The following is a 112775-nucleotide window of genomic DNA, read 5'->3' on the forward strand; positions in this document are numbered from 1 at the left end:
GAATCCTAGACCTGTCCGAAGACAAGCCCGGGTATTGCCATAATTGGCACTGGCTTATCAAGCACCCTGTTGAGTTCTCAAAGAACAACCGCACATCGAAGTCCAGCCCGTTGAGGCTTCATCGAGGCAACCGCTCAATAGTACCCGGTCGTTTTCGCCGCCCAGAGTTGACCCTCTGTCAGCAACGCCCGAATGTTCCCCGCTGTGCGGGAAGTGGGCCCTAGCAGAACCGGCCTACGATCGCTTTTCCGATCTAACCGCCCGGCTCCCTGCTGGCTTGACCACCCTACCCGGTCGGCTTCGCAACCGCAAATCCAATTTCTTGGATCTTTTTGTCGCACCGCCCGGCGTCGATCTCAAGCATAGCTCGCTGCCGACCGCCCTCGTGCCACCTTGCGGAATGTCACTTTCGTGCCGCTCCGTGCCGGTTTCCCTCGGGCAGAGAGAAAGTTACGCGACCCATGCGCCGGACCGCAAATCGACGTCCATGCCCGTCGGCGCGGGCCGAGCGTCCACATGACGGTGGCGCGCCATGACAGAGTGGTGTCATGGCCACTCCCCCGGCACTGGCGGCCGACGCGGTCCTAGGCCTGCTCGTTCCACTCTGGCAGTGGGCGATCGGGCTACTTGTGCTGGTCACAGTGGTGGTGTCGGCGCGCAAACTGCTGATGCGCGGCCCTTCGAGGATGGGCGGCGCCCTCCTTCTGGCCGGCGGCGCGGTGCTCGTTCTGACCGCGATCAGCTACATCATGGAGAGTTTGTGACGCCGGATACATTCCGTTCACCGGGCTGAGCCACCAGGGTCCACAGCGGTTGATGACAGCCCGTTCCAAAGGTCATCCGGGCAGTTCAGAGCTGGCTGGCTCGGACACCTCGGGCCCATCTCTCGGCTCCAGCGAATCGCTCAGGGTCTGGCCCACGCCGCTATTGAGTGGTGGCGGTGACCGGATTCGACCACAGCCGTGTCCGCTCCGCGGCGATCTCGACCGCACCGGACCCCGCGAACGACGGCGTGAGGTTCAGAGGCGGCGATTGGCGAGACTGGGTACCTCGGTGCGGATCTTGTCGAGGCGGTCCAGGTCGAGGTCGGCGAAGGTGACGCCGACGGTGTCGGGTGCCTGGGAGACGACCGTCCCCCACGGGTCGACGATCATGCTTCGGCCGAAACACGTCCGGCCCGGTTCGTGGTCACCGATCTGGCCCGCGGCGAGGACGTAGCACTGGTTCTCGATCGCCCTGGCACGCAGCAAGACCTCCCAGTGGTCCCTACCGGTGTGGAGCATGAAGGCCGCGGGGACTACGAGGATCTTGGCGCCGGCGATCGCCAGCTGCCGGTACAGCTCTGGGAACCGCAGGTCGTAGCAGATGCTCAGACCGGTGGGTACGCCGTCGACGTCGGCCACCACGGTCTGCCCGCCGGGTGCCACGGTGCGGGACTCCTGGTACGAGACACGGCCGGCGATCTCCACGTCGTACAGATGGATCTTGCGATAGATCGCGGCCCGGCTGCCGTCCGGCGTGAAGATCAGCGAGGTGTTGTACGTGCGGGCGGGGTCCGGGCCGGTCTCGTGGAAGGAACCGGCGTGCACCCAGAGGCCGAGTTCCCTGGCCGCCGACGCGAAGAACTCCGCGAACTCACCGTCGGCCGACTCCGGTTTCGGGGCGTCGGCAGAACGGCCGAGGAAGTCCACGTACTCCGGCAGGACCGCGAACTTCGCGCCGCCGGCGGCAGCACGCTCGAGCAGATCACGGGCGACGGTCAGATTGTGGGCACGGTCTTCACGTGAGTTCAGCTGGCAGACGGCGACACGCATGAGTCGAGCGTACGGCCATCGGCGTGGTTCGGAGCGGTCGTGGCCTCCAGACCGTCAGACGCTCGGAAACAGCACTGCCGCCACCCTCGGGAGGGGCGACGGCAGCGTGACGAACAGGAAGCCGGTCAGGCCGACTTCTCCTCGCGGTCCGGACGGCGACGACGGCCGACGAACTCGCGCGGCACGATCGTCGGGATCACGTTCTCCACGACGACCTCGCGGGTGATCACGACACGGGCGGCGTCGGGGTTGCTGGGCACCTCGAACATCACGTTCTGGAGGACTTCCTCCATGATCGCCCGGAGTCCTCGAGCACCCGTACCGCGAAGCATGGCCTGATCGGCGATGGCTTCCAGTGCGCCCTCGTCGAACTCCAGCTCCACGCCGTCGAGTTCGAAGAGACGCTGGTACTGCTTCACATACGCGTTCCGCGGCTCGGTGAGGATCTTGATGAGAGCATCACGGTCGAGGTTGCGGACGGTCGTGATGACCGGGAGCCGGCCGATGAACTCGGGGATCAGGCCGAATTTGAGCATGTCCTCCGGCATCACCTTGCTGAAGATGTCGTCGGTGTTCCGCTCGGAGATCGACCGGAGCCGGGCGCCGAAGCCCACGCCGCTCTGGCCCACCCGCTGTTCGATGATCCGATCCAGGCCCGCGAAGGCGCCGCCCACGATGAACAGCACATTCGTGGTGTCGATCTGGATGAACTCCTGGTGCGGGTGCTTGCGGCCGCCCTGCGGCGGAACGTTCGCGACCGTACCCTCAAGGATCTTGAGCAGAGCCTGCTGGACGCCCTCGCCGGAGACGTCGCGGGTGATCGACGGGTTTTCGCTCTTACGAGCGATCTTGTCGACCTCGTCGATGTAGATGATGCCCTGCTCGGCGCGCTTGACGTCATAGTCGGCGGCCTGGATCAGCTTGAGCAGGATGTTCTCGACGTCCTCACCGACGTAACCGGCCTCGGTGAGTGCGGTGGCGTCCGCGATCGCGAACGGCACGTTGAGCATGCGGGCCAGGGTCTGGGCCAGGTGCGTCTTGCCGCAGCCCGTGGGGCCGATGAGCATGATGTTGGACTTGGCCACCTCGACGTCGCTACCCCCGCCGGGTGCGCCGTTCGACTCGGCCTGAATCCGCTTGTAGTGGTTGTAGACCGCGACGGAGAGTGCTCTCTTCGCCTGCTCCTGACCAACGACGTAGTTGTCCAGGAACTGGCAGATCTCCATCGGTTTGGGAAGTTCTTCCCACTTCACCTCGCCGGTCTCGGCCAGCTCTTCTTCGATGATCTCGTTGCAGAGGTCGATGCACTCGTCGCAGATGTAGACCCCAGGGCCCGCGATGAGCTTCTTGACCTGCTTCTGCGACTTCCCACAGAAGGAGCATTTGAGTAGGTCGCCACCGTCACCGATCCGTGCCACCTACGGTCTCCCTGCATTCAATGGCCGGCTGCCGACCGAACCTTGCGCGAGGACGGATTGCCTCGTTGCCATCTATCGTCCGCCGACCCGCGTAACTGAGGCTGCAGACTCGACGTTACCCGCAAAGGGGCTGTTCTCCGACCCCCCAAAACGGGCGTGTCAGGGGTCGGCCAGTCTAGCGCCCACCGGCCGGCCCCCTGACACCCAGGCTCAGCTTCAGACTCCGGCGGTCTGCAGGCTCTTCTTGCGGGTCGCCAGGACGACGTCGACCAGGCCGTACTCCTTGGCCTCGTCCGCCGTCATGATCTTGTCGCGGTCGATGTCCTTACGGACCTGCTCGACCGGCTTGGAGGAGTGGTGCGAAATCAGCTCCTCCAGCTGGGTCCGCATCCGCATGATCTCGCGGGCCTGGATCTCGATGTCCGAACCCTGGCCATACCCACCCTCGGTGGCCGGCTGGTGGATGATGATCCGCGAGTGCGGCAGCGCCATCCGCTTGCCGGGGGTGCCGCCGGCGAGCAGCACCGCTGCCGCGCTGGCCGCCTGACCGAGGCAGACCGTGCTGATGTCGGGACGGACGTACTGCATGGTGTCGTAGATCGCCGTCATCGCGGTGAAGGAGCCGCCGGGCGAGTTGATGTACATCAGGATGTCGCGGTCCGGGTCGGTGCTCTCCAGCGTCAGCAGCTGAGCCATCACGTCGTTGGCCGACGCGTCGTCCACCTGGACGCCGAGGAAGATGATCCGGTCCTCGAACATCTTGTTGTACGGGTTGGACTCCTTGATGCCCCACGAGGTGCGCTCGGAGAACGAGGGCAGCACGTAGCGGTTGTGCACCGGAGCGAACCCGGGAGGCATGGAAAGGTCGGTCATGGTTCAGCTCCTCAGTTCAGCGTTCCGGCACCGTCCGGGACCTGCGTGGCCCCGGTGATCACCTTGTCGATGAAGCCATAGTCCTTGGCCTCCTCGGCCGTGAACCAGCGGTCACGGTCGAAGTCGGCGGCGATCTGCTCCTGGGTCTGGCCCGTGTGGAACGCGATCCGCTCCTGGAACATGCGCTTGGTGTAGAGCATCTGCTCCGCCTGGATGGCGATGTCGGCGGCGGTGCCACCCATGCCACCCGACGGCTGATGCATCATGATGCGGGCGTGCGGCAGGGCGAAACGCTTGCCCGGCGTCCCGGCGCAGAGCAGGAACTGCCCCATCGAGGCAGCCATGCCCATCGCGACGGTCTGCACGTCGTTGTCGATGAACTGCATCGTGTCGTAGATGGCCATACCCGAGTAGACAGAGCCACCCGGCGAGTTGATCCACAGGTGGATGTCGGCTTCCGGGTCCTCGGCGGAGAGCAGCAGCAGCTGCGCGCAGATGCGGTTGGCGCTCGCGTCGGTCACCTCGCTGCCGAGGAAGATGATTCGCTCGCGCAGCAGGCGGTTGAAGACCGAGTCGTCGAGGTTGCCACTCAGGGTGTCACCGCCGCCGCGCCGCGACACGGGCCCGGTGGGGATGTGGAGATCGGTCATGGCAGCCCTTCACAGCTTGCTGTGTCGGCCGGGATCCGGCCGGCAGGTTGTCCGTCGTACGACCAACCTAACTGGTCGGATGCGCATCAGCTTCCCGCTCGGGCAGCTGTTCGCTGACAGCGCATCGCGTGGCCGTACCCCCGTAAAACACACCGGCCACCGCGCACCGTGAGCGGTGCGCGGTGGCCGGGTCAGGCAGACCTGAAGATCAGTGGTTGTGGCCCGCGTGGTCGTCCTCGGAACGCAGGTCGTCGAGCGAGAGGACGTTGCCCTCGGTGTCCTTCATCGTGACCCGCTCCATGACGGAGGCCAGCGCCTTGCCCCGGCGCACGTCGCCGAAGACGGCGGCCGCGGCACCCGAGCGGACCAGCTGGTCGTAGTACTGCTGGGGCTGCATCTGGGCACGCTGGGCACGGTGCACGATCTCGTGACCGAACTCGTCGTCGGTGACCTGGACGTCCTCGGCGTCGGCGACGGTGTCGAGCAGCAGCTGGATCCGGACGCCCTCCTGAGCGGCCTCGGTCAGCTCCTGGTCGATCTGCTCCTCGGTCTTCTCCTCAGAGGCCAGGTAGTCGGCCAGGGTCGCGCCGATCCGCTCGAGCTGGTCGGTCATGGCCTGCTTGCGGCCCTCGACCTCGTCCTTGACGACACCCTCGGGCGCCGGGATGTTCGCCGCCTCGACGAGCTGCTTGAGCGCCTCGTCACGGGCCGCGTAGATCTGCTCGACCTTCTTCACCCGGGTGACGCGGGTGCGCAGGTCCTCGCGCAGCTCCTCCAGGGTGTCGAACTCGCTCGCCAGCTGGGCGAACTCGTCGTCGACCTCGGGCAGCTGCTTGTCCTTGACCGTCTTCACGACGACCTTCACCTCGGCGTCACGGCCGGCGAAGTCGCCGCCCACGAGCTGGGTGGTGAACTCGGCCTCGTCACCGGCGGACAGGCCGACGAGCACCTCGTCGAGGCCCGGAAGCAGCTGCTTGCTGCCGACCTCGTGGGAGATGTTGGTGGCCGAGCCACCCGGCACGTCCTCGCCGTCGACGGTCGCGTTCAGGTCGAGCTGAACGTAGTCACCCTCTGCAGCGGCACGCTCGACGGTCTTCAGGGTGGCGAAGCGCTCACGCAGGCCGTTGATCTGCTCGTCGATCTCGCTGTCGCCGATCTCGACGGCTGGAACCTCGACACTGATCCCGTCGAGGTCCGGGATGGTGATCTCCGGGCGGACGTCGACTTCGGCCGTGAACTTCAGCGGCGCGTTGTCGGCGAACTCGGTGATCTCCACCTCGGGACGGCCGAGAGTCTTGACGTCGTGCTCCTGGACCGCGGCGAGGATCTGCTGCGGGATCGCCTCCTGGACGGCCTCGTTCAGCACGGCGCCACGGCCGACACGCTGGTCGATCACCGCCGCCGGAACCTTGCCCTTGCGGAAGCCCGGCACCTGGACCTGCGCGCCGATCTCCCGGTACGCCTTCTGCAGGCTCGGCTTGAGCTCCTCGAACGGCACCTCGATGGCGAGCTTCACCCGGGTCGGGCTCAGAGTCTCGACGGTGCTCTTCACAGGCGTACTCCTTGTTGCTGCGGATGTTGGTGTCAGTCGGGGTGGCGGGATTTGAACCCACGGCCCCTCGCTCCCAAAGCGAGTGCGCTACCAAGCTGCGCCACACCCCGTGGCGTCGGCCAGTGTATGCGGTCCGCTTGCCTGCGTGTGCGCTGGAGTCACCTGCTGGGGAATCCGGTTCGCGCGGACGGGAGTTGATTCAGTAAGCTGTGCACGAGCCCCGAGCTTCTCGGGGGTCATGCGGGCGTAGCTCAATGGTAGAGCCTCAGTCTTCCAAACTGATTACGCGAGTTCGATTCTCGTCGCCCGCTCCAACACGAAGGCCCAGGTCAGCGGTGGTTTCGCTGGTCTGGGCCTTCGTCATTCACCCGCCCGGATGATCTTGCGTGCCATTACGTGTCGAACCTCGGGCTCCGGTCGCGCTTGGCCGCCTTGCCGGTGCCGGGTGCGGTGTCTGTCGGCTTGCTGCGCTTCGCTCGCTTGCCGCCCGCGGCCTTCGCCGGCTTGCTGGCCGGATCCTTCACCGGCTTCCCGGCCTTCGTGCCCTTGGTGATCCGCTTGTCCATGCTCTCGGCGATCTCGCGGTCTCGTTCGCTCGTCGCGTGCTGGTAGATCAAAGCCGCCCGCATGCTGGCGTGGCCCATCCGGTGCATCAGCTCCCGCGTGCTGGCACCGTCGCCGCTGCGATGTTGTTGCCGGTGTGCCGGAGGTCATGGAAGTGGAATCCCGCTGGCATCCCCGCGTCCGCCAGCGCCTTCGCCCACTTCACCGCCCGCCGGAAGTTGCCGGTTCACAAGGGCATGTCCTTGTCGCCGGTGAAGATCAGCGCGTCCGGGTGCGCGCCGGTGAACTTCCCCAAGTGACTGATCAGGGCCTTGCGGGCAACTGCCGGAAGAGCAACGACCCGGATTCCTGCCGCCGACTTCGGCGGGCCGAACTCCAGGCCCGACTTCAAAGCCGCCAACTTCCGGGGTACGCGTACGGTCCCGGCCGCCAAGTCGACGTCGCACCGCCGCAGTGCGGCCAGTTCGCCCCAGCGGAGGCCGGAGAACGCAGCGACCGTGATCAACGCCACGTATCGGGGCGGCATTTGCTCGGCGAGCGCGAGGACCTGGGCGACGCTGGCGACGCGTCGAGGACCAGAAAAGCATAACCAGAATCGACGAGAGACCTGTAGCCCCTAGCATCAAGTGTTGAGCAAGCCCAGAACGGCCAGCGTATCCCCACAGCGCAATTCCGGGTCTAGAACGGGCCAGCCCTTCAAATGCGAAGAGAATAACAGCCGTCACCAGTTCTAGGATCGAACCCTCAACCTGCCATAGCAGCCCAAGAAGATTCCTGGTGTCCGCTACATTTTGAAAGACCTTGAGTGGCGGTAAAGAATTCTTGAAGACAGGCGTCCAGGTCTCGAGTGTAGCGATTGATGCAACAGCAATGGGAACAAAGAGTGGCATAACGTAGGGGAAGCCCCAAAGCCGCCCATACTTTTTGCCCGAGACGACGCCGAACGGAACCTTCACTGGTGTCATGCCGTACCTGACGCAGTTGGCGAGAGGCACGCCAACGAAGGGACCGTTGACGCCGGTACATCATTCGGGCGTGAGCCAGCCAGCGCTTCTTTGGCCTTACCTTAAACGCCTGCATTCAGCCCGTACCTTGAATGGGGTGAAGAGGTGACCCTTGTAAAGATCATCACTACGAGCTTTTTAGACGACGAAACAGCTTAGGCAAAACTCTAAACTGCCGATTTGATCTCTACTAGATCAAGGCGCCGCGCGAGCGCGGCGCGGCCGGACGCGCTCGGCCTGCTGGCGGCCTCCGGCCGGCATCGGCCGGCGCACCGGCCAACGTGAGACAGGGTGGCCAAGGGCAACGCTCTACCACTACTGGCTCTGGTCCGCCTCTTCGAGCTTCCGCACGATGGCCCCAGCTCGCTGTGCCTCAGTGTCTCGGTCCTTCTGGTCCATGGCCGTGTATCGCTCGCTGTATTCGTTCATGGCAGGCGCTACCGCCTCGGTGTAAACCGATGACGCCATCGCCTCCCGCAGTGAGAGCCGACCGCCGAGGACATCGCTTGCCAGGTCGCGGAGGCGCTCGTCATCGGCCTCACGTTGGAGATGGATCAGTAGCTGTTCGACGAGTTGCTGTTCGCCCCGCGATCGTCCTTGGTAGCTCATTTCGCCGTCCCTGGGTGCTCGTATGGCGCCGGAAGCCGGTCCGCGAGTGCATCAACATCGGTTGCGGCGCTCTGGATCAGCCCCATGCTGCCGTTCGCCAGAGCCTGAGCCGTCGCGATGATCTTTCTTGCACGGCTGGTCAGCTCGGTGACCTTCCAGGCCTCGTACGCCGCGATTCCCCAACCGGTAACGAACCCCACGCCTGTCTCGATCGTCGCGGTGCCGACGGAAGCGCCCAGTGCCCCGATCATCGCGCTGTCCATCAGGTCCTTCAGAACACCTGAGACAGCCTCCTGCAATCGGTAGGTGCCCTCCGCGGCTTCCTCATAGGCGGCAGCGAGGCGGACGAGCGGCCCGTACATCTCACTGAGCGTGCTGCCGAGCGTGGTGAAGTACACGTAGGCGGCATCCGCGGCGTTGCCGTCCCAGTCGCCGTCCAATTCGAGATTGCCCTGGGCGACGTTGACCCCTATACCTTGCAACGCACCGGCGAGGCTCCGGAAGGCCCCGGCCGAGGTCCAAACGGCTTCCCAGTCGCCGGTGAACGCCATGGCCGCGTCGCCGAAGATGTCGTAGCCGGTCGTGACCTTCACGAACTCGTTGACGATGTGCGTCGGGCTGAGCCAGTCGAGCCCGACCCCGATGTTGCTGAACGGCTGCCCGAGGATCGACTCACTGTGGCCGGCCGGACTGACCAGGTCTCCCAGCGGATCCGCGAAATCGCTGTACGGCATCAGATCACCCCGGCGATCGGCCGCTGTACCTCCGGATACGTCCCGTCGATCTCTGCGGCGGCCCGCTGATCCGTGTCCCGATATACCTTCACGGCGGTGTTGAGGCTCTGCTGCGATGTCTCAAGGACTGCCACTGCCTTGGTCAGCATGGCGGTGATCCGTTCCCGGACACCTATGTGCTCGTAGGTAAGCGGATTAATGATTCCTCCGGAGACCATGTCGATCACCGGAACCCACTGGTCGACATAGCTCCGGCAGGCTTGGGCGTCCCCGGAGGCCCGGCCCAGGAGATCGCTATAGCCGGTGAGACCAGGTGGATGAACCCGCAACTCAGACATCGACTTCTCCCCGCAGTCGTCAGGTGATCAGTGAATGGATGCCGTACAGCACGGCATCGCCGAGCAGGACCAGGCCGCCGGCGATCGCCAACCGTCGAGACGAGGCACGCGGGTCGCGGGCAGCCATGCTCAGCACCGCGAACACGATGCAGACGAGGTTGATCGGTGCCGCGGCGATGACCGGCGCCCAGGCACCACCGTCGTCGCCGTCCGAAGCCACGAGGGCCATACCGCCCACCGGCACAGCCGCGAAGAAGATCAAGGCCAGCCCTGCATACCAGCGCATCTGTTCGGTCGGGTCGTCCAGGCTCACGGTTCCTCCGGCAGCAATAGCAGTCGCAAGGGTGTATCCACCTCGGGCGATGTTCGGTTCATCACTGTCCGACTTGCGATAACTTGCCGGGTCGACGCCATACCAAGGAAGTCGTGCCATCGACGGGCTCCGCCGGTCGAGCCTTCGAGCGTCGACGCAGTTGAACGGGCCGGGTAAATGGGCGCTCAGGGTCTGCGGTGGGTCGCGCTCAAGTTGCTGCCACGCCGCTCCGCAGCTTGCCACCGATTCGGGTGGTCGCTTTCAGCGGGACGTTGCCGTGATGATCGAGCGCTGCGGAACGTGCCAGCGGCGTGCCATTTCGCCGTGCCGCGGTAGGGCTCCAGCGGTCATGATCAGGTAGTCGGACAGGGCCTCTGAGCAGGCAATCCGGGCGGATCATGACAACGGGTAGTGACCTTCCAAACTGATTCGCGAGTTCGATTCTCGTCACCCGCTCCACTGCGAAGGCCCAGGTCAGAGGCGGTGACGCCGACCTGGGCCTTCGTGTTTCACCCGCTTGGATGATCTTGTGTGTCATCGGATATCGCGGCGAGACCACGATCACGTTCGCCGCCGTCGGGCCGGTCATCTGTCGGCTTGCTGCGGTTCGCTCCGCCAGGCACGATCTCGAAGCCGCCGACATCCTGGGTAGGTACACCGCCTCGGCCGCCGGATCGATGTCGCACCGGCGGAGCGTGGCCAGCTCGTCCCACCGGAGGTCGGCGAAGGCAGCGACGGTGATCAACGCCACCTATCGGGGCGGCACCTGCTCGGCGAGCGCAAGAACCCGGGCGACGGTGGCGATCCGGGGGCTGGTGCCAATCGTGACCCGGGATCCGGCACGGCCTCTGCTTCAAGCGAGATTCCAGGTCTGGGGCGGGACCGTGAGCTATGGAGGAGGACCTGATAACAGCGGGATTCCATAGCTGGGTTAAGAACGCGGCCTGATCCAGTGCCCGGGAGAGCGGTGTTACGGGAAGCGGTGTTGTGAGGGCCGTGGTGCGGCGGTGGGGTCACACCTAGCGGCTGCGAGCGACCCTGCCGTCGCGATGGCGACGGCAAACGTCCACGGACCCGCACTGTGGGAGCTCGCTGTCTCTCCCTACGACGTCGGGAGCATACGCAAGCCTGGGCGTGTGCTCCACGGCTTGCGGGCGGCCGGCGGCACACGGAACCCGCCCGTCGTGGTCGTTCATCGGCCCGGGGCTACTCGGGCTGAGGGCGGCGGGCGGAGGGCGGCGGGCGGGTGGCAAGGCGGAGGGCTGAGGGCACCGCCATCGCACCGGCACGACTACCGCGCCCGGTGGTCGGCAAAGTGTCGGAGACGTCGACCTCGAAAGGTGTCTGAATTTCCTCGCGGACGGCCGTGTTCGGGATCGCCTGAAGCAGGTTCCTCGATGCCGTTCGTTCGGCTGGTGGCATCGTCGAGGCCGCCGCCGCAACGGCTTGCCACCTGGCAATGGTGCCCACCAGGCTGCCTGTAGCGACTTGGCGTGATCGAGTTCGAGGTCGAAGCATGGGTCGGAACTGATCGCGCCCGGCTCGGTGGAGCGTTCGTCCGGGCGCGGTCAGGTCGGCTGTGCCACGGAGCGGGAACGGCGGCGGCGTCCGATCAGGTAGCCGGCTCCGCCGAGGAGCAGGAGCGCGCCGTCGGCTCCGGCCACGATCCCGGTGCTGGAGCCTGTCACGGGCAGCCCACCGTCGTCGCCGTTTCCGGTGTCCTCGCCGTCGGGGGTGGCCGGACCGGCGGAGGCGGTGGCCGTGGCGCTGGGAGAGGCCCTCGAGATGGCACTGGGTGAGGCTGAGGACTGCGACACGCAGTCGGAGCTCGCGTGCGGCGTACAGGCCCGAGTTGAGGTAGGTCAGGGACGCGTCGATGGTTCCGTTGTCGAGTGTCTGCTGCGCGGCCTTGTGCACGTAAATGGTTGGTGATCTAGCGCGGGCGAGCTTGATGATGCCGGGTCATGACGGGGATTCCGGCGCCTGAGGTTCGAATCGATGCCGGCTGCCTTCGTGGTGGCTGGGAGGACGGCCTCGCGGTCTTCCGTGGGATTCCCTACGCCCGGCCGCCGGTCGGGGCTCTGCGGTTCGCGGCTCCTGAGCCGATGACGGGATGGGACGGCGTACGCGACGCGCTGACTTTCGGGCCGGCCGCGCCGCAGAGTGGCGTGCTCGGTGATTCAGGTGGTGGCGGCGATGACTGGCTGACGGTCAACGTGTGGTCGCCCGAGCCCGGAGCGGGTGCGGGCCTGCCGGTCATGGTGTGGATCTACGGCGGCGGCTATGCGTTCGGTTCGGCGGATCGGCCCGAGTACGACGGTGGCCGGCTCGCGAAGGACGGTCCGGTCGTGGTCGTGACATTCAACTATCGGCTCGGGGTGGAAGGGTTCGCCTGGATCGACGGGACGCCGGCCAACCGGGGGCTCCTCGATCAGGTCGCGGCTCTGGAATGGGTACGGGACAACATCGCGGCCTTCGGCGGTGATCCGGGACGGGTGACCGTTTTCGGGGAGTCGGCCGGGGGTGGTTCGGTGGCGGCGTTGCTGGCCATGCCGCGGGCCGCCGGACTGTTCCGCCGGGCGATCGCGCAGAGCGTACCCAGTCCGTTCTTTTCTTCTGATCTTGCCGTTGACGTCGGTGCCGCCATCGCGGGTGAGCTGGGTGCCCGGGCCACCGTCGCCGAGCTGTCCGAGGTGGAACCGGCGTTGCTGTGTGCCGCGGGGGACTCGCTGTTCGCCGGGATCGGTGGGCGGGGTGAGCGGTGGGGGCGGGCCGCTCACGGGTCGATCCTGTTCGCTCCGGTGATCGACGGGGACGTTCTGCCGGTCACGCCCTGGGCGGCTCTGGCCGCGGGTTCGGGGCGCGGCGTCGATCTGATGGCGGGGCACACGCGGGACGAGCAGCGGCTGTTCACGTTCATGGCCGGTGAGCTCGGGCAGATCACTCCGGCGCGGGCCGCAGAGGCGGAGGCGGTCTTCGCTCCACGGGCCTACGGTATTCCGGATGCGGGGCCGGATCTGCTGCACGAGCTGGTCCGCTCCGACTGGCTGTTTCGCATGCCGTCGCTTCACCTTGCCGAGGCGCAGGTCACGGGCGGTGGGCGGGTCCATCTCTATGAGCTGGCGTGGACCGCGCCGGGAATGGGTGGTGTGCTCGGCGCCTGCCATGGGCTGGACGTGCCGCTGATCTTCGGGAATCTGACCGCGGGGCAGCCCGCCATGCTTCTCGGGCAGCCGCCGACCGCCGAGACGGTGGCATTGTCGGCGGAGATGCGGTCCGCGTGGACCCGGTTCGCGGTCAACGGCGAACCGGGCTGGGCCGCCTATGACGTGGAGCGGCGTCTCACGCGGGTCTTCGACGATGGTCCGGCCGTCATGCCGTACCCGGAAGAGGTCTCTCGTGCTCTTTGGTCCGGGCATTCCTTCGATGCGTTGCCGCTGCTGGGTGCGTGAGGAGATCAGTCGTCGGTGCGGTTGGACCGCACGTGGTCGCGGATCTTCTGGAAATTGGTCGTGGTGTTCCACGGGGAACGGGTGATCCAGTCCTCACCGATCACGTCGAAAAGGCTGCCGGCCGCATTGTGCTGGCCACCGAGGCCCAGCGTGAAAGCGAAGTTGTTCCACACGTACGGCGTCAGGAGGGTTTCCTTGTAATCGTCGTGGAAGGCCGACAGCTGGGAGGCGTTCCAGATGTCGTCGACCACGTCGTCCCGCAGAAGGTATTGATGCATGTCGGTGCCGCCCTTGCCGCGGCCGTATTCGATGTGGGCGAGGGCCACCAGCACCGGGATGTGGGTGCCGGGGCAGGCGGCGGCGCGGGTGCGGGCGAAGTCGAACATCTCCTCGTCGCTGCCGCTCCACTTGCGCATCAGGCCGTCGAGCATCTGCGTGTGGCCGTAGTAGTGGGTGGGGTCGGCCTCGATCAGCCGGTTGAAACGGCGCCAGCGTTCCTCTTTGGGCAGCTGGCGGGCCCGTCCGAGAGTGATCAGGTATTCCCAGGCCTCGGCGTCGGCGGGGGTTCGCTCGACGACCTCGTCGAGGCAGTCCTCGGCCTGGCGGAGGCGCTGGAACCAGACCTTCCAGGCGTCCTCGCTGACCGTGCTGGATCCGCCCTCGCCGCGGGCTTCCCACGCCCAGTAGACGAGGCGGGCGCCGCGGATCAGGAGCGGCAGGGTCGAGCCGGGTTCGTCACGGATCGGGCCGTTGATCCACTCCTCGACGCCGGCGGTCTCGGCGGCGACGCCCACGTAGTAGGAGCGCTCCTCTCCTCCGGCGGCGGTGAGGATCTCGCGGGACGTCTCCCAGTCCCTCTTCAGCAGCGCCGCCTCCAGGCGTTCCGCTTCCGGATCGCCCAGGTAGCTGCAGAACTCGGGTGCGTCGGGGGCGGCTTCCTGCCGCTTCTTGAATGGCCACACGGGCGGTGAGCCTAAGGCTCGCGACGCCCGGCCGGAAGATCAACGGACGCGTGGAAGGCGCTCTCCTGCGCGAGGCGGCGCAGGGCGCTGATCGCCTGGTCCATCAGGACGGTGCCGAGCACGATCCGCTCGACCAGTTCCGCACGCTGTTCCCGTGGCGGCAGACCGGTGACCTCCGCCACTGCCAGGGGTTCGAGGGCGTCGGCGTACGGGTCGAGCAGGTGAGCGATGTCCGCTCCGGTCGCGGCCGGCGGGGCGGCCACGTCATTGCCGACGGGGCCGGTCAGCCGGCCGAGTGCGGACAACACGGCGGCCAGGTCACGCCGGGCCGGTGAATCCGGCGCGATCGACCAGCCACGCGCTCGCAGGTAGTCGTCCACCACGGGCAGTGCCTCGTCGCCGTCCGCGTGACCGGTCGGCCGGGAGATCGCGGCATGGGCGGCGGCCGCGATGTCGGCCGGGGACAGGGCCGGGTCGTCGACGGCGGCCAGCAGCTGCTGGACCTGCTCGACAGAGAGGCGGCCGACCTCCAGGAGCGCCCGGATCAGGCGGATCCGGTGCAGGTGACGTTCGTCGTAGACGGCCTGGTTGCGGGCGGTCGACTCGCCGCGCGGGATCAGGCCGATGCGGATGTACCACTTCACCGTGGCGCTGGTCACGCCCGCTCGCCTAGTCAGCTCCCCCATGCGCATGCCACCATCCTAGACATGGATAGTGGATAGCCCTACTATCCAAAACAACTTCAGGAGAGGTGGGTACGGAGAATGCTGCTGATCGGAGCCACCGGAGGCACCGGGCGAGAGGTCGTCCGTCAGGCGCTCGAGCAGGGGGAACGGGTCACCGTGCTGATCAGGCGGGAGAGCGATCGGGCGACCCTGCCCACGGAGGTCGACGCCGTGATCGGAGACGTCACCGATCCGGCGTCACTGGAAGCCGCCCTCGCCGGCCAGGACGTCGTCGTGTCAGCACTCGGCGTCCGGCGAGGTCAGGCGGCCGGAACCGTGCGGTCGTCGGGCACTGCCAACCTGGTCGCCGCGATGGCCGTCACGGGTACCCGGCGGCTGCTGGCCGTGTCCTCGATCGGGGTTGGCTCGAGCGTCACCGCACAGACCCGGCCCGCGCGGCTGCTCTGGCCGCGTCTGGCCGGTCCCGGCCGCATCCCGGAGGCGTCCCGGGCCGAGGACGCGATCGTGGCGTCGCCGCTGGAGTGGACGATCATCCGGGCGCCCCGGCTGGTCGACGGGCCACCGAGCGGGCGTCTCGCACTCGGTGAGTCGCTGCGTCTGCCTCTCGGTGCGCAGCTGCGCCGGGCGGACCTCGCACGGGCGCTGCTGGACAGCGTCCGCGACTACGCGGCGATCGGCCGGACGACGACCGCGGTCACCCTCAGTCCTTCCGCTCGCGGGTGGTCTGCCGGCACTTGAGGAAGTAGTCCATGTCGTCCCAGGGCGAGTTCATGATCCAGTCGTCCCCGATCGACTCGAACATGCTCCACGCGCCGTTGTACTGGTCACCGACGTACAACGCGTAGGCGAAGTTGTTCCACAGGATCGGCGTCAGCAGTGTCGACGCGTAGTCGTCGTGCCAGACCGACATCCGCGCGGCGTCCCAGATCTCGTCGGTGACCTCATCCTGCTCAAGGTAGGTGTGATCCACCGTGGGCAGCTTGTTCTCGGGGTCCTGGAGCCGGTTCACCTCATTGAGGCGCCGCAGATGGGCCAGAACGACGAGGACCGGAAGATGGGTGCCGGGCCGGGCGCGTGCACGGGTGCGAGCGAAGTCGAACATCGCCTCGTTGCTGCCGCCCCAGGCCGGGCTCAGGCAGAACAGCATCTCCTCGTGGCCGCCCCAGTGCTCCGGCGCGATCTCGATCAGCCGCTCGAACCGCCGCCAGCGTTCCACCTGGGGCATCCGCAGGGCTCGGCTGACCTCCAGTTTGAACGCCCACGCGTCGGCGTTGGCCGGGTCGAGCGCCAGCGCCTGATCCAGGAGCTCGTCCGCCTGGCGGAACCGTGCGGTCCAGGCGGCCCGCTCCTGCTCGGTGCCCGCGTCCGGCGCGTCGGGGCGCGTACCGGCCCCGGGAAGGTCCCACGCCCAGATCACCATGTGGGCCGCCTTGATCAGCAGCGGCAGGGCCGATTCCGGCTCCTCGCGAATCGGGCCGCTGATCCACTTCTCGATTCCCGAGGTGGCGGCCGCGGTGCGCACGTAGAACTCGCGGTGCTCCGGATCGGGCGTCGACAGGATCGCCCGGGCGGTGTCCCAGTCGCGTTTGCGCAGCACGAAGTGCAGCCGCTCCGCGCCGGGGTCACCGAGGTAGTAGCAGAACTCGGGAGCGTCGTCCTCGTCGGCGGCGGACCGCCTGGTGCTGAATGGCCACACGGCGGGAGCGTAGCCGTTCATGATCAGCCGCCGCCGAAGGCCTCGGCCAGCAGAGCGCGGCGTTCGGGTGGGCAGTCCGGGCCGCGGACGCTGTGCCGACCCAGGCACACGAGCGCGCCGGCCCTCTCCACCCACTCGACGGAGCCCCACATCCGGTTACCCGGTGTGAGCAGTTCGCGGGCGAGCTTCCGCCGGTTGCGCCGGACGCCGACAGCGGTCAGCGCGGCCGACACCCTGCCCCCGGCGTCGGCCGGGCGGTCGTCGGCGCCCAGCATGGGCAGGAGGAGCAGCAGCGCCCGCGGCCGGTCGGCGAAGGTCTCCAACTCGCTCCAGGACAGGGCCGGCCCACGGAAGTGGCCCTCCAGCGTGACGACCTCGATCAGGTCGTCCGTGCCGGCCGGCTGGAGCAGGTAGTCCAGTCCCAGATCGTCCTCGTGGTTGCGGAAGAGGATGTGCAGGCGGTGGCCGCTGTGCAGGTCAACTGTCAGATGGGGCCAGCAGTCGGTGTCGTGCAGCGCTTCGGCGTACTGCTCGACGTCGGCCGGGTCGGCGTCGAACGACAGCGGTGCCGTCCAGGCGGACGCGGCCACCAGCAGGTAGGCCGGCCAGAACTCGGGGTCGGCGGTCCAGCCGTCGGCGTCGGTGAGCACCTCCGGGTCGGGCGGCGGATCGAAGAGACCGGCCAGGTGGGCACGCAGCGGCATGCCGCGATTCTTCCACCGGCTTGACAGGTGACCAAATGGTCACATAACTTGGAGTCATGACAGACGACGATCGGGTGTTCAAGGCATTGGCCGACCCGAGCCGTCGATTCCTGCTCGACCTGCTGTTCGCGCGTGACGGCCGCACGCTCACCGAGCTGGAGTCGGAGCTGGAGATGACCCGGTTCGGGGTCGCCAAGCATCTGCGCGTGCTCGAGGAGGCGGGTCTCGTCGTCGTGCGCCGCTCCGGACGCGAGAAATTGCACTACCTCAACAGTGTGCCGATCCGGCAGATCCACGACCGGTGGATCGACAAGTTCACCGAGCAGCACATCACCGCACTGATCGATCTCAAGCGAACGCTGGAGGAAGAGTCATGAGCGACACCCAGGTCTTCCGCATCTGGATCAAGGCACCGGCCGACAAGGTCTGGCAGGCCATCACCGACCCCGAGTGGAACCAGCAGTACGCCTACGCCGCGCCCCAGTTCTTCGAGCTGAAGAAGGGCGGCCGGTTCTACTCGACGGCCAACCAGGGGATGAAGGACTACGCGGCCGCCAACGGGTTCGACATGCCCGAGATCATCCTCGATGGCGAGGTGCTGGAGGCCGAGCCGCCGCGCCGGCTCGTGCAGACCTGGCGGATGCTGATGGACCCGACCACCGGCGCCGAGCCGTTCACGACGCTGACCTGGGACATCGAGGAGGCGGGCGCCGGGGTTCAGCGGGTCACCATCACCCACGAGACGCCGGGCGCCCCAGCCACCGCCGCGATGATCCGCGGCAACGAGGAGGCCGGCGCCGAGGGTGGTGGCGGCTGGGCCTGGGTGCTCAGCGACCTCAAGTCCCTGCTGGAGACCGGCAAGATCATGGCCGGCGCCTGATCCGCGCCGGGGCCGGCCCCTCCGGTTGTGTCCGGGGCCGGCCCCTCCGGTTGTGTCCGGGGCCGGCCCGTGCAGGTGCGTCCGGGGCCAGCCCGTGCCGCACCAGCACGGGCTGGCAGACTTGCCGCGTGAGCGACGGGGAGTTGGAGACGTACAGCCTCGTCGAGCTCGCCGTCGACCGCCTGAAGCGAGACATCCTAAGCGGACGGACCGATCCTGGTGAGCGACTGGTCGAGGAGCAGCTGACCCGCCGTCTGGGGATCAGCCGGGCGCCACTGCGCGAGGCGATGCGGCTGCTCGCGGAGCAGGGTCTCGTCGAGCACATCCCGCGGCGGGGTGCGCGGGTCGCCACACTGTCCGACGACGACGTGCGCGAGCTGTATGAGGTTCGCGACGTCCTGGAGCGCCACGCGGTGACCACCACTCCCCCGGGACGCGACCTGAGCCGGCTGCGGTCCGCCCTCGAGTCAATCCGTAAGGCGACCGAGGCCGACGACCGGCTGGAGCTGGCCAACGCGCACCGGCGGTTCCATGTCGAGGTGGTGGCGCTCAGCGGAAACCGGCAGCTCACCGGGCTGTATGAGTCGATCCTGGTGCGGATTCAGCTCTACATGGCGGTGAACATGCGGCGTGAGGCCGAGACCGCGCGGGCGCTGGACGGGGTGCTGCGGCACGAGCGGCTGTTCGAGGCGGCGGAGCACGGTGACGCCGACGCTCTGCTGGAGGCTCTCGGCGGGCACGGCGCCCGCACCTACTTGAACTGACGGGGTTCGGCTGGCTTTCGCTCCGTCGGGCCACGCTCCGCCGGGATTCGCTCCGCCGGGCCACGCTCCGCCGGGATTCGCTCCGCCGGGCCACGCTCCGCCGGGGCTCGCTCGGCTGGCCACGCTCTGACAGGCCACGCTCCGCCGGGGCTCGCTCGGCTGGTCGGGCGGGTGTCCGGCGGGTGGGTTTCACTGGCGTCACATGATGGCGGTTAGCGGTGGGAAATCGGGGCGTTACACAACGCGGTCCTGAGTGAAACAGAATTGTCGACAATCGACGATGTGGAGGCACACGAGAACGTCGATCAAGCGCTCGCCGCGCCGGCGCCGGACGGGGTCTGGATCAGCCGGTTCACGGCGGCGGAGCTGCATGCTCGCGCCGACGCGGTCGATCCGGAGCTGCCACTGGCCGGGGTGACCTTCGCGGTCAAGGACAACATCGACGTTGCGGGGCTGCCGACCACTGCCGGATGCCCGGACTTCGCCTACCTGCCGGAACGCAACGCGCCGGTCGTGCAGCGCCTGATCGACGCCGGTGCGATCGTCGTCGGCAAGACGAACCTGGACCAGTTCGCCACGGGGCTGACCGGGGCGCGGTCGCCGTACGGGGCACCGGAGAGCGTCTTCGGTGGCGGGCTGATCTCGGGCGGGTCCAGTTCGGGGTCGGCGGTCGCGGTCGCCAACGGGTCGGTGGCCTTCTCGCTCGGCACCGACACTGCCGGGTCGGGGCGGGTGCCGGCGGCGCTCAACGGCATCGTCGGGATCAAGCCGACCCGGGGGCTGCTCAGCACGCTCGGGGTGGTTCCGGCGTGCCGGTCTCTGGACTGCGTCTCCGTCTTCGCCCGCGAGATGTCCCTGGCCGAGTCGGTGATGCGTGTCGCGCGTGGCCGCGTGCCGGATGACCCGTGGGCACGGGACGCCCCGCAAGCCGTGGAGGCGCAGCAAACCCGGCAGGGCTGGGAGGCCCGGCAAACCCGGGAAGTGCGGCAAACCCCGGAAGGCTGGGAGGCCCGGCAAGCCGGGGAGAGCCAGCCAGGACAGAAGGCACGGGTCGGGGTCGCGGAAGGTCTCGACTTCTTCGGGGACAGCGGGCAGGAGAAGGCTTACGCGCGGTTCGCCGGGGACACCACCGTGGACATCGGGCCGTTGCTCGAGGCCGGGGACCTGCTCTATCGCGGGCCCTGGGTAGCCGAGCGCCTCGCCGATCTCGGGGATTTCCTGGCCGCACACCCGGAGTCGGTCCTGCCGGTCACGCGCCGGGTTCTGGAGACCGGGTCCGGGTTCAGCGCGGCTGACGCGTTCCGGGGGCGGCATCGCCTGCGGGAGCTGCGTGCGGCGGCGGACCGGATGTGGGAACGGATCGATGTGCTGGTCCTGCCGACCATCGGCACGACGTTCACACATGCCGAGATCGCCGCGGATCCGATCGGGCGCAATCTGATTCTCGGGCGGTACACCCAGTTCGCGAATCTGCTGGACATGGCCGCGGTGACGATCCCGAACGGGTTCACCGAGGACGGCCGTCCGGCGTCGCTGACGCTGTTCGGACCGGCGTTCAGTGACGACTCACTGATGACGCTGGCCCGGTCTCTCTACCCCGAGCCCGAGAGTGCGGCCGGGCACACGCTGCGGGGCCGCGTACTCGGCGGCGCAGGCCCGGGCGGGACCGGGACCGGGCCGGGCGCCACGGGGCCGGGCGCAACCAGACCGACCCGGACCGGAGCGGACGGGACCGAAGCGGACAGGACCGGAGCAGGCGGGACCGGAGCAGGCGGGACCGGAGCGGACGGGATCGAGCCGGATGCGGCGGGCATGACCGTCGCTGTCGTGGGGCTGCATCTCAGTGGCGAGCCCCGCAACGGTGAGCTGCTCGAACGCGGCGCAACGCTGGTCGGGGCCGGCCGGACCGCGCCCGTCTACCGGATGTACGAGCTGCCGTCGGGCGCCCCGGGGCTGGTCCGCGTCGACGAGGGCGGCGCCACCGTCGAGATCGAACTGTGGCGACTGCCGGCCGAGGCCGTCGGCGGCTTCCTCACGGGCATCCCGGCGCCGCTGTCGCTGGGACGGCTCCTGCTGGAGGACGGCGCCGAGGTCACCGGCTTTCTGTGTGAGGCGTACGCGGTGCGCGGCGCCCGTGACATCACCGCCAGTGGCGGCTGGCGGAAGCACCGCCATCGGTCACCGGCAGAACCGCCAGCGGCGGCCGGCGGAACCACCGCCATCGGTCACCGGCAGAACCGCCAGCGGCGGCTGGCGGAACCACCGCCTGAAGGGAACTGAATCATGACCGCACGTATCGGGCCTGTGCAGGCCGACCCGTACGCCTGGCCCTACGACGGCTCGGTCCCGGTGGACCGGACCGCTCTGCTCTGCATCGACTGGCAGACCGACTTCTGCGGGCCGGGCGGCTACGTCGACGCGATGGGTTACGACATCGAGCTGACCCGCGCCGGGCTGCCGGCCACCGCGAAACTGCTCTCGCACGTCCGTGAGCTGGGCATGCTCGTCATCCACACCCGCGAGGGGCATGACCCGGACCTGTCCGACCTGCCGGCCAACAAGCGCTGGCGGTCGAAGCGGATCGGGGCGGAGATCGGCGGTCAGGGGCCGTGCGGACGGATCCTGATCAAGGGCGAGCCGGGCTGGGAGATCGTCCCCGAGGTCGCGCCGGCGCCTGGTGAAGTCGTGATCGACAAGCCGGGCAAAGGCGCGTTCTATGCCACGAATCTTGACCTCGTTCTGCGTACCCACGGCATCACGCATTTGATCCTGACCGGAATCACCACGGATGTCTGCGTGCACACGACCATGCGCGAGGCCAACGACCGCGGCTACGAGTGCCTGATCCTCAGCGACTGCACGGGGGCCACCGATCCGTCCAACCACACCGCCGCCCTGCACATGGTCACCATGCAGGGCGGTGTCTTCGGCTGCGTCGCCACCTCCGACGACGTGATAGCGGCACTGGGAGCATGAATGCCTTCTGTCGACGCGAAACCCGGCCCTTTCGAATTCGATCTGGACACCACCGCGCTGCTGGTCATCGACATGCAGCGGGACTTTCTTCTGCCCGGCGGCTTCGGTGAGTCGCTCGGCAACGACGTGTCACAGCTGCGGCGGACGATCGAGCCGCTCGAGAAGCTCCTGGCAGCCTGGCGTGCCACCACCATGCCCATCATCCACACTCGCGAGGGGCATTTGCCTGATCTGTCGGATTGCCCACCGGCGAAGCTCAAGCGCGGGCCGATGATCGGGCAAGAGGGCAACTTCGGCCGCATTCTCGTCCGCGGCGAATACGGCCACGACATCATCGACGAACTGAAGCCGGGTGAGGGCGAACCGGTGGTCGACAAGCCCGGCAAGGGCGCGTTCTATGCCACCGATCTGCACAAGATCCTCGACAACGACGGCATCAAGTCCCTGGTCGTCACGGGGGTCACGACTGAGGTGTGCGTGCACACCACGGTCCGTGAGGCGAACGACCGCGGCTACGAGTGCCTGGTCCTGGCCGACTGCGTCGGCTCCTACTTCCCCGAGTTCCAGCAGATCGGCCTCGAGATGATCGCCGCGCAGGGCGGCATCTTCGGCTGGGTCGCCGAGTCCCCCGCTCTGATCGAGGAGATCGCCCGATGAAACTCGCCTACTGGGTCCGGGGCGACACCAACGCCTTCTTCGGGTTCGGTGTCAACGTCCTGGTCAACGTGCTCACCCTGACCGGCCTGTGCCTCGGCGTGATCGGCTTGCCCGCCGGCAACGTCTTCGGCGTGATCCTCCCGGCGCTGGGCATCGCGCTGGTGGCCGGCAACGTCTACTACACCTACCTGGCCCGGCGGCTGGCCGCCAGGGAGAACCGCTCCGACGTGACGGCGCTGCCGTACGGCCCGAGCGTCCCGCACATGTTCATCGTGATCTTCGTGATCATGCTGCCGATCTACCTGACCACGAAGGATCCGATCGCCGCGTGGACCGCCGGTATCGCGTGGGCGTTCATCATCGGTGTGATCGTGCTGATCGGCGCGTTCGTCGGCCCGTACATCAGGAAGTACACGCCGCGGGCCGCGCTGCTCGGCACCCTGGCCGGCATCTCGATCACGTTCATCTCGATGAACCCGGCCGGCAACATGTGGAACTACGCGTGGATCGCGCTGCCGGTCTTCGGCCTGCTGCTGATCGGCTTGCTCACCGACGTGAAGCTGCCGTTCAACTTCCCGATCGGGCTGGCCGCGCTGCTCGTCGGCACGGCGATCGGCTGGATCGGCGGCGCCATGTCGGTGCCGGACGTGCAGAGCGCCGCGAAGGACATCGCGTTCGCGTTCCCGCACCTCAAGTTCGACCTGCTCATCGACGGGCTGAAGGACATGGCGCCGCTGCTGGCGACCGCGATCCCGCTCGGCGTCTACAACTTCACCGAGGCGATGACCAACGTGGAGAGCGCCGCGACCGCCGGTGACCGGTACAACCTGCGCAGCGTGCTGCTGGCCGACGGCGCGGGAGCGGTGATCGGCTCGTGTCTCGGGTCGCCGTTCCCGCCGGCCGTCTACGTCGGGCACCCCGGGTGGAAGGCCGCGGGTGGCCGTACCGGATATTCGATGGCCACCGGCATCGTGATCGCCCTCCTCTGCTTCTTCGGGTTGTTCGGGCTGCTCGGCGCGATCTTCCCGACCGCGGCAATCGTGCCGATCCTGCTCTACATCGGCCTGCTGATCGGCGCGCAGGCGTTCCAGGCGACACCGAAGGCGCATGCCGCCGCCGTGGTGGCCGCGCTCATCCCGAACATCGCCTCCTGGGCGACCGGCCTCATGGACAACTCGCTGGCCGCAGCCGGTACGACAGCCGCACAGGTCGGCAACGAGGCGCTGGCCGGGGCCGGAGTGGTCTACGACGGCCTCAAGACGCTCGGTCAGGGCGCCATCCTGGCCGGTCTGGTGCTCGGCGCGATCGTGGCGTTCATCATCGACAAACGGTTCTGGCACGCCGCGATCTTCTCGGCCAGCGGTGCCGTGCTCACCTTCATCGGCCTGATCCACGCCGAGAAGGTGCAGTTCAACGCGGACGGGCCGGTGTCACTCGGCTACCTCTTCCTCACGGTGGTCTGCGTGCTGTTCGCGTTGGGCAAGCCCACGCCGCGAGAGCCCGAGCCCGAGGAGGCGTCCCTCGAAGAGCCCGCCCCGGTGGCCTGAGTGGAACGCGACCTTCCCGACGTGATCGCCGAGGTCACCACCGCGTTCGAGGCCTACGAGCGGGCACTGGTCGACGACGACGTCGACGCGATCATCGGCTTCTTCGCACCCGAGGCGATTCGCTTCGGCATCGCCGACCAGCAGGCCGGCATCGAGGAACAACGCAGGTGGAGGGAGATGCAGGGCGGTCTGCCGCCGGGTCGCCGGCTCAAGGACACGACCATTCGCGGGTACGGCCGGAGCAGCGCCGTGGTGACGACGCTCTTCGGTTACCCCGGCACGGATGTGCTGGGTCGCCAGTCGCAGACGTGGATCAGGCTGCCCGAGGGTTGGCGCATAGTTCACGCCCACGTCTCCGAGCCCGCGGCTCAGCCCACGTAACGCCGGGCCGCGGAACGCCGCTGCGCCTCGTCCAGCCGGCCCAGCCGGGCCTCCACCACGGCCGGGCGGGGCCGGCGGTCGACCAGCAGCCAGCCCAGACCACGGACCGCGTCGACCGCACCGAGCAGCGAGGTGCGGTCCCGCGGGACGGTCCGGGCCAGGAACATCGTGCGTCGTACGGCCGGGCCGAGCGGCCGGCGCAGCCAGGTGAACCAGAGCGTGTTGCGCAGCCCGACCCGCCGCCGGTGGGTGCTGTCGCGCACCTTCGAAGCCCGGTGGTGGACGGTCAGGTCGTCCAGGTAGCACAGTTCCCAGCCGGCCGCGATCAGGTCGGTGGCCAGCAACTCCTCCTCGCCGCCGAGCCACAGTCGCTCGCTGAAGCCACCGGCCGCCTCGAACGCGTCCCGGCGTACCACCGAGGCGCCGGCCAGGAAACTGCCCAGCGCCGGTCCCGGCAGCCAGTCCGGGGCCGGCACTGGAGACTCGCGCAACTCGGCCACGATCGGATCCTCGGCACCGGACGGCTCCACCACGATCCGGGCGTTGACCAGGGCCAGCCTCGGATGGGCGTCGAGGACGTCGGCGGCGCGGGCCAGGGAGCCGGGGGTCCACCAGGTGTCGTCGTCGCAGAAGGCCACGTACGGGGTGCGCGTACGGCGTACACCCAGATTGCGACCGACCGCCCCGAGGTTCTCGCCGAGGGCGACCACCTCGATGTCCGGGAACCGCGCCCGGACCGCGTCCGCCGTGCCGTCGGCCGAACCGTTGTCGACCAGCACCACGTGCGGCCGTTCCGGCAGTTCGCGCAACCGGCCGACGCAGTCCAGCGCCTCGTCGCGCCGCTGCCAGGTGATGACGACGACGCTCACTCGTGGGTCCCCCATGGCGGGCCGCATACCCGGAATCTGGTTATTCGCACGTCTCGCGGGAAAGCGTTTGGACATCCGATCCCGGCGACCTGGAGGCGATGCCGTGAACCCGAGTGACCTGTACCCGAAGCCCGAACTGGACGGCGGCGACCAGCAGCCACCCGGCCTGACCTCGGCCATGCCGGACCGGCCGGACCACGGCGAGGAGAGCTACCGCGGCAGCGGGAAACTGACCGGCCGCAAGGCCGTGATCACCGGAGGCGACTCGGGGATCGGCCGGGCGGTCGCCATCGCGTTCGCGCGGGAGGGCGCCGACGTGCTGATCTCCTACCTGCCGGAGGAGGAGTCGGACGCGGACGACACCGTGCAGTGGATCGAGAAGGCCGGCCGCAAGGCGGTCAAGGTGCCCGGCGACATCCGCGACGAGGCACACTGCCGGGCGATCATCGAGACGGCGCGGACCGAGCTCGGCGGCATCGACATCCTGGTCAACAACGCCGCGTACCAGATGGCCCAGCCGGGCGGGATCACCGACATCACCGACGAGCAGTTCGACCGGGTCATGAAGACGAACCTGTACGCGATGTTCTGGCTCTGCCGGGCCGCCGTGCCGCACATGCCGCCCGGATCGGCGATCCTCAACACCGCGTCGATCCAGGCGTACCAGTCGTCGAGCCCGCTGCTCGACTACGCCACCACCAAGGGCGGCATCGTCGCCTTCACCAAGGCGCTCGCTGAGGACCTGGCCGAGAAGGGCGTCCGGGTCAACGCGGTCGCGCCCGGCCCGATCTGGACGCCGCTCATCCCGGCCACCATGCCGGAGAAGAAGGTCGCGTCGTTCGGCGGGGACACCCCGCTGGGCCGCGCCGGCCAGCCCGCCGAGCTGGCCGCCGCGTACGTCTACTTCGCGAGCCAGGACTCCACTTACACCACCGGTGAGGTGCTCGGCATCACCGGTGGCAAGCCGGTCAGCTGAACAGTCCGGCGACCCAGCCGACCGCGTCCATCACCCAGCCGGTCTGGCGCAGGTGAGCGAGCCCGACACCGACGAGGAAGAGGCCGGCCACCACGTGCGCACCGCGTGCGGTGTGCCGGGGCCGGCCCATCCGCTGCTCGATGACGAGCCGGCCGACCAGGCGCGACAGCGCGAACACACCGGCCGCGACGATCAGCTCCACCACGAACAGGATGAGCGGGTTCGTCAGGTCGTTGCCGGACGACAGTGCCCAGATGCCCCAGCAGACGAAGGCGAACAGGCCGGCGGCGCTGCTCCACTCGCCGCCGCGGCGCAGCCGCCGCATGTGCCAGCTCAGGCTGCGCTGCTGACGCTGCTCGTGGTGGTGATCGCCGGGCCAGCCCGTGCCGGTCGGCTCGTGCTCGGCGCGGAACTGCTCGGTGCGCTGGGTGACCTGGGCGCGGCCCTTGCTGAACGGCGACGAGTCGGGCGCCGGGGCGGGCCCCGGCGAGGTCGGCGCCGGCCTGTCGGCGGCGTCCTCCGGGGTCGTCTGCCTGGTCGGCTGATCGGCCCACGGATCCTGCGGCGGCATGTCGAGCGTCCGCTCGGACCACTGCGGTTGCTCCGGCATCGTTCCCCCCTCGTCCTGCGATCGGACCGGCACAAGTCGAGCGTAGCGAGCGAACAAATCAGTCGCCGCAGTGCACATCAGTCCGTTACACACAGGCTATGAAGGAAGAGATAGTACTCCGCCCCAGCAACGCCGAAGATTTCCCGGCGATCTGCCGCCTCTACGGAACCGTCTTCCACGAGGACGTGTCCGGCACCCTCAAGGAGATGGAGGCGGGCGTCTTCGAGGTCGACCGTTCCCTGGTCACCGACGACGCCGGGCTGGTGGTGGGCCATATCCAGGCCTTCACACGTGACCTCACTGTGCCGGGGGCGGTGATTCCGGCCGCGCACGTCTCCGGGGTCGGTGTGCTACCCACCCACCGCAGGCGCGGCCTGCTGAACCGGATGATGCACCGTCAGTTGCGCGAGCTCGCGGAGGCGGGCCGGGAGTCGATCGCCGTCCTGTGGGCCAGCGAAACCTCGATCTACCCCCGATATGGGTACGGCGCGGCCGCGAACCGTCTCGTCTTCAACATCATGAGCCGTGAGGTTCGTCTCCCCGCCCCGCCGGCCGAGCCGTCCGGACGGCTGCGGATGGCCGAGCCCGGCACGCTGCTTCCCGAGATGACCAAGGTGTACGAGCAGCTGCGCGCCGACCGGATCGGCTGGTCGAGCCGCAACGACCAGTGGTGGGGGTTCGTCCTGGGCGATCCGGAATCGCATCGGGACGGCGCCACCAAGCGTTACGCGGTGGTGCACGAGGGTCCGGACGGGCCCACCGGATACGCGCTCTGGCGGGTCAAGGACGACTGGAACAGCCACGGGCCGAACGCCGAGGTGCAGGTCCGCGAGGTGGTCGCCGCCGATCCGGAGACGTATCAGACGCTCTGGCGCTTCCTTCTCGGCATCGACCTGTCCCGCAGCGTGACCGTCCGCCTGGGTTCCGTCGAGGAACCGCTGCTCCACCTGGTCGACGAGCCGCGGCGCCTCGGTGCGGGCTTCGCCGACGCGCTGTGGCTGCGGCTGATCGACGTGCCCGCGGCCCTGGCCGCCCGCCGCTACGCCACCGACGTCGACGTGGTCATCGAGGTCACCGACCCGATCCTGGAGCAGAACACCGGGCGCTGGCGCCTCACCGGCGGGCCCGGCGGCGCGACGTGCACGGCCACCACCGATCCGGCCGACCTGAGCTGCTCGGTGACCGACCTGGGCGCGGTCTATCTGGGCGGTACGTCGCTGGCCGCGCTCGCCGCCGCCGGCCGGGTCCGGCAGCTCACCGCGAACGATCCGACGATCGCGTTCCGCTGGCACCGGCTGCCCAGTCCTACCGAGGTGTACTGAGCCGGCCGTCGCGGCGGTACCGTCGGCAGCATGGGCCAGCCCGAACGCCGACGCCGCCGCGTACGTCCCTCGTCGTCGGCGCCCGCCGACGCGCCCGCCGCTCCCGTGCCCGGCCCGCCGCCGTCTGCGCCGCCGGTCCCGGCACCGCCACCGGCTCCGGCTCCGGCTCCAGCTCCCAAGCCACCCACGCCCGGTCCCGCGCCTGTTCCCCCAGCGCCCGTTCCCGCGCCGCCCGCATCCGGGCCGCCCATTCCCGCGCCGCCCGCATCCGGGCCGCCCGTTCCCACACCGCCCGCTTCCGGGCCGCCGGCCGTGGTGACGCCCGACAGCGACGGCTCGCCTGCCGCCGAGCGTTCGACCGGCCGGCCCACCCGCGGTGGCATGCCGAAGCGTTCCGGCGCTCCGGGGTCCGAGGACCGGGAGTCCGAACGGGGGCTGCGCGGGCTGGTCGGCTCGGGGTCGTCACAGGTCAGCGTGGGCGCCGCGCTGCGGGCCCGTGACGCGTCCCGCCCGTCTGACGAGGACCTTGCCGAGGCCGACCGCGATCTGACGATCGTGCGGCGCAACTGGCTGCCCCGCGAGGAGCTCCCGCGCCGCTGAACCAGATCCGGCTGTGTCGCAAAGGCTGTCTCAAGCTCCGCGAGACAGCGGTACGACACAGCCGGATCTTCGTGCCTGTGGCAGACCCGCTGTCTCAGCGCGGCTGAGACAGCGGTACGGCACAGCCGGGCTCTTTCAGGCGGTGGCTGAGGGCTCGGGGAGCTCGGGGAGCTCGCGGGCCACCTCGTATTCGGCGAGCTGGCTGATCCGGCGGGCGTGCCGGACATTGCCCGAGAACGACGTCGCGATGAAGGCCTCGACGAAGGCGGTGGCCTCGTCCAGCGTGTGCTGGCGGGCGCCGATGGCGATCACGTTGCTGTCGTTGTGCTGGCGGGCCAGCTCGGCGATCTCGGTCTTCCAGACCAGGGCCGAGCGGACGCCGGGGACCTTGTTCGCGGCGATCTGCTCACCGTTGCCGGAGCCACCGATCACGATGCCGAGCGAGCCCGGATCGGCGACCACCTTGACACCGGTGTGGAAACAGAACGCCGGGTAGTCGTCCTCGGCGTCGTAGACGTGCGGTCCGACGTCCACCACGTCGTGCCCCTGCTTGGCCAGGTGGTTCACGAGGTGGTTCTTCAGCTCGAAGCCGGCGTGGTCGGATCCCAGGTAGAGACGCATGAGCGAAGTCTTTCAGAAGGTGAGGGCCGAACGCAGGGCGGACGCCACCTGATCAGCCGCGGCCCGTGCGGCGTCGATCGTGGCCAGCTTGCGGGCGAAGCCGTGGTTCACCCCCATGTAGCGGGTGTGCACCACGGGCACGCCCGCGGTGATCAGCGCGTCGGCGTAGTCGGCGCCCTCGTCGCGCAGCGCGTCGTACTCCGCGGTGATCACCAGGGTGGGCGGCATGCCGGACAGGTCGGCCACCGCCAGCGGCGACACGTCCGGGGTGAGCCGGAGCATCGGATCGGGGACGAACGTCTCCCAGGCCAGCTTCATCGAGGCCCGGTCCAGGCCGTACTCCCCCACCTCGTCGTACGACTCGGCGGAGGTGAGCGGGTCGAGGGCCGGGTAGACGAGGACCTGGAAGTCGAGCGGGGTGGCCGCGTCGCGCTGCCGGCGGGCGGTGACGGTGGCGAGCTGGCCGCCCGCGCTGTCGCCGCCGATCGCCAGCCGGGACGGGTCCAGGCCCAGGTCGCCGCCGGACTTGCGCAGGTACCGCAGGACCGTCTCGGCGTCCTCCAGGGCTGCCGGGTAGACGTGCTCCGGGGCGAGCCGGTAGCCGACCGACACCACGGCGCAGCCGGACCGGTCCGCGACCCGGCGGCAGAACCGGTCCACCGTCTCGATGCTGCCGTAACACCAGCCGCCGCCGTGCAGGTAGACGAACACGGGCGCGTTCGCCCTGGCGGCGTAGAGACGGCACGGCACACCGTCGGCGTCGAAGTCGGCCACCACCGGCAGCGGCAACGCCGGGCCGGTCTCGGCCTCGTTCGCGTCCTCCATCGCGGCCCGGACCCTGAGCAGCCGCTGATAGGGCTCGGCCGCCAGCTCTTCGGAGGACGGCCGCCGCCTCAGCTCGGCGGCGGCCGTCACCTGCGGGTGCAACATCAGCGGATGTCGGCCACGACCAGGCCGCCACGGGCCTTCGGGGTGAACCAGGTGCTCTTGCGCGGGAGCTTGAGCCGTTCCAGGTTCACCTCGACGAAGTCGTCGACGGTCACCGGGGCGATCAGGATCGCCAGCTCGGCACGGCCCGCGTCGACCTCGCCGCGCAGCCACTCGACCGGGTAGTCGCCGCCGATGTAGGAGATCCGCTTGTCGCCCGGGTCCAGACCCAGCGAGTCGCGCAGCAGCACACGCTCGACCAGGGCGTGGTCCAGGTTCTCCACCGAGGTGCCGGCGGGGTCGGACGGCAGCGCGATCGCGAAGGTGCGGCCGGAGGCGTACAACTCGATGGTGCCCTTTGGCGGAAGCTGCGCGACGCGCGGCAGCTCGGTGACCGTCGCGCCGGCCTTGCGGAGCCGCTCGAGAAGCTCGTCGAGTGACGCCGGCAGCTCGCTGACCAGGCGGTTGTAGGGCTGGATGAAGACCGACGCCGGGGTGGTGACGACGGCCAGGAAACGCTCGAGGCCGCCGGTCTGCGCCGCCAGGCTGCGGTGGTTGCCGTCGGCGACCACGAGCTCGCCGCCGCCGGCCAGGGCCAGCAGCCGGTCCTGGAGCTCGCCGGGACCGACCGGCCAGATCGCGTGGGTACGCCCGGCGCTGTCCACGTCGGTGGAGGCGGGCTCGCCCGCGGCGTCGATCGCCTCGGCCAGCGCGGCGTGCAGTTCCTCACCGCGGCCGGTCTGCAGGAGCAGGACCGGGGAGAGCAGCGCGCCGACGGCCTCCGCCAGGGCGACCCGCTCACGGACCTTGCTGATGAAGACGTCCTCGTTGCGGATGACCAGACCGGGCTCGTCGGCGCTGGTGGAGATCTGGCCGGTCTCGACCGTGTTCCACAGGCCGTAGGCGGGCGCCTCGCCCTGCGCGGTGATGCGGTAGAGCACCACGACGTGCTCGGCTTGCCGGTACTTCTCCTCGGCCTGATCCCGCTGCAGGCGGACGACGGCGTCCGGCAGCGACTCGAGGAAGGACTTCCCGAGGGACTCGGGCGCGAGGTGCGGCATCTCGACGGCCAGCGCGCTGTGCGGGTTGGCCTTGATGATGTCGGTGATTTCGGCGTCGTCGGCGAACTCGTCGTAATTCTGGGCCCCGGTACCTCCGTTGGTGATCCAGGCCAGTTTGATCGGGTGCACGACCGTCATGGCAGGCAACTTACCCGGAGTGGGCCCGATGCCTACCAACCGGCATGGCCAGCGGTGACCTGCTCAACTGTGCCGTAGCCAACGAGTTCATCGCTCGTTCGATCTGGCTTGCCGTGACGGTAACGGGCGGGGCGAGCATAGAGGCCATATCAGGGGACAAATCAGTCCACACTCCGCGCTGGACGCTGATGCTCGACCCGACCGATTCACTTTCCGGCATTACCCGCTCCCGTGTTGGATGAGGTGTACGTCACCTCATCCAACGACGGATCTTCGCGACAGGATCGTGTTTCCGTGCGACCGCCACCGAACGGCAACGGACTTTCTCAGTCGAAGATCGGGCCCAGATCGCGACTGCGCTTGAGCTCGTAGAAGCCCGGGGTGCCGGCGACCAGCACCACGCCGTCCCACAGCTTGCCGGCCGCCTCACCCTTCGGTGCCGGGGTGACCACCGGGCCGAAGAAGGCGACGGTCTCGCCCGGGTTCGGGCCCGGCGCGTGGATGACCGGGGTGCCGACGTCGGTGCCGACCGGCTTCATGCCGGCGTTGTGGCTCTCGCGCAGCGCCACGTCGCGGGCGTCGGTGTGCGCCGCCTCGGCCAGGCTCTCGTCGAGGCCGACCTCGGCCAGCGCCTCCGCGTACAGCTTCGGGTCGTCGATCTCGTACTTCTGCAGGTGGATCCGGGTGCCGAGAGCGGTGTAGAGGTCGCGGAGAACCTCCGGCCCGGCGGCCTCGGCGGCGGCGATGCAGACGCGGACCGGGCCCCAGCCCTTGTCCAGCATCTCCCGGTAACGCTCGGGCAGTTCGTCTCGGCCCTCATTCAGCACCGAGAGACTCATGACGTTGAAACGGACGTCCAGCGGGCGAACCTTCTCGACCTCCAGCAGCCAGCGGGAGGTCATCCAGGCCCACGGGCAGAGCGGGTCGAACCACATGTCGACGGTGCCACGTTCACTCATGGCTCGATCTTCCACCTTCGTGCGGGCACGGTCGGGGTGAGTTACGTCGCGGTCGCCGCATAGGCTGCGGGTAAAGCAATCAGCTCAGCTCGAAGGAGAGTGCACGTGGCCGGTGTTCACAACCTGACCCAGGTCGAGGCTGCGGAGCGTGGTCGATTGCTCGAGGTGACGGGGTACGACATCACCCTTGACCTGACCGACGGGCACGGCAACCCCGGCTCCGAGACGTTCCGGTCCACCACAGTGATCGAGTTCCGGTGCGCCGAGCCCGGCGCGGCGACGTTCATCGAAGCGGCCGCCGCCAGGATCCACTCCGCGACGCTGAACGGCGAACCGCTGGACCTCGGCGGCTGGTCGCCGGAGAACGGCCTCCCGCTGACCGGGCTCGCCGCCGAGAACACCCTGGTCGTCGACGGCGAGTTCGGCTACTCGGCGAGCGGGCAGGGCCTGCAGCGCAGTCTCGACCCGGTCGACAAGGAGGTCTACCTCTACAGCCAGTTCGAGACGGCGGACGCGCAGCGCGCCTACGCGTGCTTCGACCAGCCCGACCTCAAGAGCGTCTACACCTGGCACGTGACGGCACCGGGACACTGGAAGGTCGTCTCGAACATGCCGGTGGACTCCGAGGAGGCGGCCGCGTTCGGCGCCAAGACGGTCCACTTCACCACCTCGCCGCGGATGAGCACCTACATCACGGCGATCTGCGCCGGGCCGTACCACGAGGTCCGAGACTCGCACGACGGTATCGAGCTGGGCGTCTTCTGCCGCGCCTCGATGGCCCGCTACCTGGACGCCGACGACCTGTTCCTCATCACCAAGCAGGGCTTCGACTTCTTCCACGAGAAGTTCGGCGTCCGTTACCCGCTGCCGAAGTACGACCAGCTGTGGGTGCCGGACTTCAACGCGGGCGCGATGGAGAACTTCGGCTGCGTCACTCATGCCGAGTCGCACTACATCTTCCGCTCGCAGGTCACCGACTACGAGTACGAGCAGCGCGCCAACACGATCCTGCACGAGCTCGCCCACATGTGGTTCGGCGATCTCGTCACCATGCGCTGGTGGAACGACCTGTGGCTGAACGAGTCGTTCGCCGAGTGGGCGAGCCATTGGTGCAACACCGAGGCGACCCGGTTCTCCGACGCCTGGTCGACGTTCCTGTCGATCCGTAAGGCCTGGGGTTACCGCCAGGACCAGCTCTCCTCCACCCACCCGGTCTACTGCGAGATGCCGGACCTGGAGGCGGTCGAGGTCAACTTCGACGGCATCACGTACGCCAAGGGCGCCAGCGTGATCAAGCAGCTGGTCGCCTACGTCGGCCTGGACCCGTTCCTGACCGGGCTGCGTGCCTACTTCGCCAAGTACGCGTGGGGCAACGCCACCTTCGACGACCTGCTCACCGAGCTGGAGACGGCGTCCGGCCGGGAGCTGCGCAAGTTCGCCGCCCAGTGGCTGGAGACGGCCCAGGTCAACACGTTGCGCCCGATCGTGGAGCTGGACGCCGACGGCAACTACACCAGCGTCGTCGTGCAGCAGGAGGCCCCCTCGGGGTACCCGACCCTGCGTACCCACCGGGTCGGCATCGGGCTGTACGACATCGACGGCGACCGGCTGGTCCGGCGTGAGCTGATCGAGGCCGACGTGGCCGGCGAGCGGACCGCCATCGACGTCCTGACCGGAGTGAAGGCGCCGGACCTGCTGCTGGTCAACGACGAGGACCTGACGTACGCGAAGCTGCGGCTCGACGAGCGGTCGATGGCCACCCTGGTGCGCCACATCGCCGGTTTCGACTCGGCACTGCCGCGGGCGCTGTCCTGGGCGGCGGCGTGGGACATGCTGCGCGACGCCGAACTGGCGGCCCGCGACTACGTCGCCCTCGTCGTGGCGGGACTGCCGGCCGAGAGCGACATCAACCTGACCACCGCCACGCTGCGGCAGGCCGGGATGTCGCTGACCAGCTTCGCCGACCCGGAGTGGGCGCCGACCGGCTGGGGACTGCTGGCCGACCTGGCACTGCGGCAGCTGGCCGCGGCCGAACCGGGCAGCGGCTGGCAGCTGACCTGGGCACGGGCGTTCATCACCGCGGCGCGGACGCCGGTGCAGGCAGAGGTCCTGCGGGGCTGGCTGTCCGGCGAGGCCAAGCCGTCGGGTCTGGTGGTCGACACCGAGCTGCGCTGGTCGCTGCTGCAGGCACTGTCCGCGCTGGGCGCGGCCTCGGAGTCCGAGATCGACGATGAGCTCGCCGGGGACAAGACGGCCAGCGGCGAGCGCGAGGCGGCGATCGCCCGGGCCCTGCTGCCGACGGCGGCGAACAAGGCCCGCGTGTGGGCTGAGCTGACCGGCCCGCAGGCGCCGCCGAACTGGCTCAACCGGTCGCTGCTGCAGGGCTTCCAGAGCACCCGCCAGGTGGCTCTGACCGCGCCGTACGCCGCGAAGTTCTTCGAGGTGGCGGCCGACGTCTGGGCGCGTTCGGACAGCGAGCCGGCACAGGAGTTCGCGACCATGGCGTACCCGGCCTTCCAGATCAGCGAGGAGACGGTGGCGCTCACTGACGCCTGGCTGGCCAGGGACGGTCACCCGGCGTCGCTGCGCCGGCTGGTGGCCGAAGGCCGCGACGGCGTGCTCCGGGCGCTCAAGGCACGGGCCAAGGACAGGTCCGCAGCCTGACCGAATGTGATTAAGGCCCGTCCCACGAAAGAGGGGCGGGCCTTTCACATGCCAGAACTTACCGGCGGATAACCCGCCGGAAACAACTCTGTGTGAGTACGCTGGCACTCCGCGGTGATGGAGGTGGCCTGTGACGATGCTGAGCCAGGGTTCCCCGGTGCGGTGGAGCGCACCCGAGGGACGGTGGAGCCAACCGGACCTGCACCTGTTCCCGCAGGACGGTCACCGGTACGAGATCCTCGACGGCAGCCTGCACGTCACACCACCGGCGACCACCCGGCACGACTCCCTGGTCGAGTCGATCGTCGCCACCCTGCGGTCGGCGGCACCGCCCGGCTGGTGGGTGTGCGCCCGGCTCGGCATCGAGTTCGAGACCAGCAACCTCGTCCCGGACGTGACCGTGCTGCGGCCCCACTCCTCCGGCGCCATCTGGGTGGACCCGGCCGACGTCGCCCTGGTCGTGGAGGTGGAGGCCGACGAGACCCGGCGTTACGACCGGCTGCTCAAGCCGTCCGTCTACGCGGCGGCCTGCATTCCGGTGTACTGGCGGGTGGAGGCGGGACCGGTCCTGCGCGCGTTCACCCTGGACGGGGCGGAGTATCACCCGGTCCAGGAAGTGGCAACCGATGAGCAGGCGAAACTGGACAGCCCATACCCGGTCCGGGTGAACCCGGCGACCTGGCGCTGACCGCTTCTCAGCGCTCAGGCGCTGCCGGCGTGTGAGGCCAGCTGGTCGATACCGATCAGCAGGCCGCCGGCGAGGTCGCCACCGCCGAACGAGGCGGCCATCGACAGGCCGGCCAGTTTCGCGTCCCGGTCGGAGATGCGCTTGCGGGCGTCGGCGCCGGTGATGATCTCCAGCTTGCGCTGGTTCGGCGAGACCGCGATCAGGACAGCGCGCTTCGGGTTGCGGGTCTGCGCGTGCAGTTTCTCGGCCGACTCGCGCAGCGGCTCCTCGAGCGGGCCGAGGTAGATGCTGAAGTACAGACCGGTCACCTGATCGGCGACACGGAGCGCCTCGTCGAGGCGGAGCAGCTGCCGGGTCGAGAACGGACCACCGGTCGGCTGCTCGAGCGGGGTCACCTCACCAACTGTCACTTGCGCCTCCTGTAGGACCGGGGCGGACGGGTGAGCCGGAGCTGTCCTCGATGATCAGCCCGGTGGAGCGGCCGTCACCGGCCGGCACGACCTGCTGCGGCGTGGCGGTGAACCACATGGCCGGGAAGTCGTATGGCCGGCCCGGACGGTAGCGGCGGTCCGGCTTGGACCGGTCGGATCCGGCGAGCACGAGAGTGGCGATCGTACCGATGATCGCGGCCGGGATGATCACGAAGACCAGAACGGTACTGATTACTGACAACTGAACGCCCCCAGGCGCACGGTGTTCCTCTTTATTCCGAACATCAATCACCGTAGCGGAGCGCATGTCGTCCCGGACCGTCGGGTCTCGAACCGGGGTCTCACGCCGTCGGGATCTACGCGGATTGTGCGCGCAGGTGCGAAAATCACCCTCACGCGCCGTCCGCGTACTTTCCGTCGCGAACGGCAGGAGGGGGAGCTCATGCGCACGTTCGTCCCCGCCGTCGTCGCGGGCCTGACCATCGCCCTGACCGGCAGCTCACCGGCGGCCGCCGCGGCCGTCTTCGTGGAACTGAACCCCAGCACGGTGCAAGCGGGGGACGAGATCGCGCTGCGCGCGTCGTGCGACGAGAATCTCAAAGCAGCGACGGTGCGGGGCGAGCCCATCGGCACGGTCACCGTCGCGCCCGAATTCGGCTTCCTGGTGGCGACGGTACGGGTGCCCGCCGACACCGACCCGGGCGACTATCCGGTCGCCCTGACCTGCCCGGACGGCGGAGCGGCCACGGCCGTCCTGCACGTCGTCGCGAACGTGGAGCCGTCCCGTGGGCCGGCCACCGGGTTCGGCGGCACCGCCGGGGACTCCCCCGCCCCGCTGCTGATCGGCGCCGGGCTCGCCATCGCACTGGCCGGGCTCGCGCTCGGCGCCGTGTCCCTGCGCCGGCGAATCGGCTGAGGCGGCGGCGTGGCGAGCGGGAAACAGCCACCACCGGGTGCCCGGGTGCCGGCGGCCGTCGCGCGCAAGCGCCCGGCCCAGGTCATCGTGGCGCCGCCGCCGGGCGCGATCACCGGGCCGCTGCCGCCGACCCCGGAGATCCGCGGGCGTTCGCCCTTTCGGATCCCCTTCCCCCGGCAGTTCCCGAAACCGCAGCCGGTCCGTGGCCGCAAGGCCGGGATGATCGGGATAACGGCGCTGGTCCTGTTCTTCCTGGGGCTGTTCGTGTTCGGCCTGGGACTGGGCGCCGCCACCGGGTTCGACATCGGCAGCCTGTTCCGCGGCGAGGACAAGCCACCGCCGCGGGCGTTCCCGGTGATGGACCCGAGCCGCCCGGAGCGGCTCGAGATCCCCGCTCTGCGGGTGTCGGCGCCGGTCCTGGAGGTGGGACTGGCCAACGACGGTTCGGTCGACGTGCCGCCGCTGAAGCGGCACAACGAGGCCGGCTGGTTCGAGGGCGGGCCGACGCCGGGGCAGTTCGGGCCGGCACTGATCGTCGGGCACGCCGACACCCGGACCGGGCCGTCGGTCTTCCACAAACTGGACGAGATGAAGCCCGGTCAGGAGATCAAGGTTCGCCGCGCGGACGGGTCGGTCGCCGTCTTCGAGGTCAACTCGGTGGAGACGTTCGACAAGAACGATCTGCCGACGAGACGTGTCTACGGCGACTACAGCCGGCCCTCGCTACGCCTGATGACGTGCGGCGGGCGCTGGATCGGTGGTGAGGAAGGCTACGAGGACAACATCGTCGTCTTCGCCTCCCTCGTCTCGGCACGGGAGGGCTAGCCAGGCCGTCTCAGGCCGCCTCGGCCTCCAGCAGCGCGGGGTCGGGCAGGTCGAGCCAGTCCATCCAGCGGGGGTCGGGGGTCCGGTGGCCGAGCACCCGCCACGCGACGCCACGCGGGGCGGCCGGGGCGGCGTGCAGGCGCCAGCCCAGCTCGGCAGGGGTCTTGTCACCCTTGCTGTGGTTGCACTTGGCACAGGCCGCCACGACGTTGTCCCAGGCGTGCAGGCCGCCGCGGCTGCGCGGGAAGACGTGGTCGATGGTCTCGGCGGAACCGCGGCAGTAGGCGCAGCGTCCACCGTCACGGGCGAAGACGGCCCGGCGGGAGAGTCCGACATGTGTGCGGTACGGCACCTTCACATACCGCGTGAGACGGACCACCGAGGGAACCGGGAGATTCTGATGTGCGCTGTGCAGGATGCCGTCGCCGTCGGAGACGCACTCCGCTTTGGCCGTGAGGACGAGGATGGTCGCTCGACGCACCGATACGACGCACAGCGGCTCGTAGGTAGCGTTCAGGACTAACGCGGAAGAGCCAACCGTGGGTCGTATGTCAGGCATCGCGATCACCCTTCCGGTGTCAGTTGCTAGTAACCGCTCCCATAGCCCATGCGTGTGTGATGTGGGCCTCGCCGGACGAGTCCCGTGCGCCAATAGTCCCTGATGAATAACCAAATTGCGAGCAGAATCCGTAGCCGTTCGGTAAACGTCTGAGGTCTTCACCCGGCTCGACCCGGTACCTTGACTTCCCGTGTTCCTCTTCGGCCCCACCCCCGGCCCGTCCGCCTCGGTCGACGTCTTCACGACGCCGGTCTGCGCGGACGACGCCCTCTGCACCCAGATCCTCGACTGGACCGGCAACGAGTGGTTCGCTGCCAGCAGCTACGTGGTCCTGATCAAGCCACTGCGGATAGCGATGATCGTCCTGGTCGCGCTGCTCATCCGCTGGTTGCTGCACCGGGCGATCTCCCGGCTGGCCACCAGCACCTCGCGGGCCTCGATGCCGGCGCTGCTGCGGCCGCTGAAAGAGAAGGTGACGGTCACCGCCGAGGAGGGGACCTTCATCCCCGAGCGGCGGCGGCAGCGGGCCGAGGCGATCGCGTCGGTGCTGCGCAGTTTCGTCAGCGCCGTGATCTTCACGATGGCCGCCCTGCTGGTGATGGGTGAGCTGGGCTTCAACCTGGCGCCGCTGCTGGCCAGCGCCGGCATCGTCGGCGTGGCCCTCGGCTTCGGAGCACAGAGCCTGGTCAAGGACCTGATCGCGGGCCTGTTCATGCTGCTTGAGGACCAGTACGGCGTCGGCGACACGGTCGACCTGGGCGAGGCCACCGGTGTGGTGGAGAGCGTCGGCCTGCGGATCACCACGGTCCGCGACGCGCGCGGTGTGCTGTGGTACATCCGCAACGGCGAGATCGTCCGGGTCGGCAACAAGAGCCAGGGCTGGGCCATGGTCGTGATCGACATCCCGATCGGCTTCGTGAGCTCGGAGGAGGCCGTCGCGGTGCTCAAGGCCGCGGCCGAGACGGTCGCGCACGACCCGGAGCACGAGACCGGCTTCCTGGAACCGCCGGACGTGGTCGGCGTCGAGCAGCTGACCGTGGACGGCGCGGTGATCCGGACCATCGCCAAGACCACCGCCGACAGCCAGATCTCGATCCAGCGTGACATGCGCCGGGTGCTGACCGAGTCGCTGGAGACGAGCGGCCTGTCCGAGCGGATCGCCGCCTCACGACTGCCGCGCAGCGCCGTGCCGCCCGCGTGGCTCGGCGGGCCGGACACCTCGGCGCCGCCGGCCGCCGGCCCGCAGCAGGGCGGGGCGACCTGATCATGTCCGGCCGTCGGCCCCTTCCGGGCGAGATGGCCGTGAGTGGAAGGATGGACAGGTGAGCGAACCGACCTTCTTCGACGCCGTGGGTGGCGAGGCCACCTTCCGGCGCCTCGTGGACAAGTTCTACGAGGGCGTGGCGGAGGACCCGCTGCTGCGGCCGATGTATCCCGAGGAGGATCTGGGGCCGGCCGCCGACCGGTTCGCGCTCTTCCTCATGCAGTACTGGGGCGGACCCACGACGTACTCGGACAATCGCGGCCATCCGCGGCTGCGGATGCGGCACGCGCCGTTCCGGGTCGACGCGGCTGCCCGTGACGCCTGGCTGCACCACATGAGGGTGGCGGTCGACTCGCTCGGCCTGCCCGAGCCGGCCCGGACCCAGCTCTGGGACTACCTGGAGCGAGCGGCCTATTTCATGGTGAACACGATGGATCCCGCGGAGCCCGCAACCGGGCAGTGACGCCTCCGGCGGTTGGCTCGTTGATCGGATTGTCACTCACGATCCGGGGAGCCCTTTCATGCGCCGTCGCCTGCTCGCAGCCGCCGCGGTCGCGGCCGTCGCCGTTCCGGCGGTAGCCGGTGCACCACCGGCGACGGCCGACACCTATCACCCCACGGTGGTGTCCGCCAACCCGGTGGACTGGACGCCACACGTGCTCGACGGGACCGTGTGGTCGCTGGCGCTGGTCGGCGACACGGTGGTGGTCGGCGGGGCCTTCACCAAGGTGACCGACAGCAGCCGGCGGCAGGTCTACGCGCGCAAGAACGTCTTCGCTTTCGGTCTGTGGGACGGCGAGATCAGGACGTTCGCCCCGCAGGTCGACGGCGCGGTGTACTCGCTGGCCGCCGGGCCGGACCACTCGGTCTACCTGGGCGGGGCGTTCAAGAGCGTCAACGGCGCGGCCCAGCGCGGCCTGGCCCGGGTGTCACTGTTCGACAGCGGGCGGTACGCCTCGTTCGGTGCCCGGGTCAACTGGGGCGACGTGCGTGCCATCGTGAGCCGCGGCGACCAGCTCTACGCGGGCGGTACGTTCTCCGCGGTCAACGGGGTCCAGCGGGTCGGCCTGGTCCGGTTGAACGCGCAGTCCGGTGCCGTGGACCAGGGTTTCGACGCGCGCCTGGCCGGTCCGGGTCTCAAGCGCACCCGGGTGGAGCACTTCGACGTCTCCCCGGACGGGCGGAAACTGATCGCCGTCGGCGCGTTCCTCAGGTCGGGGACCGCCGACCGTACCCAGATCGCGCTCTTCGACGTCGGCGGCCCGGCGGCAGCGCTGACCGGCTGGTACACCGACGCGTTCAAGCCGACCTGCATGCAGGGCTTCGACACGTACCTGCGGCAGGTCAAGTTCTCACCGGACGGCACCTACATCGTCGTGGCGGCGACCGGCCGGGCGTCGTCGGCGCAGAAGCTGTGCGACTCGGCGGCACGGTTCGAGACGCGGACGGCGGGCCGGCAGAACCCGACCTGGGTGCAGCGGACCGGCGGGGACTCGCTGTACGCGGTGGCGATCACCGGTCCGGCCGTCTACCTGGGCGGGCACCAGCGGTGGTTCGACAACCCGTACGGCACCGACGGGAACGGCCCCGGCCCGGGTGCGGTGTCCCGGCCCGGCATCGGCGCGGTCAACCCGAACACCGGCAAGGCCCTGGAGTGGAACCCCACCCGGTCGCGCGGTGTCGGCGTGCGCGCCTTCCTGGTGACCCGCAACGGCCTGCTCGTCGGTTCGGACACCGATCAGCTGGGCCGTGAATATCACGGCCGCCTCGGCATGTTCCCGCTGCCGAACAGCTAGAACGCCGGAGAGCTAGAGCAGAGCGCCCTCGTCGTGAAGCCAGTCCACGAACGAGGTGGCCACGGCGGCTCCGCAGTCGAGGAGCTCGACCAGGAGCGTGTCGTGGACGCCCGCGGCGAGGGGCACCTGCAACTCGGCGTAGATCGGGAGCTGGCCGCGCTCGGTGGGGTCGCCCACATAGGCCTTGCAGAAGCGCCTTGTGTGGTTCCACTCGTTGACCACCCGGTAGGCGCGGTCCGCCCAGTCCGGCGGGACCGTCGCGTGTGGCCGGGCCCGCATGACCAGGATCTCGTCCTCCGGGCCCTCCAGGGTGAACAGCACGGCGTGCCGCTCCCACATGGCCAGCAGGCTGCCCCCGCCGTCGGCGAGGAACCGGATGTCGAGCATGTCGAGCGCCTTGCCGACCCGGGCCAGTTGCACCGGCAGGATCACTTCGGACGAGCCACTCGTGGACAGTTCGGACGGAACCGCGGAGCGGCTCGGCTCGCGCTGGGCCGGGACACCGACGCGAACGGTGCTCTGCACCGCAACCTCGCCGCCGGTCTCCGACTGCTGGTTGCCCGCAGTCGATCCCGGACGCCATGACCACCACGGCATCGTGTGCACCTCGCTCCCCAACAGACCCACGCCGGACGTTGTAGTGGATCCGAGGGCCGACGGTACCCGCACGCCTCCTGAAGGTCATCCCCCTAACGGGAGGGCGGGACCGGAAGAACGATCCTGGGTCACCCTTTCGGGTGACTGGACATCGGCATAACGGTCAATTTATGAACGCTCTGTCGCCAAGCTACTCCATATGGTGCGGAAATTCCCACCCAGCCACCGGCCACCCGGACCCTCGCCTCCGCGGGCTCGGCGTCCCTCGGACCGAGGAAACCCATCCGGGCGACAGCCTGGACAAGCCGCTGAGAGATCTGCACGGGCTCGCCGTCGTCCGGAGTGACCACCAGCGCCACATGATCGAGAAGGGCGTCGCGCACCGCCCGCTGACCGACCGCACGACCGGACATCCCCCCGGAGGCGATCTCCCGCAGGGTCCCGGCGGCCGCCGTCGCGAGCTGCGCCAGTTCGGCGCCGGAGACCGACTCGACGGCCCGGCTGGCGGCCGGCGGCAACGGCCAGCGCCACTGGGTGTCGCGTCGCTCCGGAAGGGTGCCACCGCCGGCGGCGAGGACGGCGAGCAGCTCGGATGCGGAGACCGTCGCGTCGCCCGGCCCCGGTCCGGCCACCTCGCGAGTGACCAGCACCTCCCATGGGAGGCGCGCCCAGAGCGCGGTCCGGCCGCCGGACGATCGGAGCCGCACCGGCGCGGCCGGATCCAGCCGGGTGAGCCGCGCCAGGAACGCACCTGCGTCGGGAACCCCGAGCAGGCCGTGCTCACTCATGACCCGTCAACGTTCATCAAGACACCACGATCATTAAGACACCTCGGTGTACGGCTTGAGAAAGTCCCGCTCGGCGTCGGACAGCCGGCGCGGATGGCCTTCGATCAGGTTGTACGGCACGCAGACGGACTTCGCCCGGCTGGCCAGCACACCGTCGTCGAAGAGCTCGTAGGAGACGGTGAACGACGCGGCCCGCAGCTCGGACACCCACATCTCGATGCGGACCGGGTCTCCGAAGTCGATCGGCCGCACGTAGTCGATCTCGTGGCGGGCGATCACGATGCCCTCCTCGAAGGAGCCGAGGCCGTGCGCCTTGGCACCGACGAAGAACATCGCCACGCGCGCCTCCTCGTAGAGGGTGAGGAAACGCGCGTTGTTGACGTGGCCGTACGCGTCCATGTCGGACCAGCGCACGGCCACGTCGTAGACGAAGCGCTCAGCCACGTATCAGTCTCGGGTGAGCTTGCGGTACGTCACGCGGTGCGGCCGGGCGGCGTCGGCGCCGAGCCGGTCGACCTTGTTCTTCTCGTACGCGTCGAAGTTGCCCTCGAACCAGAACCACTTGTCCGGGTCCTCGTCGGTGCCCTCCCACGCCAGCATGTGCGTGGTGACCCGGTCGAGGAACATCCGGTCGTGGGAGATCACCACGGCGCAGCCGGGGAACTCGAGCAGCGCGTTCTCCAGGCTGGAGAGCGTCTCCACGTCCAGGTCGTTGGTCGGCTCGTCGAGCAGGATCACGTTGCCGCCGATCTTCAGCGTCATCGCGAGGTTCAGCCGGTTGCGCTCACCACCGGAGAGCACCTTGACCGGCTTCTGCTGGTCCGGGCCCTTGAAGCCGAAAGCGGCGACGTATGCGCGGGACGGCATCTCGACCTTGCCGACCATCATGTGGTCGAGCCCGTCGGAGACGACCTCCCACACGGTCTTGCTGCCGTCCAGGCCCGACCGGTTCTGGTCGACGTAGGACAGCTTCACGGTCTCGCCGACGCGGACCGAGCCCGAGTCCGGCTGCTCCAGCCCGACGATGGTCTTGAACAGGGTCGTCTTGCCGACGCCGTTGGGGCCGATGATTCCCACGATGCCGTTACGCGGCAGAGAGAACGACAGGTGGTCGATGAGCGTACGACCATCAAAGCCCTTGACCAGGTCTTTCGTCTCGATGACCGTGTTACCCAGACGCGGGCCCGGCGGGATCTGGATCTCCTCGAAGTCCAGCTTCCGCGTCTTCTCCGCCTCGGTGGCCATCTCCTCGTAGCGCTCGAGACGGGCCTTGCTCTTGGTCTGCCGGGCCTTGGCGTTGGACCGCACCCACTCGAGTTCCTCGGTGAGGCGCTTCTGCAGCTTCTGGTCCTTGCGTCCCTGCACCGCGAGGCGGGCGGCCTTCTTGTCGAGGTACGTCGAGTAGTTGCCCTCGTACGGATACGCGCGGCCGCGGTCCAGCTCGAGGATCCAGGTCGCCACGTTGTCCAGGAAGTACCGGTCGTGGGTGATCGCGATGACGGTGCCGGCGTACTTGGCCAGGTGCTGCTCCAGCCAGCTGACACTCTCGGCGTCGAGGTGGTTGGTGGGCTCGTCGAGCAGCAGCAGGTCGGGCGCCTCGAGCAGCAGCTTGCAGAGGGCGACCCGGCGGCGCTCACCACCGGAGAGCTGGGTGACGTCGGCGTCCGGCGGCGGGCAGCGCAGCGCGTCCATCGCGAGCTCGAGCTGGGCGTCGATGTCCCAGGCGTTGGAGTGGTCGAGCTCCTCCTGGAGCTTGCCCATCTCCTCCATCAGCTCGTCGGTGTAGTCGGTCGCCATCTCTTCAGCGATCTTGTTGAACCGGTCGAGCTTGGCCTTGGTCTCCGCGACCGCCTCCTCGATGTTGCCGAGGACGGTCTTGGCGTCGTTGAGCGGCGGCTCCTGTGCCAGCATGCCGACGGTGTAGCCGGGCATCAGCCGGGCGTCGCCGTTGCTGACCTGGTCGACGCCCGCCATGATCTTGAGCAGGCTGGACTTACCGGCGCCGTTCGGTCCGACCACACCGATCTTGACGCCTGGCAGGAAGTTCAGCGTGACGTTGTCGAGCACGACCTTGTCGCCGTGCGCCTTGCGCGCCTTTTCCAGGACGTAGATGAACTGGGCCACGGTGTGCCCTACCTCCGAGATCGTGGATTGCCGGTGCCGATTAGCACCTCAATCTTTCCACCTGCCCCGGCCGCGCCGAACGGCAACCCCGGTCGCTCACTCCGGGACCACCTCCTGTTCCTCGACGCGGCCGTTCGTGTGCTCGATGACGAGCCGGTCGGAGTTCACCCGGAAGACCGTGCCGTTGGCGGCCGTCGCCCAGAACTCGCCCTGCCCGTCGTGCTGCACGCCGGCCAGGAACAACGCGGTCTTGTTCTCCACCCACGGAGCCTCGGCGCCGCCCTTGTTGGCGTGGTAGAAGAGCTCCCCGTCGTCGTCCTGGCAGATCCAGACGACCGTCCGGCTGTCGGTGCGCACCCGCATCACCTGACGGAGCTCCCCGTTGGATCCGGCCTGCACACCCATCTCCTGGGTCTGGCCGAGACAGGCTTGACCGGCCGGGAGCTGGGTATGCGTGGGTACCGGCACCGGTTCGTTCCCCGAGCCACCGCCACCGCGCCGGGAGAGCAGGTAGCCGCCGACCATGCCGATGATCGTGAGCAGCGCCGTGGCGATCACCACAGGGAAGAACAATGGCTGTCGCTGCTGGGAATGATCATCGAGCGGGGTCACCGGCAAAGGATGGCACCCCGCCCCGAGCCGGTCCATCGCCGTGCGTCACAGGCGGCGAGTCGGAGCCGGTGAGAAAGCGGGAGCTTACACACAGTAGGCTCACGTTGGGAACAGAAACCACTCGGAGGTGTACTCAGCGTGGCCCAACGAAGTTCCTTCGTCGTCGTCGCCAACCGTCTGCCCGTGGATGAAGTCACCGGGCCGGACGGTGAGAAGCAGTGGCGCCCCAGCCCGGGCGGCCTGGTGACGGCCCTGCATCCGGTCCTCACCCAGCACCGCGGCACGTGGATCGGGTGGGCCGGCGGAAACGGCGAAGCACCCGAGCCGTTCGATCTCGAGGGCATCCACATCCATCCGGTCCCCCTCAGTGACGAGGAGTTGGAGCGCTACTACGAGGGCCAGTCCAACGCGACCATCTGGCCGCTTTACCACGACGCGGTCGAGACCCCGGTCTACAAGCGGCGCTGGCGTGAGACGTACCGCGTGGTCAACCACCGGTTCGCTCAGGCCGCGGCGGAGGTCGCCGCGGAGGGCGCCACCGTCTGGGTGCAGGACTACCAGTTGCAGCTGGTGCCGGCCATGCTCCGGGAGATGCGTCCCGACCTGCGGATCGGGTTCTTCCTGCACATCCCGTTCCCGCCGATCGAGCTGTTCATGCAGATGCCGTTCCGTGCCGAGATCCTGCGCGGCCTGCTCGGCGCCGACCTGGTCGGATTCCAGCAGCGGCTGGCCGCCCAGAACTTCGTCCGCCTGGCCCGGCACCTGCTCGGCCTGCGGTACGAGGGCCAGTCGATCCAGGTCGACGGACGCAAGGTGAAGGCCGGTGCGTTCCCGATCAGCATCGACACCGCCGACATGGAACGGCTCGCCGCCGATCCGGCGGTGCAGGCCCGTGCCAAGCAGATCCGGGCCGAGCTCGGCGACCCGCAGACCGTGGTCCTCGGTGTCGACCGGCTCGACTACACCAAGGGCATCGAGCTGCGCCTCAAGGCGTTCCGCGAACTGCTCGCCGACGGCAAGCTCAACGTCGGCGACGCGGTGATGGTGCAGGTCGCCACCCCGAGCCGCGAGCGCGTCGAGCACTACCAGACGTTGCGGGTCAAGGTGGAGCGCGAGGTCGGCCGGATCAACGGCGAGTTCGGGCGGGTCGGTGTGCCGGCCGTGCACTACCTGCACCAGTCGATGCCGAAGAACGAGCTGGCCGCGCTCTACGTGGCGGCCGACGTGATGATGGTGACCCCGCTGCGCGACGGGATGAACCTGGTCGCCAAGGAGTACATCGCCTGCCGCGGTGACACCGGTGGGGCGCTGGTGCTCAGCGAGTTCGCCGGGGCGGCCACCGAGCTGCGGCAGTCGTTCCTGTGCAACCCGCACGACCCGGACGGGGTGAAGGACGCGCTGCTGCGCGCGGTCGGCGCCGAACAGTCCGAGCTCAAACGGCGGATGCGCGTCATGCAGCGCCACCTGCGGACCCACGACGTGGCGCGATGGGCCCGCACGTTCCTCGACGAACTCGGCGTCGGCGAGGACTGAGGTTCCAGGAGAGGCGCCGGGCCGCGTTCGGTCCGGCGCCTCTTTCCTTCCTTCGGTACGAGGTGAGCACGCTCAGCCCGCGGGCGTGAACTCCTCGACCACCGCCACCACGTCACCGATCACGACCACGGCCGGTGGGCGGATCCCGGCGGCCGCGGTGTCGGCGGCGATCGCATCGAGGGTGCTGGTCAGCGACCGCTGGTGGGCCGTCGAGCCCTCCTGCACCACGGCGGCCGGGGTGCTCGCCGGGCGGCCCTCGGCGATCAGGCGCTCGGCGATCCTCGGCAGGTTCTTCAGACCCATCATCACCACGAGCGTGCCCCGCAGCCGGGCCAGCGCGGCCCAGTCGACCAGCGACTCCGGGTGGTCCGGCGGGATGTGCCCGGAGATCACGGTGAACTCGTGCGCCACCCCGCGGTGGGTGACCGGGATGCCGGCCAGCGCCGGGGCCGCGATCGAGCTGGTCACGCCGGGCACCACGAGCACCGGGACCCCGGCCCGCGCGCAGGCCAGCGCCTCCTCGCCGCCGCGGCCGAAGACGAAGTTGTCACCGCCCTTGAGCCGGACCACGAACTTCCCCTGCGTCGCCCGGTCCACCAGGATCCGGTTGATCTCCTCCTGGGCGGCCTGCGGACCGTACGGGATCTTGGCGGCGTCGATCAGCTCCACCTCGGGACGCAACTCGCCGAGGAGCATGCCGGGGACCAGCCGGTCGGCGACCACCACGTCGGCGGCGGCGAGCAGGCGGCGGCCCTTCACCGTGATCAGCTCCGGGTCACCGGGGCCGGCGCCGACCAGGGCCACGCCCTTGAGCTCGGGTGAGGCCGGCGGGGTCGCCTCCAGCACGGTCGCCACCATGTCGCGCACCGCCATCGCCCGGCGGCGGTCACCGCCGTCGGTCACCGCCACGGTCACCTGGCCGTGCCGGGTGACGGCCGGGGTCCACGCGGTCGCGGCGTCACGGTCGTCCGCTCGTACACAAAAAATCTGTTTCTGCTCCGCCGCGGCGCTGACCACGGCCGCCGCCTCCGGATCGTCGATGGCGACATGGACCAGCCAGGCCCCCTCGACGTCGGCCGGCTCGAAACGCCGCGGCGTCCAGGTCGCCCGTCCGGCGTCGACGTGCCCCTGCAGGGTGGGAGTGAGCTCGGGCGACACGATGTCGACCCGGGCGCCCGCCGCGATCAGCGCCGGCACCCGGCGGGTGGAGACGCTGCCGCCGCCCACCACCAGCACGCGGCGGCCCTCCAGACGCAGGCCCAACGGATAGATGCTCACTTCTCCGACACTCCCGCCGAGTCGAACGTCGCCACCTCGTGCAGCACGCGGACCGCGGCCTGCACGACGGGCAGGGAAAGCACCGCACCGCTGCCCTCACCGAGGCGCATGCCCAAGTCGAGCAGCGGGTCCAGGCCGAGGTGAGCGAGCGCCACGGTGGCCCCCGGCTCAGCCGAGCGGTGCCCGGCGACCATCGCGGCCACCGAGTCGGGGGCGAACGCCGCGGCGGCGACGGCGGCCGCGGCGGCGATCACGCCGTCGACGATCACCGGCGTCCGGCGCGCGGCCGCGCCGAGGATGAACCCGGTCAGCGCGGCGTGCTCCAGCCCGCCGACCGCGGCCAGCACGCCCAGCGGGTCGGCCGGGTCGGGGGTGTGCCGCTCCAGGGCGGCCGCCACCACGCCGATCTTGTGGAGCAGGGTCTCGTCGTCGATCCCGGTACCGCGGCCGGTCGCGACGTCGGCCGACACCCCGGCGAAGGCGGCGATCAGCGCGGCTGCCGGGGTGGTGTTCGCGATGCCCATGTCACCGGTGAGCAGGATGCGGGCGCCCTGCTCGACGAGCGCCCCGGCAACCTGGATGCCGACCTCGACCGCGGCCAGCGCCTCCTCGCGGGTCAGCGCCGTTCCGGCGGTCATGTCCCGGGTGCCGCGGCGCACGTTGGCATCCAGCAGGTTCGGGCCGCCGTGCAGCGGGATCGCCACCCCGACGTCGACGACCATGACGTCCGCACCGGTCTGCCGGGCGAACGCGTTGACCACGGCGCCGCCGGCCACGAAGTTCGCCACCATCTGCGCGGTGACCTCCTGCGGCCAGGGGCTCACCCCCTGGGCGTGCACCCCGTGGTCACCGGCGAAGACCGCGACCGTGGCCGGCTCGGGCAGCGGCGGCGGGCACACCCCGGCCAGGCCGGCCAGGCGCACCGACAGCTCCTCCAGCGCGCCGAGCGAGCCGGCCGGCTTGGTGAGGCGGGCCTGCAGCTCACGCGCGGCGGTCATCGCCTCGGCGTCGGCGGGCCGGATGGCCGCCAGGGTCGTCTCCAGCGTCACGGTCGCTCCTCGATCACTTCGCTCAGAGTCTGCACGAATCGGTCTGTGGTGGCAGTGTCGCGCACCGCAATCCGCAGCCAATCCGTGCCCAGCCCCGGAAAGGTGTCGCCACGACGTACCGCATAGCCGCGTTCGCGCAGGTCAACGCGTATCTGATCGGCTGCCGGGAGGCGTACCGCAACGAAGGCGGACGCCGGATCGCCGGGAACCGTGACGCTCGGCACTCGCCGCAGCCGTTCCACCAGATGGGCACGCTCGCCCGCGAGCGCCGCCGCGATCTCCCGTTCAGCGGCGACCGCCACCGGCGACGCGCAGGCGGTCGCCGCGGCGAGCGCCGGTGTCGAAACCGCCCAGAGTGGCCGCGCGGCGGCCAGCCGCCGCAGCAGATCGGCCGGGCCGAGCGCGTAACCGATACGCAGGCCGGCCAGTCCCCAGGTCTTGGTGAGGCTGCGCAGCACCACGAGGCCGGGCAGGTCACGCCGCTCGGCCAGCGACTCCGGCTCGCCCGGCACCCCGGGCCGGTAGGTGGTGTCGGCGAACGCCTCGTCGACCACCAGCACACGGCCCGGGCGGGCCAGTTTCGCCACGTCGGCGGCCGGGTGCAGGACCGAGGTCGGGTTGGTCGGGTTGCCGATGAAGACCAGATCGGCGTCCTCCGGAACCAGATCCGCATCGAGACGGAAGCCGTCCGCCTCGCGCAGCACGACCCGTTCCGGCTCGTGACCGGCGTTACGCAGCGCGGCCTCCGGCTCGGTGAACTGCGGGTGCACCACGACCGGCCGCCGGGCCCCGCGCAGGGCCTGCGCCAGCAGCACGAACGCCTGCGCGGCGCCGGCCGTGAGCAGCACCTCACCGGGGTTCCGGCGGTGCCGGGCGGCGACCGCCGCCGTGGCGTTGCGCTCGTCCGGGTAGGCGGAGAGTGAGGTCAGCGACTCGGCGATCGGGTCCGCGAGCCAGCCGGGCATGCTCTGGTGCCGCACGTTGACCGCGAGATCGATCAGGCCGGCACCCACCTCGGCGTCGCCGTGATGATCGAGGTCGAATTTCATGGCCCCAGCATGCCGGACCGGGGTCTGCGTTCCGCTCCGGCTGTTCCGGCCGTGGTTCGCGCCTCACGGCCGGTGTTCCGGCCGTGGATCACCCCGCAGGCCGGCGTTCCAGCCGTGGATCACCCCGCACGGCTGGCGTTCCAGCCGTGTTCGCGCCTCACTTCGGCCGTTCCATACGAACATGAGGGGTTTTGTCTTACCTTCAGATGGTGACGAGCCGACGCCTCACCGTAGCCGGAAGAGTCGCCCTCCTGATCCGTGCCGGGCTCATCGCGGGCCTGGTCATCACCGGCCTCTCCTATCCCTTCGCCGCCCTGGCCGGGATGGGGGTCAAGGCCGGCGCCGAAGCCCTGGAGAACATGCCCGAGCAGCTCACCGAGCGGCCACCGGCCCAGACCACCTACGTCTACGCCGCCGACGGCAAGACCCTGCTCACGATGTTCTACGAGGAACACCGCAAACACGTCGAGCTGGACGACATGTCGCCGTACCTGATCAAGGCGATCGTGGCCTCCGAGGACACCCGCTTCTACGAGCACAACGGTGTCGACGCCAAAGGCGTGGCCAGGGCTTTCGTGGCCAACCAGAAGGCCGGCGGCGTCTCGCAGGGCGCGTCCACCCTCACCATGCAGTACGTACGGATGGCCCTGCGCGACGGCGCCCGCACGCCGCAGGAGGCCGTCGAGGCCACTGAGCAGACAGCGGCGCGCAAACTGCGGGAGATGAGGCTCGCCGTCGAGGTGGAGAAGCGGCTCAGTAAGGAGGAGATCCTCGAGCGGTACCTCAACGCCGCCTACTACGGCCACCGCGCGTACGGCATCTTCGCCGCCTCCCAGGTTTTCTTCTCCAAGTCGCCGCACGATCTCAGCCTCACCGAGGCGGCCCTGCTCGCCGGCCTCGTCAAAGCGCCGTCCGACTACGACCCGGCCACCAAGAAGCAGAAGGCCGCCCTGGAACGCCGCAACTACGTCATCGACCAGATGCTGAAGATCAACGCGATCACGGCCGAGCAGGCCGCCACCGCCACCAGGTCGAAGATCAGGCTGAAGCTCAGCACCCCGCCGAACGACTGCGTCTCGGTCCCGGCCAAGCACAACGACTGGGGCTTCTTCTGCGACTACTTCAAGAGCTGGTGGCGTGAGCAGCCCGCCTTCGGAGGTACCCCACAGGAACGCGAGGAGAACCTGCGGCGCGGCGGTTACCGGGTGGTCACCTCGATCGACCCCAAGATCCAGAAGTACGCGATGAGGCACGTCCTCGCGAAAGAGCGGCGTAGCAGCCCCATCGCGCACGGGCAGGTCGTCGTACAGCCCGGCACGGGGCGGGTGCTCAGCATGGCCGTCAACCGGCGTTACTCCCTCGATCAGGAGAAGAACGGCCGGCACAGCGACTGGCGCAAGGACGACGACGAGAAGGGTAACTATCCGAACACCGTCAACCCACTGCTCGGCGGCGGCGACATGGCCGGTTACCAGGCCGGATCCACCTTCAAGATCTTCACGATGCTGGCCGCGCTGGAGGAGGGCCTGCCGCTGTCGACCACCTTCTACTCGCCGGCGCGGATCGTCACCCGGTACATCACCGCGCCCGGGCCCGCCACGTGCGGCATCTACTGGTGCCCGAAGAACGCGGGCAAGTCCATGACCGGCAACCAGAACATGTGGTCCGGTTACGGCAAGTCGGTGAACACGTACTTCGTACAGCTCGAACAGCGGGTCGGCGCTGAGAAGGCGGTCCGGATGGCCGAACGGCTCGGTCTGCGCTGGCGCACCGGCATCGACCGGAAGCTCGCCACCAAGGAGCACGCCTCCGGCTGGGGCGCCTTCACCCTCGGCGTCAGTGACGCGACCCCCGTCGAGATGGCGAACGTCTTCGCCACCCTCGCCGCCGAGGGCAAATATTGTGAGCCACTGCCCGTCGTCAGTATCCGCAACCCGGACGGTTCGCACGCCCTCCACCAGGGCCGTCTCATCGCCGAGCCGCGCTGCCACCAGGCCGTCAAGACGAACGTGGCCCGCGCCGCCACCGACGCGGGGCGCTGCGTCACCGGTTACGGGGCGGCCCGCGGCAGCTGCGGCTGGGGCACGTCGCCGATGGTGTACGGGACCCTCCGCCGGCCGATCGCCGGAAAGAGCGGCACCACCGACGGCAACAAGACGGCCTGGTTCAGCGGATACACCCCGCAGCTGGCGGCCTCCGCCTTCGTCGCCGACCCGGACAATCCGGAGCACCTGGTGGGAGCGGGCCGCTCGACGATGTCGAAGCTGACGGTCGCGCAGACGTTGCGGGACGCGCTCAAGGGTGAACCGAAGGAGGACTTCAAACCCCCCTCCGACAAGTACGTCTGGTAGCGCTCCGGTCCATGCCGCGCTTCTCGCCACCTCCGCCGGCATGGCGCCGCGACCTTCCGCCGCCACCCGCGGCACTCAGACCGGCTGCCGCTCGCCGCGACCGGACGGCGGCCGGTCTTACCCGCCGGTTGCGGTGCCGGACAGGACGCGGCGGCGCGGATGGCCGGACGGGACGCGACGGCGGCGCGGATGGCCGGACGGGACCCTTACCCGCCGGTTGCGGTGCCGGACGGGACGCGGCGGCGGCGCGGTGGTCGCCAGGCCGGGTCGCGACCGGCAAGGGCCAGGGCTCGGGTCAGGAGGTCCTCCTCGGGATCGACCGGAACCCTCGGCCCGAACAGGCCCGGTGTGCCGTCGGCCGAGCCCTGCCCGAGGAACTCGACCAACATCTCGAGCGCCCGCGGATCGGCCGCGTAATCCTGCTCGGTGGCGCGGGCCAGGTCCCACCCGTGCATGATCAGCTCATTCATCGCGACGGTGCCCATCGCGGTGGCCGGCAGGGTCACGCCGCCGGCCAGGGCCGTGCCCGTCCAGGCGGCCGGGTCCTTCCAGGCGATGCTGAGCTCGGCGAGCAGCACCGGTAGCCGGCTGCGCCAGTGCCGGGACAGATGCTCGGCGGACGGCTCGGGTGGTGGGCCGTCGGTGCCGGCCGCGCCCGCGCGTTTGCGGGCAGCCATGGTGAAGGCGACCGACAGACCCATCAGGTGGTCGAGCAGGGCCGCCACCGACCAGTCCGGGCAGGGGGTCGGCGCGGCGAGATCGCGGTCATCGACGCCGAGCAGCAGCGCTCGGATCTGACGAACCGGCGGGTCGAAATCCAGCGGCACGCGGTCGGCCACGATCTCCTCCTTCGGTTGTCGTACGCCTCACGTTACGAGGGAGGTACGACACTTTCGCAGGCGGCGAATCGACCTTTCGCACGCTGGGCCGTTTCCGGCGGCCAGCCTTGATCAGGAGTGGACGGACAGGTCGGCGGTGTGACCGTCGGGGCCGTTCCCCGGGCCGTCACCGGGATGCTGGCCGGAGCCCGGCGGCATACCCTGACCGGGGCCGCCGGGAGCCATGCCGGATCCGGGACCGCCGGGCATCTGCTGACCGGTTCCCGGGACACCGGGCATCGACTGTCCCTGGCCGGGACCGCCGGGCATCCCGTTACCCGGCCCTTGGCTACCGGGCACCCCATGCCCCGGACCAGGACTGCCGGGCATGGCGTGACCCGGACCAGGACTGCCGGGCATGGCGTGACCCGGACCAGGACTGCCGGGCATCGGCTGGCCGTAACCGCCGGGGCCTCCTGGTGAATGCGGCATGCCATGACCGGACGGCTGCATCGAGCCGCCGTCGACCACCTGCCCGTTGATCACCTGCCCGTTGATGAACTCGCCGGAGATCACCTGGCCGGAAATGACCACGCCGGGGCTGATGGGCATGCCCTGGACCGGCATCGGCTGCTCGCCGGGGCCATATCCGTGATGCCCCGGTCCGGCGTGACCCTGCCCGGGCGTCCCGTGACCGGGGAAGTCCGGCCCCTGGCCACCCGAACCCGGCATCCCGTGACCCGGGAAGTCCGGCCCCTGGCCACCCGAACCCGGCATCCCATGACCCGGGAAGTCCGGCCCCTGGCCACCCGAACCCGGCATCCCATGACCCGGGAAGTCCGGCCCCTGGCCACCCGAACCCGGCATCCCATGACCCGGGAAGTCCGGCCCCTGGCCACCCGAACCCGGCATCCCATGACCCGGGAAGTCCGGCCCCTGCGGGCCGGCGCCGGGCATCGGACCCTGGCCGGCCATCATGCCGGCGGGCGGACCCACCGAAACACCCTGCGGGGGCATGGCTGGAGAGCCCGGGCCGGGCGGCATCCCCGCGCTGACCGGCATGCTCTGCATCGGCGGCATGCCGACCGGCTGCAGCGGCGGCATCCCGGGAGGCATGCCCATCGGAGGTCCCTGCGGCATGCCGGGCGGCGGGCCGGACGTCATCCCGTTCTGGCCGGCGGAGGCGCCCTGCGGTCCGGCGTGGGCGGCGGCGACGAGACGGCGCGCGATCTCCGGCGCCGCGGCCCAGTGCAGGCCGAGCTGGGAGGCGTGCACCTGACGCCAGACGAAACCCTCCGGATTTCCACCGGACCAGGTCCAGGCCGGGTTCGAGCCGGCACGCGGGGCAACGACCGCACGGTGCTGCTTGTAGCCGGTGATCCGGGCGCCGGCCGGGGCCAGCACCGACGTGCCGGGGGCGGTCGCCTCCCGGTAACCGGCGACGGTCTGCTCACCCGTGGTCGCGGTCGCGTCCAGGACACCGCACATCGGGCGGCCGTCCAGCTCGTGGCCCAGCCAGGGCAGCGCGATGCCCTCGGCGATCACCGGCCAGCCGTCCCGGGCGAACTGGGCGACGGCCGAGCAGAGCCGGCGGTTGGCGGAGAGCTCCTCGGCGTACCCCTCGGGAAGTCCCGCTCCCACCACCAGCGCGCGGGTGCCCGGCGGCAACGCCTCGTCACGCAGCGGGTCGACCACCGCGACGTCCGCGCCGGCCGCGGTGAGCAGCTCCGCGGTCTCCACGTAGGTGTAGGGCGCGCCCTGCCCACCGGCCAGGGCGATCACCGGCCGCTGATCGAACTGGACGTCCCCGGCCGCCTCGGCCGGGGTCCAGAGCGGACCGGGGATCGGCGGCGCGGACGCGGCGAGCGCCATCAGGCGCTCCATGTCGAGGGAACCGGCGACCGCCTCGCCGAGACGGCGGACCGCACGGCCGGCCTCGACGGTCCGGTGCGCCACCGGGACGAGCCCGTGGGTCCGGGGCGGCAACGCGTTCGGCAGGTCGCCGCGGTGCAGCGCGCCGAGCACCGGCATGCCGATGTCGTCCATGGCGCTGCGCAGCATCTGCTCGTGCCGGTCGGAGGCGACCCGGTTCAGGATGACACCGCCGAGGTGCACCATCTCGTCGAACATGCGGAAGCCGTGCACCAGCGCGGCCAGGGAGTGGCCCATCGCGGCGACGTCGACGACGAGCACGACGGGGGCGCGCAGGGCGGCCGCGACCGAGGCGGTGCCGTCGATCTCCGGCTGGCCGGTCAGGCTGTCGAACAGGCCCATCGCGCCCTCGATGACGGCGACCTGGGAGCCGGAGGCGCCGTGCGCGAACAGCGGCGCGACACGCTGGGCCCCGACCAGTCGCGGGTCCAGGTTGCGGCCTGGCCGGCCGGCGGCGAGGCCCAGGTAGGCCGCATCGGTGTGATCCGGGCCGACCTTGAAGCCCGCCGCGGGGATGCCCCGGCCGCTCAGCGCGGCGAGCAGTCCCACGGCGATGGCCGTCTTGCCGTGTCCCGACGACGGCGCGCTCACGACCAGACGAGGCTGGGCGGTGATCAATGTCTCCCCCGAGGTTTCCGCAGGCGGCCGCCACGTGTTCTATCGACTGCCGGATGTCGGAGACTACCTGGCTGCGGCAGCTGCCACCTCTTGGCCAGGTAGCCTCATGGGGTGTACCGGTTCCTGCTGACCCCTCGCTGGCTGGGTGCCGCCGCGGTCACGATCGTCGCCTCGGTGGTCATGGTGATGCTCGGCAACTGGCAGCTCGACCGATACCGCGAACGCACGAGCATCAATGAACGCGTCGACGAGGCGAACGCCGCCGCTCCCGTGCCGCTGACCGGGAAGATGACCGCGCCGACCGTCGCCGGTACCGCCGGCCCGACTCCCGGCGAGGCTGTGGCCTGGACAAAGGTGACCGTCAGCGGCCGTTACGACCCGACTCACGAGATTCAGGCCCGCGGCCGGACAGTGGGCAGCTCGGTCGGGTTCGAGATCCTCACGCCGCTCATCCTCGACGACGGGACGGCCGTCCTGGTCGACCGCGGCTGGGTGCCGGCCCCGCCCGGCGGCGCCCTCGAGTCGCCGGAGGCCCCACCGGCGCCGACCGGACGGGTCACGGTCATCGGCCAGGTCCACCTGTCGGAAAGCCGACCCGCTCCGGTGGAACGTCGCGACGGCAGGCTGGACACCCGGCGCGTCAATCTGCCACGCCTGGCAACCGAACTTCCTTTCCCGGTGTACGGGGCGTACATCCTCCTCACCGAGCAGACCCCGGCCGCCGACCCGGCCTTCGTGCCGATCCCCATCCCGCACGAGGATGCCTGGCAGAACGGCGGCTACGCCGTCCAGTGGTGGATCTTCGCGGGCATGGTCTACGTCCTTTTCGGCTGGCAGGCCCGTCGAGAGGTCCTGGAGACTGCCGGTCCCGGCGGCCCCCTCACGGCCAAGCGCGCCGAACGCTCCCGCGACCGGGTGGCCGCCGCCGACGCCCGCCGGTCCACCCTGGATCGGGTCGCCGCCGCAGACGCCCGCGATCGGGTCGCCGCCGCAGACGCCCGCGATCGGGTCGCCGCCGCAGACGCGCGGGATCGTGTTGCCGAGGCGGATGCCCGGGACCGGGTCGGGGAGGCGGACCGGCGCGCTGCCGAGACTGCGGCGTCCCGCCCGGCGTCCTCGGCCACGGCCACCGCGGAACGCGGGGAGGGCGGCGAGCGTCCTGTCGCGACCGAGGGCGACGGCGATTAATGTCGCGGGCATGACCTTCCCATCGGGTGATCCGTGGGGCGCGCCCACGCCCCCGTCCGCATCCGAGGCACCGGTTTCGCCGGAGGCTGCCGGGCCCGTGATCGTCGAGGTCGCCGAGATGCAGATCACCTCCACGATGGTGCACACGCCGGTGGGCGACCTGCCGCTGTCCGGTTCCCGCTGGCAGGTCACCGATCACTGGCTCAGCCAGCGCGTCACCCCTACCTGGGCCAAGGTCGCGGCGTTCGCCGGCATCTGCTTCAGCGGCGGACTCAGCCTGCTGCTCCTGCTGGTCAAGGAACCCGTGGCGCAGGGCACGGTGAACGTGACGGTGACGAGCGGCCAGCATCAGTACGTGGCCCGCATCACGGTCAAACACGAGGGCGACGTGACCGCCATCAACCAGCAGGTCAACTACGTCCGGAGCCTGGCCGCCCTCTGACGTCCCGCCCGGCTGCGATACGGGTGGTCATGCGTCAGGCCGGGTCGGGTGGCCGGCTCCGATCTCCTTGACCATGTCTATGGTGTCGGCTTCGGATGCCCGCTTGTCGTCGCGATAGCGAAGGACCCGCGCGAACCGCAGAGCAACTCCACCCGGATAGCGCGGTGACGTCTGAACACCGTCGAAGGCGATCTCGACGACCTGTTCCGGGCGTACCGTCACCACCCAGCCGTCGTCGGCGACGGCCAGTTCGCGGAAGCGTTCAGTCTGCCAGCGGAGCAGTTCGTCGGTCAGGCCCTTGAACGTCTTGCCCAGCATGATGAAGCCTCCGGTACGTGGATCGCGGGCCCCGAGATGCAGATTGGACAGCCAACCTTGGCGGCGGCCGTGTCCCCGTTCGACGGCCAGTACGACGAGGTCCAGCGTGTGACGTGGTTTCACCTTCACCCAGGCGGAACCGCGTCGGCCCACGTCGTAGGGTGCGTCCGGCGATTTGATGACGACGCCCTCCTGACCGGCTGCGAGCGCCGCGGCGAACGCGTCGGCGGCCTGTTCCTCGGTCTCGGCGACCACGCGGCTGACGGTCGAGGCAGGTGGCACGGCGTCGGCTAGGGCGGCCCAGCGGGTCCGGCCGGGCTCGTCGAGCAGGTCGGTCCCGTCCAGGTGCAGAAGGTCGAAGAAGTACGGCCGGAGACCACCGGCCGCCGAGGCATCACGGGAGTGCCCTGCGGCCGGGGCACCGGAGAGCCCTGCGGCCGAGGCATCACGGGAAAGCGCCGCAGGCGAGGCATCGGGGGAAGGCGCGGCCGACGAGTCCCCGCTGGACCGGTCCGTGGAAGAACCGGCCCGGGAGCGGGTCGCGGATGAACCGCCGCGGGCCGCAGCGACCCGGGTGGCCGCCCGGCTGGACGTCTCCTGGAAGGGGCGGGGGCGGCCGGATTCGTCCAGCAGCATCGCTTCGCCGTCGAGGATGGCCTCACGCACCGGCAGGGCCAAGACCTCGGCGACCACCTCGGGCAGGCGGGCCGTGATGTCGTCGAGGCTGCGGGTGTAGATGGCCACGTCATTGCCGGAACGGTGGACCTGGATGCGGATGCCGTCGAGTTTGGCGTCGACCACCGCGGGCGTGCCGGTGGCCAGCATGGCGGCGGCGACGTCCGGGGCGCTGCCGGCCAGCATGGGGCTGAGCGGGGTGCCGACCCGTAGGTGGATCTCGGCAAGGGCTGCTGCCCCGCCGGTCAGCGCGGTCGCGGCGACGAGCTTCAGGTCGCCGGAGAGCAGGAGGGCACGCCGGACACCGGCGGTCGGAATCTCGGCGGCCGATGCGATCGCCTCGGCGAGCAGGCCGGCCTGGGCGCCCTGCCGGAGTTCGCCGCTGAACAGGCCGACGAGCAGCTGCTGCTCGTCGATGGTGGCGGCGCTGAACAGTGCGCCGAGGAGCTGTTTACGGCGGGCCTGCGAGCCCGCCCCGGCGACGACCGAGATCTCCGCGATCGCCGCGTCGACGGCGGCGACGGTCAGGGAGGCCTCGGCGGCCGGCTCCGGCCGGTCGCGCAGCGAGGCGTAACCGACGCCGGTCTGTCGCTGGCGCAGTTCACCGGCCAGGTAGGCGGCCCCGGCGACGATCTCGTCGGGGTCGAGCCGTCGTAGCGCCTCCGCCAGCAGGCCGATCTTGGCCTTACGACCCGAGGTCGCGGCGACGGCGGCCGAGGTGGCTGCTATGTCAATGAACCGCACGATCTCCATCCTGGCAGCCGATCGAGCCTTCCGGTGCCCCACGCGGCACCCGCCAAACGCGGAAGCTACCGCTGCAGCAGGACGGAAACTCCCTCCCGGCCGCTCCGAACGCCCACCCCGCCTCGACCCGAAGCAAACCGCCGGGCCACTGCGAACGCCCACCCCCGCCGGACCTGAAGCAAACCGCCGGGCCGCAGCTAACGCCTAGGTTCGCGCGGGCCCGCGCCCGCGGGGATCAGGGGAGGAACTGGCCGGGGGCAGCACTACACGTCCGCGCCCGCCAGGTTCAGAGAAGAGGCAGCCGCCGGCCACACCAGCGCACCCAACCGCACCGTCACCCTCTCCAGCACCAGCACCAGCACCGGCCAGGAACAGCCGACACAAGCCGGGACCAGCCGGGACCAGCCGAGACCAGCCGAGACCAGCCGAGACCAGCCGAGATTGTGAAGGCAGCTGCCGTCGGCCGCGCCGAGATCCGCTGCGGCAGGTCGGCAAAGCTGCTTCTCCGCGGCCACGCCCAGTACGGCGCGCCGGAGGAGCTGCCACTTCCCCCAGCGGCGACGGCCTCTGCGGCGCGTCGGAGGTGGGAGCGCGCTCACCTCGTACGCGCGAAGGGGGTTGATCTTTGGGTTGAGGTTATGCGGCCTTTGGCTCGGCTATGCGGAAGCCTCGGGCCCGGACCGCGTCGGCCACTCGGGCCAGCTCGGCGTCGAGCGTGCAGAGCACCCGGGAGAGATCGTCGAGGTGATCGGTGAGGGTGGCGTCGTCCCACCCGGCGACGTCGACATCCCCCAAGGCCCGGGCCGCGGCGCGAAGCCTGGCGATCGACTCGATCCGGTCGCGGGTGCGGAGGCGGTCGAGGGAGTCACGCGGGCCGGCGGGGGTCACCCGGGCCGCACGACGGGCCGGCGCAGCAGTGATGTGCTGCGCGGCCGGCATGTTCGGTGCAGGCGAGGCAATCGAACGCATGTTCGAATCCTAACAGGAATGATCGCCTTCGCCAGCGCTGATCCACCCTGTGGACACCGGATTCACCTGGCCAGGGCATGTCGGAAAACCGTCTCCGCCTCGGCCGGTCCGGACTGCGCGGCGACGAAGCCGTCCGGCCTGATCAGGTAGAACCGGCCTGGACGGAGAGGGGTTGCCGGCGCGGCTGGGAAGACGTGCACCGGCAGGCCGATGCCGGGTGCGTCGGCTGCTCGCAGGTCGCCGTATCCATGGATCTGCCAGCACGCGGCCCGCAGCGCGGCATGGTTGTCGCCGGCCCAGGGCAGGCGCCGCCCGATCACCGGGTCGCGCCGCTGATCCGCCGGGGCGTCCGGGTCGAGGCGGTAGTGGATGCGGATCTGGGAGACGTACTGGAACAGGCGGGACCCGCCGGAGGAACCGGGGAGGACCCGCACCGCGATCGGGGCCAGCAGCGGGATCGCGATCCGGCGTGCGAGGCGGGCCGTCATCCGGGTCGAGGTGATCAGGCCGAAGATGCGGTCGGTGGTGGCGACGAGTTTGCGCGCCACCGGGCGGCGCTCGGCCTCGTATCGGTCGAGCCAGCCGTCCTTCCGGGTGCCACGCAGCACGTCAGTGATCTTGAAGGCGAGGTTGTGCGCGTCCTGCAGTCCGGTGTTCATACCCTGCCCGCCGACCGGTGAGTGCACGTGCGCGGCGTCGCCCGCCAGCAGGAACGGGCCGTCCCGGAACGCCGCGGCGACCCGATGATGCACGCGGTAGGTGGCGAACCAGCGCGACCGGTCGTAGGTGACGCCGTAGGTGCGGCGCATCCGTTCGCGGGCGTCCTCCTCGTCCAGGCCGCCGTCGCCGTCCATGTCGCGGACCAGGCCGATCAGCCGCCAGTTGTCCGCTCCACGCATCGGGAATCCGAGCAGGAAGTCATCCCGTTCGGGTCGGACGTTGACCGCGTCGGTCACCAGGCCACGCGCCCCGGCCGCGTCGAGCACGAAGAACCGGTGCGGGTTGGTGACGCCCTCGAAGGCGATCCGCCGGGCCTTCCGGACAATCGAGTTGGCGCCGTCACAACCGACACAGAACCGGGCCCGGACGGTGTCGTGGCCGACTTTCGCCTCGACACCGTCGTCGGTCTGCACGACCGCGGTCACCGGCGACTCCCAGAACACGTCGGCGCCGAGTTTGCGCAGGTTGTCGTAGAGGATCTCCTCGTTACGACTCTGCTCCAGGATCTCGATGTACGGGTAAGCAGTGAGGTGTCCACCGAGCCGGCCGAGCGGGATACGGCCGAAGGCCCGCGCACCGAACCCGGGCGCGAGCGCCTCAGCCCGATGCGCGGCCTCCAGCACCTGGTCGCCGATGCCGAGCTGGTCGTAGATCTCCAGGCTGCGCGCCTGCACGACGAGAGCACGTGATTCGGTCGTCGGACCGTCCTTGCCGTCCGCGACGATCACCTGCACTCCGAGCCTGGTCAGCCAGTTGGCGAGCATCAGCCCGGTCGGGCCGGCGCCCACCACGAGCACCTCGCAAGACAGCTCGGCCATCGGCCACCCCGTTTCTACCTCGTCAGTGTCTCCGCGACGTTCTTGAGCAGCAGGGCCTCGGCCACGCAGACCCGCTCGAACTCACCCAGGTGCAGGCTCTCGTCCGGGCCGTGTGCCGCCGAGTAGGGGTCCTCCACACCGGTCACCAGGATCGCGGCACCGGGGAAGAGTTCCTGGAAGGTGGCGATGAACGGGATCGACCCGCCGACACCCATGTCCACCGGGTCGGTGCCGTCCCACGCGGAACGGAACGCGGCACGGGCCGCGTCGTACACCGGGCCGGTCGCGTCGATCACGCACGGCGCGCCGTCGCTCTCCAGCGTGATCTCCAGCTGGGCGCCCCAGGGAACGTGCTTCTCCAGGTGGGCGCGGACCGCCTCGAACGCCGACTTCGGGTCCTCGCCGGGCGCCAGCCGCACACTGATCTTGGCCTTGGCGCTGGGCTGCAACGCGTTCGCCGCCTCCAGCGTGCGCGGGGCGTCGATGCCGAGCACCGAGACGGACGGCTTGGTCCAGATGCGGTCGGTGATCGTGCCCTTGCCGATCAGCTCGACACCGTCGAGGATGCCGGACTCGTGCCGGAACCGGTCGGCGGGATAGTCGACGCTGGCGCCCTCACGTCCGACCAGCCCGGCCACCGCGACCTCGCCGTCGTCGTCGTGCAACGTCGCCAGCAGGCGCACCAGGGCGATCAGCGCATCCGGCACAGGTCCGCCGAACATGCCGCTGTGCACCGCGCTCTTGAGCACCTTGACCTCGGCGAACAGGTTGACCAGACCGCGCAGAGAGGTGGTCAGCGCGGGCTGTCCGATGTCCCAGTTGCCGGAGTCGGCGATCACGATCACGTCGGAGCGCAGCTCCTCCAGGTGCTCATGGATGATCGTGTCGAGGGAGTCGGAGCCATACTCCTCCTCGCCCTCGACGAAGACCACCACGCCGACCGGCAGCTGGTCGCCGAACGCGCGCAGCGCCGCGATGTGCGCCATCACACCCGCCTTGTCATCGGCCGCGCCACGGCCGTAGAGGCGGCCGTCGCGTTCCACCGGCTCGAACGGGTCACTCGTCCACAATCCCGGATCGCCGGCCGGCTGCACATCGTGATGCGCGTAGAGCAACACGGTCGGTGCACCGGCCGGCGCTGCCTTACGACCGATCAGGGCAGGCTGGCCACCGTGCCGGACGATCTGGGTGTCGAGCCCGCACCCGCGCAACAACTCGGCGACCGCCTCGGCGGACCGCTCGACATGCGAGTGGTCGAAACCTTCGAAAGCGATGCCCGGGATCCGCACCAGCCGTTCCAGGTCGGCGCGGACACCGGGCATCTCACGCCGGATTGCGGCGCGCAGATCGGATTCACTCAGGCTCATGCCGCCGATCGTAGGCCGGGACTGTGACAAGCACCCGGCCCGATCGGTGGATCATGCGTCTGGCGTACCCTCCCCGCCATTCGTCCCGCGGGTGCGCCGGGCCGCGTCGGTGGCCCAGTTGTACGCCTTGCCGGCCGCCGTCCCGGCCATGTCGGCGGCACCGCCGCCAAGCCGCCGCACCAGGGCCACCAGCGGATCCTGGGAGGAGGCGAAGTCCTCCTGGTACTGCTTGGCGGCTGCCTTCACGTCCTCACTGACCGAGGCGTCGCCGTCCGAGTCGCGGCGGGGGTATTCGCCGCCGACGATCCGGGCGTACTCTCCCGAGTCGATCCACTTGCGCAGCTCAGCGGCCCGGGCGACGGGCACCGGGTGGCTGCTCCACGCGGTCATGCCGAGCTTGTGGAGGCTGTCGCGCAGGTCGCCGCCACCCTCGTACTCGGCGGCCTGCTCCAGGAACGCCGCCGTGTCGATCTGCGACAGGTCGCCGCCGCCCGCCATCTTCATCAGCAGCCGCAGCGAGGCGGCCGGGTCCTGACCGGCGAGCAGGCCGGCCCGGTCGGCGGAGAGCTCGGCCTTGCGCCACCACTCATACATCGCCGCGATGATCGCCCGCAGCGCGAACACGCCCACCGGCAGCCAGCTGATGTTCGCCAGCCAGCCGGTCAGGATCTTCATGATCGTCTTGTAGACGGCGTGGCCGCTGCGGACGTGCCCGATCTCGTGCCCGAGCAGGGCACGCAACTCGTCGTCGTCGAGTTTCTCCACCGCACCCGTGGTGATCACGATGAACGGCCGGTCCAGGCCGATCGCCTGCCCGTTGATCATCGGGTTCTGCGTCACGTAGAGCTCGGGCAGCTCGGCCACGTCGAGCGTGCTGGCCGCCTCGGTGAAACGCTGATAAACCCGCGGGTACTGCCGGTGGTCGACCCGGATCGCCCCGGCCAGGAACATGAGCCGGAACCCACGCTCGTTCCACATGCCGAAGAACGTCTTCACCACGTCGTCGAAACCGCGCAGCTCCCGCAGAGCGGAGAGTGCGCCCCGATCGGCCGGGTGTTCCCAGGCCCGCGAGCTGATGCCGGTCAAGGTCACGCGACGGCGCGCCGGCCGGTTGTCGTCCTCGGTCGTCATCTGCCTCACCCCGTTCTCGCCGCTGCCGCGGCGTACGGGCCGCGCTTCCGGGCCCAACGTACGCCCGCGGCGCAACGCGTGTCCCCCGTCGGCACCCCGGAGAAGACCCTGAGAAAGTCCCTAGGGTGCGCCGGGCGGAAGGAACGGCATTCCGGGCGCAGGGCCCTTCTCGATCAGCCGCCACAGCGCGTCGGTGTCCAGGTGCTCCTCGACGAGATCTCCGAGTACGTCGAGAGCACGCTCACGGACCGCGGCGTAACGGGTGTCCGGAGCGACGGTGAAACCGTGCCGTCCGGCCTGGCGCGCGGCCTCGGTCAGGAACCGGCGGCGGAACCCGTCCGACTCGAACGCACCGTGCCAGTGCGTGCCGTAGACGTTCCCCGCCGCGGCACCCTCCGACCGGCCGTCGTCGTAGCGCAGCAGCGGTTCCGGCGCGCCCGTGGACACGTACCCATGATGAATCTCGTAACCCTGAACCGGCTCGCCCATGCCGGCCCCCGCGGATCTCGCCAGCGTCTTGCGGGCCGCGAAGGTGATCTCCACCGGCAGCAGGCCCAGCCCCGGCACCGTGCCCTGGGCGCTCTCCACCTCGTCGTGAATGCGTTCGGCGAGCATCTGGAACCCGCCGCAGATGCCCAGCAACGGCTTGCCGGCCCGCGCGTGCGTGCGGATCGCGTCGGCCAGACCGGTCTCCCGGAGCCAGGCGAGATCACTCACCGTGGCCTTGGAACCGGGAATCACCACGAGGTCCGCGTCGGCGATCTCGGCCGGTTCGACCGTCAGCCGCACCCTCACACCTGGTTCGGCGGCCAGCGCCTCGGCATCGGTGGCATTGGAGATCCTCGGGACGCGGATCACGGCGACGCGGAGCCATTCGGTCCCGCGGGGCGGTCCCGGGCGGCCCAGGAGCCTGCCGTACGCCAGCGAGTCCTCGGCGTCGAGCCAGACATCCAGATGGAACGGCAGGACCCCGTGCACCGGACGGCCGGTCACCTTGGTGATCATGTCCAGTCCGGGACGCAGGATTCCCAGGTCACCCCGGAACTTGTTGATCACGAAAGCGGAGACCAGCGCCTGATCCTCCGGTGACAGCAGGGCCAGCGTGCCGAAGAACGCCGCGAACACGCCGCCCCGGTCGATGTCGCCGACCACCACGGTGGGCAGGCCGAACCGGCGGGCCAGGCCCATGTTCACGAAGTCGCCGTCGCGCAGGTTGATCTCGGTGGGGCTGCCGGCGCCCTCACAGATCACCACGTCGAAGTCGTTGCGCAGGTCCGCGAGGGCGGCGTGGGCGGTCTCCGCCAGTCTCGGGCGCAACGTTCGGTAGTTACCGGCCGTAACCGTGTCAACGGCCTCGCCCAGCAGGACCACCTGGCTGGAGCGGTCGCTGCCGGGCTTCAGCAGAACCGGGTTGAAGCGCAGGTCAGGGGCTGTGCCACAGGCGGCGGCCTGCATCGCCTGGGCGCGGCCGATCTCGCCGCCCCGGCCGTCGGCGGTCACCACCACCACCGAGTTGTTGGACATGTTCTGGGCCTTGTACGGGGCCACGCGCACGCCTTGGCGGTGCAGCCAGCGGCAGACGCCGGCGGTGAGGACGCTCTTGCCGGCGTCCGAGGTGGTGCCGGCGATCAGAAGGCCGCCGGTCATGATCGGGGTCGCCGGAAGAGTCGTCGGGGCGTGGTGCGGTGCGGCCCTTCGGGCCCCTCCCCTCCCCCGCCGCCTCCACCGGCTGTGATCGTTCCCCGGGCCGCGGCCACGGCAGCCGCCAGCACGACAGCCACCGCGCCCACCGCCCCCGACACCCGCGCCGCCCGCCGCAGATGCACAGCCGACGGCCGGGGCCCGTCGCCGAGGAACGGCCGCGTTTCACTTCGTCCGAAATAGACGTTGCGCCCGCCGAGCCTCACCCCCAGCGCCCCCGCCATCGCCGACTCGCACTGCCCCGCGTTCGGCGACGGATGGTCGTCCCGGTCACGCCGCCAAACGCGCAGCGTCTCCTTCGGCGTTCCGCCCGCGATCGGCGCGACCACGGCGGTCAACAGCCCGGTGAGCCGGGACGGCGCCAGGTTGAGCACGTCGTCGAGCCGCGCCGACGGTGTACCGAATCGCGCGTACCGCGGCGACCGGTGCCCGACCATGGCGTCGAGCGTGTTGGCCGCGCGGTATCCGAGTAGCCCGGCCGGACCGAGGACGGCGCCCCAGAGCAGTGGGGCGACGACCGCGTCGGACGTGTTCTCGGCGACGGATTCGACGGTGGCCCGGGCCAGTTCGGGCTCGTCGAGTGCGGACGGGTCGCGTCCGCACAGGTGGCCGAGCCGGTTCCGGGCGGCCGGCAGGTCGCCGGCTTCGAGGTGGCGGGCCATTGTCCGGGCCTCGCGGCGCAGGGTGCGGCCGCCGAGCACGGTCCAGGTGGCCGCGGTGGTGAGCGCGAACCGGGCGACCGGGTGGTGGCGGGTGGCCCGGCCGGCGGCGAGCCCGGCCAGGACGGGCACGCCGACGGCGATGGCGGTGAAGGCCGTCCCGGCGGTGCGGCTGGGACGGTGGATGCGTTTCTCGAGGGCGCCGGCGGCGGTGCCGAAGCCGGCGACAGGGTGCAGGCGTCGTGGATCTCCGAGGGCCGCGTCGAGCAGGTATCCGGCGATGAGGCCGGCGGCGTCCGCGGCCCAGCGTCGTGTCACGGTCAGCGGCCGAACGGAGTGAGGTCGAAGGCCCAGACCGCGAGGATCGGGGAGTCCTGGGCGCTGTCGTCGGGGAAGGGCACCGGTTCGAGTTCGCCCCAGACGATGGCGCCGGGCGCCCGGTCCTCGAGGAATTCGACGACTATGGCCCGCAGGTCGGCGGTGACCTGGTAGTCGGCGGTGAACGGCAGGTCGCTGGGTTTGCAGGTGCCGGTCGAGCAGCGCAGCTGACCGGCTATGGCGTCGTGCCAGACGTAGAACGTCGCGGTGCCCTGGTGTCCGGCTCCGGCGACCTGGTCGCGTAGTCCGGTGGCGGTCTCCTCGAACGCGGTCACGACCTCGTCCGCGGACAGGCCCATGCGTTCGTGGGGCGGGGCGCTGAACCAGATGGTGTTGGCGTCCTCGGCCGACTGATCCTCCGGCGATAGCACCACCGTCTCGGTCACGATGGCGCGGATGTCCTTCAGCAGCACGGGTTCAGTCTGCCGGTTGGCGATGCGGGTAGCCCACCCGGGCCGCTCCGACGGCCGGTTGGTTCCGTCGGCACGATCGGCCCATCCCGATAGAAGGAATCCATGAGCGTCGACTAAACCCAGGTGAATACCCGTTGTGCCGCGGTTTCATTCGTCCCTCTTTCGTGGGACCGCGGCGGCCCGGCCGGTTCGTCGCTCCACCAGGGCGATGGCGGGGACGTGATCGCGGGTCCGGCCGGGCCGCCGGGCGCCGCCGCGCCCGGCCGTCAGCAGGGATTCGACGGCGGGGGAGGCGGCTGGGGGAAGGTCTCAGGCCGCGACGGGTTCCCGGCGGGGTGTGCGCCGGACGCGGCGGGTCTCGGTGGGCGGTTCGGAGTCGGGTCCGGCCGGGGCGGGGTCGTCGCCGGGTTCGGCGGTCTCGTCGGCGATGCCGGCGACGACTTCGAGGAACGTGGGTCCGTCGTCGTCGGGCAGGCGCTCGGGCAGGCCGTCGCCGAAGCCGACGGGGACCTCCTCGCCGTCGAGTGCGACGGTCGCCTCGCCGCGGATCATCGCGTCGGAGTCGGGTCCTTCGATCATGCTGCTGGCGGCGGGCTTGCTGCGGTAGAAGCGTGCGCGGCCGCGGTTGAGGTCGTGGCCGATGGCGTAGGCCTCCATCTCGTAGGAGATGCGGTTGTTGTTGTCGTCGTCGACCCAGTCGCGGGTGTAGATGCGGCCGTAGACGACGATCGGGTCGCCGACGGCGATGGACGAGGCGACGTTCTCGGCGAGGCGGCGCCAGGCACTGACCCGGACGCGGAGGCTGTGGCCGTCGACCCAGGCACCGGTCTCCCGGTCGTACCGGCGGGAGGTGGAGGCGACGCGGAAGTTGGCGACGAGGGTGTTGTCGCTGCTGGTGCGCCGCCACTCGGGGGCGGTGAGTACGTTGCCGATCACGGCGAGGGTGGTCTCGAACACGGTTCTTCTCTCCTGTGCGGGTCCTGTGCTGCGAACGGGTTCGAGATTGCGTCACCGGCGATGATCTTGCGGTTACCGATTGTGGACAGCGGCGGATTGTGGATGGCGGGGACGGGCGATGGCGGATCTGATATGGCGCAACAGGCCGTACCCATGGGTAACCTGGGGGCGTGGAGACCGACGTCCTCGGATGGCCGTACGAGCGGCACACCATCGATCTGGGCACTGACGACGAGGGGCCGGTCATCGCGACCCTGGTCCGCCGCCGGGCGGAGACACCCACCGGACGGGCCGTGCTGCACGTCCACGGGTTCGTGGACTACTTCTTCCAGACCCACATGGCCGACTTCTTCGCCGAGCGGGGCTGGGACTTCTATGCCCTCGACCTGCGCAAGTACGGCCGGAGCCTGCTCCCGCACCAGACGCCGAACTTCGCCCGCAGCCTGACGGACTACTTCCCGGAACTGGACGAGGCGGTCCGGATAATCCGCGAGGAGGACGGTCACGACCAGCTGCTGGTGGGCGGGCACTCGACGGGCGGCCTGATCACCTCGTTGTGGGCGCACACCCGCCGGGGCCGTGGACTGGTCGACGGACTGTTCCTGAACAGCCCGTTCTTCGACTTCAACCTGCCGTGGCTGATGCGCCGGCCATTGATGTCACTGGTGCTCGCGGCGAGCGCGCGTTCGCCGTACCGGAAGATGCCTGTCGCCTCTCTGGGTCTCTACGGCATGAGCCTGCACACCGACCATCACGGTGAGTGGGAATACGACCTCGCCTGGAAGCCGATCCTCGGGTTCCCGGTGACGATGGGCTGGCTGGAGGCCATCCGCCGGGGTCAGCGCAAGCTGCGTTCCGGCCTGGCGATCGACGTGCCGGTGCTGGTGGCCTGCTCGACCCGGACGTTCCGGGGGCGGGCATGGCACGATGACGTGCGGCTGACCGACTCGGTGCTGGACGTGGAGCACATCGTACGGTGGGCGCCGCGACTCGGCCCCAAGGTGACGATCGCCCGGTTCGACGGCGGCATGCACGACCTGACGCTCTCCGGCAAGGAGGTCCGGGTCGAGGTGTTCCGCGAGTTGGGACGATGGGTGGACGGTTTTCTTCCGGCTCCGGGCACTCCGCAGGAGGTGATTCCGCCCGCACCGGAGGATCAAGCGGGCATAGCCACCGCTCTGGAGGCCGCCGAGGCGGCGATCGAACACGGCACCGCCGACGAGGCGGACGACAAGTCCGGCACGACCGCCTAGTATGTGCTGGCTAGGCCAGCGCTCGTAGCTCAGCGGATAGAGCAACGGACTTCTAATCCGTCGGTCGCAGGTTCGAATCCTGCCGGGCGCGCAACCTCTGTCAACTTGATCGGTTGGCTTATCGTCACAGCGTGATCGCCGTTTTGGTGTTCGGTGTGGCTGTTCTCGGGCTTACCGTCGGGGTGTTGATCGGATTCGGGGTCGGCACGTCCCGGACCCGTGACGCGCTGAAGGTCAGGCGCTACGACGACGCCATCGCGGTTCTCGCCGATCTGGTCAACACTCCCGACGCGCTCGACCTGCGGGATCGGGCGCAGCGGATCCTTGCCGCGCATCGTGCGGCTCTTCCCGAGCAGGAGCACTGATTCAGTTGTTCGTCTTCGGCATTCTTCTGTTCGCCGTGGCGTTGTTCGCGCTGCTGGCCGCGAGGCTCGGCAAGACCCCGCAGGTGAAACGCCAGGCGTGGGCGGCGTTCGCGATCGCCGGCTTCCTGGCGGTGGCGTCGGTCGTGACGGCGAGCATCACCGTGGTGCCGACGCGGAACGTGGGCATCGTCACGAGCTGGAACAAGCCGACCGGCCGGACGACGGGCGCCGGTTTGCAGTGGACGCTGCCGTGGCAGGGCATCGACGAGTGGGACGCGTCGGGTCAGACGTACGCCCATCTCGGTGACCAGTGTGTGTGGGTGACCATCGCCGCCCAGCGCCGGGCGTGCATCCCGGTGCAGATCGAGTGGTCGGCGAAGGCGGAGAAGGCGCCGGAGAACTGGGCCGCCTACCGGGAGGTGGGTGACCGCTCGCGGTTCGAGGTGTTCGTGGAGCGGCGGGTGAATCCGCAGATCAACGGTGCGATGACGTCGATCTTCGCGTCGTTCGATCCGCTGGGTGCGGTGGACCCGACGAGTGGGGACGCGCCTGCCCCGGATCTGAACAAGACGTACAAGGAGACGCTGGTCACCGCGCTGAACGCGGAACTCGGTGACGAGATCGTGGTGAAGTCGGTGGCGTTCGAGTCGCCGCGTTACGACGAGCCGACGACGCAGGCGATCGCCGCGTACGGGCAGAAGATCCTCGAGGCCCGCAACCTGGAGATCGACAAGGCGAACGCGAAGACCCGGGCGGAGATCACCCGGACCGACGCGAGTGTCGACCAGGTGGCCCGCTGCCTGCAGATCGCCGAGAAGCTGGGCAAGGAGCCGGGCCTGTGCATGGGCGGCACGGTATCCCTGACCCGCCCGGTCGAAACGAAGTGAGCGCGCGAGCTTGTGAGGTTACGGTCGGTCGAGCGGCCGAACCTCACAAGATCGCCAATACTTAGCGGACGCGAACGCGTACGGAGTCGAGGGCGGGCGTCTGGTTGGCGCGTTCCATCATCGGGATGCGGTGCGACCCGTCGCCCGCCCAGGCCGAGCACTGGAAAGTGCCCGACTGCGCGAGTCCCGGCACCTGGATGGCGATGGTGTCGGCCTGTGCCCCGCCACGGCTGTCCTCGGTGGCGACGAAGAACCCGGGGACCGGTTCGGGCGCGGGCGCCTGCTGCTGGCTGTCGAGGATGCGGCAGGCGGTGTGGAAGTGGCCGCGGACCAGGCCGCCCTGCAGCACGCTGCTCTCCACGTAGTAACCGCCCTGGCCGGCCGCGAGGAAGCGGTCACGGATCAGGTTGCGGGTGCTGACCTGGATGGTGAACGGCTGGTTCCGGTTCACCTGACGCGGCGCGTTCGTGATCAGCAGGGTCGGGTTGTTCGCGGCGGCACCGACCTCACCGAACTCGGTGGAGACGCAACGGTTGCCCCGCTGGAAGCCGTCGTGCGCCTCCAGCTGGCTGGTGTCGCAGCTGTCGGTGAGCACGCCGAGGTTGTTGCCCGGCTGGGCCGCGGGCGGCGTGGTGGTGACGGCGGGCTGGCCGCCGTTCTGGTTGAGGGTGCAGGTGGCCAGGCGTTCGGCGTTCAGGTTGGGCCGGGCGGCGTTGCGGGAGATCGCGGTCTCGATCCGGTTGATGGCGGCGAACCGCTTGTCCCGGAGCGGGCCGAGGATCGCGTTCTGGATGAAGTTCTGCCCGCCCTGACCGGCGGTCGAGGCGATGCGGTTGTTGGCCTCGTTGATCTGCTGGTCGATCTGGCGCAGGTTGCTGTCGACCTCCGCCTGGGCCTGGGCCGGGACGTTGACGGTGATGTAGACCTGCGGGCAGTTGACGGTGGGCACGGCGGCTTCGGCAGCCGTGGCGATGCCGATACCGGCTCCCACCATGGCCGCGGCGAGCCCGGCGGTGATGACGACTTTCCGTTGCATTGGCCTGCTGCTTCCCCGAGCGCGATGAACCCTACGGAGATCAATACGGGAACGCTCCCAGTTCGGATCAACGCCGGAATCATGCGGCGGCCAGTGCCTCGGTGGGGGCGAGCCGGGCGGCGCGGATCGCCGGATACAGGCCGGCTACGGCGCCGATGAGCAGGGTGGCGCCCAGTCCACCGGCGATCGCCCACAGCGGTACGACAGCCGGCCACCGCTGGGTTCCGGCGTAGACGAACGTGACGAGGCATCCGCCGAGCACCCCACCCACGCCGCCGAGCAGCGACAGCAGCAATGATTCGGCGACGAACTGGGTGCGGACCTGTCCGCGGGTGGCGCCGAGGGAACGGCGCAGCCCGATCTCTGCCCGGCGTTCGAGCACCGAGATGACCATCGTGTTGGCGACGCCGATGCCGCCGACGAGCAGCGCCACCGCGCCGAGTCCCAGCAGCAGCGAGTTGAAGGTGCTGCTGGCGGCGCGCTGGGCGATGAGCGCGTCGGAGGGGTTGGACACGTCGACCTGGTCGGGGTTGCGCGGGTTGGCGGTGGCCGCGAGCACACCGCGGACCGCCTCCACCTGGGATTCGATCGAGCGGGTGTAGACGCGGGTGGCGTGCCCGTCGAAGTCCAGGTAGGACTTCGCGGCGTCCCAGCCGACGAGGACGGCGTTGTCGAGTTCCGGGGCGAGCGGCACGGTCCGCAGCACGCCGACGACCGGGTAGTGGCGGCCCTCGATGTAGACGGCGGGCACGTCGCCGAGGCGGCGGGCCGCGGCAGCGCCGAGCACGACGGCCGGGTATCGGGCGGTGGCCGCATTGAGCCACCTTCCGCCGGCCAGTTCAGCGTCGACGGTGCCGAGCAGGTCGAGTTGCGCGGCGACGACGGACAGCCCGCCGGTCTCGCCCGGGGGGATCCGGTCGGTGCGGTAGACGGACGTGTCGCCGACCGAGCCGACGGCGGTCGCGGAGGTGACCGGCCCGATGCGTCTGATCATGTCCAGGGCGTCGTCGGGCAGGGTCGCGTCGTCGCCGAACATGGTCCGGCCGGGTGCCACGGTGAGCATGTTGGTGCCGAGGGCGGCGAGTTCCTCGTCGAGGTCGGCCTGTCCGGAGGTGGAGATGCCGACGACCGAGACCATGGCGGCGATACCGATGGCGATGCCGAGAGCGGACAGGACGGCTCGCAGGGGGCGCGACCGCAGGCCGTACCCACCGAGGCGAAGCAGGTCGGAGAGGCGCAGCCGGGCCGGGCTGAGGGCGGCCATGTCAGACCACCCGCCCGTCGAGCATCGGCACCTGCCGGGGCAGCGACCCGGCGATCTCGTGGTCGTGGGTGATCACCAGGACGGTGGTGCCGGCCGCGTTCAGCTCACGCAGCAGTTCGACGACGCCGGCGCCGGAGGCGGAGTCGAGGTTGCCGGTGGGTTCATCGGCGAGCAGCACGGCCGGGTCGCCGGCGACCGCCCGGGCGACGGCGACGCGCTGGCGTTCGCCGCCGGAGAGCTGGTGCGGCCGGTGCCCGAGCCGGTCGCCGAGACCAACCCGGACCAGCGCGTTCTCGGCACGGCGCTCGCGTTCGCGCCGGGCCAGGCCGGTGTAGAGCAGGCCGTCGGCCACGTTGGTGCGGGCATCGCGGCCGGGTGCGAGGTGGAACGACTGGAACACGAAGCCGATCCGGCGGGCCCGCAGGGCGGACAGCTGCCGGTCGGACAGCGAGGCGACGTCATGCCCGTCGATGCGTACGGTGCCGGAGGTGGGGCGGTCGAGGGTGCCGATCAGGTTGAGCATCGTGGACTTGCCGGAGCCGGACGGTCCGACGATGGCGATCAGTTCGCCGTGGCCGACGGTCAGGTCCACCTCGTGCAGGGCGGTGACTCCCGGGTAGCTCTTGGTGACCCGTTCGAGTTCGATGACGGTCGTCACGCCGGGATCCCCACTTTCAATCCCTCGGTGAGGCTGTCGCCGGTGACCTCGACGCGGCCGTCGGCGAACAGGCCGGTCTCGACCGCGACGACGCGGGTGGCGGTGCCGTCGACGATCTGCAACCCATAGCCGCCTTCGGCGAGGGCGAGAAGGGCATTGATGGGTACGGTCAGCGCGTTCTCCCGCCGCGCGGAGACGAACAGGACGTTCACGGCCGCGTCGTCGAGCCCCTGGGGCGCCTTGTCGAACCCGACCGTCACCTCGATCCTGGTGGTGTCCTGCTGGCCCGGGTTCTCGGCCTCCTCGACCGTGGTGGCGACCCCGGTGATCCGTCCGGTGACGGTCGTGCCGTCCGGCAGGGTCACGTCGACCGCGGCGCCCTTCCTGGCGAGCCGCTGGTCGCTGATGTCGAGCTCGACGGTGGCGATCCGTCCGGTGGTGGTGGTCGACAGCAGTTCGGCGCCGGGCTGCACGGTGGCGCCGAGGGCGGCGGAGCGGGAGGCGACGCGGACGGGGCCGCCGGCGTAGACGATCCGGCCCAGTTCGACGGTGCCGGTCTCGTCGAGGCCGAGGTCGTCCTGCCAGTCCTCGACGGCGTCGGCGGTGGCGGAGGTGTACTCGTCGTCGACGGTGAAGCCGCGGTAGCCGAGCGCCCACAGGTTCTTCTCGAACTGGGTGACATCGGCGCCCTCGTCACCGGGTGACAGTGCCCGGTAGGCGGGCAGCGAGCCGTACAGCAGCACCACCGGGTCGTTGTCGATCCGGTAGAGGGCACCGCCGCGCTTGACCGTCGCGTCGGCGGCGGGCAGGGCGGTGACCGTGCCGGACAGCCGGGTGGTGAGCACCGCCGTGTCTCCGAATCCGAGGGAGCCGCCGTGGCTCTCGCGGTCGACGAGGGTCTGCCGGGTGATGTCGGCGGTCGCCGCGGGCACGTCGCCGGCGGCGGAGTCGGTGCCCTCGGCCTCGGGAAGGCCGCCACCGAGCAGGAACGCGGCCACACCGCCGGCGGTCAGTGCCACCGCCACCGCGGCGGTCGTCCATCGACGTCTCATGCCTTCTTCTCCACATGTTCGCTGCGTTCGCCGCCGCCGTCCGGCCGATACTGGGCGCACGCCTTCACGGCCGCGTCGAAGGCCGGGTTGCCGGGTCCGGTGCCGAGTTTGTTGCCGTCGATGCCGAGCTGACCGTCCGGCTGGGGGTCCGGGAAGTTCGGCACCCCGTTCTCGCGCATGCACCGGGACAGCGCGCGGTTCTGCTCGATCTCCTCGGCGGACAGCTTCGGCGGTTCCCCGCCGTTCGGCAGGAACCGCTTGCACGCCTGCTGCGCTTTGTCCACGGTGGCCGGGTCCACGCCCTGCGGCAGGCTGAGTTCCATCCGGCCGTCGGCCTGCGGGTCCGGGAACCAGTCCAGGCCCTGCTCCCGCATGCACCTGGAGAACTCGAGGTCCGCGTCCGGGCCCGATCCGCTGACGGCGGTGCTGGCCGACGCCTTCGGCTTCCCGCTCGCGGCGGTTGCGACACCGCCGCCGTCGCCGGTGGGCCGCGAGCAGCCCGCGCTCGTCGCCGCGAGCAGGACGCCGAGCACCACGATGATCCTGGTTCTCATGTCGTCTCCTTTGCCGGCGGCCGGGCGGCCGCCATGCACCGAAGTAGAGCGGCCGGCGTGTATCCCCGGCGTCACGGAAAACGGTGACGCCGGGTTGACGGCGCCGAGGGCCAAGATGGAGGCATGCGGATCCTGGTGGTGGAGGACGAGCCCCTGCTGGCCGACGCGGTGGCGCAGGGGCTGCGGCACGAGGCACACGCCGTCGACGTCGTCTACGACGGCGGATCGGCCCTGGAACGGATCGACGTCAACGACTACGACGTGGTCGTGCTGGACCGGGACGTGCCGGTCGTGCACGGCGACAAGGTGTGCCGGGTGCTGGCAGAACGCAAGGCCGGCATCCGGGTGCTGATGCTGACCGCCGCCGCCGGGATCGACGACCGGGTCACCGGGCTGGCCCTCGGCGCCGACGACTACCTGCCGAAACCGTTCGCGTTCCGGGAGCTGTCGGCGCGGGTGGCCGCGCTGGGGCGCCGGTCGCGTCCGGCCGCGCCGCCGGTTCTGCGCCGGGCCGGGATCAGCCTCGACCCGTACCGGCGCGAGGTGCACCGCGACGGCCGTTACGTGCCGCTGTCCCGCAAGGAGTTCGCGGTCCTGGCCGAGCTGCTGCGTGCCGACGGGACCGCGGTGTCCGCCGAGACGCTGCTGGAGAAGGCGTGGGACGAGAACGCCGACCCGTTCACCCACACGGTCCGGATGACGATCCTCAAACTGCGGCGCAAACTGGGTGACCCGCCGGTGGTGCTGACCGAACCGGGAGTGGGGTACCGGCTCCGATGAGACTCACCGTGCGAGGCCGGCTCACCGCCGTCTACGGCGGCCTGTTCGTCCTGGCCGGGCTGGTCCTGCTCGGGGTCATCTACGTGCTGGTCGAACGGGACACGCCGCAGAAGTTCGTGGGTACCGCCAGTCCTCCGCCGAAGGCGACCGCGGGCGTACCGGACACCGGGCAGGCGCACTTCGAGCAGGTGGTCGAGGGCACCCGCGCCGGCACCCTGCACACGCTGCTCACCCAGGGGGTGATCGCGCTGTTCGTGGTGAGCGCGGCGACGATCGCGCTGGGCTGGCTGATCGCCGGCCGGATGCTGCAGCCGCTGCACCAGGTCACCGCGGCGGCCCGGCGCATCGCCGAGGCCCCGGCCGCGGACCGGGGCCTGCACGAGCGGATCGCCCTGGACGGCCCGAACGACGAGCTCAAGCAGCTGGCCGACACGTTCGACCTGATGCTGGCCCGGCTCGACCAGTCCCTCGACTCGCAGCGCCGGTTCATCGCCAACGCTTCACACGAGCTGCGGACCCCGCTCACTCTCAACCGCACCCTGATCGAGGTGGCTCTCGAGCCGGACGGCACCTCGCCGGAGGTGCGCCAGCTGGGCACCACGCTGCTGGCCATCAACGACCGGCACGGGCGGCTCATCGACGGCCTGTTGCTACTGGCCCGCTCGGACCGGGAGGTCACCGAACGCTCCTATGTCGATCTGGCCGACATCGTGGACCACGTCGCGGTCTCGGACACCGTCAAGGTCGTCGCCGAACCCGACGAGGCCGCCGTCCTCGGCGATCCGATCCTGCTGGAACGCCTGGTGCAGAACCTGGTCGAGAACGGCGCGCGGCACAACGTGCCGACCGGAGGCTGGGTCCGGGTGACCACCCGCACCCTCCCGGACGGCTGGGTGGAGCTGCAGGTCAGCAACTCCGGCCCGATGGTGCCGCGCTACGAGGTCGCCGGCCTGTTCGAGCCGTTCCGCCGGTTCAACCGCGATCGGCTCGCCTCACCCGGCGCCGGCTTGGGCCTCTCCATCGTGCGTGCGGTCGTCGGCGCCCATCACGGCCGGTTGCGGGCCGACGCCCGCGAGGAGGGCGGCCTCACGATCACGGTCCTACTTCCCAAAGCCCCATAAACCCCCTATATCGTACGGCCACGCATGAGTACCGGGGCCACGAAGCGAGGCAGGCGACACTCACGGCCCCAACGCCGCCGCCGGGCTGCGGCCGTGGGTCACCGCTTACTGCCGACCAACAACGCCCCGGCCGAGCCCAGGCGGCCGGTCACCGTTTACTACCGGCCGGCACCCCGGCCGACGACGACTCGGCGCTGCGCCGGGCCAGGCCGATCACGCCCCACCCCGTGACCAGCGCCGCGACGGCCGCCAGCACCGCACCGGCGGCCCCGGAACGGATGCCCTCACCGAACAGGACCATCCCCGCGACTGCCGCCACCAGCGGATTCGTGACGCTGACCGTGGCCAGCGGCGCGGCCAGGCCGGCACCCCGGTAGGACAGCTGCCCCAGCAGGTAACCGCTGACCGCGAACCCCACCACCAGCACCGCCGCCGACACGGAGACCGCACCCGGCCCGCCGGTGGTGAACGCGGCCAGCACCGCTTTCGACAGCACCGAAGCGATGCCGAAGACCGTGCCGGAGGCGGCGGCCAGCAGCACCGCCCGCCACGGCGGCGCGGCCCGCCGGGCGCCCACGGCGCAGGCGAGCACGGTGCCGGCCGTGATCAGCGCGAGGCCGCGGACCGCCGTGTCGGAGAGCAGCGCCGGGCCGTCCGGCTTCACCGACAGCGACAGGATCAGCGCCAGCCCGGCCACGGTCAGTCCGGCGTCACGCCAGGACGCCGGACTGATCCGGGTCCGGTATCGCACCACCTCGATGGGCAGCGCGAACAGCAGCGTGAGCGTGCCGAGCGCCTGGACCACCGCCACGGTGCCGAAGTTCAGTGCGACCAGGTGCAAGGTCGCGCCGGCACCGGTGAGCAGCAGCGCCACCGCCCAGCGCGACCGGCCGCGATGCCCGCTCCCGGCGAGCCGCTCCTGGGCCACCGCGGCACCCGCGTAGGACGCAGCGGACAGCACGGAGAGCGCGACGGCCCACCCCAGCGATCCCATCCACCCCACCTCGCTGTCTCGGCACCCTCGACGATACCGAGCACCGCCCGCATCGAACCGGCATGAACTACCCCGTATCACCATCCGTAACCACGGGGGCGCGGACCCGGGCGAGCCGGGCCGCGCTGCGATCGATCAATCCGTGCGCACGGCGGCGTGCGGCCTCACGGCGCAGACCGTCGCGCTGCGCGCGGCGCCGCGCCGCCCGCTCGACCCGCTCCCGGAGAGCGGTCCGCCAGTCGTGTCCGGCATCGCCGGTGAGTGCTTCCGTCGTCATGCCCGACATCCTCACCCATGGGTGTGACAACCCGGCCCGTCATCCACAGGCGGCGGGAATTCGGTTGGGCCCGGCGGCCGGTCCCTGCCACGATCGCCGGCATGGTGGTGGCGAGTGGAGTGCGGATCGGCTGGGACGACCTGCCCGGCCGGGTCCGCCACGACATCGAGCGGATCATCGGTGGCGGTCCGGTGGTGTCGGCGGAGTCCCAGGCCGGCGGCTTTTCCCCGGGCACCGCCGACCGGGTTCGCACCGCTTCCGGCGTCCGGGCCTTCGTGAAGGCGGTCAGCCCGGCCCTCAACGAGGAGTCGGCCGCGATGGCCCGCCGCGAGCTGCGAATCAGCTCCGGCCTGCCGGCGGGCGTGCCGGTGGCCCGGGTGCTGGGCGGGTTCGACGACGGCGAGTGGGTGGTGCTGGTCCTTGAGGACGTGGCCGGCACGCATCCGCGTACACCCTGGGTGGACGGAGAGATCCGCGCGGCCGCGGCCGCGCTGCGCGACCTGGCCGCCATGCTCACGCCGGCGCCGATCCCCGATCTTCCGTCGGCGTCCGACCGGCTCGCACCCGCCTTCGGCCGGTGGCAGGAGCTGGCCGCGGCCCCGCCGGACGACCTCGACCCCTGGGCGGCCCGGCGCATGGACGCGCTGTCCGCGGCCGCCGGCCGGGGCATCACCGCCCTCACCGAGGGGCGGACCCTCGTGCACCTCGATCTGCGGGCCGACAACATCCTGATCCGGCCGGACGGGCGGTTCGTGTTCATCGACTGGCCGTGGGGCTGCGTCGGTCCGGCCTGGCTGGATTCGGTGCTCCTGGCGATCAACGTGATCGTGCACGGCGGCGACCCGGCCCCGCTGCTCGGCGGCGTCGACCGGGCGATCACCGTCGGGGTGATCTCCGGTGCCACGGCCATGTTCCAGTACTCGTCCCGCCTGCCACCGCCGCCGGGCCTGCCGACCGTCCGCGCGTTCCAGCGGTTCCAGGGCGAGGCCCTGCTGCCGTGGCTGCGCGCCGCACTGGACGGGTGAACCGGCTGAAACACCGCTGAACCACACCCGCTGCCGCCCCGTAACAGTTGACGGGGTTGACCGGTAGATGGGACCTCGAGCACACCGCACCGGGCCCGGCACGCCGGGGGACTAGGCTTGACGCCCGTGAACTGGGCTTCGGCGTGGCGGCCCGGGCGCCCAACCGAATCATGGAACGGAAGATGATGAGCGACCAGCCCAAGGTGCGAGTCCTGCTTCTGGAGAGCATCCACCCCGACGCGGTTTCCCGCCTCGAGGAGGACGGTTTCCAGGTCGAGTCCCTGCGCAACGCGCTCGACGAGGTCGAGCTGATCGAGCGCATCTCCGGGGTCAACCTGCTCGGTATCCGCTCCAAGACCCAGGTCACCGCCAAGGTGCTGGAGGCCGCCGACAAGCTCGTCGGCATCGGCGCCTTCTGCATCGGCACCGACCAGATCGACCTGGCGGCCGCGTCGGCCGGCGGCGTGGCGGTGTTCAACGCCCCGTTCTCCAACACCCGCTCGGTGGTGGAGCTGGCGATCGCCGAGATCATCTCGCTGACCCGCCGCCTCACCGAGAAGAACACGCTCATGCACGCGGGCGTCTGGGACAAGTCGGCCGACGGCGCGCACGAGATCCGCGGCCGCCGCCTCGGGATCGTCGGCTACGGCAACATCGGCACCCAGCTGTCGGTCCTCGCCGAGAACCTGGGCATGTCGGTGTCGTTCTACGACACCGCCGACAAGCTGGCGCTGAGCAACGCACACCGCTGCGCGAGCCTCGACGAGCTGCTGGAGTCCAGCGATTTCGTCACCCTGCACGTCGACGGCCGCCCCGGCAACGCCGGTTTCTTCGGTGCCGAGCAGTTCGCCAAGATGCGTCCCGGCAGCCTGTTCCTCAACCTGTCGCGTGGCATCGTCGTCGACCACCTGGCCCTGCGTGACGCGCTCAAGAGCGGCCGCCTCGCCGGTGCCGCCGTCGACGTGTTCCCGGCCGAGCCGAAGGGCCGCGGCGACGAGTTCCTGTCCGAGCTGCGCGGTCTGCCGAACGTGATCCTCACCCCGCACATCGGCGGTTCGACCGAGGAGGCCCAGTCCGACATCGGCGGCTTCGTGGCGAACAAGCTGGCCAAGTTCGTGACCGAGGGCAACACCACGCTCAGCGTGAACCTGCCCGGCGTCACCCTGCCCGAGCTGCCCGGCATGCACCGCATCGTGCACATGCACAAGAACACCCCGGGCGTCCTGGCACAGGTCAACCGGATCCTCGCCGAGCACAACGTCAACGTCGAGGGCCAGATGCTGAGCACCCGCGGGGAGTACGGCTATCTGATCACCGACATCGCCCGCGGTTACCCCGACGAGGTGCTGGACCAGCTGCGTGACATGGAGCAGACGGTCCGCCTGCGCGTCCTGAACTGATGGCGGCAGCGGTCGAGACCGCCTGACCCGGCCGGGTCAGGTGGTCTCGACCGTGAGCAGTGTGACCGGGGCGACCGCGTCCACGTCGTAACGGTTGCCGGTAGTCCAGTCCTTCGGGGTCAGCGTCGAGCCGGGCGCCACGTCGCGCAGGGTCCGCGACCCGGCGGTCACCGTTCCCGCGCCACCACCGACCTTTATGCGCACCGGGCTGCCGGTCGGCGCCCGCAGGATGAGCTCCTCCACCCCGCCGGTGATCTTCATGGGTACTGTCCCGGCCGCGTCGGCCAGTGTCATCTCGGCCCGCCTGGTGCCGCCGACCATCTCGATGCCCTTGATGCGGCCCTCACTCAGGTCGACGATCCGCTCGGCCGAGTATCCCGAGAACCGGATGGTCCACCGGACCTTCGCGGCCAGCACGACCTCCACCTCCCCGCCGGTGCCGGCGTCGTCGCGGGTGACGTCGACCCGCAGCCGGTCCTCGCGTACCTCGGCGCTGGGCTTGATCCCGGCGCCCTCGGGCGAGCTGATCCGGTACAGGTCGTCGCCGAGGTCCGCGATCCGCAGCTGGACCCGGTCGGTGGCGGCGAGCAGCTCGAACGTGGCGAGGGTCCGGTCCTCGAGCGGTCCGCTGACCACCCGGTCGTCTCCGCCGCCGCCCAGCATGTCGCTGATCTGGTTGTCGCCGGAGTAGTAGACGACGCCGGTGAGCGCCACGACCGCCAGCGCCACCACTCCGAGCACTGTCATGCCGGCCGTGACGAGCCGGGACTGCCGGCGGCGCGGCGGCAGTCCTCCCGGACCGCCGGGTGATCCCGGAGCCCCGGGACCGCCGGGACCGCCCGGTGCCGCGGGTGAGGTGACCGACGGCGGCAGGGTGTCGGCCCAGACGACCGGTTCGTCGCGGCGGCCCCAATCCGCCGCGAACCCGGTGCCGGCGGAGTTCCCCGCCGCACCGCCGTCCGCCCAGGGCGTGGCGTCCTGCCCCGCCGAAAAGCCGGACGCGCCGGAGAAACCTGAACCGGCACGCGATGCCCCGGCTTCCGAGGAGGCAGGCGATGAACCGGTGTCGAACGACGAAGCCCGGGACGAGACGCCCGGCGACGAGCCGCTTCCGAGGGACGAGCTCCGGGAGGAGTCCGCATCGAGCGACTCCGGCCACGAGGTGGTCGAGGCCGCGTCGGCGGGCAGGGTGCCGATGCCGACGCTGAACGGGTCGGCATCCGCCGGCCAGGACGACGCGTCGGTGCCGTTGCCGCTCTTCCGGACGATCGGCAGATCGTCGGAGGTGTCCCCACGACGGCGGCGCGGCAGCTCATCGCTGTCGTCCCGGCCCACCCGGGGCAGATCGCCGGTGTCCCCACGACGCCGCTGCGGCAGCTCAGCCGCCGCGGACCCGTCACCGCGCCCCCGCTTACGAGCACGCAGTCCGTCGCCGTCCGCAGAAGCGCGGCGCAGGCCGCCGGTGTCATCCGCAGAGATCCGGCGAAGACTGCCGGTGTCATCCGCGGACACCCGGCGAAGACTGCCGGTGTCGTCCCCCGAGACCCGGCGCAGGCCGCCGGTGTCGTCGGAGCCGCGCCCCCGGGAGGCCCGCGCCCCACCGATCGGCCCGTCACTGAATCCGAACGAGACCCGCCCGGGCCCGCCCGGCGACGCCGGCCCGAACTCCGGTGGCGCCGGATCCGCGCCGCCCCCGGACGGGACGACGGGTGAGCCAGGCGCGACGGCAGGAGAGGAGATCGACCCGCTCTCCGACGGTTTCGGATCCCCGAACCATCCGAGCGGCTTGTCGTCCCCCTCCTCTGCAACCTCCCGAGCCGATGGCCGCCGGTACGGCAGCCGGCCGGCCGGGCTCTCCTCCCCCTGCTCGGCTCCGGCCGAAGCGGAACGGTCCACGATTCCTCCCTGCAGCGCACCCAACGGTGTGTCCCCCGATGGAAGTACGTAAGGAACCGCTCTTCCGGATGAGTGACGGGAAGGTTTACCGCGGGTCAGGTCGTACGAGTCCGCGCCGGGTGGCGATCGCGACCGCCTCGAGCTGACTGTGCGCGCCCAGTTTGGCGAGCACGGCCTTCTGATATCCGCGGCAGGTGTGCACGCTGATGCCGAGCCGCCGGGCCACCGCACGGGCGTCGAGACCGGCCGCCATCAGCTGCAACACCTCGTCCTCGCGCTGGGTGAGACCACCCGCGGTGAGGTTGTTGGCACGCTGTCCGGCGACCGCCGGGGTGGTGCTGCGCAGCAGCCGGGCCAGGATGTCGGTGGAGACGGTCATGCTGCCGCGGTGTGCGGTGCGCAACGCGTTCAGAACGTCACCGAGCGCGCCGTTCTTGGACAGGAAGCCGGCCGCCCCGGCGGTGGTGGCCCGCCGGACGAGGGTCTGATCCTCGCTGGAAGTGAGGATCACCACACGCGAGTCGGGTTGGCGTACCCGGATCAGTTCGGCGATCGCGATGCCGTCGGCATCGGACAGTTCCGGGTCCATCACGATCACATCGGGCAGCAACTCGGCTGCGAGCCGCAACGCCTCCGCCCCGGTCCGTGCGTGCCCGACCCATCGAAGATCGGCCTGACCTGCAAGAGCATGTCCCAGAAGCTCGGCGAAGGTCTGGTGACCGTCGACGACGAGCACAGTGATCGTCTCGCCGCTGTCCATACGTCACCTTCCTCGATGTGCCCCCGGCGGGCTCCGCGCAGTCTAAGGATTACCCGACGGACTGCCTTCCCTACCAACAGCCTGCCCAGTGGTACGCCTGACGACCGGTTGCCTCCGAGCGGACCTGATGACCAGTCTTTCGGTCAACCCGCCCCCCTCGCTTTGGGGCTTGCCGGTTATACCGCCCGGCCCGCAGAGTTCTGGATCATGCACGACATCCAGCTCTTCGGCCGTCTCGAGGTCCGCACCCGTGGCATCCGCCTGACCGGGAACGACTTCGGTGGCGCCCGGCCACGTCACCTGCTCGCCCTGCTCGCACTGCGGGGTGAGTGGTCGCTTGTGGAGCTGGCCGACACGCTGGGTGTCTCCACCGCCACGCTGAAGGACGATCTGGCGATGCTGCGCGACCGCCTGGAGCCGGGGGTCCGCCCGCGTGACTCGGTGATCGCGACCCACCGGGGCCGGGTCCGCCTGGTCACCGAGCGGGTGCACGTGGACGCCGCCACCTTCGACGAGCTGATCGCGATCGCGGCGGAGCGCACACCGGCCCGCGCCGCCCGGCTGCTGGCGGCGGCGGCCTTCCTGGCCTCGCGCCCGCTGCTGGAGGACGAGGACGCGCCATGGGCGGCCGAGGCCCGCGCCGAGTACCGCGCAAAACTGATCATGGCAAACACCCCGCAGCCGATCAGCTGAGCCGCGAGGGACGAACACCCCGAAGGGCGAGCACCCCGCAGCCGATCCGATAGCTGCCGGAGAATGACCGGGTGCTGCCCACCACCCTGTCCCCGGTGCCGCTGGCCCCGGAACTCTCCCTCTACCTCGTCACCCAGCCGGTCGGGCTCTTCGACCTGACCGGCGGCGAGTTCCGCAGCGATCAGCCGCCGCCGTTCTGGGCGTTCGCCTGGGCGGGCGGCCAGGCCCTGGCCCGCTTCCTGCTCGACCATCCGCACGAGGTGACCGGCCGCCGGGTGCTGGACGTCGCCACCGGCTCCGGGGTGGCCGCGATCGCCGCCGCCCACGCCGGGGCCGCCGCCGTGGCCTGCACCGACATCGACCCGGCCGCGGTCGAGGCGGCCCATCGCAACGCCGGCGCCAACGGCCTGTCGCTGGCCGGTGAGGTCGACCTGCCGCAGGTGGTGCTGGCCGGCGACGTCTTCTACAGCCCGGCGGTGGCCCCGCGGATGGTGGCCCAGCTGCGTGGTTTCCGGGACGCGGGCGCGACCGTGCTGGTCGGCGACCCGGGCCGCGGTTTCTTCCCCGAGCGCCTGTTCGACCTGGTGACCGAATACGTCGTGCCGGTGCCGGCCGCGCTGGAGGACACCGAGACGCTCGTCACGGGCATCTGGCGTATGCGTTCATCACGCAACTAGTTGTAGGCTACACGCATATCTCGATCCGGAGGAACGACGCCCGTGCACGAACAGGAATCCACCCGGCTCGCCGACGAAATCACGCGTTTGGTCCGGATGGGCGCGCGATTCCGGGGCATGCTCAAGACCGGAGATCTCGGAGCCGAGTTCTCCGCACTGATGCTGCTGCCACCGTTGCGCGCGATGGGCCCGATGCGGGTCACCGACCTGGCCGAGGTCAAAGGGGCCGATCCGTCGACGGTCAGCCGCCAGGCCGCCCAGCTCGTCAAGGCGGGCCTGGCCCGCCGTGAGGCGGATCCAGCCGACGGCCGCGCGTCGCGCCTCGCCGTGACCGAGGCCGGGGTGGCGGCCTGTGAGCGGGTGCGCCAGGCCCGGGTGGCCATGCTCACCCGGGTGCTGACCGACTGGCCGGCCGACCGGGTCGCGGCCTTCACGGATCTTTTCGAAGAGTTCAACGACGCGGTCGAGGCGCACCTGCGCTCCGACCCGGGATCACCCCCACGGGAGACTGCGTGAGCCACCCAGCCCCATCGGCGACCGCGCCGGTGGAATTCACCCACCGCCAGATCCTGACGGTCCTCGGCGGCCTGATGATGGGCATGTTCCTCGCCGCGCTGGATCAGACGATCATGGCGACCGCGACCCGGACCATCGCCGACGACCTGCAGGGCTTCGATCTGCAGGCCTGGGCCACCACGGCCTTCCTGATCACCTCGACGATCTCCACGCCGTTGTACGGCAAGCTGTCCGACATCTACGGCCGGCGCCCGTTCTTCCTGCTGGCCATCGGCATCTTCATCGTCGGCTCGTTCCTCTGCGGTCTCTCCGACAACATGTGGCAGCTCGCCGCATTCCGGGCCATCCAGGGCCTCGGCGCCGGCGGTCTGATGTCGCTGGCGCTTGCCATCATCGGTGACATCGTCCCGCCCCGCGAGCGCGCCAAGTACCAGGGCTTCTTCCTCGCCGTCTTCGGCACCGCGAGTGTCCTCGGCCCGATCCTGGGCGGCTTCTTCGCCGGCGCCGACACCATCCTCGGCACCGACGGCTGGCGCTGGGTGTTCTACCTCAACGTGCCGATCGGCCTGGCCGCCATGGCCGTCGTCGCCCGGGTGCTGCACCTGCCGCACCACCGCGTCGACCACCGCATCGACTGGCCCGGCGCGATCACCCTGATCCTCGCCCTCGTCCCGCTGCTGACCGTCGCCGAACAGGGGCGCGAGTGGGGCTGGGGCTCCGCCGAGTCGATCGCCTGCTACGTGATCGGCGGGATCGGCCTGATCGGCTTCATCCTGGCCGAACGCGCCTACAAGGACGAGGCCCTGCTGCCACTGGCCCTGCTCGGCAAGCGCACCGTCGCGGTCGGCGTCACCGCCAGCACCATCCTGGGCATGGCGATGTTCGGCGGCCTGATGACGGTCCCGCTGTACCTGCAGATCGTGAAGGGCTCCTCGGCCACCCTGGCCGGCCTGCAGATGATCCCGTTCGTGGTCGGCATCATGGCCGGCTCGATCATCTCCGGTCAGCTCATCTCCCGTACCGGCCGGTATCGGATCTTCCCGATCGTCGGCAGCGTCTTCATGGTCACCGCGCTCTACCTGTTCTCGCTGATCGGCGCGGACACCCCGCTCTGGCGGACCATGCTGGTCATGGTGCTGATGGGTCTCGGCCTGGGCAGCAACATGCAGCCGATGATCACGGCGGTGCAGAACGCGGTCTCGCCCCGGGAGATCGGCACCGCCACGGGCGCGGTCACGTTCTTCCGGTCGATGGGCGGCACCCTCGGCACCGCGGTCTTCCTGTCGGTGCTGTTCAACGTGCTTCCCGGCAACATCAGGGACGCGTACGCCGAGGCGCAGCCGACTCCCGCGTTCCAGCAGGCGATCGCCGCCGACCCGTCACAGAGCGAGACCCTGAAGGTCGCGATGAGCGGCGCCGGGCTCAGCGACACGTCGTTCCTCAGCAAGCTCGCCGACCCGATCTCACACCCGTTCAAGGTCGGCTTCGCCGAGAGCGTGCACGTGGTGTACCTGATCGCGTTCTTCGTGATGATCCTCGGCCTCATCGTGGTCTTCTTCCTACCGGAACTGCCACTCTCCCAGCGCTCGGCACAGCAGGCCCGCGCCGAGGCCGCGCAGGAGGAGGCAGGGGTCAAGGCAGGCGGCGAGGGCACCGCTTAGATCTTCAGGCGGGGGTACGGCCGAAGCGTCCCGTCCGTGCCCCCGGCCTCGTCACGTCCCGTTCCCAGAAACGGGCAGTAGCGTGGCCGCATGGCTGTTGTGAAGATCAACGCGATCGAGGTCCCCGAAGGCGCCGGCCCCGAACTGGAGAAGCGGTTCGCGGCCCGGCACGGCGCGGTCGAGAACTCCCCCGGGTTCCTCGGCTTCGAGCTGCTGCGCCCGGTGGCCGGCGAGACCCGCTACTTCGTGTACACGCGCTGGGAGACCGAGGAGGACTTCCAGAACTGGGCCGGCGGGAGCGCTCGTGAGGCCCACGCCGGCGAGCGCGCGAAGCCGGTCGCCAGCGGCGCCAGCCTGCTGGAGTTCGAGGTGGTCCAGCAGGTCGAGAAGCAGGCCTGAACCCGCCGGCCGTACCTCGGGCAGGTGATCGCCGTCGCGGAACGGCCTGCAACCGGTCTGAGGTACGGCAGGACGGCCTATCCGGCGTTACGGGCCGCGGCGGCCACCAGGCGTTCGGCCACGGCGGCCTGGGGCAGACCCAGGCGCTGGGCGCTCTCGTGGAGGATCGCGTACGCCTCCTGGACGCCGCAGCCCCGCTGGGCGATGATCACGCCGGCCGCACGGTCCACCTCGGCGCCCTCGGTCAGCGCCTCCCGGCGGTGCAGCTCGCCGAGCAGCACCTCGGCCTGGCCGGCCATCGCCATCACGGTCACCAGCACCTCGGGGCCCACCTCGCCCGCGCGGTCCAGGTAGACGCTGACCGCGCCGACCGCGGTGCGCCGGACGTCCATCGGAACGGCGGCGACCGCCCGCAGGCCGTCCGAGCGGGCCGCCTCGCACAGCTCCGGCCAGCGGTCGTCACCGGTGAGGTCGCCGGAGGTCACCACGGCACGCGTGCGGGCCGCCTCCAGACCCGGGCCGGCGCTTCCGGCGTACTGCAGATGGTCGAAGGTCTCCCCCGCCGTGCCGGACCCGGCAGAGGTGAGCGGACCGCCCTCGCCGATCAGGACGACCGCGCAGCGGGCGACACCGGGCAGTGTGGCGGTCACGAAGGCGGCGAGCCGGTCGAGGGCCTGGTTGAGGGAATCCGCCGACAGCAACCGGACGGTGAGCTCGTGCAGCAGCCCGGCGAGCTCCACCGGGTGTGGCCCACCCGTCGCGGGTACGGCCGAATGCCGCGCCTTCGCACTGCCGGGGCGACGCGACGGGGTGAGCGGAGGCGTGCCGTTCTTGGGGGTGCGCCGGGTCAGCCGGGCGCCACGCTGCGCGGCCGGGACACGACGTTTCGGGGCAGACACTCGACGGATATTGCCACGTCTATCCGCAATCGCGCGCGACGAGGTGCCCCTAACGGGGGGTGTTGCCGCTTTAAACCCGTCTCGTCGGAGTTGCGGTGCCCGGAAGACGGAACCGGAGAGTATTGCGCCGCCCCTCGGTTGCCCGAGAGGCGGCGCGAATGCCGGTGTGCAGGTCGCCTCGCGGCGAGTGGCTCAACACGGCTCCAGCCGAACGGTATTCCGTGCAGGCGATGGGTGAGGCCCGGGGACACTGGGCACACCGGCATCCGTACACAACCGTCGGCTCGGGCACCTGATTCCATGAGCTTCTGTGACCTGAATCACTCTCGCCCGGTCGCCGGCCCTACTTTCGATACAGGCCCCAGCTAGCCCTCGGCCTTCCGCTTGGCGATCGAGTAGGCCAGCTGCAGGAAGTCCGAGGCCGCCGTGGCGGTCAGGCCGGTAGCGACCAGGCGGGTCAGCCGGGGCGCCAGCACCAGGCCGCCGGTCAGCCCGGTGGCCACCCAGACCGCCAGGCAGAACGGGCAGGTGACGAGCTCGCCGATGCCGTGCCGGATGGAACTGCCCTCGTCGCGGACCTCCTCGTGGAGCTCGGCGGCCCCGGCCGGCTCGGTGTACCGGGTGAACGGAGCACGCAGCGGGCTGGTCACGGCCTCCTTGGCGACCAGCCGGCTGAGCTTGTGCGTGGCGATCGACAACAACGCCACATCCGTCATGGCGGGACGTTCCGGCACCGGCCGGCCGCTGAGCTTCACGGCCGCCGCCAGCGCGCCGGCCATCGCCCCGAACGCGCCCATCGCGACCACGTAGCCGTCGAGGGGCCGGTGCTCGTGCGGTGCGTACGCCCTGGCCAATCGGGAGAGCAGCGCCATCAGAAGGCCTGCGTGAGCCGCTCCGGGTCGACCTCGCGTCCCGGGTTGCGTGCCATGTACTCGGTCTCCAGCTCCGCGGTGCGCTTGAAGTGGTTCTCGAGGGCCGCGTCCGGCCCGTGCCGCAGCGTGTGCAGCCGGGTCCGGTAGAGACTCGCCAGCTCCCGGAAGAGATCGTCGTCAGTCAGACCCGCAGGGTCGATCCCGGTGTCGAAGATCGCCGCTGCGCCGTACTCGAACCGCGTACTCATCGTGGTGCGCCTCCGTTCACTGCCGGAATAGCCCGGTCGGCAGTGATTCCCCCAGGAGGCACGCGTCAAACCCGCCGGTACGCTCGGGGGCATGAAAGGGCTGTGGACTCCGGCGTGGATGGGCCGGCATCTCCTGGCGCTGGTGCTGACCGCGGGCTGTTTCGTGCTGGGCTGGTGGCAGTTCAGCCGTGCCGCGGACGGCAACTCGATCAGCTGGGGCTACATGTTCCAGTGGCCGGTCTTCGGCGGCTTCGTCGTCTTCATCTGGTGGCGCGAGGTCCAGCTGGCCCGCCGCCGGGCCGCCGGTGAGCCGGTGACCGAGCCGGAGCAGCCCGCACCGTCCGCCCCGGCCCCGCCGGACGCGCCGGTCGCCCTGGGCCGGCCGGTCCGCGTCGCGGTCCGGTCCGCCGCCGGCGCGACGCCCGACCCGGAGCTGGACGCCTACAACGACTATCTGGCATGGCTCGCCGCCAACCCCGGCGCGCGTCCCGCCGATTACGCCCGCCGCACCGTCAGATGAAGCAGAGAGTCTAGGAGTCACCCGCCGTGCAGGGAGCCCTCACCCGCTACCGGATCATCGCCTGGATCGTCGGCATGGTCCTGCTCGCCCTCACCCTCGGCATGGTGCTGAAATACGGCCCGACCAAGGATGCGACCCTGGTCGAGACCGTGGGCTTCTTCCACGGATTCCTGTACATGGTCTACCTGATCGCCACCTTCGACCTGTCACGCCGCGTGCCGTGGCCGTTCAAGCGGATGGTCCTCGTCATGCTGGCCGGCACGGTGCCATTCCTGTCGTTCTGGGCGGAGCGGCACGTGACCCGTCACTGGGTGCCGGAGCCCGCCCCGGCACTGAGCGAATAGTCCGTTTGCCGCATCGAATTCACGCTCAGCGGCGAACAAATAACAGCCCGTTATCGGGACTATTCCCGCAAGCCCGACTATTGGTGAAAATCACTCGGCCAGGCCTTGATTTCTTTTCTTCCGCCGATAGGTTAATGCGGTTGGTCCGGTCCGCAGCCACAAACCCTCCGGTGGCGCCGGCCAACGCCGCCGAATCACGCGTGGCGATCGAGTGCCCACCCCCAGGGGCGCCGGCCGCCGCGAGCCGGACCGGAACACCCGCGGACAGGGCCTCTCTTCCAGCCCTGAAGCCTCCGCCGGCCCGGTAGGCGGCCAAGCGGAAGAAAGGCCCCTGACCAGTGCCACACCCCCGAACCCGGTTCCGGGCGCTCGTGGTCGCGCTGACGGCGTTCGTGATCACGACGTCGGGAGCGACGGCCGCGCACGCGGCTCCGTCCGCGAGCGAGCTCAAGAAGAAGATCGACGCGGCCTCGGAAAAGCTCGAGGACGTGACCGAGGACTACAACAAGCTGCGCCTCGACCTGAAGAACACCAAGGCCGAAGCCGTCAAGCTGGAGTCGTCGCTCAAGCCGGCCCAGGACGCGCTCGCGACCGCCACGGCCAAGGTGCAGACCATCGCCACCACCAGCTACATGCAGGGCCGGACCGGCGCGATGACCGTGCTGGTGAGCGGTGACACGGACACCATGCTGGAGCGCCTCGCGGTGCTGGACCAGATCGCCAAGTCCAACCAGCAGGACATCAAGACGTTCACCGAGACCACCACGACGTTCGCCGAGCGCAAGGCGGCCCTCAAGCAGACCCAGGACAAGCAGACCACCCAGGTCGGCGAGCTGGCGAAGCGCAAGAAGAGCATCGAGACGGACCTCGAGAAGCTGTACGACATGCGCGAGGCCGCGTATGGCAGCTCCACCGAGGACACCGGCTCGTACACCGGCAAGATCCCCGACATCCCCGGATCGGCCGGCACCGCGGTCACGTTCGCGTTCAACCAGATCGGCAAGCCGTACGGCTTCGGCGACGCGGGACCGAACTCGTACGACTGCTCAGGTCTGACCTCGGCGGCCTGGGCGAAGGCGGGCAAGTCCCTGCCGCACAACGCCGCCGCCCAGTACCGGGCCACCGCAAGGATCAGCAAGGCCGATCTGCAGCCGGGTGACCTGGTGTTCTACCGGAACAACCAGCACGTCGCGATCTATGTGGGCGGCGGCAAGATCATCGACGCCCCGTCAGCCGGCCGGGACGTGCTCCATCGCACGATCGCCATCATGACCCCGAACGGCTACGGCCGGGTCAAGTAATACCGCGTACGCGAAAAGGCCGGTACCCCCTCGAGAGGGGGCACCGGCCTTGATCGTTTCAGTTACCCGCTGGTCAGGCGGCGGCGAGGCCCTCAGCCCGGGCCAGCTCGCGGAGCCGGCCGAGCGCCTGGATCTCCAGCTGACGGATCCGCTCCCGGCTGAGCGAGAAGCGGGACGCCACCTCGGTCAGGGAGTGCTCGCGGCCATCCTCCAGGCCGTACCGCGCCCGCATGATGCCGGCCGACCGGTCGTCCAGGTGGTTGAGCAGGCCCTCGATGCGCTGCCGCTCCAGCGCGTTGAGCACGATCTCCTCGGGGCTCGGCGCGTCGCTGTCGGCGACCAGGTCTCCGAGGTTGGTGTCGCCGTCGTCACCGACCGGGGTGTCCAGCGAGACGGTGTCCTGAGCCCAGCGGGTGAGCTCGTTGACCCGCTCGACGGTCACGCCGAGGGCGGCCGCGATCTGGTCGGGCTCCGGGTCGGCGCCCAGCTCGCGGACCAGCTGCCGGGTGACGTTACGCATCCGGTTGACGTCCTCGACCAGGTGGACGGGGAGCCGGACGGTGCGCTCCTGCTGGGCGATGGCCCGGCTGATCGCCTGGCGCACCCACCAGGTGGCATAGGTGGAGAACTTGTAACCGCGCTCGTAGTCGAACTTCTCGACCGCGCGGACCAGGCCGGTGTTGCCCTCCTGGATCAGGTCCAGCATCGGCATGCCGGACCGCACGTAGCGGCGTGCGATGGACACGACCAGACGAAGGTTGGCCCGGATGAACAGGTCCTTCGCCTTCTGGCCCTCGGCGACCAGACGCTCCAGTTCCTCCCGGCTGACGCCGCGGCGCTCCTCGCCCGTCTCGAGCAGGTGCTCGGCGTAGAGGCCCGCCTCGATTGCCTTGGAGAGCTCAACCTCCCGCGCGGCGTCCAACAACGGCGTCCGGGAGATCTCGTGCAGGTAGACTCCGACGAGGTCGCGCTCTTCGGCGACCTGGTCGGTACGCATCACGGTGTTCTTCTCCACGTTGCCCACGGTCCCCTCATTGCCGTCACTAACCCTGTTACGGGCATTACCTGCGTCCATCAGCCCTCTCCCGTAACGTCCGCAGCTCGTGCATTGCGGTTGCTGACATCTACACAACAAATTGCTGGCCGCGCTGATTCCGGCTGGTGGATCGAAGTTGTCACGAATGCCTGGGTGTCACCTGAGAGCCCAGTGCGCGGTAGCTGAATATGGCATCGTCGCGATCGTCGTGCAGACGATCGGATACCCTCTACGCGCTTCATAACACCATCGGCCTCTCATCGTCACAGCGACGGGCATCACCCTGAGCTACGCGATACTCGTCACCCCCGAGTACGTGTTCCGCGCTCCTGGGGTTCATGTGCAGCATCGGCCGGACTTCGAGGAGCCTGAAACAAACGCCTCCGGGAAAGATCGGCGAGCCCGGAGACCGAACGGGACCATCGGTCACAATGCGCCACGCCGCGCCACACTTCACTCGCCCGCACGGGTGACGCTGGGCAAGCCCGGAACATTCCCAGGTGACGACCAGTGGCGACGGTTAAGTGAGGAAGAGCACATCCACGACGGTGTGACAAGCTGCTCCCATGATCTCGACACGTACGGCTCTGGTGACCGGCGGCACAGGCGGGCTCGGTCCCGCGACCATCAGCGCGTTCCTCGCTGCGGGCTGGCGTGTGGTGGCCCCGGTGCGGCCGGGGACAGCCGACCGGCTCCCCGCGGGCGCGGCCGCCGTGGACGCGGATCTGACCGTGGAGGCTGACGTCCGGGCGGCGGCCCGGGTGGCCGCGGACGACCCGGAGGCGCCGCTGCGGACGGTGGTCAACCTGGTCGGCGGGTACGCGGGAGCCGGCCTGATCGCCGACACCCCCGTCGCCGACTTCGAGGCGATGCTCACCATGAACCTGCGGCCCACCTACCTCACCACGGCGGCGGCTCTGCCGTACCTGATCGAAGGGGGTGGGGGTTCGGTGGTCTGCGTCTCCTCCCGGGCCGCCGTGTCGCCGTTCCCGGGCGCGGCCGGTTATGTGACCGCCAAGGCCGCCGTCCTCGCGTTCGCGGCCGCGGTCGACGTCGAGTACCGCAAGCGGAACGTGCGCTGCAACACGGTTCTGCCCAGCGTCATCGACACGCCGGCGAACCGGACCGCCATGCCGGACGCCGATCACGACCGCTGGGTGAGCCCGGCCGAGATCGCCGAGGTGGTGCTCTTCCTGGCCTCGGACGCCTCGGCGCCGACCAGCGGCGCCCAGATCCCGGTTTACGGTCAGGCCTGACCGAGCTCGGCCAGGATCGCCTTGGTGACCTGCTCCGGGGTGCCGTTGGCGTCGATCACCACGAACGCCGGGTACTCCGGCAGCGAGCGGTAAGCGCCGTCCGCTGTCCGGAGGTACTCCATGGTCTCGGTGTCGTAGCCACGCCGCTCGATCCGCTCCTGTGCCACCTCCGGGTCGACCGCGAGGAAGAACGTCACGTCCGGGCGCGGGAACAGGCGGTAGGCCAGGCGGGCGAACCGCTCCGCCATCGGCCGGGCGCCGTGCGCGCGCAGGCTCGCGAACTGGCAGACCGCATACCGGTCCATCACCGCGACCTCACGGTGCACGACGCGCCGCAGCTGGGTCCGGGCGATCGCGAGCCACCGGAGCATCGACTCGAGGACCAGGGTGCCGCGGCGGCCGAAGAGATCCTCGGCGTCGGTACGGCCGACGAGCACCGCGATCCGTCCGAACCAGTGCCGCCCACCGGCGTTCTGCCGGTACACGGCGGGGTGTCCTGCCGCGGCCAGCTCGGCCGCGACGACACGTGCCTGAGTGGTCTTGCCGGAACCGTCGATGCCGACCAGGGCGATGGTGCGCGGCATCCGGCGGGGCCCGCCGGAGGGGGCGGGGGCCGGGCCGGACTGCGCGAGGAGAGCCATACCTGACGACGGTAGCCCCCGGCGGCACCTTCCGTTCTGCACCGGCGGGCACGGAAGGTCCTCCAGAATGTTCGCAAGGGTTCAAGGTGCCGCGACTCCGGGTAGTCGTTCACGAACCGGACACCGGACAGGAGGTCGGCATGCCACACCGTGTGGACGAGGGCTTGGCCATCACCTTGAAGCGGGTCGCCTCGACGTTGAAGAGCGCGGACATCCCCTTCGCGCTGGGTGGGAGCTTCGCGGTTTACGCCCGCGGTGGCTACTCCAGCGATCATGACGTCGATTTCCTCATCCGTGAACAGGACAAGGACCGCGCCCTTCAGGAATTGGCCGCGGTCGGATTCGAGACCGAACAGCCGCCGGAGGACTGGCTGGTCAAGGTCTACGACGAGGGCCGGATGGCGGACCTGATCTACCGGCCGGTCGAGTCGCCGGTCGACGAGGAGACGCTGCGCGACACCGAGCAGATCTCGGTCGAGGCGATCTACATGCCGGTGCTCTCCGCGACCCGGCTGATGGTCCACAAGCTGCTCAGTTACAGCCAGCACTACTGCGACTTCGCGACCGGGCTGCCGGTCGCCCGCTCACTGCGGGAGCAGATCGACTGGGAACGGGTCCGCCGGGAGACCACCGCCTCGCCGTACGCCGAGGCGTTCATGGTGCTGCTGGACCGGCTGGACGTCGTGCCCTTCCCCGGTGAGCGGGAACTCAAGGTTGGGGGATGAGATGACGAAGCAGATCGATCTGGAGGCGGAGATCCAGCGCCTGCTCACCGAGCACGACCGGATCGCCGAGCAGGGCATCACCGTGCACCGCCGGGAGAACATCGTGGTGCTCAGCGGGGAGGTGGAGAGCGCGCAGCGCCGCGACGAGATCTGCCGGCAGATCTCCGGCCACTTCCCGGAGATCGAGATCACCTGTGACATCGGCATCACCCGGGCACAGGCCCCGAGCGAGGTGGAGGAGATTTCATGATCCGGATCGCCGCCGTGGGTGACGTCCACGTGGACAAAGACGTGGTGGGCCGCTACCGGCCCGCCCTCGAGCAGCTGCCCGGCCGCGCCGACGCGCTGCTCATCGCCGGCGACCTGACCCGGCACGGCACCGTCGAGGAGGCGAAGTGCTTCGCCACCGAGTTCGGCGGGCTGGCCGTGCCGGTCGTGGTGGTGCTCGGCAACCACGACCACCAGAGCGACCAGGAGCAACAGGTCACCGAGGTGCTCACCGACGCCGGGATCACCGTGCTGGAGTGCTCGGCGACGGTGCTGGAGATCCGCGGGCACCGGCTCGGCATCGCCGGCGCCAAGGGATTCGGCGGTGGGTTCGCCGGCGCCTGTGCCAGCAACTTCGGTGAGCGCGAGATGAAGAACTTCGTCGGCGTCACCGAGGACATCTCGGCGCGGCTGGGCGAGGCGCTGCGGTCGGTCGAGTGCGACGCGCTGGTGGCCCTCACCCACTACTCCCCCGTGCCGGACACCCTGGTCGGCGAGCCGCTGGAGATCTACCCGTTCCTGGGCTGCTACCAGCTCGGCAACGCGGTCGACTCGGCGCCGACGGCCCTGGCGCTGCACGGGCACGCGCACCACGGATCGGAACGTGGCCGTACGCCCGGTGGGGTGCCGGTACGCAACGTCGCGCACCCGGTGATCAAGCAGGCGTACAACGTGTACCAGTTGCTCTCCGAGTCCGTGGACGCCGAACTCGTGTCGGCCTGAACCCAGGTTTCCGATTTCGAGGCACCGGGTAACTGAGAAGACATGGACCTAGTGCTCTGGATTCTCGCCGTAATCCTCGTGGTCGCCGGTGTACTCGCCCTGTTCCGGCGGCAGATTCTCTGGGGTGTTGTGCTGATCATCGTCGGCCTGCTGGTCGGTCCCGGCGGCGTCAGCATCTTCACCTGATCCCCCTTATCCACCCGTAAAGCGACCACGAACCGGGGTCGCCGCGGCTTGGTCCGGAACGGACACAGCCTCGGTGACTCCGGTTCTTCTCTTTCGTGCGCTGCCGCACACACCGTGCGATGTTCGGCCGCTGATATCTGACTCAATCCCCGGCGTGGCTGACGTCCATCACTTCACGTACGGCGCCTACAACCCGATCGCCGCGTACCTGCTGGCATTCCTCGGCTCCCTTCTCGGACTCCTCTGCACCGCCCGCGCGCGGGACGCGCACAACCGCGGCCGGCGCAACCGCTGGCTCGCGATCGCCGCGTTCTCGATCGGCGGTGGCGGCATCTGGCTGATGCACTTCTCCGCGATGCTCGGCTTCGACGTACCGGTCAGCCCTGTCCGGTACGACCTGGCCATGACCCTGCTGAGCCTGGCCTTCGCGGTGGTGACCGTGGGCGTCGGCCTGCTGGTGGTCGGGCACGGTGAGCGCAGCGTCGGCAAGACGATGGCGGCCGGTCTGCTCACCGGCAGCGGCGTCATCGCCATGCACTACACCGGGATGGAGGGCATCCGCATCTCGGCGACCATCCGCTACTCCCCTCTGCTGGTCGTCGCGTCCGGCCTGATCGCCATCGCCGCCAGCACGATCGCGCTCTGGTTCGCCATCTCGGTGCGCGGCCTGGCCAAGGTGACCGGCGCGGCGGCGGTGATGGCGGTGGCGGTCTGCGGGATGCACTACACCGGCATGGCGGCCATGTCGATCGAGCTGAATCCGATCGTGGAACCGCCGGGCGGCATCCGGCCGCTCACCATGCTCGTACCGATCCTCCTGATCACCACGGCCACCATCGTGGGGGTGGCGCTGAGCGCCCTGCAGGCGATGACCGAGGAGGAGTTCACCGACGGGGCCGGCAACCCGAAACGGGGCGTGCACGCGGAGAATCCCCAGCCCTGGGTACTGAAGCCGGCGTCGATGGGCGCCATGCGGCTCACCCCCGCCGCCCGGGCGGTGGCCGCGGGACGGGCCGCTGCGGGACGTCCCTCTCCCGGGCCACGTCCCTCGCCCCGGCCGTCACCCCCGCCCGCGCAGGCCGTGCCACCGGCGACATCCGGCGGCTGATCGAAACCCATCCCCGCCCCGGATCCGGTATACCTGATCGACATGGCGCCAAGGATGCTGCTCTCGATGCCACTGCACGCCATCACCGAGGTGTACGGCGAGGCCGGCCTGCGTGACCGGTTCGCCCTCGAACTGGAGTCGTTCGCCCCCGACGAGCGCAAACAGCTCGTCGAGGCTCTCGACCTCGCCTCCCGTCTGCACGCCACCGACCGCCGGGTTCGCGAGCCGTACCTCAACCATCTGCTCCGGGTCGCGATCCGGATCATCCGCTACTACGGGGTACGCGACATCGACGTGCTCGTGGCGGCGCTGCTGCACGACGCGGTCGAGGACCATCCGGCCGAGCTGGGCGGGGTGGAGCCGGACTCGTCGTACACGGAGGCGACCGAGGCGGCCCTGGCCGAGCTGTCCCGGCGGTTCAACCCGAGGGTGGCCGAGCTGGTCCGGTCGGTCACCAACCCGGAGTACGACCCGGCCCGCGACAAGCACGAGCAGTATCGGATGCACGTCGCGGAGAACCTGGAACGCGACCCGTGGGCGCGGATCATCAAGATCTCCGACTTCACCGACAACGGGGTCGGCGTGATCCACACGACGCTCGACAAGGCGTACTCGTCGGCCCGCAAGTACCGGCCGCTGGTGCCCACACTGCGGGAACTGGTCGGCCGTCCGGACACCCCGCTGTCCACGCAGGCCAAGGAGCACATCCTGGACCAGCTCGATCTCGCCGAGGAGCGATTCGCCGCCATCCTCGACGATTGACCCCGGACGCCGAACTACCGTGGGGCCATGCCTACTGACGCCTGGTGGCGCGATGCGGTCATCTACCAGATCTACCCACGATCGTTCGCCGACGCGGACGGCGACGGCATGGGCGACCTGCCCGGCATCACGGCCCGGCTGCCGCAGCTGCGGCGGCTCGGTGTCGACGCGGTCTGGCTGTCGCCCTTCTACCCGAGCCCGCAGCACGACGCCGGATACGACGTCGCCGACTACCGTGGCGTCGACCCGCGGTTCGGATCGCTCGGCGACGCCGACAAGCTGATCGCCACGGCCCACGACCTGGGCCTGAAGGTCATCGTGGACCTGGTCCCCAACCACACGTCCAGCGAGCACGCGTGGTTCCGGGCCGCGGTCGAGGCCGGCCCCGGCAGTCCCGAGCGGGAGCGGTACATCTTCCGTGACGGCGACGAGCCGCCCAACTCATGGCAGAGCGTGTTCGGCGGGCCGGCCTGGCATCGGCTGCCGGACGGGCAGTGGTACCTGCACCTGTTCGACGTCTCCCAGCCCGACCTCAACTGGGACCACCCCGAGGTGCGGGCCGAGTTTCTCGACATCCTGCGGTTCTGGCTGGACCGGGGCGTCGACGGGTTCCGGGTGGACGTGGCGCACGGTCTGATCAAGGACGCCGAACTCACCGACTGGACGGCGCCGTCGGTGATCCTGGGCGGCCTGGACCCGGTCGGGCCGCCGCCACCCATGTGGGACCAGGAGGGCGTGCACGAGATCTACCGGCAGTGGCGGGCGGTGCTGGACGAGTACCCGGGCGGCCGCATCCTGGTCGCCGAGGCCTGGGTGCAGCCGGAGGAACGGCTGGCCCGTTACGTGCGGCCGGACGAGATGCACCAGGCGTTCAACTTCCCGTACCTGGAGGCGCCCTGGTCACCGGCCGAGCTGCGGGAGATCGTCGACACGTCGCTGGCCGCCAACGACGCGGTCGGCGCCACCACCACCTGGGTGCTCTCCAACCACGACGTGGTCAGGCACGCCTCGCGGCTCGGGTTCCCGCCCGGTGAGGGCCGCCGGCCGGGCATCGGCGCCGACGACCCGCAGCCGGACACCGGCCTGGGCCTGCGACGGGCCCGTGCGGCGACCCTGCTGATGCTGGCGCTGCCCGGGTCGGCCTACCTCTACCAGGGCGAGGAGCTGGGGCTGCCGGAGCACACGACGCTGCCTGACGAGTTCCGGCAGGACCCGGCCTGGGAGCGGTCGGGGCACACCGAGCGGGGCCGTGACGGCTGCCGGGTCCCGATCCCGTGGGAGGCCGACGCGCCGTCCTTCGGGTTCGGGCCGACCGACGCGAGCTGGCTGCCACAACCGGCGATCTGGGCGGAGTACGCGCTGGACCGCCAGGTGGACGTGCCCGGTTCCACCTGGGAGCTGTACCGGTCGGCGCTGGCCACCCGGCGCGAGCACGAGCTGGGTTCCGGTGAGCTGGTCTGGCTGGCGAGCGACGAGGGCGCGCTGGCGTTCCGCAACGGCGACGTGACGGTGGTGACCAACTTCGGCGCCGAGCCGGTGGCGCTACCGCCCGGCGCCCGGCTCCTGCTGAGCAGCGAGCCCCTCGACGCGGACGGACGGGTCCCCACCGACGTCACGGTCTGGGTGGTGTTCTGAGGCCGTCTGGTGTTCTGCGGCAACGGCCAGCAGGGCGGCGTGCGTATCGGCCATGTCCGCCGCCACCGTCCTGCTGGCCAGCCAGTACATGATCCCGGTCGGGATGAAGAAGACCTGGAACGCGGCGAGCCCGACCGCGTAGTTCAGTGGTGGCGGGAAGGCGCCGGCCAGGCTCCGGAAAGCGACCGCCACCAGCACGTTGCCTCCGGCCCGGCCGGCGCCGTTGACCAGGTTGCCGAGGCTGTAGACGGTGCCGCGATGCTGCGGCGGGTTCACGTCGGAGATCATGGCGAACCAGTTCGGTGAGTTCGCCGAGGTCAGCATCAGCGCGAACACGGCCACGACCAGGCAGATCCCGACGGTCGGCTCGGTCACCACGTTGGCCAGGACCCCGCGGATCACCGCCCCGGTCCCGGAGCCGTCCGGCACCGTGATCTTCATGGGGACGAAGAACAACACCACATAGAACGGTACGGCCGACAGCATCCCGATCGACGCCACCAGCGCCCGTCCGCGCGGGGTGCGCCGCTGCAGCCGGTCCCCGGCCAGCCCGCCGAGGATCGACAGCCCCGCCCCGAGCTGGAAGACGGTGGCGAAGACACTGCCGATCAGCACCGCCGTGCCGGTGGTGTAGCCCTGGTCCTCGGCCCGCGCCCGGAACAGCACCGGCAGCCACACCAGCGACCCGAAGGCGATCTGCGCGGTGCCGCCCTGCAGGATCAGCCACACGTTGGTACGCCGTTTCAGGATGACCGCCAGGTCCTGGTGGCGGATCCGCTCGTCGTAGTCGATCCCGGCCAGTTCCGGCTGGCTGTCGCCGCGCGGCACGTCGTAGGTGAACAGGTAGGCCAGCGTCGCCAGCACGCCCGCCACCGCGGTCACCAGGAACGGCTGCCGCCAGTCCTCGTGGCCCAGGATGCCGCCGACCAGCGTGCCGGCCAGCGTGCCCACGCCCTGGGACAGTCCCCAGAAGCTCATCACCAGGCCCCTGCGCCGCGGCGAGATCAGGTCGCTGACCACTGAGAAGCTCACCGACGCGACGCCGCCGAGCCCGAACGCGGCGAGCACCTGCCCGGCCAGGAACTGCCCGTAGTCACCGGCCAGGCCGGACCATGCGGTGCCGGCCACCCAGATCACCGTGCCGGCCACCAGGACCGGCTTGCGGTTCGTGCGGTCGCCCAGGTAGGCGAAGCCGATGGCGGCCACCGCGCTGATCAGGAACATGATCGTGGTGGCCAGCGCGATGTGGGCCTCGGTGACCTGGAGTTCGGTGCCGATGCTGCCGTAGAGCGGCGGGACGATGCCGATCGCGATGTTGTCGAGGGCGGCGAGAACGACGAAGACCACCACGCTGTAGACGCGGTGTGCCGTCCCGCCCTTGCCCATCACCGATGCAGGCTATCCCCGGCTGTCGCTCCCCGCTGGCCGGGTGGACCTGTTGTCGCAGGGTTCAAGGGGTGGTCAGCGGGTCTTCGCCGGGTGGACCCCGCGCGTGGGTGATCTGTGGAGGTGTTGATCGCGCGAGTCGCCAACTTCGTCCATGCCACGTCCGGCGGGCTGCGCACCGCGCTCCGCGAGCTCGGGAAGGGCTATCTGACGGCCGGGCACGAGACGGTGCTGATCGTTCCGGGGGCGGAGGCCGGCGAGGAGGAGACCGGGTACGGGCGGGTGATCACGCTGCCCGGGCCGGTGGTGCCGGGGCTCGGTGGGTATCGGGTGCTGATCAACCGGCGGGCCGTGAGCGCGACGCTGCGCGGGTTGCGGCCGGACCGGATCGAGGTGCACGACCGGAGCACGCTGCGCTGGCTCGGGCGCTGGGGCCGGGAGAACGACGTGCCGTCGATGATGGTGTCGCACGAGAGCCTGGACGGGTTGCTGCGGCTCTTCGTGCCGGGCAGGTCGCTCGGGCCGTGGACTGCCGACCGGTTGAACGCGCGGACCGTGGCGGCGTTCGACACGGTTCTGTGCACGACCGGGTGGGCGCAGCGGGAGTTCCTGCGTCTCGGGGCCGCGCCGCTGCGCGTACCGCTGGGAGTTGATCTTGATCGTTTCCACCCCGGCGAAAGGGTGGCCGGACCGGATCGGGTGATGCTGTTGCACTGCGGACGACTGTCGGCGGAGAAGGAGCCGCGGCTCTCCCTGGACACGCTCGCCGAACTGCGTGCCGGTGGGCTGGACGCGGAACTCGTCGTGGCCGGGGACGGGCCGTTGCGCGGCGATCTCTCGGCCGAGGCGGAACGGCGTGACCTGCCGGCCCGGTTTCTCGGGCACGTGCCCGACCCGCGTGCGCTGCTGGCCACCGCCGACGTGGTGCTGGCGCCCGGGCCGATCGAGACGTTCGGCCTCTCCGCGCTCGAGGCGCTCGCCAGCGGAACCCCCGCGGTGGTACGGACGAGCAGCGCCCTCCCCGAGGTGATCGGCGCCGCGGGGGTGGCCGCCGCCGGGGACGCGACCGGGTTCGCCGCCGCGGTGCGGGAGGTCCTGGCCCGGCCGGTTGACGACAGGCGTGCCGCGGCACGCCGCCAGGCCGAGTTGTTCCCCTGGTCGCGGGCGGTCGAGGGATTCTTGACCGCGCACGCGAACGGCGGCGCCACCGCGAGGCGGCGCCGCCGTTTCCTCACCCCCCGGTGATGATCAGTTGCCGATGTTGGCCTGCGGACCGGCGTACTTCGCCAGCAGCGCGGGGACGTCGGCGGCCGCGTCCAGGGTGTACGAGTAGAAGCTCCTCGGGTCGAAGGCCGAGCCGTTGGTCTGCTGCTTGCCCGACGAGTTCTTGACGATGCTGCCGCTCTGCTTGAGCTGGGCGGCCGACGTGTCGTTGTAGTACGGGTTCGCGACGTTGTCGAAGTAGCTGTTCTCCAGAACCATCTTCGTGCCGCCGCGCGACAGGTTGCCGTACGACGTGATGTTCTGCAGGTGGTTGTTGTAGAGATGCGCGTAGGCGACGTTGTCCGTGCTGGGGTTCCGCTGGTTCGTGCCCTTGATCCAGTTGTGGTGGATCGTCATGCGCGCGGTCACGTTCTCGGTCCAGCCGATGCCGAACGCCTTGTTGCCGGTCTCCAGGACGTTCCAGGACACCGTGAGGTACGTGGTGTCCTTACGGCTGTCGATCATGCCGTCGTTCATCCGGGTGATCCTGTTGTGGTCGATCCAGATGTGGTCGGCGGTGTCCATCTGGATGCCGTCGTAGTCGTACGTCTTGTCGTCCGGGTCGTCGTCGGTCATCTGCGTGTCGCGGATGGTCAGGTTCCGGATGATGACGTTCTTGACGCCGGTGCCGAGGAAGAAGCCACCGCCGACGATCTCGCCCTTGGTGCCGACGCCCACGATGGTCTTGTTCGACTTGACCTTGAGCTCGGTGCCCTTCGGGGTGATCGTGATGGGACCGCCCACCTTGATCACGTACGGCTCGGTCGCCGTGACGTACTTGGTCAGGTCGGCCAGGTTCGTCACGGTGACGGTCGTGCCGGCCGCGCCGCCCGTGGTGCCGCCGCCGGTGGAGGCAAAGCCGTCGGGAGTGGACGGCCAGGTCCGATCCGAGCCGCCGCCGGACACCGGGGTGAACGACCACTGCTTGTTCGAGTTGGCGCTGCAGGTCTCCTGGATGATCGCCGCGCCGTTCGCGGTCGACGCGCCCTCGTCCGAGATACACAGGCCGTTACCGGCGTTGATGATCTGGAACGTGTCGGTGCCGGACGCCGCGACCCTCCACTGCTGGTTGGTCTGCGAGCTCACGCACGTGTACTGCTGCAGCCGCTGACCCGAGGTGGCCGAGGCGGACGGCACGTCGATGCACTTGCCGCTGTTGACGTTCTGGAGCAGGAAGTTGCTGCCCGCGGCGACCAGCTTGAACTGCTGCCACGTCGAGTTCGCGGTGCAGCCCCACTGCTGGAGCAGGACGCTGTTGTCCTTCGAGGCGGACGGCACGTCGATGCACTTGCCGCTCTTCTTCACGATCAGCTGGTACGTGGTGCCGGCCGTCGGGGCGGTCGCGGCGTTCGACGGCAACATCGAGTACCCGATGAGACCGGCCGGGACCGCGAGGACGATCGCAGCCAGGATGGCGCTCTTCTTCTTCATGATCAACCCACCGGGTTCCAGTTGTCGGTGCCCGCGAGGTACTTCTGCGGGGTGTAGCTGGCGGCCTGCGAGTCACTCAGCTGCGGCCGGTTGCTGTTCGTCGTCGCGCCGGAACCGGTGTTCCGGTACTCCAGGAACCGAGCGTTCTGCCAGGTGTTCCCGCTCATGTCGGTCCAGGGCTGGGCGGTCCTCATGGTGGCGCTCAGGCTGGACTCACGGAACAGCACCTGCGCGGACGGGCCCCACGGGCGGCCGAGCTGCGTGGTGTTGTTCGTCGCGCCGGTGATCGTGCACTTGTAGAAGAGGAAGCCGTACGGGTTGGCCGCGTCCGTCTTGGCCGCCGTGATCGGGCCGCCGGTGGACCGCTTCTCGTACACCTTGGTGCCGTTGAAGACAGCCGTGCCGCCGCCGAAGACGAAGTCGACGGTGCCCTCGACGTAACCGCCCTTGACGTAGGACCGGCCACTGTTGACCAGCAGGGTGTCCTGGGCGCCGAGGAACCGGACGTTGTCGAAGACGAGCCGGTCGGCGTTCAGGTTCGCGGCCACCGCCTGCGACCCTTCGCCGTAGTCGTTCGAGATCGTCAGGTTGACGGCGTTGAACTCCCTGCCGTTGGCGAAGAGTGTGGCGCTACCCGAGGTGCCGTAACCGCCGGCCGAGCTGTGGTTGTTGACGATCACCACGTCGTCGTTGGTGTCACCGCCGCCCTTCAGCGTGATGAACGGCTTGTTCGACGGGACCGTCACGATCTCCCGGTAGGTGCCCGGCTTGATGGTGATCGTCTGACGGCCGGCGTTGTTCGCCGCCACCGCGTCGATCGCGGCCTGCACGGTCCGGTACTTGCCGGTGCCGTCTGCGGCGACCGTGAACGTGCCGGTGGTCCCGCCGGAGACCGGTGTGAACGACCACTGCTTGTTCGAGTTGGCGGTGCAGGTCTCCTGGATGATCGCCGCGCCGTTCGCGGTCGAGGCACCCTGGTCCGAGATGCACAGGCCGTTGCCGACGTTGATGATCTGGAACGTGTCGGTGCCCGACGCCGCCAGCCTCCACTGCTGGTTGGTCTGCGAACCCACACACGTGTACTGCTGCAACTGCTGACCCGACGTCGCCGACGCGGACGGCACGTCGATGCACTTGCCGCTGTTGACGTTCTGGATCAGGAAGTTGCTGCCCGACGCGACCAGCTTGAACTGCTGCCAGGTCGAATCGGCCGTGCAACCCCACTGCTGGAGCAGCGTGCTGTTGGCGGTCGAGGCCGACGGCACGTCGATGCACTTGCCGCTCTTCTTCACGATCAGCTGGTACGCGATTCCGGTGGCCGGGGCGGTCGCCGCGTTCGACGGCATCATCGAGTACCCGATGAGACCGGTGGGCACGACCAATGCGGCCGCGACACCGAGCAACACCCGCTTCCGGGATTTTCTCTCTGCCACTGCGGTCCTTCCTAACGTGCTGGGGATGACGGCCGAGGGGGATGTCGGCCGGTGTTCCTGTGCACGTAGATGCCGCGATGGCAGGGCGACAACAAAAACTTCAAAACATTTCGCGGGTACGGTCGGCGCCGCGCAAGTGGATCTTCATGGCTGGGCCGTACCGCTGTCCCGGCGTGCTTGCGACAGCGATACGGCCCAGCTGGGGTTTCAGCCGCGGACTGCGGCGTACTGCTCCCGGATCAGCGGGACGCTGTCCGCCTCGTACACGGCCGGGGTCTCCGCCGACCAGACCGGCGGGAGATCACCGCCCGCCGTGACCCACGCCGCCTGCCGGGCCGCGCCGTCGGCCACGTACTCGCCGGGCGGCGGGACCACAACCGGCTTGCCGAACAGCGCTGGCGCGATGCGGCGGACCGCCTCGCTGCGCGCCCCGCCGCCGACCAGGACGATCCGGTTCGCCTCGGCACCGGTCGCGACCAGCGCGTCCAGACCGTCGGCGAGCGCGCACAGCATGCCCTCGACGGAGGCCCGGGCCAGGTGTGCCGGGGTCGACGTCCGCAGGGTGAGCCCGTGGATCGAGCCGGTGGCGTCCGGCCGGTTCGGGGTGCGCTCCCCCTCCAGATAGGGCACCAGGACCAGCCCGTCGGCACCGGCTGTAGCCGACAGGGCGAGCCGCGACAACTCGTCGTGATCGACATCGAGCAGCCTGGCGGCCGCGTCGAGCACCCGGGCCGCGTTGAGCGTGACCACGATCGGCAGGAACCGTCCGGTGGTGTCGGCGAAACCGGCCACCGTCCCGGTCGGGTCGTTCGGCGCCACCTCCGAGGAGGCGAAGACCGTCCCGGACGTGCCGATCGAGACGATCACGTCGCCGGGGGCCGCGCCGGTGCCGAGAGCGGCCGCCGCGTTGTCCCCGGCGCCCGGACCCAGCGGGGCGCCGTTCCGCAGATGACCGGCGATCCCGGTGGGGCCCAGCACCTCCGGAACGATCAGGTCGCGGCCGAAGCCGAGTTCCAGCAGGTCGTGCCGGTACTCGTTGGTCTTCGCCGACCAGTAGAGCGTGCCGCTGGCGTCACTGCGGTCGGTCCGTAGATCACTCAGGGAAGTGGATCCGGACAGCTTCCAGGTCAGCCAGTCGTGCGGCAGGCACACCGCGGCCACCTTCGCCGCGTTGGCCGGCTCGTTGCGGGCCAGCCAGCGCAGCTTGGTCAGGGTGAAGCTGGCGACCGGCACGATGCCGACCGCGTCCGCCCACCTGTCACCACCGCCGAGCTCCTCGATCAGGTCGGCGGCCGCCCCGGCGCTGCGTGTGTCGTTCCACAGCAGCGCCGGGCGGACCACCTCGCCGTTCTCGTCGAGCGCGACCATGCCGTGCTGCTGCCCGGCGACCGAGGCGGCGGCCACGTCGTCCAGGCCGCCGGCCTCCTCGATCGCCTGCCGCAGCGCGGTCCACCACGCGTCCGGGTGCACCTCGGTGCCGTCCGGATGCGAGGCACGACCCTGCCGGACCAGCTTGCCGGTCTCGGCGTCACGGATCACGACCTTGCACGACTGCGTCGAGCTGTCGATCCCGGCGACGAGAGCCACGGTTACCGGGCTCCGAGGACGTGCTCGATCGCGAGCTGGTTGAGCTTCACGAAGTGGTAGCCCTGCGCGCCGGCGGCTTCGGCGTCGTAGTCCTCGAACGCGGATCGGTCGGCCAGCAGGTCGGTGTAGGTCTCGCCCGGGTTGAGGGTCGGCTTGCCGAGCTCGGCGACCTTGGCCGCGGCCAGCGCCTCCTGCACCTCGGGGTCCGCCCGGAACGCCTTGGCCCGCTCCTTGAGCAGCAGGTACATCCGGATGTTGGCCTTCGCCGACTCCCAGACGCCGGTGAAGTCCTCGGTGCGCGACGGCTTGTAGTCGAAGTGGCGCGGACCCTCGTAGGCCGGGGCGCCTTCGACGCCACCGTGCTCGAGCAGGTCGACCAGCGAGAACGCGCTGAGCAGGTCGCCGTGGCCGAAGACCAGGTCCTGGTCGTACTTGGGGCCGTGCTGGCCGTTCAGGTCGATGTGGAAGAGCTTGCCGTGCCACAGCGCCTGGGCGATGCCCTGGGTGAAGTTGAGCCCGGCCATCTGCTCGTGGCCGACCTCGGGGTTGATGCCGAACAGCTCCGGCCGGTCGAGCTCCTGCGTGAACGCGATGGCGTGGCCGGCGGTCGGGAGCAGGATGTCGCCGCGGGGCTCGTTGGGCTTGGGCTCGATCGCGAAGCGGAAGCCGTAGCCGCGGTCCTCGGAGTACTGCGCGAGCAGGTTGAGGGCCTCCCGGTAGCGGTCGAGAGCGGCCTGCACGTCCTTGGCGGAGTCGTACTCGGCACCCTCGCGGCCGCCCCAGATCACCAGGGTCTTGGCGCCCAGCTCGGCGCCGAGGTCCATCTGGCGCAGCACCTTGCGGATCGCGTACCGGCGGACCGAACGGTCGTTGCTGGTGAAGCCGCCGTCCTTGAACACCGGGTGGGTGAACAGGTTGGTGGTGACCATCGGCACGATCAGGCCGGTCTCGTCGAGCGCCTTCTTGAACCCGGCGATGATGCCGTCCCGGGTCTGTGCGTCGGCACCGAACGGTACGAGGTCGTCGTCGTGGAACGTGATGCCGTAGGCGCCGATCTCGGCGAGCTTGTGGACGGCCTCGACCGGGTCGAGGGCCGGGCGGGTGGCGTCACCGAACGGGTCGCGGGCCTGCCAGCCGACGGTCCAGAGGCCGAAGGAGAACTTGTCATCGCGTGTGGGCTGGACGGACACGGGTAACCTCCCGGAAATTGTTTAGTGGTTGAATTATTTGACCGGCGTATGGCACTGTCAAGGGCGTGTTGAGCCCTTCCACGACTCCGGTGCGGCAGGCAAGCGTGCGGGCTCATAATCTCGCGCTCGTACTGCACACCGTGGCAAACAGCACATCTCCGCCATCACGGGCGGCGGTCGCCGGGGCCACCGGACTCACCCGCGCGACCGTTTCCGCCCTTGTCGACGACCTAGTGGCGGGCGGCCTGCTGATCGAGGTCGACCCACCCCCGCGGACCGGCGCCGGGCGCCCGGCGGTCGGGCTCGCGCTCACCTCCACCGGCCCGGCAGGGCTCGGGCTGGAGATCAACGTCGACTATCTGGCCGCCTGTGTGGTCGACCTGACCGGCGCGGTACGCCACCGCCACGTCGAACACGCCGACCAGCGCCCGGCCGACCCGGCACAGGCTCTCGCGGCGCTCGGCCGTCTCGCCGCGGCCGCCCGGCTCGCGGCCGAGGCCGACGGGCTCGTCGTCGCCGGGGCCGCGCTGGCCGTGCCCGGCCTGGTCGCCGGCGGCCTGGTCCGGGTCGCACCGAACCTGGCCTGGCAGGACGTCGACGCGGTGGCCGCGCTGCGTGCCGTCCCCGAGCTGGCCGACCTGCCGGTGACCGTCGACAACGAGGCCAACCTGGCGGCCCTCGGCGAGCTGCGGGTGACCGGCGGGCTGTCGAACGATCGGGACCGGAGCCCCGGCCCCACAGACGCGGGGCCGTCGGGCAACTCGTTCCTCTACGTGTCCGGCGAGATCGGCATCGGTGCGGGGCTGGTCATCGACGGCGAGCTCTACCGCGGGGTGCGCGGCTGGAGCGGCGAGATCGGCCACGTCACGGTCTATCCCGACGGGCGGCCGTGCCGCTGCGGGTCTCGGGGCTGCCTCGAGCAGTACGCGGGACAGGAGGCTCTGGCCGTGGATGAGCCGCTGGCCGCCGCGGCCCTGGGCATCGCGCTGTCCGCCGTCGTCAACCTGCTGGACGTGCCGGTCATCGTGCTCGGCGGGGCATACGCCCCGATCTTCGCCACGCTGCGCGAGGGCATCGAGGCCGAACTGCGCGCCCGGGTGCTGACCTCGGGCCTGGCGCCCGTCACGCTGCGCGCGGCGGCGCTCGGGCCGGACGCGGCGATGCGTGGGGCGGCCGACACGATCATCCGGGGCGTACGCGAGGACCCCGCGGCCTGGCTCCGGCGGTCGGCCTAGGTCTTCCGCTCGGCGGGCGTGCTTCACCCGTACACCCAAGCCGGGGTTGTGCCCGTGCCACCGGGACGAAGAAGCCGCGGCCGCCGTCTGAGGGAAGACGGCGGCCGCGGCTTTTGTGCCTGGTGTTGCGGTGGCGCCTAGATGACGCCGGTCCGCGAGCCGATGGCCTGCGCGAAGATGCTGGTGATCAGCGTGGGGTCGGGCGCGAGGAAGACACCGCTGTTGCTGCCCGGGAGTGCGTCCCGGATCATCTTCAGCTCCTCGACGCTGACCTTGTCACCGATGCCGATGAGCACGAGGCGGATCGGCTTCTTCGGGTCCTGCGCCTTCTTGAGCTCGGCCACGAGCTTGTCGTCCGTGATGCCGTCGGCGTTCTCGTTCTTACCGTCGGTGAACAGGATGACCGAGTTGATCTTCTGCGGCGAGTAGTTCTTCTTCGCGTGCAGGTAGGCGTCGAGGACCGTGTCGTAGAGACCGGTACCGCCACCCTCCTTCGGGTCCAGGTCGTTGATCGAGTCCTGGAGCTCCTCCCGGCCCTTCACCAGCGAAGTGATCGGGACCAGCTGCTTCCAGGGCTTCGCGCCGTTCTCGTTGGTGGAGAACCGCCACACGCCGACCGACCACTTGTTGCTGAACAGCGAGAGACCCACGCTCGCGGCCTGCTGGGTCACCTGCGCCCGGCTCTTGCCGCCGGCGGTCGGCACCGGCTCCGCCATCGAGCCGGAGGTGTCGAAGACGGTCAGCGCCTGACCGGGCTTGGTGGTGGCGATCCAGCCACCGACCACCGCGCTCAGGTCACCGCCGGTGAGGGCGGCCGAGGCTGCCTTACCGTCCGGGGCCTTGGTGGCGGCGGGCGGAGTGACGGCCGGGGACGACTGGGGCGCGCCCATCGGGGCCGGGAAGTTGGCGCCGTAGGTGCCGTCGGGAGCCCGGAGACCGGCCGCGGCCAGCGCGTTCTTAGCAGCCGGGGCGAGCAGCTGCAGGCGCAGGCCCTCGGCGGCGTCCGCCTTCTGGGCGTCGACCACCTGCGGCATGATCGTGTACGGGTAGTCCAGCGGCGCCGGGCTCGGCTCCAGGTAGATCGCGCTGAGCGGGATGGCCGGGCGCTCCGCGTTGTAGGCGACCACGTCCTCCTCGGACAGCGGCGCGGCGCTCACCGTGTTCGGGCCGAAGAGATCGGTCTCCGACTTCGGGAACCGGGCGAGCAGTTCCTCACGCAGCACGGCCTTGTTGGTGTCCAGCGCGGTGAGGGCCCGCGACTTGGCCTTCAGCCCCTCGATCGGGTTGGTGCCCGACGCGGCGGTGGAGGCCTGGCTGAGCGCCAGGAGGCTGGTCAGGCCGGACGCGTCCTGCGTCGGGTCCATGATGCCGACGGACATGGGCTCGTCGGTGGAGAAGTTCGCGAGCAGGTTGGCCCAGCCGACCTTGCCCTTCGGCCAGTTGAAGGCCTGCTTGGCGATCGGCTCCGGCATGGCCAGCACGAGCGGGCTCTGCGCGACGGACGTGATCGTCTGAGGCAGGAAGCCGGCGGCCTCGGTCTGCAGGCGCAGCAGCCAGGTCGACGAGTCCGGGACCCAGACGTCGGGCGCCTGGACGGACTCGGGAGCCGGTGGCAGGCCGATGAGGGCGACCGAGTGATCGCGACTCACGGCACTGGCGATCGTCGCGGGGAGCTCGTCGGTGACGTCGACCGCGACGCAGGTGCCATTGACGGCGGCACCCGCCTTGGTCCACTGATCGGCGATCGCCTTGACGGCGGGCACGATCTCTGGAGCGGCGGCTACGTTCAGCTTCACGGACCCCGAACACGACGAGTCGGCGAACTGCTGAAAGCCCAGGTACGTCCCAGCGATTACGACGACTATCGCCATCGCACCTCCGACGACGCCCGCTCCCTTTGAGTTGAAGTTTCTACGATGGCGGCCAGACACGCGATCTATAGTGCGCATGTCCGAAGCTGAATGCCATATACGTTCGGGCGAAAATTACTCAGATTGGCGCTTCCCGATCTAGAAAACACGGGCAGTGATGGCGCCGTTCCCGAGGGTGTCAAGTTCGACCTGCGGCGTGTCGGCTTTGAAGGTAATAATCACCGACACGCCGAAGTGTCCGAACTTCGCTATGGCCTGATCATCGGCGGATTCCAGCGGAGCAGGCAGGTCGGGCTCGGTTCCCCGGTCGGTTCACCTTGGACACCCGGAATTCCGGTCTCCGGATCGATGCGGAAAACGGTCACGTTGTGTGAGCGCTGATTGGTCACGTAGAGGTGATCCCCGAGCAGGACCATGTGCCTCGGCCAGACCCCGTCGGCGGGCACGTCGGCCACCAGGACCGCCTCGTCGCCGTCCCAGGCGAACGCCGAGACGGTGTCCGGGCCCCGGTTCGCCACATAGACGAACCGCCCATTCCGGCCCATCGTGATCTCCGACG

115 protein-coding genes, 3 tRNA genes and 1 pseudogene (1 of these 119 running past the window's edge) are annotated in these 112775 nt (G+C 69.9%); 52 read left to right on the top strand and 67 right to left on the bottom strand.

What is annotated here, in order from left to right; translation table 11 throughout:
• Window positions 1-548 precede the first annotated feature (548 nt).
• Window positions 549-764: a hypothetical protein gene (locus CLV67_RS00005; protein ID WP_106315058.1), complete on the top strand. Its 216-nt coding sequence runs from the start codon at window positions 549-551 to the stop codon at window positions 762-764.
• A gap of 255 nt (window positions 765-1019) precedes the next feature.
• Here the strand turns inward: CLV67_RS00005 and CLV67_RS00010 are convergent, their stop codons facing one another.
• The 6 genes from CLV67_RS00010 to CLV67_RS00035 form a co-directional block, all read right to left on the bottom strand.
• Window positions 1020-1814: a carbon-nitrogen hydrolase family protein gene (locus tag CLV67_RS00010; protein WP_106315059.1), complete on the bottom strand. Its 795-nt coding sequence runs from the start codon at window positions 1812-1814 to the stop codon at window positions 1020-1022.
• A gap of 125 nt (window positions 1815-1939) precedes the next feature.
• Window positions 1940-3232: an ATP-dependent Clp protease ATP-binding subunit ClpX gene (gene clpX / locus CLV67_RS00015; protein ID WP_106315060.1), complete on the bottom strand. Its 1293-nt coding sequence runs from the start codon at window positions 3230-3232 to the stop codon at window positions 1940-1942.
• Window positions 3233-3448: 216 nt separating this feature from the next.
• On the bottom strand, window positions 3449-4105 hold the full coding sequence (locus CLV67_RS00020) for an ATP-dependent Clp protease proteolytic subunit (RefSeq protein WP_093620424.1): 657 nt from the start codon (window positions 4103-4105) through the stop codon (window positions 3449-3451).
• 11 nt (window positions 4106-4116) lie between these two features.
• Window positions 4117-4755, bottom strand: coding sequence for a ClpP family protease (locus CLV67_RS00025; protein ID WP_093620423.1), 639 nt, complete (start codon window positions 4753-4755; stop codon window positions 4117-4119).
• Between the two features lie 208 nt (window positions 4756-4963).
• Entirely contained in the window at window positions 4964-6307 is a 1344-nt protein-coding gene (gene tig, locus CLV67_RS00030) for a trigger factor (protein ID WP_106315061.1), read from the bottom strand.
• Window positions 6308-6343: 36 nt separating this feature from the next.
• Window positions 6344-6417 (bottom strand) — tRNA-Pro (locus CLV67_RS00035).
• Window positions 6418-6547: 130 nt separating this feature from the next.
• Here CLV67_RS00035 and CLV67_RS00040 point away from each other — a divergent pair.
• Window positions 6548-6621, top strand: a tRNA-Gly gene (locus CLV67_RS00040).
• 78 nt (window positions 6622-6699) lie between these two features.
• On the opposite strand, the gene CLV67_RS00045 is transcribed toward CLV67_RS00040, so the two are convergent.
• The 7 genes from CLV67_RS00045 to CLV67_RS00075 all read right to left on the bottom strand — a co-directional run bounded on the left by CLV67_RS00045 (window position 6700) and on the right by CLV67_RS00075 (window position 11686).
• The gene (locus CLV67_RS00045; RefSeq protein WP_203736971.1) at window positions 6700-6951 is read right to left on the bottom strand and encodes a hypothetical protein; all 252 of its coding nucleotides are present in this window, start codon (window positions 6949-6951) and stop codon (window positions 6700-6702) included.
• A 146-nt stretch (window positions 6952-7097) separates the two neighbouring features.
• A complete protein-coding gene (locus CLV67_RS51630) occupies window positions 7098-7376 on the bottom strand; it encodes a site-specific integrase (RefSeq protein WP_170153704.1) in 279 nt (92 codons plus the stop codon).
• Window positions 7377-8190: 814 nt separating this feature from the next.
• Window positions 8191-8484: a hypothetical protein gene (locus tag CLV67_RS00055; RefSeq protein WP_106315063.1), complete on the bottom strand. Its 294-nt coding sequence runs from the start codon at window positions 8482-8484 to the stop codon at window positions 8191-8193.
• Window positions 8481-9218 carry a hypothetical protein gene (locus CLV67_RS00060; RefSeq protein WP_106315064.1) on the bottom strand — a complete coding sequence of 246 codons (738 nt, stop codon included), beginning with the start codon at window positions 9216-9218 and terminating at the stop codon, window positions 8481-8483. The genes CLV67_RS00055 and CLV67_RS00060 overlap by 4 nt, the downstream gene beginning before the upstream one ends.
• Entirely contained in the window at window positions 9218-9556 is a 339-nt protein-coding gene (locus tag CLV67_RS00065; protein ID WP_106315065.1) for a WXG100 family type VII secretion target, read from the bottom strand. The genes CLV67_RS00060 and CLV67_RS00065 overlap by 1 nt, the downstream gene beginning before the upstream one ends.
• 19 nt (window positions 9557-9575) lie before the next feature.
• The gene (locus CLV67_RS00070; protein ID WP_146168935.1) at window positions 9576-9989 is read right to left on the bottom strand and encodes a hypothetical protein; all 414 of its coding nucleotides are present in this window, start codon (window positions 9987-9989) and stop codon (window positions 9576-9578) included.
• A 1448-nt stretch (window positions 9990-11437) separates the two neighbouring features.
• Entirely contained in the window at window positions 11438-11686 is a 249-nt protein-coding gene (locus tag CLV67_RS00075) for an LPXTG cell wall anchor domain-containing protein (protein WP_106315067.1), read from the bottom strand.
• Window positions 11687-11833: 147 nt separating this feature from the next.
• Between CLV67_RS00075 and CLV67_RS00080 the strand changes: the two genes are divergently transcribed.
• Window positions 11834-13321, top strand: a complete 1488-nt coding sequence (locus tag CLV67_RS00080) for a carboxylesterase/lipase family protein (RefSeq protein WP_106315068.1) — start codon at window positions 11834-11836, stop codon at window positions 13319-13321.
• A 5-nt stretch (window positions 13322-13326) separates the two neighbouring features.
• On the opposite strand, the gene CLV67_RS00085 is transcribed toward CLV67_RS00080, so the two are convergent.
• The gene (locus CLV67_RS00085; RefSeq protein ID WP_106315069.1) at window positions 13327-14283 is read right to left on the bottom strand and encodes a hypothetical protein; all 957 of its coding nucleotides are present in this window, start codon (window positions 14281-14283) and stop codon (window positions 13327-13329) included.
• Window positions 14284-14294: 11 nt separating this feature from the next.
• A complete protein-coding gene (locus tag CLV67_RS00090; protein WP_106315070.1) occupies window positions 14295-14975 on the bottom strand; it encodes a MerR family transcriptional regulator in 681 nt (226 codons plus the stop codon).
• 72 nt (window positions 14976-15047) lie between these two features.
• On the opposite strand from CLV67_RS00090, the gene CLV67_RS00095 reads away from it, so the two are divergent.
• Entirely contained in the window at window positions 15048-15707 is a 660-nt protein-coding gene (locus tag CLV67_RS00095; protein ID WP_106315071.1) for an NAD(P)-dependent oxidoreductase, read from the top strand.
• On the opposite strand, the gene CLV67_RS00100 is transcribed toward CLV67_RS00095, so the two are convergent.
• Both CLV67_RS00100 and CLV67_RS00105 read right to left on the bottom strand, forming a co-directional pair.
• A complete protein-coding gene (locus CLV67_RS00100; RefSeq protein ID WP_146168936.1) occupies window positions 15670-16665 on the bottom strand; it encodes a tetratricopeptide repeat protein in 996 nt (331 codons plus the stop codon). The genes CLV67_RS00095 and CLV67_RS00100 overlap by 38 nt on opposite strands.
• Window positions 16666-16688: 23 nt before the next feature.
• Window positions 16689-17369, bottom strand: a complete 681-nt coding sequence (locus CLV67_RS00105) for a hypothetical protein (protein WP_106315073.1) — start codon at window positions 17367-17369, stop codon at window positions 16689-16691.
• A 56-nt stretch (window positions 17370-17425) separates the two neighbouring features.
• On the opposite strand from CLV67_RS00105, the gene CLV67_RS00110 reads away from it, so the two are divergent.
• The 8 genes from CLV67_RS00110 to CLV67_RS00145 all read left to right on the top strand — a co-directional run bounded on the left by CLV67_RS00110 (window position 17426) and on the right by CLV67_RS00145 (window position 24574).
• Complete coding sequence (locus tag CLV67_RS00110; protein WP_106315074.1) at window positions 17426-17746, top strand: ArsR/SmtB family transcription factor; 321 nt, start codon at window positions 17426-17428, stop codon at window positions 17744-17746.
• Entirely contained in the window at window positions 17743-18249 is a 507-nt protein-coding gene (locus CLV67_RS00115; protein WP_106315075.1) for an SRPBCC domain-containing protein, read from the top strand. The genes CLV67_RS00110 and CLV67_RS00115 overlap by 4 nt, the downstream gene beginning before the upstream one ends.
• Window positions 18250-18377: 128 nt before the next feature.
• The gene (locus tag CLV67_RS00120) at window positions 18378-19013 is read left to right on the top strand and encodes a GntR family transcriptional regulator (protein WP_106315076.1); all 636 of its coding nucleotides are present in this window, start codon (window positions 18378-18380) and stop codon (window positions 19011-19013) included.
• A gap of 264 nt (window positions 19014-19277) precedes the next feature.
• A complete protein-coding gene (locus tag CLV67_RS00125; protein WP_307833857.1) occupies window positions 19278-21293 on the top strand; it encodes an allophanate hydrolase in 2016 nt (671 codons plus the stop codon).
• 3 nt (window positions 21294-21296) lie between these two features.
• Complete coding sequence (gene biuH / locus CLV67_RS00130) at window positions 21297-21989, top strand: biuret amidohydrolase (RefSeq protein ID WP_106315078.1); 693 nt, start codon at window positions 21297-21299, stop codon at window positions 21987-21989.
• Window positions 21990-22646, top strand: coding sequence for a cysteine hydrolase family protein (locus tag CLV67_RS00135; RefSeq protein ID WP_106315079.1), 657 nt, complete (start codon window positions 21990-21992; stop codon window positions 22644-22646).
• A complete protein-coding gene (locus tag CLV67_RS00140; RefSeq protein WP_106315080.1) occupies window positions 22643-24193 on the top strand; it encodes a SulP family inorganic anion transporter in 1551 nt (516 codons plus the stop codon). The genes CLV67_RS00135 and CLV67_RS00140 overlap by 4 nt, the downstream gene beginning before the upstream one ends.
• Entirely contained in the window at window positions 24194-24574 is a 381-nt protein-coding gene (locus CLV67_RS00145) for an AtzH-like domain-containing protein (RefSeq protein WP_106315081.1), read from the top strand. It begins immediately after the preceding gene.
• Here the strand turns inward: CLV67_RS00145 and CLV67_RS00150 are convergent.
• Window positions 24562-25443, bottom strand: a complete 882-nt coding sequence (locus CLV67_RS00150) for a glycosyltransferase family 2 protein (RefSeq protein ID WP_239166171.1) — start codon at window positions 25441-25443, stop codon at window positions 24562-24564. The genes CLV67_RS00145 and CLV67_RS00150 overlap by 13 nt on opposite strands.
• A 178-nt stretch (window positions 25444-25621) precedes the next feature.
• Between CLV67_RS00150 and CLV67_RS00155 the strand changes: the two genes are divergently transcribed.
• A complete protein-coding gene (locus tag CLV67_RS00155; RefSeq protein ID WP_239166177.1) occupies window positions 25622-26419 on the top strand; it encodes an SDR family oxidoreductase in 798 nt (265 codons plus the stop codon).
• Here the strand turns inward: CLV67_RS00155 and CLV67_RS00160 are convergent.
• Window positions 26412-27029, bottom strand: coding sequence for a DNA-directed RNA polymerase II (locus CLV67_RS00160; protein WP_106315084.1), 618 nt, complete (start codon window positions 27027-27029; stop codon window positions 26412-26414). The two genes, CLV67_RS00155 and CLV67_RS00160, sit on opposite strands and share 8 nt — an antisense overlap.
• Before the next feature lie 98 nt (window positions 27030-27127).
• Between CLV67_RS00160 and CLV67_RS00165 the strand changes: the two genes are divergently transcribed.
• The gene (locus CLV67_RS00165) at window positions 27128-28351 is read left to right on the top strand and encodes a GNAT family N-acetyltransferase (RefSeq protein ID WP_106315085.1); all 1224 of its coding nucleotides are present in this window, start codon (window positions 27128-27130) and stop codon (window positions 28349-28351) included.
• 312 nt (window positions 28352-28663) lie between these two features.
• Window positions 28664-28951 (top strand): hypothetical protein, encoded by a 288-nt coding sequence (locus CLV67_RS00170; protein ID WP_373873134.1) that lies wholly within the window; start codon window positions 28664-28666, stop codon window positions 28949-28951.
• A gap of 135 nt (window positions 28952-29086) precedes the next feature.
• Here the strand turns inward: CLV67_RS00170 and CLV67_RS00175 are convergent, their stop codons facing one another.
• The 4 genes from CLV67_RS00175 to CLV67_RS00195 form a co-directional block, all read right to left on the bottom strand.
• A complete protein-coding gene (locus CLV67_RS00175; RefSeq protein ID WP_106315086.1) occupies window positions 29087-29572 on the bottom strand; it encodes a ribose-5-phosphate isomerase in 486 nt (161 codons plus the stop codon).
• Window positions 29573-29584: 12 nt separating this feature from the next.
• The gene (locus CLV67_RS00180; protein WP_106315087.1) at window positions 29585-30502 is read right to left on the bottom strand and encodes an alpha/beta hydrolase; all 918 of its coding nucleotides are present in this window, start codon (window positions 30500-30502) and stop codon (window positions 29585-29587) included.
• Window positions 30502-31698 carry a DUF1015 family protein gene (locus CLV67_RS00185; RefSeq protein WP_106315088.1) on the bottom strand — a complete coding sequence of 399 codons (1197 nt, stop codon included), beginning with the start codon at window positions 31696-31698 and terminating at the stop codon, window positions 30502-30504. The genes CLV67_RS00180 and CLV67_RS00185 overlap by 1 nt, the downstream gene beginning before the upstream one ends.
• Before the next feature lie 326 nt (window positions 31699-32024).
• Entirely contained in the window at window positions 32025-32657 is a 633-nt protein-coding gene (locus CLV67_RS00195) for a mycothiol-dependent nitroreductase Rv2466c family protein (RefSeq protein ID WP_106315090.1), read from the bottom strand.
• Between the two features lie 105 nt (window positions 32658-32762).
• Between CLV67_RS00195 and pepN the strand changes: the two genes are divergently transcribed.
• Entirely contained in the window at window positions 32763-35321 is a 2559-nt protein-coding gene (pepN, locus tag CLV67_RS00200; RefSeq protein ID WP_106315091.1) for an aminopeptidase N, read from the top strand.
• Between the two features lie 136 nt (window positions 35322-35457).
• Complete coding sequence (locus CLV67_RS00205; protein WP_106315681.1) at window positions 35458-36009, top strand: Uma2 family endonuclease; 552 nt, start codon at window positions 35458-35460, stop codon at window positions 36007-36009.
• 14 nt (window positions 36010-36023) lie between these two features.
• Here CLV67_RS00205 and CLV67_RS00210 read toward each other — a convergent pair whose 3' ends face one another.
• Window positions 36024-36419 (bottom strand): DUF5130 family protein, encoded by a 396-nt coding sequence (locus CLV67_RS00210; RefSeq protein ID WP_106315092.1) that lies wholly within the window; start codon window positions 36417-36419, stop codon window positions 36024-36026.
• On the bottom strand, window positions 36406-36681 hold the full coding sequence (ctaJ, locus tag CLV67_RS00215) for an aa3-type cytochrome oxidase subunit CtaJ (protein WP_106315093.1): 276 nt from the start codon (window positions 36679-36681) through the stop codon (window positions 36406-36408). The genes CLV67_RS00210 and ctaJ overlap by 14 nt, the downstream gene beginning before the upstream one ends.
• A 201-nt stretch (window positions 36682-36882) precedes the next feature.
• Between ctaJ and CLV67_RS00220 the strand changes: the two genes are divergently transcribed.
• Together CLV67_RS00220 and CLV67_RS00225 are read left to right on the top strand one after the other, a co-directional pair.
• Window positions 36883-37356 (top strand): hypothetical protein, encoded by a 474-nt coding sequence (locus tag CLV67_RS00220; RefSeq protein ID WP_106315094.1) that lies wholly within the window; start codon window positions 36883-36885, stop codon window positions 37354-37356.
• A gap of 45 nt (window positions 37357-37401) precedes the next feature.
• A complete protein-coding gene (locus CLV67_RS00225) occupies window positions 37402-38181 on the top strand; it encodes a class F sortase (protein ID WP_249037930.1) in 780 nt (259 codons plus the stop codon).
• Between the two features lie 10 nt (window positions 38182-38191).
• Here CLV67_RS00225 and CLV67_RS00230 read toward each other — a convergent pair whose 3' ends face one another.
• Entirely contained in the window at window positions 38192-38740 is a 549-nt protein-coding gene (locus tag CLV67_RS00230; protein WP_106315096.1) for an HNH endonuclease, read from the bottom strand.
• A 190-nt stretch (window positions 38741-38930) separates the two neighbouring features.
• On the opposite strand from CLV67_RS00230, the gene CLV67_RS00235 reads away from it, so the two are divergent.
• From CLV67_RS00235 to CLV67_RS00245, 3 genes are read left to right on the top strand one after another with little or no spacing between them, the layout of a single operon-like run.
• Window positions 38931-40004 carry a mechanosensitive ion channel family protein gene (locus CLV67_RS00235; RefSeq protein WP_106315097.1) on the top strand — a complete coding sequence of 358 codons (1074 nt, stop codon included), beginning with the start codon at window positions 38931-38933 and terminating at the stop codon, window positions 40002-40004.
• 58 nt (window positions 40005-40062) lie between these two features.
• Complete coding sequence (locus CLV67_RS00240; RefSeq protein ID WP_106315098.1) at window positions 40063-40467, top strand: globin; 405 nt, start codon at window positions 40063-40065, stop codon at window positions 40465-40467.
• Between the two features lie 58 nt (window positions 40468-40525).
• Complete coding sequence (locus tag CLV67_RS00245) at window positions 40526-41800, top strand: delta-60 repeat domain-containing protein (RefSeq protein WP_106315099.1); 1275 nt, start codon at window positions 40526-40528, stop codon at window positions 41798-41800.
• A gap of 12 nt (window positions 41801-41812) precedes the next feature.
• Here CLV67_RS00245 and CLV67_RS00250 read toward each other — a convergent pair whose 3' ends face one another.
• The 5 genes from CLV67_RS00250 to CLV67_RS00270 form a co-directional block, all read right to left on the bottom strand.
• Window positions 41813-42397: a type III secretion system chaperone family protein gene (locus CLV67_RS00250; protein WP_106315682.1), complete on the bottom strand. Its 585-nt coding sequence runs from the start codon at window positions 42395-42397 to the stop codon at window positions 41813-41815.
• Between the two features lie 128 nt (window positions 42398-42525).
• Window positions 42526-43185: a DUF8185 domain-containing protein gene (locus tag CLV67_RS00255; RefSeq protein WP_106315100.1), complete on the bottom strand. Its 660-nt coding sequence runs from the start codon at window positions 43183-43185 to the stop codon at window positions 42526-42528.
• 33 nt (window positions 43186-43218) lie between these two features.
• A complete protein-coding gene (locus tag CLV67_RS00260; RefSeq protein WP_106315101.1) occupies window positions 43219-43629 on the bottom strand; it encodes an acyl-CoA thioesterase in 411 nt (136 codons plus the stop codon).
• Between the two features lie 3 nt (window positions 43630-43632).
• Entirely contained in the window at window positions 43633-45309 is a 1677-nt protein-coding gene (gene ettA, locus CLV67_RS00265) for an energy-dependent translational throttle protein EttA (RefSeq protein WP_106315102.1), read from the bottom strand.
• A gap of 96 nt (window positions 45310-45405) precedes the next feature.
• Window positions 45406-45921, bottom strand: a complete 516-nt coding sequence (locus CLV67_RS00270; RefSeq protein ID WP_239166170.1) for a hypothetical protein — start codon at window positions 45919-45921, stop codon at window positions 45406-45408.
• Between the two features lie 138 nt (window positions 45922-46059).
• Between CLV67_RS00270 and CLV67_RS00275 the strand changes: the two genes are divergently transcribed.
• A complete protein-coding gene (locus CLV67_RS00275) occupies window positions 46060-47454 on the top strand; it encodes an alpha,alpha-trehalose-phosphate synthase (UDP-forming) (RefSeq protein ID WP_106315104.1) in 1395 nt (464 codons plus the stop codon).
• Between the two features lie 72 nt (window positions 47455-47526).
• On the opposite strand, the gene cobA is transcribed toward CLV67_RS00275, so the two are convergent.
• From cobA to cobC, 3 genes are read right to left on the bottom strand one after another with little or no spacing between them, the layout of a single operon-like run.
• Window positions 47527-48732, bottom strand: a complete 1206-nt coding sequence (gene cobA / locus CLV67_RS00280) for a uroporphyrinogen-III C-methyltransferase (protein WP_106315105.1) — start codon at window positions 48730-48732, stop codon at window positions 47527-47529.
• Window positions 48729-49781: a nicotinate-nucleotide--dimethylbenzimidazole phosphoribosyltransferase gene (gene cobT, locus CLV67_RS00285; protein ID WP_106315106.1), complete on the bottom strand. Its 1053-nt coding sequence runs from the start codon at window positions 49779-49781 to the stop codon at window positions 48729-48731. The genes cobA and cobT overlap by 4 nt, the downstream gene beginning before the upstream one ends.
• Window positions 49778-50830, bottom strand: a complete 1053-nt coding sequence (cobC, locus tag CLV67_RS00290) for an Rv2231c family histidinol phosphate aminotransferase CobC (protein ID WP_106315107.1) — start codon at window positions 50828-50830, stop codon at window positions 49778-49780. Before cobC ends, cobT begins: the two co-directional genes overlap by 4 nt.
• A gap of 206 nt (window positions 50831-51036) precedes the next feature.
• Between cobC and CLV67_RS00295 the strand changes: the two genes are divergently transcribed.
• Window positions 51037-53181 carry a transglycosylase domain-containing protein gene (locus tag CLV67_RS00295; RefSeq protein ID WP_239166169.1) on the top strand — a complete coding sequence of 715 codons (2145 nt, stop codon included), beginning with the start codon at window positions 51037-51039 and terminating at the stop codon, window positions 53179-53181.
• Window positions 53182-53387: 206 nt separating this feature from the next.
• Here the strand turns inward: CLV67_RS00295 and CLV67_RS00300 are convergent, their stop codons facing one another.
• Both CLV67_RS00300 and CLV67_RS54120 read right to left on the bottom strand, forming a co-directional pair.
• On the bottom strand, window positions 53388-54020 hold the full coding sequence (locus CLV67_RS00300) for a TIGR03086 family metal-binding protein (protein ID WP_106315108.1): 633 nt from the start codon (window positions 54018-54020) through the stop codon (window positions 53388-53390).
• Window positions 54021-54131: 111 nt separating this feature from the next.
• The gene (locus CLV67_RS54120; RefSeq protein WP_282958698.1) at window positions 54132-56522 is read right to left on the bottom strand and encodes a cobyrinic acid a,c-diamide synthase CobB; all 2391 of its coding nucleotides are present in this window, start codon (window positions 56520-56522) and stop codon (window positions 54132-54134) included.
• A 138-nt stretch (window positions 56523-56660) separates the two neighbouring features.
• Here CLV67_RS54120 and CLV67_RS00310 point away from each other — a divergent pair.
• Together CLV67_RS00310 and CLV67_RS00315 are read left to right on the top strand one after the other, a co-directional pair.
• Window positions 56661-57446: pseudogene (locus tag CLV67_RS00310) on the top strand (SURF1 family cytochrome oxidase biogenesis protein); the annotation flags it as partial.
• 301 nt (window positions 57447-57747) lie between these two features.
• Window positions 57748-58179: a hypothetical protein gene (locus tag CLV67_RS00315; RefSeq protein WP_106315111.1), complete on the top strand. Its 432-nt coding sequence runs from the start codon at window positions 57748-57750 to the stop codon at window positions 58177-58179.
• Window positions 58180-58206: 27 nt separating this feature from the next.
• Here the strand turns inward: CLV67_RS00315 and CLV67_RS00320 are convergent, their stop codons facing one another.
• The 10 genes from CLV67_RS00320 to CLV67_RS00360 all read right to left on the bottom strand — a co-directional run bounded on the left by CLV67_RS00320 (window position 58207) and on the right by CLV67_RS00360 (window position 69029).
• Window positions 58207-59925, bottom strand: a complete 1719-nt coding sequence (locus CLV67_RS00320) for an ATP-dependent DNA ligase (RefSeq protein WP_203736969.1) — start codon at window positions 59923-59925, stop codon at window positions 58207-58209.
• Between the two features lie 254 nt (window positions 59926-60179).
• Entirely contained in the window at window positions 60180-60431 is a 252-nt protein-coding gene (locus CLV67_RS50855; protein ID WP_146168937.1) for a hypothetical protein, read from the bottom strand.
• Between the two features lie 121 nt (window positions 60432-60552).
• Window positions 60553-60741, bottom strand: a complete 189-nt coding sequence (locus tag CLV67_RS00325; protein WP_239166174.1) for a hypothetical protein — start codon at window positions 60739-60741, stop codon at window positions 60553-60555.
• 206 nt (window positions 60742-60947) lie between these two features.
• On the bottom strand, window positions 60948-62423 hold the full coding sequence (locus tag CLV67_RS00330; protein ID WP_106315112.1) for an FAD-dependent monooxygenase: 1476 nt from the start codon (window positions 62421-62423) through the stop codon (window positions 60948-60950).
• A gap of 14 nt (window positions 62424-62437) precedes the next feature.
• A complete protein-coding gene (locus tag CLV67_RS00335; protein ID WP_106315113.1) occupies window positions 62438-63790 on the bottom strand; it encodes a dipeptidase in 1353 nt (450 codons plus the stop codon).
• A 51-nt stretch (window positions 63791-63841) separates the two neighbouring features.
• Window positions 63842-64921 (bottom strand): M48 family metallopeptidase, encoded by a 1080-nt coding sequence (locus tag CLV67_RS00340; RefSeq protein WP_106315114.1) that lies wholly within the window; start codon window positions 64919-64921, stop codon window positions 63842-63844.
• A gap of 120 nt (window positions 64922-65041) precedes the next feature.
• A complete protein-coding gene (locus CLV67_RS00345; RefSeq protein WP_106315115.1) occupies window positions 65042-66568 on the bottom strand; it encodes a cobyric acid synthase in 1527 nt (508 codons plus the stop codon).
• Window positions 66565-67599, bottom strand: coding sequence for a cobalamin biosynthesis protein (locus CLV67_RS00350; RefSeq protein WP_106315116.1), 1035 nt, complete (start codon window positions 67597-67599; stop codon window positions 66565-66567). Before CLV67_RS00350 ends, CLV67_RS00345 begins: the two co-directional genes overlap by 4 nt.
• A 2-nt stretch (window positions 67600-67601) precedes the next feature.
• Entirely contained in the window at window positions 67602-68072 is a 471-nt protein-coding gene (locus CLV67_RS00355) for a hypothetical protein (protein WP_170153706.1), read from the bottom strand.
• Window positions 68073-68381: 309 nt separating this feature from the next.
• On the bottom strand, window positions 68382-69029 hold the full coding sequence (locus CLV67_RS00360; RefSeq protein ID WP_106315117.1) for a single-stranded DNA-binding protein: 648 nt from the start codon (window positions 69027-69029) through the stop codon (window positions 68382-68384).
• A gap of 170 nt (window positions 69030-69199) precedes the next feature.
• Between CLV67_RS00360 and CLV67_RS00365 the strand changes: the two genes are divergently transcribed.
• The 4 genes from CLV67_RS00365 (at window position 69200) to CLV67_RS00380 (ending at window position 71534) form a co-directional block, all read left to right on the top strand.
• Window positions 69200-70282: an alpha/beta hydrolase gene (locus tag CLV67_RS00365; protein ID WP_106315118.1), complete on the top strand. Its 1083-nt coding sequence runs from the start codon at window positions 69200-69202 to the stop codon at window positions 70280-70282.
• Window positions 70283-70300: 18 nt separating this feature from the next.
• Window positions 70301-70373, top strand: a tRNA-Arg gene (locus CLV67_RS00370).
• A 40-nt stretch (window positions 70374-70413) separates the two neighbouring features.
• Entirely contained in the window at window positions 70414-70647 is a 234-nt protein-coding gene (locus CLV67_RS00375; RefSeq protein WP_106315119.1) for a hypothetical protein, read from the top strand.
• Between the two features lie 5 nt (window positions 70648-70652).
• On the top strand, window positions 70653-71534 hold the full coding sequence (locus CLV67_RS00380; RefSeq protein ID WP_106315120.1) for an SPFH domain-containing protein: 882 nt from the start codon (window positions 70653-70655) through the stop codon (window positions 71532-71534).
• 61 nt (window positions 71535-71595) lie between these two features.
• On the opposite strand, the gene CLV67_RS53055 is transcribed toward CLV67_RS00380, so the two are convergent.
• From CLV67_RS53055 to CLV67_RS00410, 5 genes are all read right to left on the bottom strand, one after another.
• Window positions 71596-72570: a hypothetical protein gene (locus tag CLV67_RS53055; RefSeq protein ID WP_239166167.1), complete on the bottom strand. Its 975-nt coding sequence runs from the start codon at window positions 72568-72570 to the stop codon at window positions 71596-71598.
• Between the two features lie 79 nt (window positions 72571-72649).
• Complete coding sequence (locus CLV67_RS00395) at window positions 72650-73834, bottom strand: ABC transporter permease (RefSeq protein ID WP_106315121.1); 1185 nt, start codon at window positions 73832-73834, stop codon at window positions 72650-72652.
• A 1-nt stretch (window position 73835) separates the two neighbouring features.
• Window positions 73836-74492 carry an ABC transporter ATP-binding protein gene (locus CLV67_RS00400; protein ID WP_106315122.1) on the bottom strand — a complete coding sequence of 219 codons (657 nt, stop codon included), beginning with the start codon at window positions 74490-74492 and terminating at the stop codon, window positions 73836-73838.
• On the bottom strand, window positions 74489-75544 hold the full coding sequence (locus CLV67_RS00405) for a peptidoglycan-binding protein (protein ID WP_106315123.1): 1056 nt from the start codon (window positions 75542-75544) through the stop codon (window positions 74489-74491). The genes CLV67_RS00400 and CLV67_RS00405 overlap by 4 nt, the downstream gene beginning before the upstream one ends.
• On the bottom strand, window positions 75541-76098 hold the full coding sequence (locus CLV67_RS00410; protein WP_106315124.1) for a hypothetical protein: 558 nt from the start codon (window positions 76096-76098) through the stop codon (window positions 75541-75543). The genes CLV67_RS00405 and CLV67_RS00410 overlap by 4 nt, the downstream gene beginning before the upstream one ends.
• 123 nt (window positions 76099-76221) lie before the next feature.
• On the opposite strand from CLV67_RS00410, the gene CLV67_RS00415 reads away from it, so the two are divergent.
• Both CLV67_RS00415 and CLV67_RS00420 read left to right on the top strand, forming a co-directional pair.
• On the top strand, window positions 76222-76878 hold the full coding sequence (locus CLV67_RS00415; RefSeq protein WP_106315125.1) for a response regulator transcription factor: 657 nt from the start codon (window positions 76222-76224) through the stop codon (window positions 76876-76878).
• Window positions 76875-77999, top strand: a complete 1125-nt coding sequence (locus tag CLV67_RS00420) for a sensor histidine kinase (RefSeq protein WP_106315126.1) — start codon at window positions 76875-76877, stop codon at window positions 77997-77999. Before CLV67_RS00415 ends, CLV67_RS00420 begins: the two co-directional genes overlap by 4 nt.
• Before the next feature lie 148 nt (window positions 78000-78147).
• On the opposite strand, the gene CLV67_RS00425 is transcribed toward CLV67_RS00420, so the two are convergent.
• Entirely contained in the window at window positions 78148-78993 is an 846-nt protein-coding gene (locus CLV67_RS00425) for a DMT family transporter (protein ID WP_170153707.1), read from the bottom strand.
• A gap of 67 nt (window positions 78994-79060) precedes the next feature.
• Window positions 79061-79270 (bottom strand): hypothetical protein, encoded by a 210-nt coding sequence (locus CLV67_RS00430; RefSeq protein ID WP_146168938.1) that lies wholly within the window; start codon window positions 79268-79270, stop codon window positions 79061-79063.
• Window positions 79271-79371: 101 nt separating this feature from the next.
• Here CLV67_RS00430 and CLV67_RS00435 point away from each other — a divergent pair, with 101 nt between their 5' ends.
• Window positions 79372-80295 (top strand): aminoglycoside phosphotransferase family protein, encoded by a 924-nt coding sequence (locus CLV67_RS00435; protein ID WP_106315687.1) that lies wholly within the window; start codon window positions 79372-79374, stop codon window positions 80293-80295.
• Between the two features lie 182 nt (window positions 80296-80477).
• Window positions 80478-81695: a phosphoglycerate dehydrogenase gene (gene serA, locus CLV67_RS00440; protein ID WP_106315688.1), complete on the top strand. Its 1218-nt coding sequence runs from the start codon at window positions 80478-80480 to the stop codon at window positions 81693-81695.
• Window positions 81696-81731: 36 nt separating this feature from the next.
• On the opposite strand, the gene CLV67_RS52575 is transcribed toward serA, so the two are convergent.
• Window positions 81732-83591: a hypothetical protein gene (locus CLV67_RS52575; RefSeq protein ID WP_106315128.1), complete on the bottom strand. Its 1860-nt coding sequence runs from the start codon at window positions 83589-83591 to the stop codon at window positions 81732-81734.
• 85 nt (window positions 83592-83676) lie between these two features.
• Window positions 83677-84351: a response regulator gene (locus tag CLV67_RS00450; protein ID WP_106315129.1), complete on the bottom strand. Its 675-nt coding sequence runs from the start codon at window positions 84349-84351 to the stop codon at window positions 83677-83679.
• Window positions 84352-84558: 207 nt separating this feature from the next.
• Here CLV67_RS00450 and CLV67_RS00455 point away from each other — a divergent pair, with 207 nt between their 5' ends.
• From CLV67_RS00455 to CLV67_RS00475, 5 genes are all read left to right on the top strand, one after another.
• Window positions 84559-85044 carry an HTH domain-containing protein gene (locus tag CLV67_RS00455; protein WP_106315689.1) on the top strand — a complete coding sequence of 162 codons (486 nt, stop codon included), beginning with the start codon at window positions 84559-84561 and terminating at the stop codon, window positions 85042-85044.
• Between the two features lie 74 nt (window positions 85045-85118).
• Window positions 85119-85721 (top strand): class I SAM-dependent methyltransferase, encoded by a 603-nt coding sequence (locus CLV67_RS00460; protein ID WP_373873137.1) that lies wholly within the window; start codon window positions 85119-85121, stop codon window positions 85719-85721.
• Window positions 85722-85763: 42 nt separating this feature from the next.
• Complete coding sequence (locus CLV67_RS00465) at window positions 85764-86237, top strand: MarR family winged helix-turn-helix transcriptional regulator (RefSeq protein ID WP_239166166.1); 474 nt, start codon at window positions 85764-85766, stop codon at window positions 86235-86237.
• Window positions 86234-87898, top strand: a complete 1665-nt coding sequence (locus CLV67_RS00470; protein WP_106315131.1) for an MDR family MFS transporter — start codon at window positions 86234-86236, stop codon at window positions 87896-87898. The genes CLV67_RS00465 and CLV67_RS00470 overlap by 4 nt, the downstream gene beginning before the upstream one ends.
• A 90-nt stretch (window positions 87899-87988) precedes the next feature.
• Entirely contained in the window at window positions 87989-88297 is a 309-nt protein-coding gene (locus tag CLV67_RS00475) for an antibiotic biosynthesis monooxygenase family protein (RefSeq protein WP_106315132.1), read from the top strand.
• A gap of 77 nt (window positions 88298-88374) precedes the next feature.
• Here CLV67_RS00475 and CLV67_RS00480 read toward each other — a convergent pair whose 3' ends face one another.
• From CLV67_RS00480 to CLV67_RS00490, 3 genes are all read right to left on the bottom strand, one after another.
• Window positions 88375-89196, bottom strand: a complete 822-nt coding sequence (locus CLV67_RS00480) for an ANTAR domain-containing protein (RefSeq protein ID WP_106315133.1) — start codon at window positions 89194-89196, stop codon at window positions 88375-88377.
• Between the two features lie 365 nt (window positions 89197-89561).
• Window positions 89562-90068, bottom strand: coding sequence for a DUF1360 domain-containing protein (locus CLV67_RS00485; protein WP_106315134.1), 507 nt, complete (start codon window positions 90066-90068; stop codon window positions 89562-89564).
• Entirely contained in the window at window positions 90068-90316 is a 249-nt protein-coding gene (locus CLV67_RS00490) for a DUF6158 family protein (RefSeq protein ID WP_106315135.1), read from the bottom strand. The genes CLV67_RS00485 and CLV67_RS00490 overlap by 1 nt, the downstream gene beginning before the upstream one ends.
• Window positions 90317-90407: 91 nt before the next feature.
• On the opposite strand from CLV67_RS00490, the gene CLV67_RS00495 reads away from it, so the two are divergent.
• From CLV67_RS00495 to CLV67_RS00505, 3 genes are all read left to right on the top strand, one after another.
• Window positions 90408-90836, top strand: coding sequence for a hypothetical protein (locus CLV67_RS00495; RefSeq protein WP_106315136.1), 429 nt, complete (start codon window positions 90408-90410; stop codon window positions 90834-90836).
• A 26-nt stretch (window positions 90837-90862) separates the two neighbouring features.
• On the top strand, window positions 90863-91180 hold the full coding sequence (locus CLV67_RS00500; protein WP_106315137.1) for a DUF3817 domain-containing protein: 318 nt from the start codon (window positions 90863-90865) through the stop codon (window positions 91178-91180).
• Window positions 91181-91518: 338 nt separating this feature from the next.
• A complete protein-coding gene (locus CLV67_RS00505; RefSeq protein ID WP_239166165.1) occupies window positions 91519-92481 on the top strand; it encodes a C40 family peptidase in 963 nt (320 codons plus the stop codon).
• A gap of 73 nt (window positions 92482-92554) precedes the next feature.
• On the opposite strand, the gene CLV67_RS00510 is transcribed toward CLV67_RS00505, so the two are convergent.
• A complete protein-coding gene (locus CLV67_RS00510; protein WP_106315138.1) occupies window positions 92555-93556 on the bottom strand; it encodes a sigma-70 family RNA polymerase sigma factor in 1002 nt (333 codons plus the stop codon).
• Window positions 93557-94083: 527 nt separating this feature from the next.
• Between CLV67_RS00510 and CLV67_RS00515 the strand changes: the two genes are divergently transcribed.
• A complete protein-coding gene (locus CLV67_RS00515; protein ID WP_373873133.1) occupies window positions 94084-94773 on the top strand; it encodes an SDR family NAD(P)-dependent oxidoreductase in 690 nt (229 codons plus the stop codon).
• On the opposite strand, the gene CLV67_RS00520 is transcribed toward CLV67_RS00515, so the two are convergent.
• Window positions 94764-95357 carry a dTMP kinase gene (locus CLV67_RS00520; RefSeq protein WP_106315693.1) on the bottom strand — a complete coding sequence of 198 codons (594 nt, stop codon included), beginning with the start codon at window positions 95355-95357 and terminating at the stop codon, window positions 94764-94766. The two genes, CLV67_RS00515 and CLV67_RS00520, sit on opposite strands and share 10 nt — an antisense overlap.
• 197 nt (window positions 95358-95554) lie before the next feature.
• Here CLV67_RS00520 and CLV67_RS00525 point away from each other — a divergent pair, with 197 nt between their 5' ends.
• From CLV67_RS00525 to CLV67_RS00550, 7 genes are all read left to right on the top strand, one after another.
• Window positions 95555-96139 (top strand): nucleotidyltransferase, encoded by a 585-nt coding sequence (locus CLV67_RS00525; RefSeq protein ID WP_106315694.1) that lies wholly within the window; start codon window positions 95555-95557, stop codon window positions 96137-96139.
• A gap of 1 nt (window position 96140) precedes the next feature.
• Window positions 96141-96389 carry a BON domain-containing protein gene (locus CLV67_RS00530; RefSeq protein ID WP_106315139.1) on the top strand — a complete coding sequence of 83 codons (249 nt, stop codon included), beginning with the start codon at window positions 96141-96143 and terminating at the stop codon, window positions 96387-96389.
• Window positions 96386-97129 (top strand): metallophosphoesterase family protein, encoded by a 744-nt coding sequence (locus tag CLV67_RS00535; RefSeq protein WP_106315140.1) that lies wholly within the window; start codon window positions 96386-96388, stop codon window positions 97127-97129. Before CLV67_RS00530 ends, CLV67_RS00535 begins: the two co-directional genes overlap by 4 nt.
• Before the next feature lie 42 nt (window positions 97130-97171).
• A complete protein-coding gene (locus CLV67_RS51635) occupies window positions 97172-97315 on the top strand; it encodes a GPGG-motif small membrane protein (RefSeq protein WP_170153708.1) in 144 nt (47 codons plus the stop codon).
• A gap of 154 nt (window positions 97316-97469) precedes the next feature.
• Window positions 97470-98423 (top strand): MHYT domain-containing protein, encoded by a 954-nt coding sequence (locus tag CLV67_RS00540; RefSeq protein WP_106315141.1) that lies wholly within the window; start codon window positions 97470-97472, stop codon window positions 98421-98423.
• Window positions 98424-98489: 66 nt separating this feature from the next.
• Window positions 98490-99185, top strand: a complete 696-nt coding sequence (locus CLV67_RS00545; protein WP_239166164.1) for an HD domain-containing protein — start codon at window positions 98490-98492, stop codon at window positions 99183-99185.
• A 27-nt stretch (window positions 99186-99212) separates the two neighbouring features.
• Window positions 99213-100820: a glycoside hydrolase family 13 protein gene (locus tag CLV67_RS00550; RefSeq protein ID WP_106315143.1), complete on the top strand. Its 1608-nt coding sequence runs from the start codon at window positions 99213-99215 to the stop codon at window positions 100818-100820.
• Here CLV67_RS00550 and CLV67_RS00555 read toward each other — a convergent pair.
• Window positions 100728-102206, bottom strand: coding sequence for an MFS transporter (locus tag CLV67_RS00555; RefSeq protein WP_106315144.1), 1479 nt, complete (start codon window positions 102204-102206; stop codon window positions 100728-100730). The two genes, CLV67_RS00550 and CLV67_RS00555, sit on opposite strands and share 93 nt — an antisense overlap.
• Before the next feature lie 123 nt (window positions 102207-102329).
• On the opposite strand from CLV67_RS00555, the gene CLV67_RS00560 reads away from it, so the two are divergent.
• Window positions 102330-103451, top strand: a complete 1122-nt coding sequence (locus CLV67_RS00560; protein ID WP_106315695.1) for a glycosyltransferase — start codon at window positions 102330-102332, stop codon at window positions 103449-103451.
• A 3-nt stretch (window positions 103452-103454) separates the two neighbouring features.
• Here the strand turns inward: CLV67_RS00560 and CLV67_RS00565 are convergent, their stop codons facing one another.
• From CLV67_RS00565 to xylA, 4 genes are all read right to left on the bottom strand, one after another.
• Window positions 103455-104900 carry an RICIN domain-containing protein gene (locus tag CLV67_RS00565; protein ID WP_170153709.1) on the bottom strand — a complete coding sequence of 482 codons (1446 nt, stop codon included), beginning with the start codon at window positions 104898-104900 and terminating at the stop codon, window positions 103455-103457.
• Window positions 104901-104902: 2 nt separating this feature from the next.
• Entirely contained in the window at window positions 104903-106333 is a 1431-nt protein-coding gene (locus CLV67_RS00570) for a pectinesterase family protein (protein ID WP_106315146.1), read from the bottom strand.
• Between the two features lie 207 nt (window positions 106334-106540).
• The gene (gene xylB, locus CLV67_RS00575; protein WP_106315147.1) at window positions 106541-107920 is read right to left on the bottom strand and encodes a xylulokinase; all 1380 of its coding nucleotides are present in this window, start codon (window positions 107918-107920) and stop codon (window positions 106541-106543) included.
• Between the two features lie 2 nt (window positions 107921-107922).
• Entirely contained in the window at window positions 107923-109110 is a 1188-nt protein-coding gene (gene xylA / locus CLV67_RS00580) for a xylose isomerase (RefSeq protein ID WP_106315148.1), read from the bottom strand.
• A gap of 131 nt (window positions 109111-109241) precedes the next feature.
• On the opposite strand from xylA, the gene CLV67_RS00585 reads away from it, so the two are divergent.
• A complete protein-coding gene (locus tag CLV67_RS00585; RefSeq protein ID WP_373873136.1) occupies window positions 109242-110345 on the top strand; it encodes an ROK family protein in 1104 nt (367 codons plus the stop codon).
• Between the two features lie 137 nt (window positions 110346-110482).
• Here the strand turns inward: CLV67_RS00585 and CLV67_RS00590 are convergent, their stop codons facing one another.
• Window positions 110483-112216: a substrate-binding domain-containing protein gene (locus CLV67_RS00590; RefSeq protein ID WP_106315150.1), complete on the bottom strand. Its 1734-nt coding sequence runs from the start codon at window positions 112214-112216 to the stop codon at window positions 110483-110485.
• Window positions 112217-112464: 248 nt separating this feature from the next.
• Window positions 112465-112775, bottom strand: partial view of a lactonase family protein gene (locus tag CLV67_RS00595; RefSeq protein WP_106315151.1) — the end only. The gene runs 748 nt beyond the window's last position; only the last 311 of its 1059 coding nucleotides appear in the window; the start codon falls outside the window, past its right edge — the gene reads right to left on this strand; the stop codon is at window positions 112465-112467.

The sequence above is a fragment of the Actinoplanes italicus genome, from assembly GCF_003001815.1.
In the GTDB taxonomy this organism is placed as follows: domain Bacteria; phylum Actinomycetota; class Actinomycetes; order Mycobacteriales; family Micromonosporaceae; genus Actinoplanes; species Actinoplanes italicus.

Coding starts and splice junctions, on each gene's coding strand:
- CLV67_RS00005 (WP_106315058.1), top strand. CDS start 549: ATGGCCACTCCCCCGGCACTGGCGGCCGACGCGGTCCTAGGCCTGCTC.
- CLV67_RS00010 (WP_106315059.1), bottom strand. CDS start 1,814: ATGCGTGTCGCCGTCTGCCAGCTGAACTCACGTGAAGACCGTGCCCAC.
- CLV67_RS00020 (WP_093620424.1), bottom strand. CDS start 4,105: ATGACCGACCTTTCCATGCCTCCCGGGTTCGCTCCGGTGCACAACCGC.
- CLV67_RS00025 (WP_093620423.1), bottom strand. CDS start 4,755: ATGACCGATCTCCACATCCCCACCGGGCCCGTGTCGCGGCGCGGCGGC.
- CLV67_RS00045 (WP_203736971.1), bottom strand. CDS start 6,951: ATGGGCCACGCCAGCATGCGGGCGGCTTTGATCTACCAGCACGCGACG.
- CLV67_RS00055 (WP_106315063.1), bottom strand. CDS start 8,484: ATGAGCTACCAAGGACGATCGCGGGGCGAACAGCAACTCGTCGAACAG.
- CLV67_RS00060 (WP_106315064.1), bottom strand. CDS start 9,218: ATGCCGTACAGCGATTTCGCGGATCCGCTGGGAGACCTGGTCAGTCCG.
- CLV67_RS00065 (WP_106315065.1), bottom strand. CDS start 9,556: ATGTCTGAGTTGCGGGTTCATCCACCTGGTCTCACCGGCTATAGCGAT.
- CLV67_RS00070 (WP_146168935.1), bottom strand. CDS start 9,989: ATGGCACGACTTCCTTGGTATGGCGTCGACCCGGCAAGTTATCGCAAG.
- CLV67_RS00080 (WP_106315068.1), top strand. CDS start 11,834: ATGACGGGGATTCCGGCGCCTGAGGTTCGAATCGATGCCGGCTGCCTT.
- CLV67_RS00090 (WP_106315070.1), bottom strand. CDS start 14,975: ATGCGCATGGGGGAGCTGACTAGGCGAGCGGGCGTGACCAGCGCCACG.
- CLV67_RS00095 (WP_106315071.1), top strand. CDS start 15,048: ATGCTGCTGATCGGAGCCACCGGAGGCACCGGGCGAGAGGTCGTCCGT.
- CLV67_RS00105 (WP_106315073.1), bottom strand. CDS start 17,369: ATGCCGCTGCGTGCCCACCTGGCCGGTCTCTTCGATCCGCCGCCCGAC.
- CLV67_RS00110 (WP_106315074.1), top strand. CDS start 17,426: ATGACAGACGACGATCGGGTGTTCAAGGCATTGGCCGACCCGAGCCGT.
- CLV67_RS00115 (WP_106315075.1), top strand. CDS start 17,743: ATGAGCGACACCCAGGTCTTCCGCATCTGGATCAAGGCACCGGCCGAC.
- biuH (WP_106315078.1), top strand. CDS start 21,297: ATGACCGCACGTATCGGGCCTGTGCAGGCCGACCCGTACGCCTGGCCC.
- CLV67_RS00135 (WP_106315079.1), top strand. CDS start 21,990: ATGCCTTCTGTCGACGCGAAACCCGGCCCTTTCGAATTCGATCTGGAC.
- CLV67_RS00140 (WP_106315080.1), top strand. CDS start 22,643: ATGAAACTCGCCTACTGGGTCCGGGGCGACACCAACGCCTTCTTCGGG.
- CLV67_RS00155 (WP_239166177.1), top strand. CDS start 25,622: ATGCCGGACCGGCCGGACCACGGCGAGGAGAGCTACCGCGGCAGCGGG.
- CLV67_RS00160 (WP_106315084.1), bottom strand. CDS start 27,029: ATGCCGGAGCAACCGCAGTGGTCCGAGCGGACGCTCGACATGCCGCCG.
- CLV67_RS00165 (WP_106315085.1), top strand. CDS start 27,128: ATGAAGGAAGAGATAGTACTCCGCCCCAGCAACGCCGAAGATTTCCCG.
- CLV67_RS00175 (WP_106315086.1), bottom strand. CDS start 29,572: ATGCGTCTCTACCTGGGATCCGACCACGCCGGCTTCGAGCTGAAGAAC.
- CLV67_RS00180 (WP_106315087.1), bottom strand. CDS start 30,502: ATGTTGCACCCGCAGGTGACGGCCGCCGCCGAGCTGAGGCGGCGGCCG.
- CLV67_RS00185 (WP_106315088.1), bottom strand. CDS start 31,698: ATGACGGTCGTGCACCCGATCAAACTGGCCTGGATCACCAACGGAGGT.
- CLV67_RS00195 (WP_106315090.1), bottom strand. CDS start 32,657: ATGAGTGAACGTGGCACCGTCGACATGTGGTTCGACCCGCTCTGCCCG.
- CLV67_RS00205 (WP_106315681.1), top strand. CDS start 35,458: ATGCTGAGCCAGGGTTCCCCGGTGCGGTGGAGCGCACCCGAGGGACGG.
- CLV67_RS00220 (WP_106315094.1), top strand. CDS start 36,883: ATGCGCACGTTCGTCCCCGCCGTCGTCGCGGGCCTGACCATCGCCCTG.
- CLV67_RS00230 (WP_106315096.1), bottom strand. CDS start 38,740: ATGCCTGACATACGACCCACGGTTGGCTCTTCCGCGTTAGTCCTGAAC.
- CLV67_RS00245 (WP_106315099.1), top strand. CDS start 40,526: ATGCGCCGTCGCCTGCTCGCAGCCGCCGCGGTCGCGGCCGTCGCCGTT.
- CLV67_RS00250 (WP_106315682.1), bottom strand. CDS start 42,397: ATGCCGTGGTGGTCATGGCGTCCGGGATCGACTGCGGGCAACCAGCAG.
- CLV67_RS00255 (WP_106315100.1), bottom strand. CDS start 43,185: ATGAGTGAGCACGGCCTGCTCGGGGTTCCCGACGCAGGTGCGTTCCTG.
- cobC (WP_106315107.1), bottom strand. CDS start 50,830: ATGAAATTCGACCTCGATCATCACGGCGACGCCGAGGTGGGTGCCGGC.
- CLV67_RS00295 (WP_239166169.1), top strand. CDS start 51,037: ATGGTGACGAGCCGACGCCTCACCGTAGCCGGAAGAGTCGCCCTCCTG.
- CLV67_RS00315 (WP_106315111.1), top strand. CDS start 57,748: ATGACCTTCCCATCGGGTGATCCGTGGGGCGCGCCCACGCCCCCGTCC.
- CLV67_RS00320 (WP_203736969.1), bottom strand. CDS start 59,925: ATGGAGATCGTGCGGTTCATTGACATAGCAGCCACCTCGGCCGCCGTC.
- CLV67_RS00330 (WP_106315112.1), bottom strand. CDS start 62,423: ATGGCCGAGCTGTCTTGCGAGGTGCTCGTGGTGGGCGCCGGCCCGACC.
- CLV67_RS00335 (WP_106315113.1), bottom strand. CDS start 63,790: ATGAGCCTGAGTGAATCCGATCTGCGCGCCGCAATCCGGCGTGAGATG.
- CLV67_RS00340 (WP_106315114.1), bottom strand. CDS start 64,921: ATGACGACCGAGGACGACAACCGGCCGGCGCGCCGTCGCGTGACCTTG.
- CLV67_RS00345 (WP_106315115.1), bottom strand. CDS start 66,568: ATGACCGGCGGCCTTCTGATCGCCGGCACCACCTCGGACGCCGGCAAG.
- CLV67_RS53055 (WP_239166167.1), bottom strand. CDS start 72,570: ATGCAACGGAAAGTCGTCATCACCGCCGGGCTCGCCGCGGCCATGGTG.
- CLV67_RS00395 (WP_106315121.1), bottom strand. CDS start 73,834: ATGGCCGCCCTCAGCCCGGCCCGGCTGCGCCTCTCCGACCTGCTTCGC.
- CLV67_RS00405 (WP_106315123.1), bottom strand. CDS start 75,544: ATGAGACGTCGATGGACGACCGCCGCGGTGGCGGTGGCACTGACCGCC.
- CLV67_RS00410 (WP_106315124.1), bottom strand. CDS start 76,098: ATGAGAACCAGGATCATCGTGGTGCTCGGCGTCCTGCTCGCGGCGACG.
- CLV67_RS00415 (WP_106315125.1), top strand. CDS start 76,222: ATGCGGATCCTGGTGGTGGAGGACGAGCCCCTGCTGGCCGACGCGGTG.
- CLV67_RS00420 (WP_106315126.1), top strand. CDS start 76,875: ATGAGACTCACCGTGCGAGGCCGGCTCACCGCCGTCTACGGCGGCCTG.
- CLV67_RS00425 (WP_170153707.1), bottom strand. CDS start 78,993: ATGGGATCGCTGGGGTGGGCCGTCGCGCTCTCCGTGCTGTCCGCTGCG.
- CLV67_RS00430 (WP_146168938.1), bottom strand. CDS start 79,270: ATGACGACGGAAGCACTCACCGGCGATGCCGGACACGACTGGCGGACC.
- CLV67_RS00435 (WP_106315687.1), top strand. CDS start 79,372: ATGGTGGTGGCGAGTGGAGTGCGGATCGGCTGGGACGACCTGCCCGGC.
- serA (WP_106315688.1), top strand. CDS start 80,478: ATGATGAGCGACCAGCCCAAGGTGCGAGTCCTGCTTCTGGAGAGCATC.
- CLV67_RS00450 (WP_106315129.1), bottom strand. CDS start 84,351: ATGGACAGCGGCGAGACGATCACTGTGCTCGTCGTCGACGGTCACCAG.
- CLV67_RS00455 (WP_106315689.1), top strand. CDS start 84,559: ATGCACGACATCCAGCTCTTCGGCCGTCTCGAGGTCCGCACCCGTGGC.
- CLV67_RS00475 (WP_106315132.1), top strand. CDS start 87,989: ATGGCTGTTGTGAAGATCAACGCGATCGAGGTCCCCGAAGGCGCCGGC.
- CLV67_RS00485 (WP_106315134.1), bottom strand. CDS start 90,068: ATGGCGCTGCTCTCCCGATTGGCCAGGGCGTACGCACCGCACGAGCAC.
- CLV67_RS00490 (WP_106315135.1), bottom strand. CDS start 90,316: ATGAGTACGCGGTTCGAGTACGGCGCAGCGGCGATCTTCGACACCGGG.
- CLV67_RS00495 (WP_106315136.1), top strand. CDS start 90,408: ATGAAAGGGCTGTGGACTCCGGCGTGGATGGGCCGGCATCTCCTGGCG.
- CLV67_RS00510 (WP_106315138.1), bottom strand. CDS start 93,556: ATGGACGCAGGTAATGCCCGTAACAGGGTTAGTGACGGCAATGAGGGG.
- CLV67_RS00515 (WP_373873133.1), top strand. CDS start 94,084: ATGATCTCGACACGTACGGCTCTGGTGACCGGCGGCACAGGCGGGCTC.
- CLV67_RS00520 (WP_106315693.1), bottom strand. CDS start 95,357: ATGCCGCGCACCATCGCCCTGGTCGGCATCGACGGTTCCGGCAAGACC.
- CLV67_RS00525 (WP_106315694.1), top strand. CDS start 95,555: ATGCCACACCGTGTGGACGAGGGCTTGGCCATCACCTTGAAGCGGGTC.
- CLV67_RS00530 (WP_106315139.1), top strand. CDS start 96,141: ATGACGAAGCAGATCGATCTGGAGGCGGAGATCCAGCGCCTGCTCACC.
- CLV67_RS00535 (WP_106315140.1), top strand. CDS start 96,386: ATGATCCGGATCGCCGCCGTGGGTGACGTCCACGTGGACAAAGACGTG.
- CLV67_RS51635 (WP_170153708.1), top strand. CDS start 97,172: ATGGACCTAGTGCTCTGGATTCTCGCCGTAATCCTCGTGGTCGCCGGT.
- CLV67_RS00545 (WP_239166164.1), top strand. CDS start 98,490: ATGCCACTGCACGCCATCACCGAGGTGTACGGCGAGGCCGGCCTGCGT.
- CLV67_RS00550 (WP_106315143.1), top strand. CDS start 99,213: ATGCCTACTGACGCCTGGTGGCGCGATGCGGTCATCTACCAGATCTAC.
- CLV67_RS00555 (WP_106315144.1), bottom strand. CDS start 102,206: ATGGGCAAGGGCGGGACGGCACACCGCGTCTACAGCGTGGTGGTCTTC.
- CLV67_RS00565 (WP_170153709.1), bottom strand. CDS start 104,900: ATGAAGAAGAAGAGCGCCATCCTGGCTGCGATCGTCCTCGCGGTCCCG.
- CLV67_RS00590 (WP_106315150.1), bottom strand. CDS start 112,216: ATGGCGATAGTCGTCGTAATCGCTGGGACGTACCTGGGCTTTCAGCAG.